We start from the raw sequence: 100,827 nt of genomic DNA on the forward strand, positions 1-100,827 counted from the left end.
CGCGGCGTCCACCGCTCCGTCCAGGCCCTCGAACGCGACATCCGCGCCTGGGTCGCCGACTGGAACACCGACCCCCGGCCCTACGTCTGGACCAAAACCGCTGACCAGATCCTCGAATCCCTCGCTGGATACATCCGACGGATCAAGGACTCAGGACACTAGGGTGGCGCAGCCGATTCACCGACGGACCCGCCGGGTCACGAGGGGTGCGGTTCTCCTCGCGGGGCGGAGCCCGGTACGGCCGGATGGACCGGGTGGACCCGGACGAGGGGGAGCAGTCGCCGGTGGTCCGCCGGGTCGAAGCTGCCGGCGAGCGGGGCCAGCACGGTCGCCGCGGAGAGGGCGACGGCCTCGGCCAGCCGCTCCGGCCACGGGGTTGCGGCGACCAGGCCCGCGGTGAGGGCGGCGACCGCCGAGTCACCGGCGCCGGTCGGGTTGCCGCGCGCGTCCTCGGGCGGGCGGGCGCGCCAGTCGCCCTCCGGTGTGCTGGCGAGCAGCCCGCCGGGGCCGAGGGAGACGACCACGGCACGGGCTCCGGCGGCGCGCAGCAGCCGGGCGCCGGTGAGGGGGTCCACCGGGCCCGCCGTCGCGGCGAGTTCGGCCGCGTTGGGCTTGACCAGGGCGGGGCCGGCGGCCAGTCCGGCGAGCAGGGCGGGCCCCTCGGCGTCGAGGACGGCGGGCACCCGCGCCTCGGCGGCGAGGGCGACCAGCTGTCCGTAGGCGTCCGGTGGCACGCCGCCGGGCAGCGAGCCGGACAGGACGACGGCCCGGGCGGTGCGCAGCAGTCGGCGGTAGCGGACGGTGAAGTCGGACCATTCCTCGGCGGTGACGGTGGGGCCGGGTTCCAGGTAGACGGTCGCGTCTCCGGTGGCGTCCTCGACCACGGCGACGGTGCGCCGGGTGGGGCCCGCGATCGGTTGGAGTGCGTCGCGCAGCCCGGCGGCGGCGAGGTCGGCCCGCAGGGCCTGCCCGGTGGCGCCGCCGACCAGGCCGGTGACCACGGTGTCGTGACCGAGCGCGGCGAGCACCCGGGCGACGTTGACGCCCTTGCCGCCGGCCCGTTCGGTGACGGCCCCGACCCGGTTGCTGCCGTGCCGGGCCACCCGGTCGAGGCGGTAGGTGACGTCCACGGCGGTGTTGAGGGTGACGGTGAGGATCACGGCGTGCCTCCGACGGGCGACGGGGCTTGGACGAACGGGTCCCCGGCCGACGGGCCCCCGGCCACCAGCAAGTCCCGGGCCAGCAGGTCCCGGGCCAGCAGGGCCGCGCCGAGGCAGCCCGCGCTGCGGCCGTGTTCGGCGGCGACCAGCCGGGGCGGGGTGCGGAAGGCCAACCGCTCGGCGAGTGCCGTGGCCAGCGGGGCGAGGAGGTCCGCCCCGGCCCGGGCGAGGCCGCCGCCGATCACGATCCGCTCCGGGTCGAGCAGGGTGACGGTGGCGGCCAGGCCGTCGGCGAGGGCCGCCACCGCCTCGGCCCAGACCTGGGCGGCGACGGGCTCGCCGGCGCTCGCCCGCCGGTGCACGTCCTCGGCGCCGAGGTCCGGGGTGCCGGTGAGCCGGGCGTGCCGGCGGGCGATCGCGGAGGCCGAGGCGACGGTCTCCAGGCAGCCCCGGCCGCCGCAGGCACAGCGCTCGCCGCCGGGCCGTACGACCAGGTGGCCGAGTTCGCCCGCGATCCCGCGCGCGCCGCCCTGGGCGCGGCCGCCGGTCACCACGGCGGCGGCGATGCCCGTGCCGACGGGGACGAAGACGAAGGAGTCGCTGCCGCGCCCGGCGCCGAGGCGGGCCTCGGCGAGGCCGCCGGCCCGGACGTCGTGGCCGAACGCGACCGGGAGGCCGAGGTGTTCGGCCACCCGGTGGCGGAGCGGGATGTCGTGCCAGTCGAGGTTGACCGCCTTGACCACCGTGCCCGCGCTCTCGTCGACCAGGCCGGGCGCGACGACGCCGACGGCCCGGGGCGGGGCTCCGGCCCGCCGGGCGAGTTCCGCGAGTTCGGCGGCGCAGTCGAGCACGGTGTCGATGACCGCGCCACCGCCGCGGGCGGGCCGGGTGGGCCGGCGCTCACTGCGCAGGACCGTGCCGTCCTCCGCCACCACGGCGCCCTTGATCTCGGTGCCGCCGATGTCCAGGGCGATGACGTTCTCGGCGGCGACGTGGGCCATCGATCCCCCTGCTCGAATCTGCAATGAGTTGCTTGAAGCTGAGCAAAAGATAGGGCAGTCGATCAACTTTGAACAAGAGGGCAGCCGCGGCCCGGGGAGCGGGACGGTCAGAACGCGATGCGGTCAGAAGGCGATGCGGACCTTGAGCGCCGTACGGTCGTCCATCGCCCGGTAGCCGTCCGGGACGCCGTCGAGGTCCACGGTGCGGTCGAAGACCGCGCCGGGGTCGATGGCGCCGGAGAGCACGTCCGGGAGCAGTTCGGGGATGTAGGCGCGGGCCGGGGCGACGCCGCCGGCCAGCGAGACGTTCCGGTCGAACATCTGCGAGATGTCCACGCCGGCCGAGCCGCCGTGCGGCACGCCGACGTAGCCGACCGTGCCGCCGTCGCGGGTGATGGAGAGGGCCGTCCGCATCGACTCCTCGGTGCCGACGGCCTCCAGCACGGCGTGCGCGCCGAGTCCGCCGGTCAGCTCCCGGACGGCCTCGACCGCGGCCTCGCCGCGCTCGGCGACGACGTCGGTGGCGCCGAAGTCGCGGGCGATCGCGGTGCGCCGCTCGTGTCGGCCGAGCGCGATGATCCGCCCGGCGCCCAGTCGGTGGGCGGCGAGCACGCCGCACAGGCCGACCGCGCCGTCGCCGACCACGGCGACGGTGGCACCGGGGCGGACCCGGGCGGAGACCGCGGCGTGGTGGCCGGTGCTCATCACGTCGGAGAGGGCGAGCAGGCCGGGCAGCAGCTTCTCCTCACCGGCGGCCTCCTTCGGGAGCTTCACCAGCGTCCCGTCGGCGAACGGCACCCGCACCGCCTCGCCCTGGCCCCCGTCGGAGCCGACCGACCCCCAGAAGCCGCCCTCGGGGCAGGAGGTGTGCAGGCCCTCGCGGCAGAACCCGCAGGTGCCGTCCGACCAGACGAACGGGGCGAGCACGAAGTCGCCCGGCGCGAAGCCGGTCACCTCGGGGCCGACCGCCTCGACGACGCCGAGGAACTCGTGCCCGATCCGCTGCCCGGGGACCCGGGCGGCGACGCCCCGGTACGCCCACAGGTCGCTGCCGCAGATGCAGGCGTTGACCACCCGCACCACCGCGTCGGTGGGCCGCCGGACCACCGGGTCGGGCACCTCCTCGATCCGGATGTCGTTGGGGCCGTGGATCACGGTGGCGCGCACGAAGACACTCCCGTACTGCTCGGGGACTGGGGTCGGGCCGTCAGGTTCGCCGTCCGCACGCCCCCGCGTCCAGCTACATCTCCTACAGCAGGCCCTTAAGCTGGACTGATGCTCGATGTCCGACGGCTCGTCCTCCTGCGCGACCTGGAGGCGCACGGCACGGTGACCGCCGTGGCCGAACTCCACCGCGTCACGCCCTCCGCCGTCTCCCAGCAGCTGCGGCTGCTGGAGGAGGAGGCCGGCACCGCCCTGCTGGAGCGCACCGGACGCTCCGTCCACCTCACCGCGGCCGGGCACCGGCTGGCCGCGGACACCGGGGCGGTGCTCGCGGCGCTCGACGAGGCCGGGGAGCGGCTGCGCACCGGCGCCGGGGAACCGACCGGCCCGGTGCACCTGGCCTGCTTCCCGAGCGCCCTGGTCCCGGTCGCGGCCCCGCTGGGCGAGGCCCTGGAGCGCGCCCACCGCGGCCTGGAGGTGCACATCACCGAGGCCGAACCCGAGGCCGCCGTACGGCTGCTGCTCCAGCGCCGCGCCGACGTCGCGCTCGTCTACCGCTACACCAACCTCGCCGCGCCCCCGTACCCCGGCATCGAGACCCGCACCCTGCGGACCGATCCGCTGGTCGCGGTGGTGCGGGCCGACCACCCGGCCGCCGGCCCGGCGACGACCGCGGGCGGCGCGGGGGCGCCGGTCGACCTGCGGGAGCTCGCGGACACCTCGTGGATCACCGCCCCGCCGCAGACCCCCTGCGGGGACGCCGTCCTCCAGGCCTGCCGCTCGGCCGGCTTCACCCCGCGGGTGCGGCACACCTGCACCGACTTCGCCGCCATGACCGCCCTCGCCGCGAGCGGCGGCCACACCGTGCTGATCCCCCGGATCGCCGCCGACCGCCTCCCGCCGACGCTGACCGTACGACCGGTGTCGGACGCCACGCTCACCCGCACGATCGAGACCGCGGTCCGCCAGGGCACGGCCCACCAGCCGACGATCGCCGCCTGCCTCGAAGCCGCCGACCGGCTGGGCTGACCACCGCGGGGCGCCGGAGAGCCGCCTCGACGGAGTCAGCCCGCGAGCGGCGGATTGAGGCGGGCGAAGGCCTCCTGCCGGCGGTACGGGAAGTACGGGTAGGGCGCGGTACGGGCACTGGCGGCGTCCAACCGGGCGACCTGCTCCGGGGTCAGCGACCAGCCCACGGCGCCGAGGTTCTGCCGCAGCTGCTCCTCGTTGCGGGCGCCGATGATCACGGAGGAGACGGTCGGGCGGCGCAGCAGCCAGTTGATCGCGATCTGGGGGACGCTGCGGCCGGTCTCGGCGGCGACCTCGTCCAGGGCGTCGACCACCCGGAACAGCAGGTCCTCCTCGACCGGCGGGCCGTAGTCGGCGGTGTCGTGCAGCCGGCTGCCGGCCGGGAGCGGCTCGCCGCGGCGGATCCGGCCGGTGAGGCGGCCCCAGCCGAGCGGGCTCCAGACCAGGGCGCCGACGCCCTCCTGCTCGGCGAGCGGCATCAGCTCCCACTCGTAGTCCCGGCCGACCAGGGAGTAGTAGACCTGGTGGGCCGCGTAGCGGGGGCGGCCGTGGCGCTCGGCCAGGTCGAGGGACTTCATCAGCTGCCAGCCGGAGAAGTTGGAGACGCCGGTGTAGCGGATCTTGCCCGCGCGGACCAGGTCCTCCAGGGTGGCCAGCACCTCCTCGATCGGGGTGGCGGCGTCGTAGGCGTGCAGCTGGAAGAGGTCGAGGTGGTCGGTGCGGAGGCGGCGCAGCGCGTCCTCGACGGAGCGCAGAAGCCGGGCCCGGGAGGTGCCGGCGTCCTGGGGGCCGTCGCCGAGCGGCAGGCCCGCCTTGGTGGAGATCAGCACCTGGTCGCGGCGGCCGCGCAGGGCCTGGCCGAGCACCTCCTCGGCGGCGCCGTCGGAGTAGACGTCGGCGGTGTCGAAGAGGGTGACCCCGGCGTCGAGGGCGATGTCGAGCAGGCGGCGGGCCTGCTGGACGTCGGTGCTGCCCCAGGCGCCGAACAGCGGGCCGCGGCCGCCGAAGGTGCCGGTGCCGAGGCTGAGGGCGGGGACCTTGAGGCCGGAGGCGCCGAGGCGGCGGTACTCCATGCCGGTGGGTGCCGTGGTGGTGGTCGTCATGACGGTTCTCCCCTCGGAGCCACTAATGGGACTCCCGTTCCGTTAGGATGTCTCGAAGCTAGCAGACTCCACCCAACTAATGGAACAGGAATCCCGTTAATGGTCGACGAGCCCGACACGCCCTCCACCCCCGGCACCGTCCGCCCCGGCGGCCGCACCGCCCGGGTCCGCGCCGCCGTCCTGCGGGCCGCCGAGGACGCCCTGGTCGAGCACGGCTTCGCCGGCCTCGACCTCGGCGACCTCGCCCAGCGCGCCGAGGTCGGCCGCACCACCGTCTACCGGCGCTGGGGCAGCACCACCGCCCTGGTCGCCGACCTGCTCGCCGACATGGCCGAGCAGTCGCTGCCGCGCACCCGCAGCGGCTCGCTCGCCGAGGACCTGCGGGCCAACGCCCGACTGGTCCGGCGCACCCTGGCCGACCCCCGGCAGGGCGCGCTGTTCCGCGCCGTCCTGGTGGCCGCCAACGGCGACCCGGGCACCGCCGAGGCGCTGCGGCACTTCTACCGGCGCCGAGTCGAGGAGTGGGCGCCGTGCGTGACCGAGGCCGTCGAGCGCGGCGAACTCCCGGCCGACACCGACCCGTTGGAGGTGATCCGGGCCGTCTCGGCGCCGCTCTACTACCGGATGCTCACCACCGCCGAACCGCTCGACGAGGCGGCCGCCGACCGGGCAGCGGCCGCTGCCGAGGCCGCCGCCCGGGCGGGGGCGTACCGACGGGCCGCGAGCTGAGACGGCCGATCGGGAGCAGCTGCGTTCCGTCACCTGGTTGCCGGTCAGCGACTGCGGAACGCAACCATCCTTCGTAGCGTCATGGCCATGACGATCACCGTACGAGCCTCCCTGCTCGCCGTCCTGGCCACCGCAACCCTGGCGGCGGGCGCAAGCCCCGCTTCGGCCGCCCCCGCGTCCGTGTCCGTGCCCTACTACGACCAGCAGCTCAACGACGACTGCGAGGCGGCCGCGCTGCGCATGCTCCTCGCCGCCCGCGGCGTGAGCGCCGACGACCAGCAGATCCTCGACCGGATCGGCGTCGACCGGGAGCACCCCGAGTTCGGCCACTCCGGCCCGCTGTCCGGCGACCCCTACGTAGCCTTCGTCGGCGACCCGGACGGCTCGGAGTCGGCCGGCACCGGCTTCGGCGTCTACTCCCCGCCCGTCGTCGCCGCCGCCCGCTCGTACGGGCTCACCGTGCGCCAGGACGGCTCGGGCGTCTCCGTCCAGCAGCTCAAGGACCAGCTGGCCGCCGGCCACCCGGCGATCGTCTGGGTGGACTACCACTGGCGGCGCCTCCGGAGCACCACCTACACGGCCTACGACGGCCGGAGCGTGCTGTACGCCGGGCCGGCCGAGCACACCGTCGTGGTCACCGGGTTCGGCAACGGCAGGGTGTCGGTCAACGACCCCGCCCGCGGCCGGACGACCGTGTCCGAGGAGTCCTTCGCCGACGGGTACGCCACCTACGGGCAGATGGCGGTGGTCATCGACTGACCGGCGCCCGCGCAGCCTGTGAGCGATGTATGAGTTTTTGGCAAGAACCCGCCCCCGAACCGCCCCCGTGGCGCATTGCCCCAGGTCAACCCCCGATACTGACTCCCATGGCACGGCTATTCCTGTTCGAGGACGACGACTCCGCACCCGCGGCCCCGGCGCGCGGCCCGCGCTGCGGCTGCTTCGGGCCGCGGTGAGCGCCGCCGCCCCGGACCCCGCACCGGCCGCCGCGCCCCGACCGTCCGACGACCCGCCGCCGCGCCCGGGCCCGCACCCGCCGCGGCTGGTCCGGCTGCGCCGCGCCGTCGCCGGGCTGCGGCCACGCCTGCTGGTGGCCTTCGTCGCCGTCGCCGCCCTGAGCGCGCTGGCCACCGCCACCCTCACCTACCGGGCCGCCACCACCTCCACCCTCGACCTGACCAAGGACACCGCCCTGGACGAGCTGCGCCGCCGCGTCGACGTGCTCGCCCCGGCCCTGCCCTTCCCGCCCACCCAGGGCGAACTCGACCGCCTGGCCGCCCAGTTGTCGGGCACCGGCGGCTTCCGCGACTGGCGGGTGCTGGCCTCCTACGGCGCCGAGCACTCGGAGTGGACCCAGCCCGTGGCCGTCCCGTCGGCCCTCCAGCACACCGTCGACACCGGCCACGCCGCGTTCCAGCGCTTCGCCGCCGACGGCCACCCCTGGCTCGCCGTCGGCGTCCCCGTCAGCTACGCGAAGGGCGGCCCCGCCGGGGCGTCCGGGCTCACCGTCTACGCCCTGCTCCCCCTCGACCGCGAGCAGAGCGCCGCCTCCGCCCTGCTCGCCGGCGCCGCCGGGGCCGGGGCCTTCGCCGCCGTGCTGGCCGCCGGACTCGCCCTGCTGGCCGCCCGCCAGGTGCTGCGGCCGGTCCGGGCGCTCGGCGACGCCGCCCGGGCCCTGGCCCAGGGCCGGCTGGACACCCGGCTGACCGTCACCGGGCACGACGAACTCGCCCAGCTCTCCAAGACCTTCAACCACACCGCCCGCACCCTCCAGGGCACCATCGAGGAACTGCGCGCCATCGAGTCCCAGGGCCGGCGCTTCGCCGCCGACGTCTCGCACGAACTGCGCACCCCGCTGGCCGCGATGCTCGCCGTCACCGACATCCTCGACGAGGACGCCGAACAGCTGCCCGCCGACACCGCCACCGCACTGCGCATGATCAGCAACGAGACCGTACGACTGACCAGGCTGGTCAACGACCTGATCGAGATCTCCCGGCTGGACGCCGGGGCCGCCCCGCTGCGCACCGAGACCGTCGACGCCGCCACCGCCGTGCGCGAGACCCTCGACCTGCGCGGCTGGGGCGAGCAGGTCGACCTCGACCTGCCCGCCGCCCTGCCCGTCCGGCTCGACCCGCGCCGCTTCGACGTCGTCGTCGCCAACCTGGTCGGCAACGCCCTGCGCCACGGCCGCCCGCCGGTGCGGCTCGCCCTGCGGGGCAGCGAGGAGGAACTGGTGCTCACCGTCACCGACCACGGTCCGGGCATCCCGCCCACCGAACTCCCGCACCTGTTCGACCGGTTCTACAAGGCCGACAAGTCCCGGGCCCGCTCCGAGGGCAGCGGCCTGGGCCTGGCCATCGCCCAGGAGAACGCCCGGCTGCACGGCGGCCTCATCGAGGCCGCCAACGTGCCGGACGGCGGAGCGGTGTTCACCCTCGTCCTGCCCCGCGGACTGGACGGGGAGGAGGAATGGTGACCCTCCGCCGACTCGTCCCGCTGGCCGCGGTCCTGCTGCTGACCGGCGGCTGCTCCATCTCCACCACCGGCTCGGTCCGCAGCGGCCAGCCGGCCACCGGCGTCCAGCCCGGCACCCGGCTGTACTTCCTCGACCAGCACGGCATCCGGCCCGCCATCCGGCCGAGCGCCGAGCGCGAGGACCTCCAGCAGACCCTGGACACCCTGCTGGCCGGGCCCGACCCGACCGAACGGCGCACCGGGCTGTACAGCGACCTCCCCAAGGACGGCCGGGTCCAGGCCACCGCCACCCCCGGCGTGGTCACCCTGCGGCTCTCCTGGCCCGCCGCCTCGCTGTCCGCCCCCGCCATCCAGCAGCTCGTCTGCACCACCGAGGACGCCCCCACCGCCGGCCCGGTGCCGAGGGTCGCCATCGTCAGCAGCGACGCCCCCTCGGCCATCCAGCAGCAGTGCGACCTGCACCGCACCGGCTGAGCGAGGGGGCGTCGGACCGGGGGCACGAGGGCCGGGACCGGTTCGGAACGGGCTCTGACATACGGTCACGAACTTTTGGAATGGCCCGGTTCGGGCGAGTTTCGGAATCTCCGATATACACTGCACGGGCACCGTGGAAAGAGCGACAGGAACCGTCTTTCCGTCGATCGGACAAAAGGCCGAACCGTTGAATCCAGAGGCGATCCTTTTATCGGTTTTTACCCCGGAGGGCAGGGAGAATCCCTACCCGGCCCTGGCTGGACTTCGAGAGCTGGCGCCGGTTTATTATAGTGCGACGATCGGCTCCCATTTCCTGACCACTTTCGCGGGATGCCAGTCCGTTCTCGCCGGTCCGGATTTCCTGGTGCCTGACCGGGAGTGGTGCGAGCGGGAAATCCCGGATGCCCTCGGCCGCCCTGCCGCCGACTTCTTCTACTCCTCGATGCTGGCCACCAACCACGCCGCCCATGACCGACTCCGTCGACTGGCGGCCCGGGAGCTGAGCGCCCGTCGGGTCGCGGCACTGCGGGCCAGGGTCGAGGAGCTCGGCACCGAACTGCTGGACGCCTTCGCGGAGACCGCCGCCGGTGGCGCGGTCGCCGACTTCCACGAGTTGGTCGCGTCGCCCCTTCCGGTCGCGACGGTCGGCGAGCTGATCGGCGTGCCGCGTGCGGACCAGCAAGACCTGAGCCTGCTCGGTGACGATGCCGCCCGGCTGCTGGAACCCGTCCGCACCCCGGAGGACTGGGCCCGGGCCGACCGGGGGGTGAGCGGGTTGCGGGAGTACTTCGCCGGGCTGCTGCGCGAGCGCCGTTTCCGGCCTGCCGACGACCTCGCCTCGGCCCTGGCCGCGGGCTCCCTGACGGACGGCGCCGGGCTGACGGACGACGAACTCGTCGACGTGCTGGTCCTGGTGTTCGCCGCCGGCTTCGAGACCACCGTCGCGATGCTCGGGATGGCGGTGTACGCCCTGCTCAGCCATCCCGACCAGTGGGCCCTGCTGCGGGCTCGCCCCGACCTGGTGCCGGCGGCGCTGGAGGAGTCGCTGCGCTGGGACGCCCCGGTACCGATGACGGAACGCATCACGGCACGGGCCACGGAGGTCGCCGGGGTCCCCCTGCAGGCCGGAGCGAGCGTCATCACGGTGATGGCGGCCGCACACCGGGACCCCGAGGTGTTCGCGGATCCGGACGCCTTCGCGGTCGGTCGGGCGGACGGCCGGGTGCTGGGTTTCAGCGCCGGCGCGCACTACTGCGTCGGCGCCGCGCTGGCCCGGCTGGAGGGATCCGTCCTGCTGCGCCAACTACTCGACCGCTTTCCGCGGCTGACGCTGTCCGGCCCGCCGACCCGACGCACCTGCGACGGTCTGCGCGGCTTCACCCGCCTCCCGCTGGCCCTGGCCGGCTGACCCGCCCCCACAGTCCCGACCACAGCCCTCGGAGGAACCGGTCCCGTGCGCTTCCTGCATCGCGAACGTGCCGCCCTGGAGACCCACCTGACCGGCTTGGACGCCGCCCTGGCGGCCCAGCCCCTGGAGCGCCTGGAGAGCGCCCCCAGCCCGGCGATCGGCGCGTTCCGTGCCGCCGGCGGCCCCGGCCTGCTGGTACCCCGTGCCCTGGGCGGCAAGGGCGTGAGCGCCCTGGAGGCGGTGCGCGTCCAGCGTGCGGTCGGGGCCCGCTGCCCCTCGCTGGCGGTGGCCACCACGATGCACCACTTCTCGGTGGCCGGACTGGTCCGCGCCGCCACCCCGGGCGCTCCGGAGGAGCGGTTGCTCGCCTCGATCGCCGCCGACGGCCTGCTGCTGGCCTCCGCCTTCGCGGAGGGCCGGGCCGGGCAGAACATCCTCAAACCGCACATCACCGCCCGTCGCCGAGGGGAGCAGGTGGTGCTGAACGGCAGCAAGATGCCGTGCAGCCTTTCCCGTTCGATGGACCTGCTGACGGCCTCGGTGCTGCTCGCGGACCAGGACGGCGTCGAGCGGCTGGCCGTCGCGCTGGTCCCCGCCTCCACCCCGGGCATCGAGGTGCGGCCGTTCTGGCGCAACGCGGTGCTGGCCGGCGCGGAGAGCGAGGAGGTGGTGCTGACCGAGGTCGAGCTGGACCAGGAGATGGTCCTGGTCACCGAGGTCACGGCCGACGCGGTACCGGACGACCTCAACACGGCGGGCTTCCTCTGGTTCGAGTTGCTGCTGACGGCCGGCTACCTGGGCGTGGCCAGCGCACTGGTGGAGCGGGTGCTGACCAAGCCCGGCGGCCCCCCGCAGGACCCGACCGGACCCCTGGTGGAGGTGGAGGCCGCGATGCTCGCGGTGGAGTCGGTGGCCCGCGCGATGGCGGACCCGGACCAGCCCTGGGACGACGGCCTGCTGGCGGCCGCGCTGGCGGCCCGCTACGCGGCGGAGGACGCCATCGCCCGCACCACCCGCGGCTGCCTGGCCGCCCTGGGCGGAATGGCCTTCGTCGGCTCGGCCGAGGGCAGCTACCTGGCCTCGGCGGCGGGGGCGCTCGGCTTCCACCCGCCCGCCCGGGCCCGGATGGCCGGCCCGCTGCGCGAGTACCTCGACGGCCGCCCGCTGCGGATCGGATGACGGGCGTGAGCGCCGCGGCCGGCTACCAGGTCGAGGTGGTGCGCGGCGTCGACGCGCTCCCGGAGGGCCTGTGGGAGCGCCTGGCGCCGCCGGACGACCCGATGTGGTCGCGCGACGTGCTGCGCGCGATGGAGGCGTCCGCGATCGGCCCGGACGGGTACGCCCACCTGGTGCTCCGTCAGGACGCCCCCGCGGAGCCGGAGCCACTCGCGGTGCTGCCGGTCAGCCTGTTCCCGCGGCTGCGGCTGGACGAGGTGCTCGGGGCCGACGGCCGACGACGCCTCGCTCCGCTGCGGCGCCTGCTCCCCGGCCCGCTGACGGTGCCGATGCTGTTCTGCGGCCACCTGCTCGGCCAGGGACACCTGCTGACCGACCGGCGGCTGCCGCCGCCGGCCCTGGACGCGCTGGTCGGCGGGGCGCTCGCGATGGCCCGCCGGGAGGGGCTCGGCACGGTGGTGTTCAAGGACTTCGCGCCGGTCGAACTGGCGGCGCTGCGGCCCGCCCTGGCCGGCGCCGGCTTCTTCTTCCTGCCCGCCCTCCCGGACACCGAACTCCGCCTGGGCCCGGGAGGGTTCGAGGACTACCTGACCCGCCTGCCCGCCAAGGCGCGGCGCAACGCGCGCAGCAAACTGCGCCGGGCGGCGGCCTGGCCCGGGCTGCGGACCGAGGTGCTGGAGGACTTCGCGTACCTGCTGCCGGAGATGCTCGGGCTGTACCGACAGGTGATGGACCGGGCCGACCAACGGCTGGACGTGTTGGACGCCGACTTCCTGGCCGCCGTCCACACCGGGCACTCGGCCGGACGCCGACTGGTGGCCTGCTTCGAGGGCGAGCGGCTGGTGGCCTTCCTCCTCTGCCTGTTCGCCGGGACGGGCGCCACCGGAGCCCGGATCGGCCTGGACTACCGGATCGCCCACGACGCCGGGCTCTACCACGCCGTGCACCACGCGGCGATCCGGCTGGCCATCGACTCGGGATGCACCCACATCCGGTTCGCCCAGACCGCCTACCAGCCGAAGGTCGAGCTCGGCTGCGACCTCGTCGAGCAGTGGTACGCGATGACGCAGCTCCATCCGCTGCGGCGGGCCCTGCTGCGCCGGATGCTGCCCCCGGCCCTGACCGCCGCGAGGGCGAAGGCCCTCGGGCCGCACGCCGAACACGTCCCCCCGTCCCTCCCTGAACCGAAGGGGTTGTCCCGTGCCGCACGTTGAGGTGGACCTGCCGATCGCCGCGCCGCCGGAGCTGGTCTGGGCGGCGGTGGTGGACGTGGAGTCGTACCAGCACTGCATGGAGAGCGTGGACGAGGTGGTGGTGGTCGAGCGGACCGACGAACGCCACCGCACCACCGCCTGGTCGGTGCGGCTGGAGGGATCGGTGCTGCGGTGGACCGAGGCGGAGGTGATCGACCCGGCGGCCCGGCGGTTCGACTTCCGCCAACTCACCGGGGACCTGGGCGAGTTCTCCGGCCACTGGGCGGTCAGGGAGGTGGCCGACGGCGGCAGCCGGGTGGAGCTCTGTGTCGACTTCGACATCGGCATCCCGCTGCTCGCGGAGATGCTCAACCCGATCGCGGCCGACGCCCTGCGGGAGAACGCCGAGCAGATGCTGACCGCACTGCGCGCCCGGCTCGTCCCGGTCGCGGTGGTGGCCCGATGACGCGTGGCCCGATGACGCCGACCGCCGCGACCGAGGTGTTCGACCAAGTGCGCCGGCACCTGTCCGGGAAGCTCGCGCTGACCAGTGGCTTCGCCGGGCGCGGTGCGGTCGAGACGGCCGCCGAAGGCACCAGGGTGACCCTGTCCGACGGGCGCCGGGTGCTGGACTTCGGCTCGTACGCCGTCACCCTGCTCGGCCACCGGCACCCCGAGGTACTCGCCGCCGTCCACCGGCAGCTGGACGCCATGCCCACCGCCACCCGGAGCCTGGCCAACCCCGTGGCCGCCGACGCGGCCGGCCGGTTGGCGGCGCACCTCGGGCACGCCCTGCCGAAGGTCCACTTCGGGCTGAACGGCTCGGACGCGGTGGAGGTCGCCGTCAAGCTGGCCCGACTGGCGACCGGCCGGGAGCGGGTGCTCGCGGTGTGCGGCGGCTTCCACGGGAAGTCGCTCGGCGCCCTGGCCCTGACGCACAGTCCGCTCTACCGGGTCGGCCTGCGCGGCTGCGCCGTGGAGGTGGCGCACCTGGACCCGCAGGACGCGCGGGCCTTCGCCCGGGAGCTGGCGGCGGGACCGGTGGCCGCGCTGGTGTTCGAGCCGGTCCAGGGGGAGAACGGTGCGGTACCGCTCCCGGTGGAGGTGCTGCGCCGGTGGTGCGCGGATGCGGTCGAGCACGGGGCGATGGTGATCGCCGACGAGATCCAGTGCGGCCTGCGCCGCTGCGGTGAGCCCTCGCTCGCGCTGGCCGAGGGCCTGCCGGTGGACGGCGTGCTGCTGGGCAAGCCGCTCGGCGGCGGCGTGGTCCCGCTGTCGGCACTGGTCAGCTCGGAGCGGCTGTACGCGCCGCTGGAAGCCGATCCGTTCCTGCACTCCGCGACCTTCGGCGGACACCCGCTGAGCTGTGCGGCCCTGCCGCCCGCGCTGGCGGCCATGGACCGCCTGGCCGGGCACGGCCGGGTGCTCTCCGCCCTGCTGGACTCCGGCCTGGAGCACCTGCGCGCCCGCCACCCGGAGACGGTGCGCGAGGTGCGGGGGCGGGGTCTGCTGCGCGGCGTCGAGCTGGATACGCCCGCCCACGCGGGCGCGACGGTCCTCGAACTCGCCGCCCGTGGCCTGCTGGTCTCACCCTGTCTGGGCCGCCCGACCACCATCCGGCTGCTGCCGCCGCTGGTGGCCACCGAGGCCGAGCTCGCCGAAGGTCTCGGCCTCCTGGACGAGGCCCTGACCGCCGTGGCCGCCCGATGAACCCCGCACCCTCAGGAAGGAGTGACATGCCCACGCGTGAGGAACTGGCCCTGATGGTCCGGACGACGATCTCGGACGTGCTCGGCACGGAGGTGGAGGAGGTGCACGAGCGCACCAGCCTGTCGGCCGACTACGGCATCGACAGCCTGGAGCTGATGGAGATCGGCTCCCGCCTCGAACGCGCGCTGGCCCTGCGGATCGAGGTCGAGGACCTGACCCGGGCCGAGGACGTCGGCCAGGCGATCGACCTCCTCACGCTCCGGACGGGGGACCGGTGACGGCGAACCGGGGTTCCAGGCGTCCGGACGGCGGCCACCGGGTGGCGGTCACCGGGATCGGGGTCAAGTCTCCGGCGGGCACCGGCGTGCAGGAGGCCTACGAGTCGGTGCTCAAGGCCCGGCCCACCGCCGGGGTGGTCGACCTCCTGGTGCAGCGGGGCGTCTCGGTGACCATCGCCTCGCTGGTGCCTCCGTTCGACGTCGAGGCGTACCTGACCCGCCGTGAGGCCCGGCAGATCGACCGGGCCGCGACCCTGCTGCTCTGCGCGGCCTCCGACGCCGTCGCCGCGGCGGGCCTCACCGACGGCGGTCCGCCGCCGGACCGGGTGGGCGTGCAGATCGGCACCGGCATGGGCGGTCTGGCCAGCATGGAGCAGGTGACCACGGACCACTGGGACAGCCCCGGCGGCCTGCCGGTGCACACCGTGCCGCGCACCATGGCGAACTCCGCGGCCTCCCGCCTGGCCCTGCGCTACGGCCTCCGGGGTGCCTGCACCACGTACTCCTCGGCGTGCGCCAGCGGCACCACCGCGATCGGCGAGGCGGCCCGGCGGATCCGCTACGGCGAACTGGACGCGGCGGTGGCGGGGGGCGTGGACGCGCCGGTGACCACGGTGATCGTCGGCGCGTTCGCGAAGATGCGCGCCATGTCGGCGCGCAACGGCGAACCGGCCCTGGCCAGCCGCCCGTTCGACGCGGACCGGGACGGCTTCGTGATGGCCGAGGGGGCCGCCGTCCTGGTGCTGGAACGCTGGGACGCGGCCCTGGCGCGGGGCGCGGCGATCCTGGGCGAGGTGGCGGGGTACGCGGACAACTGCGACGCCTTCCACATCGTGGCCCCGATCGAGGACGGCGAGGTGGCGGCCCGCTGCATGCGACGCGCGATCGCGGACGCGGGGCTGGCACCGGCGGACATCGGCCACGTCAACGCGCACGGCACCTCGACGGTGCTCAACGACCGGGCGGAGGCCCGGGCGATCGAGCGCTGCTTCGGCGCCGGAGCCCTGCCCGTGACGGCGATGAAGGGCGTGACGGGCCATCTGATCGGCGGCTCCGGAGCGTTGGAGGCAGCGCTCGGCCTGCTCTGCGCGACCCGGGGCGAGGTGCCCCCGATCGCGAACCTCGGCACCAGCCCGGAGGCCGACCTGGTGGACCTGGTCCGCTCCGTGCCGCGCGGCATCGCACCGGCGCCGGTCCTCTCCAACTCCTTCGGCTTCGGCGGCCAGAACGCCTGCCTGGTGCTCGTCCCCGCCTGACCTTCCCCGATTCCCCCCTCGTATCCCCTCCTCGTTCCGGGACGTCCCATGCGAATCCTCCTGACCGGCGCGACCGGTGTGGTCGGCACCGAGGTCACCGGCCTGCTGCGGGCGGCGGGCCACACGCCCGTGCCGGTGGCCCGCCGAGCCACCGTCGACGCCTCGGTCGCCGAGGCCTCGGTCCGCTGGCGGATGGGGGCCGAACCCCCGCCGGCCGAACTGGCCGGCCACTGGGACGTGATCGTCCACGCGGCGGCCACCACCCGCTGGACCCTCACCCGTCCGGAGGCCGTCGCCGCCAACGTGGAGCCGCTGCGGGCAGTGCTCGCCCTGGCCGACCGGGACACCCACCTGGTGCACGTCTCGACCGCCTACGTCGGCGGCACCCGCAACCCCGGCGACCTTCGCAGCGCGCAGTTCGAGGGCTATCGCAACGGCTACGAGTGGTCCAAGGCCCGCTGCGAGGACCTGGCCCGGGCCGAGCACCCCGGACCGCTCACCGTGGTCCGCCCGCCGCTGGTCGTCGGCCGCAGCCGGGACGGGCGGATCGCCCGCTTCTCGGGGCCGTACACGATCCTCCAGGCCCTGGTGTCCGGCCTGGCCGCCGTCGTGGTCGGTGACCCGGACGGCTACGCCGAGATCAGCCCCGTCGACCAGGTCGCCCGGGTGATCGCAGCCGCCGGCCTCGCCGAGCCCCCGCCGACCCCACGCACCGAGGTGATCGCGGCAGGCCCGGCCTGTCTGACGCTCTCCGCCCTGCTCGACGTCATCTGCGACACCCTCAACTCCTGCCGCGCCGCCCACGGGATCGCCCCGGTGGAGCGCCCGCCGCTCGTCCCGACGGAACGCTGGAACCGCTTCTTCCTGCCCCTGGCGGACCGTCACCTCTCGCCGTTCCAGGCCCAGGCCGTCAAGCTGCTCGCGATGTTCCAGAGCTACACCTCGATGACGGAGCCCTTCACCCCCACCCATCCGGTCACCGACCCCGCCACCGTGATGGCCACCGCCGTGCGCCACTGGGCCGACGCCAAACCCCGTCTCGCCCTGGCCCGCCCGCAGCCGTGGACGGCCCTCACCACGGCCTCCTGACCCGACGTCACGGCCGGACCGGGCGGCAGAGCTGCGCTCCGGCCGAGGGTCGACTCGGCTTCAGAGTGGCAGCAGCTGGGTGACGTCGTGGCGGTTGCCGCCGGTCAGGGTGATGGCCGGCGGTGTGCCGTGGCCGTCCGTGATCACGTGGTGCTTCGAGCCCGGTCGGGCACGGTCGACCATGGCCACCTCGCCGTTCTGTCAGCTCCTCTTAGAAGAAGGAGTCGTCGTCCTCGTAGTAGTTGTTGACGACCACCTGCGGCTCGTCGTCGCTCAGCGCCTCGTTCAGCAGCACGCCGCCGACCAGGCCGGCCGCACCCGCGCCGATCATCGCGCCGGTGCCGAAGCGGCGGCCGCCCTGCTCCTGCTGCTGGGCGGGCACCTGCGGCTGCGCCTGCTGCGGGTAGCCCTGCTGGGGGTAACCGGCCTGCGGCGGGGTGTAGAACGGCGGGACGGTGGTCTGCACCCGCTGGGCGCAGGCGGCGCAGGTCTCGACCTGGCGCGGCACGCCCCACTGCGGCTGCCACAGCACCACGGCCGAACCGGCGCCGTGGGTGGGGTCGAAGAAGCACGTCACGGGTGAACTCCCTGTAGCTGGCTGGGTCTTCGGAACGGCGGGGACGACCGGCGGCGCCGCGGGCGCGACCGGTACGGGCGCGGAGACGGAGGCAGGGGCAGGGGCCGGAGCCGCCGGCGCGGGCTGCAGGACGTCGACCCCGAAGTCGGTGGCGATGCCCGCGAGCCCGGAGGCGTAGCCCTGCCCGACCGCGCGGAACTTCCAGTCCGCGCCGTTGCGGTAGAGCTCGCCGAACACCATGGCCGTCTCGCTGCCCGTCTCGGGCGTCACGTCGTAGCGCGCCACCTCGGTGCCGCTGTCCGCGTCGACGACCCGCACGTACGCACGGCGCACCTGGCCGAAGCTCTGCCGCCGCTGCGCCGCGTCGTAGATCGCCACCGCGAAGGCGACCTTCTCCACCTGCGCCGAGACGTCCCCGAGCCGGACCTCGATCCGCTCCGCGTCCTCGCCGCCCCCGCCGGAGCCCAGGTGGCGGACCGCGCCGTCCGGGCTCTGCAGGTTGTTGAAGAAGACGAAGTGCTGGTCCGTGAGGACCTTCCCGGACGGGCCGCACAGCAGCGCGCTGGCGTCCAGGTCGTACCCGGCTCCGGCCGTCCACCCGAGGCACACCCGGACGGACCGCACGCCGGGCGCCTGCCGGGCCAGGGAGACGTTGCCACCCTTCGTCAGGGCCACACTCATGGGGTTTCCTCCACCACCGTCCGAATCACGCTGTTCGACCACGACAACGCTGTAGAGCTCACGCCGGTTCCCGCCCCTGCGACCCGATGCGGACGGGGAGTTCCAGCAGGCCGCGGGCGCGCAGCGCGGGGCGGTGGCGCAGCTCCTCGGCCGGGGCGTCCAGGGCCAGGTCGGGGAAGCGGCGCAGCAGGTGCCGGACGGGCAGCCCGTCCGGGCCGGTGACCCGGTGCACGGGCGCCTCGGCGCGCAGCGCGGCGTAGGCGCCGTAGGGGTCGCTGATCAGGGACTTCACGGTCGGATCGAGGGGTGTCACCCGCTCAGCCTACGGGTACGGCGCAGGCACCCTGGCGGGGTGTCAGCCCGCCGCCTAATGTCAGTGGCCATGACAATGACCCGCCGCGCCGCGAGCTCCGCCACCCGCCGCGCCGCCCTGGCGACCGCACTCGTCGGCACCCTCGCCGCGCTGCTCGCCCCCGCCGCCGGGGCCCAGGCCGCACCGGACGGCTGCCGGACCGTCACCACCGCCCCGCCGGACGCCGAACAGGCCCGGCTGCAGGACGCCCGGACCGCCGTCTTCACCGAGCGCTCCGGCCTCGCCGACCTGCTCCACGGCTTCCCCGCCGCCCTCTGCGCCGCCCGCACCGCCCACCGCGCCCAGCGGGTGGTCGACAGCTGGGGCCGCAAGCTCTGGCAGGCCGGCCTCGACCGCGCCCAGGGGCGCCGGCCCGGCGGCGAACTGCCCGCCCTCGACGACCGCCCGCTGTACTGGGCGCGACTCGCCATGACCGTGCAACTCGCCCAGTGGCAGCCCCGGTTCGACGTCGACCACGCCGGACTGCGGGCCCGCTTCGAGGACGCCTCGCGCGGCCTCGACGACGGCTTCGCCGACGAACCCGAGCCCGGCGTCCGACGGATCTTCGTCAGCGGCTTCGACCCGTACGGCCTGGACACCGAAGCGCGCCGCGCCAACCCCTCCGGCGCGGCCGTGCTGCAACTGCACGGGCAGCGGATCACCCTCGCCGACGGCAGCACCGCCGAGGTGCGGGCCGTCGTCCTGCCGGTGCGCTACCGCGACTTCGACCAGGGCATCGTGGAACGCGCCTTCGGCCCCCACCTGGAGCCCGGCGGCCCGCAGTCCGCCGACCTGATCACCAGCATCAGCCAGGGCTACCCGGGCAAGTTCACCCTGGAGGCCTGGGCCGGCCGCGCCCGCTCCGCCGACCCGTACACCGACAACGCCGCCGCGCTCTCCGGCGGCACCCGGCAGCACCCGGTGGACGCCCCGGGCCTCGCCGACGGCCCGGAGTTCATCCGCACCACCCTGCCCACCGACGCCATGACGGCCGTCCAGCAGCCCCACCCCGTGCTGCTCAACACCCCCGTCACCGAGATCCCCGCGGGCGCCACCGCCCCGGTCGACCGCCCCGACGGCCCGACCCCCGGCTCCCGCGCCGTCGCCGGGGGCGGCGGGGGCTACCTCTCCAACGAGGTCGCCTACCGCTCCAACCGCCTGCGCCTCGACCTCGACCCCGCGCTGCCCGGCGGCCACCTCCACACCCCGGTCCTCACCGGCCTCCCGGACCGGCAGGACCGCGTCACCTCACCGGAGTTCGAGCACAACGAGGCCGCCGTCGCCGCCCAGGTGCGCGCGATCCTGAGCAGCGCGCGGCTCTGAGCCGACGAACCGCTGGGCCCGGGCCCTGCCGTGGGCCCGGGCTCAGCTGGACGGGCTCAGGCCGGGCGGGCGAAGCGGGTGCCCGCCGCCCGGGCGCGCGATTCGGCGATCTCGGCGTAGGCGGCGTCCCGGCCCGCCCAGTGCGAGCCCTCGACCGACGTGCCGCGCTCCAGGTCCTTGTAGACCTGGAAGAAGTGGGTGATCTCCAGCAGGTCGAACTCGCGCAGGTCGCCGATGTCCCGCAGGTCGGCGTAGCGGGGGTCGCGGGCCGGGACGCAGAGGACCTTCTGGTCGGGTCCGCGCTCGTCGCGCATCACCCACATCCCGACCGCCCGGCAGGTGAGCACGCAGCCGGGGACGGCGGGTTCGCCGCCGAGGACGAGCGCGTCCAGCGGCTCCCCGTCGCCGCCGAGGGTGCGTTCGACGTACCCGTAGTCTGCGGGGTAGCGGGTGGCGGTGAAGAGGGTGCGGTCCAGCCTGATCCGGCCCGCGTCGAAGTCCATCACGTACTTGTTGCGCGATCCCTGCGGGATCTCGACCATCACCTCGAACTCCGCCGGCTCCACGGGCTCCACGGGCTCCACTCTCGCCTCCTCCACTGGTCCTGGGGAGATTGTCCGCCGTCAGGGCGCCGTGAGCGGCCACCGAAACGACACCCGTCGTTCGGGCCCGGCCGATAGCATCCGCACCATGGGGAGCTGGCAGGTCACGGTCATGAACCACCGCCGCGAGCCCGGCGGCCGTCCGCAGGGGCGCCCGGCGGGGCCGCTGGCGCGGCGCGAGGGCTGGACGCTGCACGGCGGGGACGGCGAGCTCAGCTGGGTCGACGCCGCCGGCGAGGTCCGCTGGCGCCGCCCCTGCCCGGGCCGGCCGAACGCGGCGCACCTGTCCGCCGACCGGGTGCTGGTCACCACCACCTCCTTCGACTACACCGCCTGGGGCCACCTCGGCCCGGCCCTGCTGCTGGACCTCGCCGACGGCACGCCGGTCGCCGAGCTGCGCGGGGAACGCGGTGCGGCGCTCGGCGACGGGCGCTTCGTCCTGGGGCTGGAGGGCTACGGCCACTTCGACACCAGGGCCCACGACCGGGACGGCGCCGTGGTCGACTCCTGGCGCAGCTTCGGCCACTACGTGGTCGGCACGGCCGGACCGGCCGGCACCGGCGGCCTGCGGGTGGTGGAGACCGACCGCCGCCACCCCACCGGCAGCCGGGTGGTGCGGCTGCTGCCCGGCGGGGTGGTCGAGCCCGGCCCGCTGCTGAGCGACGCCCTGGCCCCCGAGCCGCTGGTGCTGCCCGACGGCACCCTGCTGGTGCTGGACGCGGGAGTGCTGCGTGCCGTCGGGCGGGAGCTGGACGACGCGGTGCTCGCCGAACTGCTCCCGCTCGACCCCGCCGACCGGCACCGCTTCACCGGTTCACTGCAGCGCGGCCCCGAGGGCCTGACCGCGACCCTGGTCGAGCGCCACCCGACCCGGATGGGCAGCTACAGCTCCCACATCTGGACCCTCGGCCTGGCGGGCAGGTAACTACCGCTGCACCAGCGGGAGTTCGAGCACCGAACCGGACTCGCCGCCGTGCCCGCCGTAGCCGATCCGGTACTGCGCGCGGCCGTCGGCCGGGAGCAGCTGGAAGGAGTCGGGGTTGGCGGCGGCCACGGTGAGCCGGATCCGGTCGCCGGCCCGGAAGAGCACCGAGACCGGCTGGAGGTCGATCACCACCCGCTGCGCCCGCCCCTGCGGGAAGGGCGTGGCGTCGGTGGCCGCGTAGCTGCGGGGCGTGCGCAGCCGCCGCCAGTCGGGGTTGTCGTCGGAGTCGGCCACCGCCCGTTCGGCGAGGGCGAGTTGGCCCTCCGTCAGATAGGTGGCCCGGCCGTCCGGGGTGACGTCCTCCAGGTAGACGTGCAGGGCGCCGTTCGCCGAGCCGGCCAGGCCGGTGACGTCGAGGGTGACCCTGCCGTTGCCGGTGACCCGGGCGGGCTCGGTCAGCGGCGCGGTGGTGTAGCTGAGCAGCTTGCCGTCCACGGCCGCCCGGTCGGGGTAACTCACCTTGCTGCCGCTGAGGTTGGTGTTCCAGCGGTCGAGCGGGCCGGTGCCGGCGGTCGGGTCCAGGCTCAGCAGGTCGGAGCCGGCCGGGCCGCTCCCGGTCCGCCCCTCGGTGAGGGTGTTGCCCGCGCCGAGCCGGAAGGGCCGGGTGCGGGTCCCGGGCACCGGCCAGCGGGTGGTGGTGCGCCAGACGTCCTCGTTGAAGGTGTAGTAGTGCACCTGCCGCCTGCCGTCGGGGCGGGCGCCGTCGCGCACGTAGCGGTCGAAGAAGTCGACCACCCGCTGGTCGTTCTGCTCGTGCTCGGCCGGGGTGAGCGGCCGGGCGGGCCGGAACGGGTCGGCGAGCCAGCCGGCGCCGTGGTTCCAGGGGCCGATCCAGTCGTCCTGGGTGTTGGACAGACCGCTGAACTGGGACAGCACGCCGTTGGCCGTCCCCGCGTCCAGCCAGCCGGCCCGGGTCAGCACCGGGACGGCGCCGTCCTCGACGGCGTCGGTCTGCTCGCCGACGCTGCCGACCGTCCAGCTCTGCGGGCCGTTGCGGTAGTCGCGGTGGACGCCCTGCTGCGCCATGTCGACCAGGTTGGCGTTGTTCGCGTGCTCGGCGCGCGCGGCGGCCATCAGGGCGGGTCCGTCCGGGCCGTCGACCGGACGGGGGGTCAGGCCGGTGAGGCCGACCTGGGCGCAGAGCTGCCGGGTCTGCGCACTGGTCTCGCAGGTGGTGCCGCCGGCCTGGTCCAGGATGCGCAGCAGCAGCGCGTACGGGGCGAGCCGGGGCTCGATCAGCAGTCCGCCGGGGCGGACCAGGTCCTCGTAGGGGTCGAAGTCGTAGGAGATCGGTGCGGCGGCGGTGATGTGGTGGTTGCCGAGGGCGGTGGCGAGCATCGCGGTGTCGCCGCCGTAGGAGACGCCGGTGGTGCCGACCCGGCCGTTGGACCAGGGCTGGGCGGCGATCCAGTCGCTGAGCGGGCCGCTGTCGGCGACCAGGTCCGCGCCCAGTTCGGAGGTCAGGGTGCCGAAGGAGGCTCCGGTGCCGCGCAGGTCGGCGACGACGTAGGCGTAGCCCTTGGCGTTCCAGGCCTCGGCCTCGCCGCTGGTGCCGCCCGACTGGCCGGCCAGGACGCGGGCGCGCCAGTAGCGCTGGGTGACCAGGACGGTGGGCAGCTCGGCCCCGGGTTCGGTGCCGTTCGGGAGGTAGACGTCGACGGCGAGGCGGACGCCGTCGGGCATGGCCACGTAGCGTGACTGGAGGTGGGGTGCGGCGGTGCCGGTGTCCGCGACGGCCGGGGCCGCGCCCAGGCCGAACAGGGTGAGCGCGGCGACGGCGGCCGCGGCGGTGCGGCGTAACCGCCGGTGGGCCGTCCTGCCCCGGCTCATCGGACGGTCGCCTTCCAGGGGCCTTCCTCCGGGCGCGCCTCGGAGTCCGTGTCCGGCCAGGGCGGCATGGTGACGGCGGTGATGCGCAGCGGCCCGTCGGCGTCCTGGTCGGCCCGGAACTGGAAGGCGGTGCCCAGCGGGATCGAGACGGCCGCCCCCGGAACGAGCCGGTGGACCTCCTCCCGGCCGTCCTGGCGCCGCCACAGCTCGCCGCGGCCGGCGGTGACCTGCCACAGCTCCTGCACGGTGGCGTGCGACACGGCGCGGGTGACCTGCCCGGGGGCGAGTTCGAAGACCGCGAGGCTGCCGAGCCCGTCCAGGACCAGCAGCGGGCGGACCACGGCGCCGTCGGGCGCGGTCACCACCGGGGCGGTGGCGGGCTCGGCGCTCTCGAAGGGTTGGTGCTCGGGTGAGGAGGAGTGGTGCGGTGCGGGCTGGTGCACTGGCTGATCGTTCATCCGACGACCCGGCCTCTCTCGTACGAAGGAGTTCCTGGGCTCGTCCCCCGTCGCCGATCAGACCATGCCCGCCGGACGGCCCACCATCCGCAGCGGTCCGTATCCGACCCCGAGAGAACCCCGAGGAGCTCGGCTCCGCTACCCCGAGACTCCCCCGAACTCGCGCACCGCGTCGGTGACGATGGCCTCCAGCCGGGCGTGGTGGGCCCCGCGCCAGTAGGCCTGGCCGCAGTCCGCGCACTGGGCGAAGGCGTCGTACGAGCGCTCGGTGCCGTCGTGCAGCTGTTCGCGCACCGTCGTCTTGCTCACCGTACGCAGCGTGCCGTTGCAGGTGGTGCACCGGCTCCAGGGGGCGAGCGGCGGGGCGAAGCGGGAGAGCACGTCGCGCAGCTGCTCGGCGGGGCGGTGGCTGTAGACGTACGCACCGGCCCACAGTTCGCGGCGGCGCAGCAGGCCGCGGTCGCGCGAGAGCATGACGCGCTGTTCGGCGGCGGAGCGGGCGGCCAGCGCGGCGTCGCCGATGTCGGGGTTCTCGTAGGCGGCGTCGATGCCGAGCAGGCGCAGCCGGCGGGTGAGGGTGCCGAGGTGGACGTCCAGCAGGAAGCGCGGCGGGGCGGGCGAGGGCTGCGGCCGGGCGACGGCGGCGACGCTGACCTGCTCGGCGTCGGCCGGGACGTACGAGCCGGGCACCGGGCGGCCGTCCACCAGCAGGGCGCCGACCTCGGTGAGCGGCACGCCCAGCGACTCGACCAGGTGGCCGAGGCTGGAGGTGCCGTCGGTGCGCAGCGCGGTGCGGCCGGCCCGCCGGGGCGCGGAGACGAAGAGGTGCAGCTCAGGGGCGAGGTCGAGCCAGATCTGGGGTCTGTCCACGCGGCCAGCATGCCAGCGGGCGGCGGGCGGGGGCCAGCGGTTTCCGGGGCCCGCTGCGCGGGGCCCGCGCGGGGGGCTGCGCGGCGGGCCCGCGGAGTAGCATCGGCCGTATCCGGAACAGCAGCAGCGGCGGTTGGAGCGTGCGATGACCGGGAACGAGCGGCGGGACGGCCGGCCGGTCCGGTCGGACGGCCTGGTGGAGGAGACGCCGGACGACCTGCTGGAGGACGCGCCGGACGACCTGTTCGCCGACCGCTCCGAGCGGCCGGCCTCCAGGGCCGGGCGCGCGGCGCCGTACGGCGGCGACGACGATCTCTACGGCGCCTCGGCGGCGGTGGCCCCGACGGCCGAGGAGGACGGCGCGGGGGCCGGCGGCAGGTAGTCGCGGTCGCGCGCCGCCCAGCGGGCCACCGGGCCCATCGCGTACCCGGCGGCGAGGAACACCCCGCCCAGTACCAGCCAGCCCGTGAGCCCGCCGTCCAGCAGCAGCGTGGTGAGCAGCAGCGGCCCCAGGGTGCGGGCGACGGCGACGCCGGTGCCGAAGAAGCCCTGGTACTGGCCGATCCGCTCCGGCGGCGCGAGGTCGAAGCCGAGCTGCCAGGAACCGGCCGACTGCCGCATCTCGCCCGCCACCTGCAGCACGGCCGCGACCACCAGCAGGGCGGCGAACCCCCACGCCGGGACGGACAGCACGGACAGTCCGCAGACCGCGCAGGAGGCGAGCAGCAGCACCCCGGACGACCGCACGGCCCGGACGGCCGAGTCCAGTCCGCTGACGTCGCGGGCCGCCCGGACCTGGAAGGCCAGCACGGCCAGGGTGTTGAGCACGAACAGCGCCGAGCCGAGCCAGCCGAGGCCGGGGGCGCGCTGGGCGATCCACAGCGGCAGGATCAGGCTGAGCATCGGCATCCGCAGCAGCAGCACGGTGTTGACCAGGGTGACGGCGGCGTAGCGGCGGTCCCGCAGCACGGCCAGTCGTGGTCCGGCGGCCGGGTCGGCCGGTGCGGGCGGGGCCTCGGGCAGCCGGCGCAGGACCAGCGCACCGGCCAGGAAGCCGAGGGCGGTGACGGTGAAGGCGCCGAAGTAGGCCTCCCGGGTGCCGACGGTGAGCGCGATGCCGCCGATGGCGGCGCCAACGGCCAGTCCTCCGTTGAGGGTTGACTGGAGGTGGGCGAGCAGTCCGGTGCGCTCGGCGGTCGGCACCAGGCCGGCGACCAGGGCCTGCCGGGCCGCGGTGAGGCCGGACTGCGCGGTGGCGTAGAGGCAGACGGCGAGCAGGAACAGCGGGTAGGAGCGGACGACCAGGAGGACGGCGACCACGCCGGCCGTGGCGAGCGCGAGGGCCACGGCGGTGCGGCGCGGGCCGCGACGGTCGGCGAGGGCGCCGAGCGGGACGCCCGCCAGCGAGCCGAGCGCCCAGGCGACGGCGAGTCCGAAGCCGAGGGCGGTCGGCGACATCCCGATGACGCGGGTGAAGTAGAGCGCGGAGCAGGTGTAGTAGGCGCCGTCGCCCACCGCGCTCGCCAACTGGGCTGCGGCGAGCGTGCGTTGGGGGCCGGCGGGGGGCAGCAGGGCGAGCCGGGCGGCGCTCTGGTTCGGCACTTCTCTCCTGTCGGATCCAGGCGGTCGGGCGAGGCCCAGCCTAGGGAAGAAGTGGACCGGCCGACAGGTCCATTGATCTTGAATTTTCCCGGTCCACTTCCGGGGCCCCGCCGCACCGTCGGACGAGCCGTGAACTCCCGTACGACAGCGCCCTGTTGATTGTCCGGCAGCACTCCGCGCGGCCGCTCCGAGGCCCCGCCCGCCCGGGCGAAGCCCCCTCCGTACCCGCTCCGACTCCGCCGGCCGAAGCGGACCGGACACCTCCACCCCCCGGCCGGAGGGCCAAGATTGGCCGTGTTGACCCGTCAGTAACGCCCTCCTATGCTCAACGGCGTCCGCGATCCGGCACCGGGGCCGGGGCCGTCCGTGCCCGCCCGATCCGGCGCCCGCTCCGGCTCGAAGGGCCCCTCCCATCAGCACCTCCACCGCCCGCTCGGGCTTCGCCGGCCGCGAGGGCCCGGACGAGGATCCCGCCGCTCCCACCGGTCCCGCGGACCGCGCCGAGCCCGCCGGCCGCCGCCGCTTCCTCACCTACCTGCTGGCCGCCCCCACCCTCACCGTCGCCGCCCGGCTCGGCCTCGACGCCGCCGCGCCCGCCACCGCCCGGGCCGCCGAACGCGCCGCCGCGGCCACCCGCGACGCCTCCGCGCCCCCGCAACTGCTCGGCCTGCCCGGCATCCCCGACGTCCTCGACCTCGGCGACGCGATGATCCTCGCCGGCCTGCCCACCTCCCACCTGCTGGTGCTCGAAATCACCCCCGCCGGGCGTGCCGCGCTGCACCTGCCCCGACTGGAGGTCGGCCAGGGCCTCACCACCGCGATCGCCATGCTGGTCGCCGAGGAACTCGACGCCGAACTCACCGACGTGGACGTACCGCTCTCCGACGGCCGCCCCGAACTGCTCTTCTACCAGCTCACCGGCGGCTCCAACTCGGTGCGCTCGCTGTACGAGCCGGTGCGCGCCGCGGCCGCCGCCGCCCGCGCCCGGCTGGTCACCGCCGCCGCGAACCGCTGGAAGGTTCCCGCGACCGCCCTGCGCACCGCCGGCTCCGCCGTCCTCGCCCCCGACGGCCGACGCCTGCGCTTCGGGGAACTCGCCGCCGACGCCGCCACCGTGGTCGTCCCCGCCGTCCCCGCCACCCCCAAGCCGGCCGACCAGCGCCGCCTGGTCGGCCGGCCCACCGGCCGCATCGACGCCCGCGACATCGTCACCGGCCGCGTCCAGTACGCCGGGGACCTCCGGATCCCGGGCGCCGCACCCACCGTGGTCGCCCGCCCGACCACCGTCAACGGCACCCTCAAGTCCCTGGACGCCTCGGTCGCCCGCGCCATGCCCGGGGTCCTCGCCGTGGTGCCGATCCCCACCGGCGTCGCCGTCCTCGCCGAGACCTTCGACCAGGCCCTCAAGGCCCGCGACGCACTGCGCACCACCTGGAACCCCGGCCCGGCCGCCGGCCTCTCCACCGAGGACGTCCGGGCCGGACTGCGCGCCGCGCACGCGCCGTTCCTGCTGCCGCCGCTGCTCACCCCGTACCTGGACGGCGAGTTCGACTTCGCCTTCGTCAACCACGCGCCGATGGAGGTACTCACCGCCGTCGCCGACGTCCGGCCCGGCCGCGCCGAACTCTGGTTCGCCGCCCAGAGCCCGATCATCGCCCAGCAGACCATCGCCGCCGAACTCGGCCTGCCGCAGAACGCCGTCACCGTCCACGTCGTCCGCGGCGGCGGCTCCTTCGGACGCCGGCTGTTCTTCGACGCCGCCCTGGAGGCCGCCCAGATCTCCAAGGCCGCCGGCCGACCGGTCAAACTGATGTGGACCCGCAACGACGACATGCGGCACGGCCGGATGCGCCCCGCCAGCCACCACCGCATCCGCGCCACCTACGGCCTCGGCCAGGTGCTCAGCTGGGAGCACCGCGCCGCCACCGTGCGCACCGACCTCTCGCACGGCCTCGGCGAGGCCCTCACCGGCGCCGGGTTCAACCTCTCCGTCGCCGGGATCAGCCTCGCCCAGGCCTTCTTCCTGCTCACCGAGAAGAACCCGTACAACGTCGGCATCCCCACCCAGCTGCTCGCCGAACTCCCGCTCCCGGTGCACACCGGCAGCTGGCGCTCCGTCTACTCCGGCATGGTCCGGGTCGCCGACGAGATCATGATGGACGAACTCGCCCGCCGGATGGGCCAGGACGAGGTCGCCTTCCGCCGCGCCCGGGTGCGCGACGCCGCCGGCCGGGCCCTCCTGGACATCCTCGCCAAGGCCGGCGACTGGGGCCGCCCGATGCCCGAGGGCCAGGCCCAGGGCGTCGGCTACCACGACGAGAACGGCGGCCGGGCCGCCTACCTGGTCGAACTCGACGCCACCGACCGCGCCAACCCCCGGGTCACCAAGGCCGTCATCGCCGCCGACGTCGGCCAGGTCATCAACCCCCGAGGCCTGGAGGCCCAGTTGACCGGCGCACTGATCGACGGCATCTCGGTCGTCCTGCAGGCCGGCAACCACCTCGACAACGGCGCCTTCCGGGAGGGGAGTTACGCCGACTTCCACTACGCCCGGCAGCGCAACACCCCGCCGACCGTCGAGATCCACCTGATGCCGCCCAGCGGATCCCCGGGCGGGGCAGGCGAGTTGGGCGTCCCCGCCGCCTCCGCCGCCGTCGCCAACGCCTACGCCCGCGCCACCGGCACCAGCCCGCGCTCCTTCCCGATCAACTTCTGAGGACGTCGCCCCCCATGCCCACCCACACCTTCGTCCTCAACGGGCAGCCCGTCAGCGTCGACGCCCCGGACGACATGCCGCTGCTCTGGGTCCTGCGCGACAAGCTCGGCGTCACCGGCCCCAAGTACGGCTGCGGCGTGGGCGTCTGCCGCGCCTGCACCAGCCACCTGGACGGCCAGGAGTTCCAGCCCTGCACCCGCCCGGTCAAGGAGTGCGACGGCCGCACCGTCACCACCATCGAGGGCCTCGCCGACGGCGACACCCTCCACCCCGTCCAGGAGGCCTGGATCGACTGCGACGTCGCCCAGTGCGGCTTCTGCCAGCCCGGCCAGATCATGACCGCCGTCGCCCTGCTGCGCCGCACCCCCGACCCGACGGACGCCGACATCGACCAGATCCAGAACATCTGCCGCTGCGGCAGCTACCCCCGCATCCGCGAGGCCATCAAACGCGCCGCGGCCACCGGCCGGGTGCACTGACCCACCGGCCGTCTGCGGATCGCCGCGGTGGGCCCTATGCGCCGGCGCCCGCCGCGGGGTCACGGCCGAAGAAGGCGGCGAGCCGGTCGTACGCCGGGGCGTCCGGCGGGGCGGGGACTTCGGGGGCGAAGGCGTGGTGGTCGGCCTCGTCGCCGCGGTACTCGGGTTTGAGGGCGCCGTGCGCCCAGTCGAGTGCCGCCCGGGCCACCTCGTGGTCCAGGCCCTCGGTGGACTGGCCGGTGGCGTGGGCCAGGTCCCAGGCGTGGACGGCGAATTCGGTGGTCTGCTGATCGACCGGGAAGCGGGCCGGCAGGGTGGCGCCGCCGGGGAGCTCGACCGTGCCGGTGAGGTCCCCGGCGGCGCGCCAGGCCTCGACCAGCCGCTCGGCCCCGGCCTCGAAGGCGTGCAGCCAGTCCTCCTCGACCCGGTCGAAGGGCCGGCTCCAGTCCGGCTGCCCGCCCTCGGCCCGGAGGGTGAACTGCGCCAGGTCGTGCAGGAGATGGCTGATCAGGTCGCCGACGTCCCAGGAGCGGCAGGGGGTCGGGTGGCCGGCCAGTTCGACGCCGGTGCCGTCGATCAGCCCGGCGGTCTGGGCCAGGGCCCGGGCGAGCAGCCCGATCGGGTCCACCGGGTCGGCCGGGTCCACCGGATCGGCCGGATCGTCCGCCGCGGTCATGGCACACCTCTCGGTCGGGGGGGCGCACGGGTCGTGCCGGGCGATCGTAAGCGCGGTCGCCGACGACCGCCCGGCACGACACCGCCGCCCCGCCGAACGGGAGGTCAGGCGGCGAAGCCGCCGTCCACCGACAGTTCCGCACCGGTGACGTAGCGGCCGTCCTCACCCACCAGGTAGGAGACGGCGCCCGCGACCTCGGCCACCGTGCCGTAGCGGCCGAGGGCGACGAAGCCGCGCTGGAAGTCGGCGGAGTCGCCGTCGGCCGGGTTCATGTCGGTGTCGATCGGGCCCGGGTGGACCAGGTTGGCGGTGATCCCGCGCGGGCCGAGCTCCCTGGCCAGCGCCTTGGTCAGGCCGATCAGCGCGGCCTTGCTGGTCGCGTAGAGCGCGGCGCCGGGGAAGACGACGCGCTGGGCGACGCAGCTGCCGATGGCGACGATCCGCCCGCCCTCGGCCAGGTGCTCGACGGCCGCCTGGGCGTACAGGTACGGCGCCCGGACGTTCACCTCCAGCACCCGGTCGAGCTCCTCCAGCCCGACCTCCTCGATCGGCCCGCCGGCGCCCACGCCGGCGTTGTTCACCAGGATGTCCAACCGTCCGAACCGCTCGGCGACCGAGGCCACCGCAGCGCGCACCGCCGCCGGGTCGGCGCTGTCGGCGCGCACGGCCCAGCCGGTCCGCCCCATCGCGGTGATCTTGGCGACCACCTCCTCGGCCCGCTCGGCCGAGCCCTGGTAGGTCAGCGCCACGTGGGCGCCGTCCTCGGCCAGCCGCAGCGCGACCGCGGCCCCGATCCCCCGGCTGCCGCCGGTCACCAGGGCCACCTTGCCGTCGAGCGCCGCAGCACCGTTCATCGTCATGTCTTCGGGTCTCCTCGTGCACCGTGGTCCGATCGCGTCCCGGCCGTCCGCCGGCCGGCGTTCCGCTCTCGGTGTGTGAGTCGATCCTGATCCGGATCCCTTGACGTCTCCGGCGGTATTCGGACGTTGCGTTCAATCTTCAACTACAACTCCACGCGCCCCCGTGGCGCGACCAGCGAGTGGTAGTACGACCCGACCGCCGGCTGCCCGGTCCAGTTCGGCCCGGCCGCCGGGTCGGCGCCCGCGTAACCGAAGGGCAGCGCGACCGGCCGTCCGCCGTCCAGGAGCAGCAGGTGGCGGCGCGCGCGGTACTCGAACCCGGCCGCCCGCAGCGCGGCGAGCACCGCCCGGCCCGCGCCGGAGCCGTCGGGGCGGCGCACCGACTCCGGGTCGAAGTGGGCGGCGAAGCGGCCGTCCGGGGCCAGCCAGGAGGCGGCGCGGGCGATCGCGCCGAGCTGGTCGCCGAGGTAGTGCAAGCCGTGCACACAGGTGATCAGCTGGTACGACCGCTCGGGCACCCAGTCCGCGAGCGCCGCCGTCACCAGGCGCAGCCGTGCCCCGGCCGCCGGGACGGGCGGCGGGACCAGCGGCCCGACCAGGTCCACCCCCGTCAGCTCGGCGCCTGCGGGCAGCACCCGGGCCGCCTCGACCAGTGCCCGTCCCTCCCCGCTGCACAGGTCCAGCCAGCCGGGCGCGGCGCCGCCGTGCTCCCGGAGCCAGGCGGCGGGGTCGAAGCCCAGCTCGCGGGTGTAGCTGTTCACACCACTGAGTCCGCGTTCGCGGTTCATGGTGCTGTTGGCCACCACGGAGGAGGCGCTGAGCTCGCTGTCACTGATCAGTCGGACCATCAGATGACCTTACTGGTGCAGGGCTCCAGCGAACCCGATGCGCCAGGACCCCGAACGCGCCGGGCGGCCACCCCGCGCAGGGGTGGCCGCCGGATCGCGTCGCAGCGTGGTAGGGCGTCAGACGGTCAGCGTCTGCCCGGGGAAGATCAGGTCCGGGTCGGCGCCGATGGTGCGGGCGTTCCTGCCGTACAGGCCGTCGGTGTCGACGCCGAACTTGGCGGCGATGTCGCTCAGCGTGTCACCGCTGCGGACGGTGTACTCGCCACCGGTGGTGTTCTTCGCCGCCGCCGGAGCGGACTGCGCCGGCTTGGCCGACGGGCGGCCCTGCGGGGCCTGCGCGGCGTGCGGCTGCGCCTTCGGGGCGGCCGCCTTCGGAGCCGCCTGCGGGGCGGCCTTGGGGGCCGCCTTCGCGGACCGCTTGGCCGGCTTGGCGGGGGTCGCCCGATCCGCGGCACCCGAGCCCGCCGAGGTGTCGACGGCGGCCGGGGCGCCGCCCTTGCTCAGGCCCGCCTTCTGGGAGCACACGGGCCAGGCCCCCGGCCCCTGCGAGGCGAGCACCTTCTCGGCGACGGCGATCTGCTGCGCCCTGGTCGCCTGGTCGGCCCGGGGGGCGTACGCGGTTCCGCCGTACGCGGCCCAGGTGGAGGGGGTGAACTGCAGTCCGCCGTTGAAGCCGTTGCCGGTGCTGATGCTCCAGTTCCCGCCGCTCTCGCACTGGGCGACGGCGTCCCAGGTGGAGGAGGGTGCGGCGGAGGCCGAGGTGGCCGTGACGAGGCCGGCCACCGGCAGGGCCGCGACGGCGGCGCCCGCGACGACCGCCATCCGCAGGCGGTTGCGCTTGCTGGTGGTGGTCTCGGTGGCAGCGGCGGTCTCGTGACGGGAAGTCATGAATGTCCTCTCGGCAAGCCCCGGGCGGGCAGGCGGAACCAGGCCCGGGACACGGGCCGGTCGGTTGCGCTCACCTCGCTCGTCGGGCGGCCGGCCACGTGTCGGACGTGCCGTGCCGCCCCGGCCACCTCCGCTCGCCGACGGCCCGTTCGGGCCGGTGTCGTCGGCGGGCACCGCCCTCGCGCCGGGGGTCAGTCGGCGGGCCGTGCGTCGGGGTGAACCCGGGTGGCGCTCGTTGCGCCGCCAAGAAAGCTAGGGGCACATCCGGGGCTCAGCAAGCAATTCTTGGTTCTCGCAGGTCAGTTGACTGTTACCGGCGGTATCGATCAAGAAACGGCGCCCGGTTCGACCAGGTTTGACCGCATTTTAAAGATCGAACGATCAATTTCCGTGCCCGCGCTCACATCTGTCCGTTCGTGGACTCCCGCACACCATCGACCGTCCGCAATCGGAAGATGACGGACCGTCACGAGTCCATCCGGAGTTCCCGGTTCGGACCACCGATTGAGTGGCATCCGTCACCGGCGACACCCACCGCGACCGCGCGACCCCGCTCAGCTACGGCCGTCGAGCTCCGCGTCCCGCGCCAGCAGCGCCGCCTGGACCCGGTTCTCACAGCCCAACTTGGCCAGGATCCGGCTGACGTAGGTCTTCACCGTCGCCTCGCTCATGTGGATCCGGGCCCCCGCGTCCGCGTTGGACAGGCCCTCCCCGAGCAGCGCCAGCACCTCCAGCTCGCGCCCGGTGAGCACCTCCAGCCGGCGCCGCGCCTGCGCGCCGCGGGCGGCCGCCGAGCCGCTGCGCCCGGCGGCCAGCGAGTCCACGATGTGCCGGGTGGCGGCCGGGGAGAGGAAGGCGTTCCCGCCGGCCGCGGCCCGGACGGCCTGGATCAGCTCGTTCGGCGCGGTGTCCTTGAGCAGGAACCCGGCGCCGCCCTCGGTCACGGCGCGCAGGACGTTCTCGCGCTCCCCGAAGGTGGTGAGGATGATCGCCCGTGCGCCGGGCGCGACCCTGCCGAGCTCCCCGAGCGCCGTCAGTCCGTCCATCACCGGCATCTGGATGTCCAGCAGGACGACGTCCACCCGGTGCGCCCGGGCCAGCTCCAGCGCCTGCCGGCCGTCGGCGGCCTCCGCGACCACCTCGACGTCCTCGGCCGACCCCAGGATCATCCTGATCCCGGCCCGGATGAGCGGCTCGTCGTCGGCGACGAGGACTCGGATCACGCTGGTCATTCCCCTCGAACGGTGGTGCGGCTGGAACTCCATCCTCACATCCCGGCCGCACCCTCCTCCCGCCCGGGGCCGGGGAGGGCGGGCCGGGGCCGGGCGCCGCGACGACGGACGGCCGACCTCAGCCCTTGGAGGTGTACTCCACCTTCTCCACCAGCGCCCCGCCCTTGAAGCAGAACCGCGCCACGTGGTCGTCCGACCAGGAGTCGCCCTGGCCCTCCTTCGCCAGCGAGTACCAGCGGCAGTGCGAGTCCTCCGGCCGGGGCGGCCCGGCGGACTGGAAGTCGGAGGTGAAGAAGTCGTTGCCGGGCGGGAGCTGTTTCAGCACCTCGCCCCGCGAGTCGCCCACCCGGATCTGGTCGTAGACCGACTGCCGCACCGTCGAGTCGCTGGCGCCCCGGATGAAGGCCACCACACCCCAGGCCACCAGGCCCGCCACGATCAGCGTCACCGCCCCCACCCCGGCCGCGCAGCCCAGCGCCGGGCGGCGCCGGCCGTCCTGCCCGCCGTCCACCGGCGGCAGCCCGCCGGCCGCCCACTCCTCCTCGGCCGTCAGGGCGGCGGCGCCCTCGGCCTCCGCTCCCTCGTAGGGGAGGACGGCGGCCAACCGGAAGCCCTGCTCGGGCGTCGGGCCCGCGTGCACCATGCCGCCGACCAGCCGGGCGCGCTCCCGCAGGCCGGTCAGCCCCTGTCCGCCGCTCACCACCGGCCCCGCGCCGGAGCGCGCGCCCACGAGCTCCGGCGCGCGGGGGTTGGTCACCTCCACCACCAGCGCGTCCGGCTCGTACCGCAGCGCGACCGCGATCGGCGCGCCGGGGGCGTGCTTGTGCGCGTTGGTGAGCGCCTCCTGCACGATCCGGTACGCCGCGTGGTCGACCGCCGCCGCGAGCGGCCGCCGCTCCCCCTCGACCCAGAGCTCCACCACCGTCCCGGGCGCCCGGGAGGACTCCACCAACCCCCCGATCCCGTCGACCCCACCGCGCGACCCCGCCGCGCCCGGGGCGCCGACGACCGCGGGCGGCACCGCCGTCGACTCGTCGTGCAGCACCCCGACCACCTCGCGCAGCTCGCGCATGGCCGCGACCGCCGCCTGCCGCAGCACCCCGACCGCCTCCCGCTGCCGGTCGCTGAGGGTGCGGTCCACCTCCAGCGCGCCGGAGTGCACGGAGATCAGCGCCAGCTGGTGGCCCAGGCTGTCGTGCATGTCCTGGGCGATCCGGTGCCGCTCCCGCAGCCGGGCCTGGTGCACCACCATCGCCCGCTCGCGCACCAGCTGGTCGTTGCGCTCGCGCAGCGCGTCCAGCAGGGCGCGGCGCTGCGCCCGGTAGCGGCTGTAGAGGGCGGGCAGACCCGCGAAGACCAGGAAGATGCCGAGCGACAAGCCGATGATCAGCTTGGGTGAGTACGAGGCGCCGTCCTTGAGCATCCCGAACATGGAGAACATCAGGTAGCTCAGCACGAAGGCGCCGACCAGTCGCCACACCCGGCCGATCCGCGCCCCGGCCACCCAGCCCGCGCACACCAGCAGCGGGAACGGCCCGAGCGACCAGCCCGCCAGGGTCCCGGTCAGCACCAGCACCGTCGCCGGGAAGCCGCGCCGCAGCAGCCACAGCGCGGCGACGGCCAGCCCGAAGGGCACCGCCAGGTCGGTGGCGGCGGCGAGCTCCAGCAGGGCCGCCAGCGCGCCCATCAGCAGGGCCGCCACGGCCTCGCCGACCACTCGCCGGGGGCGCCAGGGCCCCGGGAGCGCCGTCCGTACCGCTGTCGACCAGGCCCGTGCGATTGCTTCCACCCGTCGAGGCTAACCGGGCGGCCGCCCCGGCCGCGGTCACCCTTCGTCGCAGCCCGGGCCGACGAAAGTCGCCGCTCCGGCGCCGGTCGGGCCGACGCCCACCCCGCCGTCCGTCCCGCCGCCCGGGCCGCCCACCCCGCCGTCGGTCCCGAAGGCCGTGAGCAGCAGCGCCACGTCGTCCACCCGCCCGGTCGAGCCGACCTCGCGCAGCAGCCGCTCGGCGAGCTCCTCCAGTGCCTCCCCCGCCCGCCCGTGCGCCAGCGCCGCCCGCAGCCGGTCCACCCCCTGGTCGATCGCCAGCGCCGGGTCCTCCACCAGCCCGTCGGTGTAGAGGGCGAGCAGCGACCCGGGCCGCAGCCGCAGCTCGCTGACCGGGTACGCCGCCCCGTCGTCCACGCCCAGCAGCGGCCCGCCCGGCACGTACAGCGCCTCGGCCCGGCCGTCCGGGTGCCGCAGCACCGGCGGCAGATGGCCGGCCCGGCCGATCCGCACGGTGCCGTCGGCGGGGGTCAGGCGCACCAGGCAGCAGCTGGCGAGCAGCCCCGGGTCGAGGTCCAGCAGCAGCCGGTTGGTGCGGGCCAGCACCTGGCCGGGCGGCTCGCCGCCACTGGCGAACGCCCTGACCGCGCTGCGCAGTTGGCCCATCGCGGCGGCCGCTCCGACGCTGTGGCCCTCGACGTCGCCGATCACCAGGGTGAGGTCGTCGCCGGTGACGATCGCGTCGTACCAGTCGCCGCCGATCTCCATGCCCTGGGTGCCGGGCAAGTAGCGGGCGGCGGTGCGGATGCCGGGCACCTGCGGGAGCCGGTGCGGCAGCAGGGCCTGCTGCAGGCCGCGGGCCAGCGCGAACTCGGCGTCGTACAGCCGGGCCCGCTCCAGGGCCTGGGCGATGAAGCCGCCGAGGCCGGTGAGCAGTCCGCGCTCCTCGACGGTGAAGGGGTGCGCCCGGTCGAAGCCGAGGATGCAGCTGCCGACCGGGCGGCCGGAGGCGATCAGCGGCAGGAAGGCCCAGGCGCCCATCTCGTCCAGAGCCAGGCCCGGGTAGGCGGCGGCGAGCTCGCGCACCGACTCGAAGAAGATCGGGGTGCCGGTGCTGAGCGCCTCCGCGCCGGGGACCCGGGCGTCCAGCGGGGTGCCCTCGAAGCCGTCCAGGAAGCCGTCGGGGTAGCCGCTCTGCGAGACCAGGTGCAGCCGCTGCTCGCGCACCCCGTAGATGGCGAGCTCCTGGCCGCCGAAGGCCGGCAGGATCTCCTCGGCCACCGCCCGGCAGACGTCCCGCACGGTGACGGCCTCGGTGAGCGCGCTGGCCAGCTGGAGCAGGTGGTGGGTGCCGCCGACGCCGCCCGTGCCCGCGCCGGCCGTGGCCGCGGGCGGCGCCAGGGCGGTCGGGGGCTCGGCCGCGCCCGGCGGGGCCTCGGCGGCGACCATCCGGACGGTGACGCCGTGCGGGTCGGGGTAGAGCGAGAAGGCGAGCCAGCCGTCCGGCGGGCGGACGGCCAGGAAGGCGGTGGGCTGCTGGGAGAGCAGGGCGGCGCGGTAGCGGTTCTCGTAGAAGGGGTCGGCGAGCCAGGGCAGCACCTCCCAGGGGTGGTGGCCGACCAGCTCCTCGGCACCGACCCCGAGCAGCGGCTCGGCGGCCCGGTTGACGTAGCTGATCAGGCCGTCCGGGTCGAGCGAGAGCAGCCCCTCGTGCAGCCGCTCGACCGCGGCGGCCGCCGCGGTCAGGGCACGGACGTCCAGGACGGCGCCGACCAGGTGGGTCCCGCCGTCGGAGATCGCCCCGGGCACCCGGGCCCACAGCTCCACCGGGTACGGGCGGCCGGCCGCTCCGAGCACCCGCACCCGGGCCGCCAGCACCTCGCCGTGCTCCAGGGCGGTGCGGGCGGCGGCCCGGAACTCGGGCACGTCACCGGGGGCGATCCGGCCGGTCAGGCAGCGCACCGTGCCGTCGAACTCGCCGGGCGCGAAGCCGAAGATCTCCCGGAACTGCACGTCCGCCGCGAGCGCGCCACTGGCCACGTCCCAGTCGAACAGCCCGACCCGGGTGGTCACCGCCGTCGGCGGCGCCAGCTCCACCACGGCGGCGTCCCCGGCCGGCTCCACCGGCTGCCCGGCCGCCGCCACCCCGGCCAGCCCGGCGCCCAGCCGGGAGGCGACCGCCTCCGGCCGCCCGCCGTCCCCGTCCGGCACGCCGTCGTCCGAGGCGGGCCACAGCACGCTGAGCACCCCGAACCGCTCCCCGCCGTGCCCCACCGGCACGCAGGCGGAGACGAAGTCGTACGGCAGCCCGACGGCCAGCTGCGGGAAGCGCCGCACGATGTCCTCGGAGTCGGACAGCGTGACGGTCCGCCCGGTGCGGAAGCAGACCGCGACCGGCAGCGGCCCGGCCGCCGCGACCCGGCGGAACGGACTCATGATCGACAGCGGCACCCCGGCGAGGGTCCGCAGCACCAGGGACCGCCCGTCCCGCGAGCGCAGGTGCACCATCGCCCCGTACGCCGCGGTCGACGCCAGCACCTCCCGGACGGCCTCCGCCAACAGCTCGTCCCGCGCGTGCGCCGCCTCCGGGCCCGCCGCACGGACCGGCTCGGCGTCCCCGCCGGTCGGCTGCGGATCGCGCATGCTCCCTTGCTACGTCCGGCCCGGAACCGTGTCAAGGCGAGCCCCGCCCGCCCCGGCCGGCCCACCGGCCCCACCCGCCCCGGCACGGACGCCCTCACCCGGCCGAGCGAACCGCTCCGCCGAGCGGGTGACGCGCTACGGCAGATCGGTGAGGTCGACCTCCACCGGGAACGGCACCGCGGCCTTCACCAGTCCGGTGAACACCTCCCCGGCCCGGTACACCCGGCTCGCCTCGTCCAGCGGACAGGTGTGGACGACCGGCACCCGGCCCGCCGCTTGCTCGACCCGCCAGTAGAAGGGAATTCCGGCCTTCGCGTACTGGTCGGGCTTGACCAGCCGGTCGGTGGTCTCCGAGCCCGGTGAGACGACCTCGACCACCAGCAGCACGTGCTCCGGCCTGGCCGGCATCTCCTCGACCGTGTCGGCCCGGTAGACCACCACGTCCGGGCAGCGGTTGTCGAGCGGCACGTCCCGCAGCCGCAGGTCGAAGCCGCAGTCGGCGTTCCAGTCGGCCCCGCCCGCGTCGTCCAGGGCGTTCGCCACCAACCGCGCGATCCGGTTCTGGCGGGCCGAGCGGCTCGGACGGGCGACCACCACCCCGCCGACGATCTCCACGTCGGCGCACTGCTCCTCGGTCCAGCCGTCGTACTGCTCGGCCGTCACGGTGGACATCCTCGGGCCTCCTGGGCGGGCCGGTACTCGTTGTGTCGGGCGCAGCCTAGTGCGGCCGAGGTCGCGGCTTGGGATGGTTCGGGGACCGTTCGATATCCTCCCCGGCAGGTGGTGGCACGGTGGCCGCCGGGGGTGGGAGTGAGGACCGGATGAAGTCGCCCGAGGGGCCGGTGCAGGACGCCGCCTGGCAGTGGGACGGGGAGGCGGACGGTGCGGACGCGGTGCCCGGGGACGTGCTCGGCGGTGGGGGTCCGGACGGTGACGGCCCCCGGCTGAGCCGGCGCGGGCTGCTGATCGGGGCCGGGGTGCTGGCGGCCGGCGGGGCGGCGTGGGCGCTGGGCCGGGTGGAGGGCGACGGGTCGACGCCCTCGCCGTCGCCGAGCCGGCCGCAGCCGACCGCGCTGTCCGGGCCGACGCCGCTGTGGACCTACCGGGGCCCGCAGGTGATGACCCCGGAGCGGCTGCTCGCCGCGCCCCAGGGGCCGGCCTTCCTCTCCAAGGCGGGGTGGCAGGCCCTCGACCCGGGCACCGGTCGTCCCGGACGGCTGCTGGTGTTCGACCCGCCGGCACCCAAGGACTGGCCGAGCGACCTGGAACTGCCCGCCGGAAAGATCGCGGTCTGGCGCGACTACCTGTTCACCGCCACCTCCCGCGGCCACCTGGACGCCCACCACCTCACCGACCCGGCCGCCGACTGGAGCCTGGCGCTGCCCGAGGAGCTGGACGGTGACGTCCAGCTCACCTGCCTGAGCGCGGGCGTCCTCTACGGCTGCCTGTTGAGCTGGCCGCGCTCGGACAGCTCGGCGCCGAGCAGCCGGATCTTCGCCGTACAGCTGGACCGGCGCTCCCTGCTCTGGTCCGTCGCGGTCGACCACCAGGAACGGCCCGCCGCCGCCACCGCCCCCTACAACAAGAACCTGCTGGCCTGCGTCCGGTCGACCGGCGAACGCCTCGAGCTGGTGGTCCGGGACGCCACCACCGGCGAGGAGGTGTCGACCGCCGCCGTCACCCAGGACTTCGGCTGGTGCGTCGCCTCCGGGACGAGCTTCCTCGTGCCGGACAGCAACGGCGGGGTGTACCTGCTGGGCCCCGACGGCAAGCCGGCCTGGAACCACACCGCCGCCCGGGGGGAGTCCTGGCGGGCCCTGCCGCCCGTCCCGGACACCGTCCGGGTCTTCGTGCTGCGCAACGACGGCGTCGTCACCTGCCTCGAAACACGGACCGGCGCGGTTCTCTGGTCCGTCAAGCTGCCGTTCCTGCTGGACAACCGCAGCCGTCCGCTGGTCGTCGGCGGCACGCTGTACGTGCCCGGTCCGGCGGCGGGCGGGGTGGCGGCGATCTACACCGCGACCGGCACGCCGGGGTGGACCTTCCACGACTCCGGCCCGGGCAAGGACGTCTGGAACCTCGCCGCTGACGGCTCCCGCCTCTTCGCCGGGCACGACGACGTCCTGCACGCGCTCCCGCTGACCTGAGAGCGCGGGCCTGAACCGCCGGCCTGAAACCGCTGGGCCGGGAGCGCCCCGGGCGGCAGGATGTGCTGGTGCAGGTACACCCGATCTCCCCCGACAAGCTGGCCGAGCTGCTCGCCGACCGGATCAGCGAGCTGCCCGGCGCCGGCGAGCGGTGGCTGCGGGTCGCCGTGGACGGCGCCGCGGCCGCCCGGCCCGGGCTGCTCGCCGACGCCCTGGTGGAGCCGCTGCGACTGCGCGGCCGCCCGGCGCTGCGGGTGTCGGCGGCGGACTTCCTTCGCCCGGCCTCGATCCGGCTGGAGTACGGCCACCGGGACGCGGACGCCTTCCACGACCTCTGGCTGGACGACGGCGCCCTGCTGCGCGAGGTGCTGGACCCGCTGGAGCCGGGCGGCACCGGCCGGGTGCTGCCCTCGCTGCGCGACCCGGCCACCGACCGCTCGACCCGCGCCCCGTACGTCCAACTCCCGCCCGGCGGCGTGCTGTTGCTGGACGGCGCCCTGCTGCTCGGCCGCTGGCTGCCGCTCGAACTGAGCGTCCACCTGGCGCTCACCCCGGCCGCGCTGGCCCGCCGCACTCCGGCGGACGAGCAGTGGACGCTGCCCGCCTTCGCCCGCTACGAGGCGGAGACCGGGCCGACCGAGGCCGCCGACCTCACCGTACGGGTGGACGACCCGCGGCACCCCGCCCTGGTCGAACGGACCTAGCGGACCTGGCGGACGTGGCGGGCGCGCCGGATGTTGCGGACGTTGCGGCCGGGGCGGCCGGGGCGGCCGGGGCCGGCCCGCGCTGGCAGTACGGGCACCAGAACACCGCCCGGTCCCGCGGGGCCTCGCCCTGGCGTCCGGTCAGCACGGGCGTGACGCAGCGCGGGCAGGGGCGGCCCGCCCGGCCGTAGACCCAGTGCCGGTAGCCGGGCCGGGTGTCGCCGGTGGTGATGTGGCCGGGGCGCAGCTTGTTGGCCTCCAGCATCTGCCGGGCCCGCTCCACCAGCCGGTCGGGGTGCGGCACTTGTCCGACCTCGGTCCACGGGGTGACCCCGGCGACGAAGCACAGTTCGTTGGCGTACACGTTGCCGATCCCGGCCAGGTTGCGCTGGTCGAGCAGGGCTTCGACGAGCGGCCGGGCGGGGCGGGCGAGGATGCGGCGGACGGCCTCGACCGGGTCCCAGTCCGGGCCGAGCAGGTCGGGGCCGAGGTGGCCGACGGCCCGCCGTTCGTCAGTGGTGCGCAGCAGTTCGACGACGGGCAGCCGGTAGCCGACGGCGGTGCCGTGCTCGGTGCCGAGGACGGCGCGGATCTGGAAGGCGGGGCCGCCGGTCCAGCGCTCGCCGGGGCGGTAGACCTCCCAGTGGCCGTCCATCCGCAGGTGGGTGTGCAGGGTGAGCCCGCCTTCGATGCGGGTGAGCAGGTGCTTGCCGCGCGGGCGGACCTCCAGGACCCGGCGCCCGGCGAGCGCGGCGGTGGCGTGCGCGGGCACCCGCAGCTCGGCGCTGGTCAGCTGCTGACCGGCGAGGGCCTCGTGCAGCCGGGCCGCCACGCGGTAGATGGAGTCACCTTCTGGCATGTCTCCATTCTGGTCCGCGCGGCGGCCCGGTGCGGCACCGGCCCCTCGCCGCTACGCGCCTCGACTACGGGGCCTCGACCTGGCCTTCCCGCACCACGACCACGGGGCAGGGCGCGTGCTCGGTGACGTGGCGGCTGACCGAGCCGAGTAGCACGCCGGAGAAGCCGCCGAGTCCGCGGCTGCCGACGACCAGCAGCGCGGCGCCCTTGGCGGCCTGCAGCAGGGCGCCGGCCGCGTTGCCGGGCAGCACGCTCTCGGCGATCGGCACCCCCGGGTCCGTGCCGACGGCCTTGGCGACGCTCTCGGCCAGGGTCTGGCCGGCCAGCTCCTCGGGGTTGAGGGACTCCCCGGTGGGGACGGCCGTCCCGCCCCAGCCGTAGAAGGCGGGGTACTCCCAGGCGGTGACGGCGTCGACCGTCCCGCCGACGGCCTTGGCGTAGTCGACCGCCCAGCGCAGCGCCTGCTCCGAGGCGGGCGAGCCGTCGACGCCGACGACGATCCGGGTGTGGGCACTCATGCGGTTGCTCCTTCGGTCACTCCTGCTCGGCACCAATCATCCGAACATAGATCAAATCGGGCATGCACCCGGTAGTTGCCACGCCGCACCCGGCGTTCCGCATTCAATTCGGGTGCCGCCGACCGGCTCCGCCCGCGAGAATGCCCCCATGCCGAGCAAACCGCGCCGCCGCGCCGGCGGCTTCGCCGAGGTCATCGCCGAGGTCGCCGCCACCCTGCCGCCCGCCGACGGAAGCGCCGGACCGTACCGCCTGACCCCCGTGGCGGCCGGCGGCTTCCAGGACGCCCTGGGCTGCTACTGGCGGCTGGCCCGCGGCCCGCTGGACCGGCGGCTGGCCAAGCGGCTGGCGGCCGGCGCCGACGAGATGACGCTGGGCGGCTGGGACGGCTGGCACGAGGACTTCCCGGAGGCACTGGTCCCGGTGCTGCTGACCCCCGAGGAGCGTCCGGCCGCCTGGCTCGAGGCGCTCGCCGAGGACCACCACGCGTACGAGTTCCGTGCCGCCGACGGCCGGACGCTCCTCTACCTCCACGTCTGCTGCTGACCGGCCTCCTGCTCCGGCCCGCGGCCGACCTCGATCGACCTCGGCCGCTCCACTCCTGTTCAACTGCGGTAGGCAGCCCATGAGTTGGACATCCGCTGGACCTGCCCCGGGGTGAACTGGGTCATGCAGGAGTCGTAGCTGTAGTCCATGAAGTTGTGGATCGGGTCGAGCCCGCCGCCCGGGCAGGTGTGCCGGCCCTCGGGGCAGCCGTAGGCGGCGCTGCGCTCGGGCGGGGTGTCGTCCACGTAGTCGCCCGGGGGCAGGCAGCCGCCCTGGAAGGTGTGGAAGAGGCCGAGCCAGTGGCCGGTCTCGTGGGTGGCGGTGTTGCCCTCGTTGTAGTGGGTGGCGGGGCCGCCGGGCAGCGAGTCGTCCAGGACCACCACGCCGTCGTCGACCGGGTTCGAGCGGTAGACGTCGGGGAAGGTCGACCAGCCGAGCAGGGACTGGCCGAGGTGGGCGGTGTAGAGGTTGAGGGTGCCCGCGCCGCCCTTGCGCAGGGCACTCTTCATCGACCGCTCGGCGGCGGAGCCGGGGGTCATGCCGGAGTACCAGCCGGCGTTGTCGGTGTAGTCGGTGCCGGCCAGGTCGAAGTGGAACTGAGTGGGGGCGTTGCCCTCGCCCTGGCCGCCGTAGGAGGCGTTGAGGTGGTCGATCTGGGCGGCCACCGCACCCTCGCCCAGCCGGCCGGCGTCCCCGGAGTGGATCACGTGGACGTACACCGGAATGGTGGTCGGTTCGGCGGCCAGCGGGACGTGGGCGGGGCCGAGCGCGGCGAGCCGGTGCTCCAGGTCCGCCTGCATCGCCCGGGCCCGGTCGGCGCTCACGGCGTTCGGGTCCCGGCCCGCCTGACTGCCCGCCGGCTTCCGGGCGGCGGGGTCGACACCTGCATCGGCGGCGGTCTCGGCGGCAGTACCGTCGCAGACAGCCGCCACCGTACGGTGCGGGGCCGGGGCGGCGAACTGGCTCAGACCGGCCGCGGCGACCAGCGCGGCGGCGCAGGGGAACAGGCGGGGGGCACGCGAGCGCACCCGGGCAGTACGGCGCATCAGCGCTCCTGACGGGGAGATGACCAGGGAGGGGGCGGGGGGAGATGACGGGGCATCGGCCGCGCCTCGGGCCCGTCCACCGGCGACCGGCGCCCGGCGCGGACCCGCCCGACACTACGACGCCGAGAAGTCGATCTCCCGCAGGGCGCGCGCGGCACCCCGGTCGAGTACCACGGCCGACGCACAGCCGACCGGCGGCCGCCCCACCCCGAGCAGCAGCCCGCGCAACCGGGCGGCCGCGCCCCGGTGCCGGGCGAAGGCGTAGCGCGAGACCCACCGGCCGCGCCGCCGCTGACCCGCCCAGGCCTCCCGCGGGTCCACGTCGAGCAGCAGCAGGTGCACCCGGCGCCCCTGCCGGGCGGCGGCCCGCACCAGCCAGGACCGGACGAAGGGCAGCGTGCCGCAGTCGTGCACGGCCAGCGGCCCGCCCTCCAGCACCGCCCGGCGCAGCCGCCGGTAGTGCGCGAGCCGGGCCAGCGGACGGTACAGCGCGTACGGGAGGCGGCCGGGCAGCCGGGACGCGTACTCCTCGCGGACCAGCTGGGAATCCACCAGCGGGGCGCGGACACTGCGGCGCATCAGGGTGCTCTTCCCACTGCCGGGCAGCCCGGTGACGACCAACAAGTCACCGGCGGGATACCGCAGCACGGCCGGCCCGGAGCCGCGCAGCTCGTGCACACCGGCGCGGACGATCCGATCCGCGCCCGTCCGGCAATCGGCAGCGCGGCCCTCGACACCACGGCCTTCGACACCACGGTCCTTGGCAGCACGGGGCGGCGACACCCGTGGCGCCGCCGCCCGCGGTATTCGTGTCCCCGTCACCGACCCTCCGCCCGCCGCTTCCACTCGCGTTCCCTGCCACGAGCATGGCGTATGACCAAGAACGAGTAAAGACCCGTGGTCAGGGCAGGTGCGAAGGCCTCGGCGGAGGCCCTGCGGCGGCCAGGCCCCGTCCGGCCGATCCTGCCCGACAGGGCCCGGCCAGTGAGCCGGTTCGGATATGCGTGAGCTGTAGCGGCAGATCCGATCGATGATCCGGTCGGCGGTCATGGTCCACTTGAACGGCTCGGCGTTCTCGTTCCAGACCTTGATCCGGCTTTCGAGACTGGCCTGGAGGCCGTCCAGCGAACAGTGCACCCCGCGTTCGAGGCAACGCCGCTGCAGTTCGGCGAACCACCACTCGACCTGGTTGATCCACGACGAGTACGTCGGGGTGGAATGCGGTCGGAAGCGGGGGTGTGCCAGCAGCCGGCGGTGCACCACCGGGGCCTTGTGGGCGGCGAGGTTGTCCCAGATCACGTGGACCGCCAGACCGGGATCGGTCCGGCGGTCGATCTCGTCGAGGAAGTCCCGGACGTCCACGGCCCGGTGCTGGGCGGACACCTTCCCGATCAATTTCCCGGTCGCGATGTCCAGGGCCGCGAGGAGCCGCCCTCGGCCAGCAACCAGAAAGTGCCGCCGCGCACCTGGAGCGGCAGCGTGGCCCCGTTGTCCGGTCCGTGGGCAGGCAGATGCCGGACAGGCCGATGATCGGAGAGCCGGTGGTGTCGCTGGCGGCGGCCGAGTCGGGGTCGGTCGCGGACAACTCGTCGAGGACCTGCATGACCTTGGCGATCAGCGGCTGCCCCCAGTGCTCGCCGGAATCCGGGATGGTGTTGGTGAGGTGGATGACCGGCAGGAAGTCGATCGTCAGGTCGAGGGCCCGGAGGACCTGGCCGTCCGAGCGGACCCAGTAGCGGGCCTTGTGTATCGGCAGGTTGTGGATGTCGTGCTGCGCCTTGAGGTCGTCGAGCAGCCATTCGGCGTCGGTGAGGTAGCAGGTGACGGCGGACGGGCGGCCCGGGGCCCACGGTTAGGTGCGCACGATCGTCCCGGCCACCGGGTCGACCGCGTCCCCGCCGATCAGGACCGGCTCCCCGTCCGATCCGCGACCGGCTCCCGCGCCGGGGACCCGTCCTTCGACCGGCCCGACCCGCTCGCAGCGCCGGGCGGCCCTTGAACGGCTCCCACGCAGCCCTGCTCTTACCGCTGGAACTCGCACCCTGCGGCGAAGGCGGTCTCATCCAGCTCTGCCTGACGCCGCAGCCCCAGCTTGGCCCACTCGGCTGCGCAGAGGGCCTGGGACCGCTCGTAACCTCGACCCTCGATCCGGATCTGTGCGCCCTTCCCGGCGTCGATGGAGCGTTGCTGCTTGGCCTCGAAGTCCGCTGCCCATGACGCGCTCGCGTTCGGATTCGGCCTGCTCTGGGTGTCCCCCGAAGCAGCGATCCCGGCCACCGCGCCAGCAACGGCCACGGCCCCCACGAGCTCCACGGCGATCAGCCGCACCCCCGTCAGCTTCATGGTTCGCCAACATACCATCGGTTTCCCGCAGGTAGCTGGACGGGTTCTTGCAAGATCGGCTGGATTCAATTCCCCACGACGTCCGTTGCGACTGCCCTACCGCCGCATCTGCCTGGGTTCAGCCTCGCTGGCTCAGCCGACCTTCCAGAGGGCCAGGCTGTAGTCGAAGTTTCCGACCAGGAACCTGCTGTCGGGGCTGAAGACGAGGGGCCACGGCATGAAGGGTTTGGGGTCGAGGGCCTTCGCCTGATCGAACCCGCGGACGGGGTTCCAGGTAGCCGTGGACCAGATCCGGATCCCCCCGTCCTGCTCGGCAGCAGCCAGCGAGCCGCCGTCCGGGCTAAACGCCAGGGCGCAGACCGGGTTCGGGGGAAAGGGCAACGTCTCGATCACCTCACGGGTGGCGACGTTCCACACCTTCACCTCGCCCCGGGAGGCCGTGGCGAGGACCTTGCCGTCCGGACTGACCGCGAGACCGATCACACCGTCCCCGGCATTTTCCACCGTTGCGGTGAGCGTGCCGCTGCGGACATCCCAGAATCGCAGCAGATTTTGGAAGGTCGACGCGATGATGGTGCGGCCGTCCTGGGCGAACGCCATGCGCAGCACATCCCCGTCGGCGTTACTCACCATGGGCCGCTTTACCGGGCTGTTGACGAGGGTGGCGGCCAAGGAGCGACTCTGGACGTCCCACAGGGTGATCACGCTGTTGGCGCTGTACGCCAGGATCTTGCCGTCCGGGCTGTACGCGAGATTCGCGTACCCGGCCTTCTTCTGGTTCTTGTCGCCCTGGAGGGTGCCCGCCACCTTCCGGGACGCCATGTCCCATAGCGTGATCGTCGCGAAGTCGTCGACGCCGGCGAGCAGCGAGCCATCCGGACTGAACTTCACGGCGAAGGTGAGGTTGTCGTCGACACCTGGCACGGCGGTGCTGCCAAGGTTGGTCGCGACATCCAGGCCGGGGCTGTTCCACAGCATCACGAAGCTGTCCCTATCGCCTACCGCGAGGAGCTTGTTGTCCGGACTGAAGTCCAGGGCAGTCAGCCTGGTGTGCTGTTTGGAAGAAACGTTGTACGTGGGATCCAACGGGGTGTTGGGCGGCGTCGGGGTTGCCGAGAGAGTGGAGGACGGGCTCGGACTCGCCGGAACCGACGGTGACGTGCTCGGCAAGGTTGTCGGCGGCGGGAGCGTCCCTGAACTGCCCGCGGTCGGGGTGCCCGAGGTCTGGCTCAGTGCGAGCGGCACCGCAGCCGCGGCGACGGCACCTGCGCCGAGTACGCCGAACAGGAGCGTTCGCCGGCTCGGGCGCCGACGCGGCGCCGGCTCGCCTGTTCCCTTATCCGCCGGGGAATCCTCCGCAGCGGGCGGCGGAACGGGGCGTTCCGGCCCCGCCGGCGCAGGGAACGCGGTTATGGTCGACAGCTCCTCGTTCGCCGCACGCCCCGTCAGGACAACAGTCCCACTGTCGGACGCCACCAACCGTACTTCGCCCTCTGGCAGTTCGAGGATGTGTGCAATGGCGTCGTGCTGTCCGTCGATCAGGGCGTGCACGGCGGCGGGCCACGGCCGTACGGACGGAGCCAGTGGTCCAAGGGCACTCGCGATCATTGCGGGTGTGGGCCGCACCGCCTGATTCTTGGACAGGCACAGGGCGACGAGCCCCCGCAGTTCCTTCGGGACTGCGGATAGGTCGGGTACGGCATGGACGACCTTGTAGAGCGTCTGCGGCGCGGATGTACCGGCGAACGGGCTGCGCCCGGTACATGCCTGAACGAGCACCGCGCCGAGCGAGAACACGTCGCTGGACGAGGTGAGTTCACGCCCCTCGGCTTGCTCCGGGGACATGAAAGCGGGGGAACCGACAAGCCAGCCCGTGTGGGTGATCTCGGTGCCGCCCTCGCTGTCCGTGGCCCGGGCGATCCCGAAGTCGATGACTCGGGGCCCGTCGGCGGCGAGCAGAACGTTGGACGGCTTGAGGTCGCGGTGGATGAGCCCAGCCCGATGAATCCCGCCGAGCGCGGCAGCCAGTCCGGCAGCCAGGCGCACGACCGCCTCTGTCGGCAACGGGCCCGTCGTCTCGACGACATCGGCCAGGGACGGGCCGGGGACGAAGACCGACGCCAGCCACGGCAGCGACGCATCTGCATCCGCATCGATCACGGCCGCCGTGTACGCGCCGGACACCCGCCGGGAGGCTTCCACTTCGCGGCGGAAGCGCGTACGGAATCCGTCGTCCTCCACGAACTGTGAGCGGACGACCTTTACCGCGACCAACCGCCCGTCCGGCGCAACACCCAGCAGCACCCGCCCCATGCCGCCTCGCCCCAACTCCGCGACCAGCCGGTACGAACCGATCGTGAGCTGGTCCGCCTCCCCCAACGGCTCCATCGACCTCCTCCGATGCCTAGGCTCCTCGGCCGCAACTCTGGCCATTCGCAATCCTGTTACCCATGTTGGCGCGAGCATCTCACACCCCGGCGAGGCTGCGCAGGCTCGTAACCCGAAGTTCCAGCGCGAGCCTGCACGCCGTGCGGCCCCAGTCGTTGGCGCCCATGTTCGCGCTGCGGCCTTCGAGAACGTACAGGTGGTCGTCGTAGCCGAGCGCGACGCCGACCACGCCGGCGCGTTGGGCAGGAGATCGTCGACGATCCGATCGACCGGGTCAAGCACAAGTGGTCCTCCGTAGGCCGAATCCCCGCGCTCTACGCCGCAACGGCCTGAACGAGCACGCGTGGGGCGGCCGGTCGGCCGCGTTGTCCAGTGCTCTGACGGCATGCGTTCACCGGGCGGGGGCCGAGCCGGGCGGGGGCTACGGGTCGGACCGGTCCTACTGCAGCACGGCCAGAACCGCGCCCCACTGGGCGGTCGTGGCTCCGGAGAGGGAGCAGGGGCCCGGCGTCCGCACGAGCTGGTAACCGGTCGTCAGCCAGTAGGACGACAGCTTCACCGTCGGCAGGTCAGCCCAGCCGGGCTCGAACAGCGGGCCGGTGCCGCTGTTCGAACCCACGGCGCCGACGAGGAGCTGGCCCGCCCGGCAGGTGGGGCCGGTGATGCCGAAACTGGTGCCCCCGGACTCCCCGAGGCCGGTCGCCCGAGCGGCCACGGAGTGGATGTCGCGGTATTCGTCGACGACCACGTGGTACTTACTGGCGGTGACGTAGGTGACCGCCAGGTGGTCGGCGGTCGAGAGGGCGGCCACGTCGAACGCGGCGAGGATGGCCACGCGGTGGTGGCGGGTGTCGAACACGTCCGCGACCAGCTGGTAGCGGCTGCCGCGGCTGTCCGTGACGGTCAGTGGGGCCGGGCAGGTGGACGTCAGCATGAGCGACACGACGAGTGCGTCGCCCGCGGCCACGTTCTGGGTGATCGGGACCGTGGCGCTCGTGCCGGTCAGGATGTGAGCCTCCGCGCCGGGGCGGCCGACCCAGGCCGGTGTGCCCGGTGACTGGCCGGCCGGTGCGGGGTCGGCGGCGTCCAGGGCCCGCTGACCGTGGGCCGCGAGCGGCTGCTGGACGCCGTCGTCACTGATCGCGTCCTGGCACTGCTGCGCTGCGCTCACCTCCCGCTGGGCGGAGGCGGGGCTGCCGACGACGTAGCCGGTGACGGCGCCTATGACGATGCCCGCCAGCAGGGCGGCTCCGTGGGACGCCACCCCACCGCGCCGCCCGAACCACCTCCGTCCCGGCACGGGCGCGGGCCGGGGCGAGCCGGTCGCGCCGAGCGCCTCGGCGGGTCCGGCGGGCTGCTCGACCGGGTGGTCCGCCTCGTGGGCGGCGTCGGACGGGAGGCGGCCGGGCCCTCTCGCCGGGTTCGCCGCTGCGGCCCAGGCCCGGCGCCACTCCGCCTCGTCGCCGCCGCAGGCCTTGACGAACTCGCGCACCACGGGCCAGGTGGGTAACCGCCGGCCGGCTAGCGCTTCGTGCAGGGCGGAGTGCGACACGATTCCCGACGTCCTGGACATCGTCCGGAACGACGGATTGCCGGCGAGGGCCCGCAGTTGTCTCAAGCGGTCGAGGAACTCGGCAACCTCGTCCTCCTGGCCCATCACGCCCTCCCGTCTGCCCCCGGTGACAGGTGGGACGGGCCTTGCCCGTCCACGCCTGTCCAGACATGTCAGGTTGTACCGGAAGAACGTGGTCGCGCGCGTGTGAACGAGCAAACTCGTGATCGCCTCCCCGGCCGGGCCCTCGCCTGCGCCGCCGCGCCGACCGTGGGGAGCCCCCGGGCGTCCGGGTCTGTCGTCCGGTGTCCGCTGTACGGCGCCGGGGCTTTCGGACGGGCCGTCGGTGCGGATGAATGAGCGCCGGCGGGCCGAACCCGGGCGAGCGGGCAAACGCCGACGGGCTCCGTCTCCACCCCCAGCTACCAAGGGAGAGAACCTTGCACGCGAAGAAGATCCTCGTCGCGCTCACCATCGCCGGCGCGACGGTGCTCGGTGCGGCAGGCACCGCGTCCGCGTCCTCCAGCGGCTCGGACAGCGCCAGCAGCAGCCACGGCTCGTGGTACCAGGTCTACGCGAACAACAACGTCGTCGGCTGGCACGTCAACATCGGTGACACCGACGAGGAGTTCTACATCACCGCCCAGGACGTCTGCGGCAACTACTACTCCTTCAACTGGAACGACAAGTACCAGTCCGGGTACAACAACGCGTGGTGGACCTTCCCGTGCACCCTCTCGTGGGCGCACCTGTACCCGACCGACAACGGCAGCCAGGACGGCCGGACGGTCTCCCGGTAGTCCACCGACATCCGCGGGTGACCCACGACTTCGTCCGGATCGGCGACACGGACGAAGTCGTGGCGCTGGACCTGCTCCGACGGCCCGCCGGGGTCTCCGGCGGGCCGTCAGTGAACCGGCGGCAACGTCGCTGCGGCCCAGGACACCGCGCTCACGCCCCGGACCGCGGCCGCTTCCCGGCAGTCGGCACGCACGGCGACCCATGAGGCGCCGAACCGACTCCGAACCGACTCCGAACCGGCTCGCTAGCCGAGCTGCGGGGCCACCTGTGCGGCGACCAGCTCCAGGTGGTCGAGGTCACTCAGGTCGAGCACCTGGAGGTAGGCCCGCTCACTGCCGACCGCCGCGTACCGGCCGAGCTTCTCCACCACCTCGCCCGGGGTGCCGGCCAGGCCGTTCTCCTTGAGCTCGGCCACGTCGCGGCCGATCACGGCGGCCCGACGGGCCACCTCGGCGTCGTCCCGGCCGACGCAGAGCACCAGGGCGTTGGAGTACACCAGGTCGTCGGCCGAGCGTCCGGCCTGCTCGACGGCGGCCCGGACCCGGCCGAACTGGGCGGCGGTGTCGTCCAGCGAGGCGAACGGCAGGTTGAACTCGTCGGCGAAGCGGGCGGCCAGCGCCGGGGTGCGCTTCGGCCCCGAGCCGCCGACCAGCACCGGGATGCGCTCCTGGACGGGCTTGGGCAGCGCGGGCGAGTCGGTGAGGGTGTAGTACTCCCCGGCGAAGTCGAAGGTGTCGCCGAGCTTGGTCCGCCACAGCCCGGTGATGATCTCCAGCTGCTCCTCCAGCCGCCCGAACTTCTCCTTCGGGAACGGGATGCCGTACGCGGCGTGCTCGGCCTCGTACCAGCCGGCGCCGAGGCCGAACTCGACCCGGCCACCGCTCATCGCGTCGACCTGGGCGACCTGGATCGCCGTGACGCCCGGCAGCCGGAAGGTGGCGGCCGTCATCAGGGTGCCGAGGCGGATGGTGCTGGTGTCGCGGGCCAGGCCGGCCAGCGTGATCCAGGCGTCGGTGGGGCCGGGCAGGCCGTCCACGTCGCCCATCTTGAGGTAGTGGTCGGAGCGGAAGAAGGCGCTGAACACACCGAGCTCCTCGGTCGTGCGGGCGACCTTGAGGAGGGTGTCGTAGCTCGCGCCCTGCTGGGGCTCGGTGAAGATGCGGAGGTCCATGCGGGCCATTCTGGTACGGACCACCCGTTCGGGAACACAGGGAACCGGCCATGCCACGGAACGTTCCGAAGGTGGCCAAGGTCTCAGCACGGAACCGTCACAGCCCGGCTCGCCACCACAGCGGTTCGCCTACCGTGGACGGATGTTCGCGACCCCCGACGAGTCCTTCCGGCGCTCCCCCGACGAGCCGGCCGGCTGCCCGCTGCCCGGCATCGTGGCCGCCTTCACGCCCCGGCTGGCCGAGTTCGCCTTCGAGCCCGGTTTCGTCGCGGCCGTCGACCAGCACGCGGCGATGCTGCGCGAGCTGCTGTACGCACAGGGCGCGGAGCTCGCGCCCCAGCCGCTGGACCGTGAGGAACTGTCGGACTACGCGCTCGGCTTCCTGGACGCGCTCACCGAGATCGGCTGGCGAGAGCCGGTCGGCTACGACTACGCCGTGACCAGGCTGACGGCGATCTGCTGGCTGGTGCGTGACCAGGGTCTGCTGGAGGCCTGATCCGAGGAAGCGGGAGGGGTGGACCCGGTCCACCGATCGCGCATCGCGGCATCGCGGCATCGCGGCATCGCGGGAAAACTATGCAGACCGGTCTACTGGTGGCGAAGCTAATAGGTAGACCGGTCTACAGGCTTCTCTGAGCCTGTAGACCGGTCTACCTATCTTGTGTGGAGCCCAATGGATATGTAGACCGGTCTAGAGATCTCCCATCAGGCCAGGTGGACCAGGTAGGCCCGAGACGCCGGGCGTACCAGGCCTACCTGGTGCACCGGTAAACCAGCCAGACCCCGTAGACCGATCTACCGATTCTCGCCCGGGTCGATCCCCGGCACCGGCGGGTTGCCCGGGCCTGTCTGGGTGGTCGGGCGGATCGGCTGGTTGGCCAGCGCGTCCGAGCGGCCGGCCTGGTAGGCGGTGCCGCGCAGTCGGGCGGTCTCCTGCTCCGCGCTGTCCAGCCACCGCTCCCAGCGCTGGCGCATCGGCATGATCAGACCGCCGCCGACGCCGACCACCAGCACCCCGGTGACGGTGGCCAGCGCCGCGATCAGCACCGGCCCGGTGATCGCGGTCGCGATCCCGGCCTGGCCGAGCGCCGCGATCACCCCGAGCGCCACGATGAACGCCCAGGCCACGGTGGAGACGGTGCGCCCGTACGAGGCGCCGGACAGCGCGTTCCCGACGATGTCGCGCACGCCGTTGGCGATGGCCATCGCCACCACCACGATCGCGACCGCGACGATGCCCCTGGGCAGCCAGGCGACGATGCTGTGGATCATCACGCTGATCGGGTTCGGCCCGAAGACGCCGAAGGCCAGCTGGAGCGCCATCAGCAGGACCGCGTAGTAGACGATCTTGCAGATGATGCCGGTCATGTCGTACTTGGAGCCGCTCAGGTACCGGGCCATCCCGGCCCGCTCGGCGACCTTCTCGGAACCGACGCGGCGCAGCACGCGGTCCAGGATCCGGGCGATCGCCTTGGCCACGAACCAGCCGATGGCGAGGATCACCAGGAAGGCGATGAACTGCGGGACGACCTTGGCGATCTTGCCCCAGGCCTGGGTGAAACCCGACCCGAAGTCGACGGAGAGTGCGAGCTGCTGAGCCACGGAGTCCTCCACTCGATGACACGGCGCCACGAGCGGCGCAGGCGACCCCCCACCCTTCGTGGATAGCAGCACCCCACCCCGACCGCGCGCGCCGGATTGTCCGGGATGGTTCCGTCGGGTGAACGGTCCCGCCGTCCGCACGCGTACAGTGGCGGTCCGGGCCGACGGGGGCGGGGGCCACGGACTGCGGATCGACGGTGACAGGGCGGGACGGAGCTGGACTGTGCTGGACGGTGCGAAGGTGAACGGTGGCGGTGCGGGCCCGGGTGCCACCGCGGGCGAAGGTACGGGCGCGGGCACGGGTACGGGCCCGGGTGCCGGTGCGGCCGCGCACCGGGCGCTGCGCTGGCAGGTGCGGCCCCCGGTGGCCCGGGCGGCCGTCCTGGTCCTGCACGGCGGTGAGGAGCACAACCTCGCCCGGCCCCGCCGGTTCAACCTCCCGCTGCTGCGGATGCACGGCTTCCTGCGCGGCCTGGCCCGGGAGACCGCGGGCCAGGACGTCGCCATCGCCACCGTCCGCTACCGCCACCGGGGCTGGAACGGTGCCCGCGCCGACGCCGCCCGGGACGCGTCCGCCGCACTCGACGAACTGACGGCCGCGCTCGGCCCGGTGCCAACCGTCCTGGTCGGCCACTCCATGGGCGGCCGCGCCGCGCTGCGGGCCGGCGGGCACCCGGCCGTCACCGGCCTGGTCGCCCTCGCCCCCTGGTGCCCGGCCGCCGACCCCTGCGAGCAGCTCGCTGACCGCGATGTCCTGCTGCTTCACGGCGACCGCGACACCGTCACCCTGCCCGCCGACACCCACGCCTTCGCCGCCCGCAGCCGCGCCGCCGGCGCCCGCGTCTGCGGCTACACCGTCACCGGCAGCGGCCACGCCATGCTCCAGCGCATCCCCGACTGGCACCGCGCCACCACCCGCCTCACCACCGGCCTCCTCGGCTTCCGCCCCCTCCCCGCCGAGACCGCCTCCGCCCTGGCCCTCCCGCCCGCCTCCCCCGAGGCCCTCACCCTCCCGCTCCCCCGCCAGCCCCGCACCGCCACCCCCTGACCCCGGCGCCCCACGCCTTACCGCCGGGGCCGCCCTCGGCCCAGAGGGTGAGACCGGCCTCGGTAATGGTGAGCTCGCGTATTCAACTCGGGCAGTCTGGTCCCGCATCTCCGGGACGACGGCCTTGATGCCGCGTTTGCACAGGTAGGCGCGCTTGGCACGGTTGGCGCAGGACGAGTAGGCCTCATAGGCGTTGAGGGCCGGGAGTTGGATGAGCTCTGACAGGGGCCGAGCGAGACGCCGTGCTGGTCGCAGCGACCAACGAGTGGCCATGACCAGCAGGGCCTCGACAACCCCTACTGGTTGGCCGGCCGTGGTTCACCGGAGTATCGGTCCAAGCCCGCCTTCGAGCGCCGTTGTTGCTCGAACCAGTGCACGTAGCACGGTGAGGCGTCGCGAAGATCGATGCTGAGTGGGTACGGGTCGAACTCGTCCAGGAACAGCTTGCGGAGGAATTCGACCATGCCGCAGGGGAACAGGGTGAAGTCGTCGCGGGTGTGGCGGCCACAGACCGGGACAGGCCAACGCTCTGGGTCAGGGTCGGCCATAGGCCGCCGCGGCGACGAACTGCGCAACGGCCCCCTGCCGGACGCGTCGATCGACTGGCTCAGGACCGACTTCTTCAGGACCGAGCTCGAACTCGGCCGCTGTCTCAGGCTTCCCGTGGAGGGCCCCTGCGCGTGCGACCTCTACCTGACCTGCGCGACGTTCGCCACCACGCCCGGGTACGCGCCACGACTGCGGGCGCGACGCGAAGTTGAGCAAGCCCTCGCCCGCGACGCCGCCGAGCGCGGCTGGGACCGCGCGGTCGAACGCCACCGCTGCACCGGCGACCGTATCGACAGACTCCTGGTCGACCTCGGACAGCCCAGCAGCACCGAAGCGGAGGCCGGACACCCCGGTGCTCGGTCACACCACCAAGCCGCTACCGGAGTGGTCCCCGCTCGTCGATGAACACGGTGGACTCCGACGAGAAGGCATCGGCGGTCACGGGGCCGTAGGCGACATTGAAGGTATCCAGCCAGTACGACCAGTCCTGCGTCCCCGCCGCACTGCTGAAACGGTAGTTGAGCTGCCAACGGACCCACTGTCCGGGGACAAGACGCACAGCCGGGGGACGCCGCGGCCGAGCCGGTACGGCGAACAGCGGCTGCACTCGGGGAAGGACCCGCAACCGTCCGTCGGCCTCGCGAAGCTGGACGTCGACCTTGCCCAGTTCCTCCTGGCCGCCACTGGGTTCGAAGCCGTCACGCTCATGCATGCGGACCACGTGCGCCAACGAGGACGGCGCGTTCGGGATGGTGAAGCCGACCGGGGCCGCGTTCCTGCGAGCCGCGGCCTCTCCTCCCCGGGACCGCTTCGTCCAGGACGTCCGTATCCACTGGACGGTGATCTCCACGGTCTCCACCCCTGCCACTCCATCGAAGGTCTCACTTTACGTGGGCACCATCCGGCGCGGCCCGGGACGGGCCCGCCCGGTCGGTCGGTCGATCGGTCAGAGGAGGAAGCCGCCGGAGACCTCGATGCGCTGGGCGGTCATCCAGCTCAGGCCCTCCGACGCCAGTGTGGCGATGGCGTCGCCGATCTCCTCGGGTTCGCCGACGCGGCCGAGCGCGGTCTGTCCGGCCAGCCCCTGGCGCATTCCGGCGTCATCCCGCATGGCACCGCCGTTGAAGTCGGTGGCGGTCGGCCCCGGGGCGATGGAGTTGACCCGGATACCTCGGGGGCCGAGCTCTGCGGCCAGGGTGCGGCTCAGCGCTTCGACGGCGGCCTTCGAGGCGGAGTAGACCGAGGTCGCCGGACTGGTCCGGCGGGTCAACGACGACGAGACGTTGATGACCTGGGCGCCCTGCGCCAGCAGCGGCACGAGCGACTGGATGAGGAAGAACGTGCCCCGCACGTTCGTGCCGAACACCGTGTCGAAGTCGTCGGCCGTGACAGCTTCCAGCGGACCGAAAACGCCGACCCCCGCGTTGTTGACCACGATGTCGAGCCGCGAGGCCCCCCAGCGCTCGAGCAGTGCGCTCAGCTCGGAAGTGAGGGCTCCGAAGGAGGAGATGTCGCTGATGTCGAGACGTACGACAGCGGCGGTCCCACCCGCGGCGTGCACGTGCCGCGCGGTCTCCTCGGCCCCGGCCGCATCACCGCGATGAGTGACCGCGACCCGCACCCCGCGCGCCGCCAGCGCGAGGGCCGTACTCCGGCCCAGGCCGCGGTTCGCACCGGTCACCAGAGCGATCCTGTCGGCTGTCATCAGCTGCTCCCTCATCGCACGGCGCCGAAGCGGCGTCGGGCACCGTCATCAGATGCGAGTCGGACGACTCGCCTTTCTGTGGCAGCGTAGGCACGCCGAAAGAGGCGAGTCAAGTGACTCGCCTCGGGTCTGGGGCATACTGCACGCATGGCAGCAGAGCTCTCCGCACACCACCGCCGTCTCGCCCAGCAGAAGCGTGCGGCGATCATCTCCGCAGCCACGGACCTCTTCCTGAGCGGCGGCTACGACGGAACCTCCCTCGCCCGCATCGCCGAAGGGGCGGCCGTCTCGAAGTCCACCCTGTTCAAGCAGTTCCCCACCAAGGCAGCCCTCTTCGAGGCCATCGTCACCGAGTCCTGGCAGCGTGACACCGCGGACACCGTCGCGCGCCCCCAGGCCGGAGACCTGCGCTCCGGCCTGACCTCCATCGGCCACCGCTACGCCGACCTGATCAGCCGGCCCGGCATGACGGCCCTGTTCCGCATCGTCATCGCCGAGCTGCCCCGCTTCCCCGAACTGGGGCAGATGCAGTTCCGGCTCGGCAAGCTGCCCTACTTCACCTCGGTCCAGCGCTACTTGGAGTCGGAGCACGAGGCCGGCAACGCCGACGTCCCGGACGCCGAGAGCGCCGCCAACCAGTTCCTCGGGATGATCGCCAACTACGTCCTGTGGCCCCGCATGCTGCTGACCGACTGGGACCCCTCGGCCTCCGACGTCCGCTACGCCGTCGAGCAGGCGGTGGAGACCACGCTCGCCCGGTACGCCTCCGAGCGGCAGGCCTGATCCACGGGGAACTCGTACGCCGCCGCCCAGCGCCGCAGGGGGTTCACGGAGCCGCGGGCGTGCGGGGCCCCCGTAGCCGTCGTCGAACGATGGCGAGCTCAGGCGAGGGGGGTGAGGTCGCCGTGGGGGGTGGTGAGGTAGGCGGGGAGGTCGGGGTGGCGCTTGAGGAGGGTGGCGAGGTCCTCGGTGCCGGCCATCGGGGGCGGTACGAGGAGGTGGCCGTGCTGCTCGGGTGGGACGAGTCCGCGGACCAGGGACCGCTGGACGGTGCGGTCGTGGCGGGTGGCGCGGCCGGTGCCGCCCTCGGGGTCGCGGGCGAGGGCGCTGACGCCGCCGCGGGCGGAGAGCTGGTCGAGGCCGGGGACGAGGCGCCAGAGCTGCTGGGCCTGGTGGCTCTGGAGGGAGCCGGCCAGGTTGGCCTCCAGGCCGTGGGCGTGGCAGAGGTCGACGAAGTAGCGGACCTCGTCGAGGGTGAGGATGCCGGCCCGGGCGAGGCCGTGGGCGTCGGTGTCGTGGCGGTCGAGGTCGACCAGTTCGGTGCTGCCGGCGGTGGAGACCAGACCGATCCGGGCGACCTTGAGCAGGATGCTGGTGTCGAGCATGATCGCGTCCGCACCGGCCGCGGCGCTCGCCTCGACCATCGCCCGGATCGCCGCGCGGTCGGTGCGGCGGGCCCGGGTCAGGCCGTAACGGTCGTGCGGGAAGGGCTCGGTGACCGCGACGTGGGTGCCGCGGGCGGCGTCCGGGAGGGCACCGGCGGCCTTGAGCGCAGCCTCCTCGGGGAGGCCGGGCAGCCCGAGGGCGTCGGCGTGGTCGGCGAGGTCGAAGGCGCCGGGGGCGTCCGGGGCGCAGGGCTGGTACTCGCGCAGGCCGACCAGGGCGCGGCGGACCTGCGGGAGGGTCTTCCGGGTGTCCCACAGGTCGAGGTCCTGGGCGAACAGCACGGCCATCACCCGGGTCGCCGACAGGCCGTCGGCCCTGCGGACGGTGGCGACGATCTCGCGCAGCACCTCGCCGGCCTGATCCGCCGTCATGCCGTCCAGGCCGACCTTGACGATCCCGCACGGGTGCACCCGGGTGCCCATCGCGAGGGCCACTCCGAGGGCGGCCTGCGCCGCCTTGCCGACCTGCTCGTAGGCCGACTTGGCCAGGGCCAGGCCGTTGTCGGCCCGGCGGAAGAGCAGTTGGTCCTCGCCGATGTTGGTGCTCAGCTGGACGGGCAGTGCCCGGCGGGCGGCGAGCACCGCGTCGGCGATGTCCATGATCCGCCGCGGCTTGATGGTGCCGAGGGCGCTGCGCGGGTCCTCGCTGTCGATGATGCGGGCACCGCCGAGCACCGCCTCGCGTGCCTCCTGCGGTCCGAACACACTGACCAGCAAACGCCGATCCGCTTCCACGGAACCCACCCCTCCGATGGTCTGCCGGGAATCCTCGGGCACGTTAGCGAGGGGTGGGCATGGGGCACCTGTGTCGTTCACTCGTTCGGATGAATCTGTTCCGATCCACCCCGAGCCCGGAGCCCGGAGCCCTCAGCACGCGGGCGGCCGGGGCGGTCACGGCGGTCAGGCCGTCGGCAGGGGCTGGGGAGCCGCGGGGCCGGTGTAGCGGGCGGCCGGGCGGATGATCTTGGGGTCGGCGGCCTGCTCCAGGATGTTGGCACTCCAGCCGATCGCCCGGGCCGCGGCGAACGTGGGGGTGAACATCTCCCTCGGCAGGCCGCAGAGGTGCATCACCACGCCGGCGTAGAACTCGACGTTGGTGTGCAGTTCGCGGCCCGGCTTGAGTTCGGCCAGGATCGCCTCGACCCGGGCCTCCACCTGGACGGCGAGGTCGACGAGTTCACCGCCGAAGGATTCGGCGACGCCGCGCAGCATCCGGGACCGCGGGTCCTCGGTGCGGTAGACGGCGTGGCCGAAGCCCATGATCCGGTCGCCGGCCAGGACGTGCTCGCGGATCCAGCCGTCGATCCGGTCCGGGGTGCCGATGGCGTCCAGGGTGTCCAGGGCCCGGCTGGGCGCGCCGCCGTGCAGGGGCCCGGAGAGCGCGCCGAGCCCGCCGACCAGGCAGGCGACGAGGTCGGCCCCGGTGGAGGCGATCACCCGGGCGGTGAAGGTGGAGGCGTTGAAGCCGTGGTCCACCGTGGAGATCAGGTACTGCTCGATCGCCCGGGCCTCGGCGGGCCCGGGCTCCTCGCCGGTCAGCATGTAGAGGTAGTTGGCGGCGTAGCCGAGGTCGTCGCGCGGTTCCACCGGCTGGCGGCCCTGCTGCAGCCGGTGCAGCGCGGTCAGGACGGTGGGGACCAGTGCGGTGGCGAACAGCGCGTCCTCGATCCGCTGTTCGGGCGCGGTGTCGTAGAGGGGGCGGATGCCGCGGTCGGCGGCGGCGACCGAGAGCGCGGCGCCCAGGGTGGCGAGCGGGCCGCCGTGCGCGGTGCTCGCCGCCAGGGCGGGCAGGAGCGGACGCAGGGCGTCCGGCAGGCGGCGCAGCGGGGTGGTGCGGGCGAGGAAGGCGGCGCGGGCGGGTGCGTCCGGCAGTTCGCCGAGGAGCATCAGGTGCCAGACGTCCTCCAGGGTGCGCTGTTCGGCGAGGTCGATCGCCGAGTACTGGCGGTAGCGGTAGAAGCCCTCCAGGCCGCGGACGTCGCCGAGTTCGGTCTCGGTGACCACGACGCCCTTGAGGCCGCGGGGGACCTCGATCTCGGTGGTGCTCGGCATGGCAGTGGCCCTTCTCGTGGATCTTCCCGGCCGGGTGCTCCGGCGACGTTCTGTACTCTCCGACCATTGATCCATGTTGTCAATGTTGATTGAAATCAATGTGTAATACTGTGGATCATCAAGGCGCGGAGGCGTCACAGGACGACGAGGACGGACCATGGCCGAACGCTTGACCACCCAGCAGGTCGCCGAGCAGCTCGGCGTGAAGGTGGAGACGGTGTACGCCTACGCCAGCCGCGGGCAGCTCAGCAGCGAGCGGGCCCCGGGAGGCAAGGGCAGCACCTTCGACGCCCGCGAGGTCGCCGAGCTGGCCGCCCGCGGCCGTCGCGCGCCGGTGCGACCGGCGGCGGGCGAGCCGTCGGGCGCCGAACCGGGGTGGGGCAGCGAACCGGTCGAGGTCCGGACCGGGCTGACCCTGATCGAGAACGGCCGGCTCCACTACCGCGGCCGCGACGCCGTCGACCTGGCCGCCGGGCACGGCTTCGAGGCCGTGATCGGCTGGTTCTGGGGGCTGGACACCGACGCCCCGGTGGAGCTGCGGGTGCCGCCGGCCACCGCCGAGGCGCTGGCCCGGGCCGCCGCCGCGCTGCCCGACGGGATCCGGCTGCCCGACCGGCTCCGGATCTCGGTCACCGTCGCCGCCGCGCTCGACCCGCTCCGCTTCGACCTGCGCGAGCAGACCGTCCGGGCCGCCGGGGCGGCCCTGATCGCCGGGATGGTGGAGGCCCTGCCGCGCACCGCACCCGACCCCGGGCCCGACGCCCCGCTGGCCGCGCGGCTGTGGAGCCGGCTGGCGCCCGCCGCCCCCGCCCTCGGGGAGCTGGCCTGCCTGGACCGGGCCCTCGTGCTGCTGATCGACCACGAGCTGGCGGTCTCCACCGTGGCGGCGCGGGTGGCCGCCTCGGCGCGGGCGCATCCGTACGCGGTGGTCTCCGCCGGACTCGGTGCCACCGACGGCCCCCTGCACGGCGCCGCCAGCCCGCTGGCGCACCGGATGCTCGCCGAGGTCCTGGCCGACGGCGCGGTCCCCGTGGTCTCCGACTACCTGCGCACCGGCCGGCCGATCCCGGGGCTCGGCCACCGGCTCTACCCGGACGGCGACCCCCGGGCGGTCGCCCTGCTCGACGCGGTCCGCCGACTCGACGGCGGAGCGGAGGTGGTGGCGGCGGTCGCCGCGGTGGAGGCGGCCGCGGGCCCGGCCGGCCGGCCCGCGCAGCGGGCCAACATCGACCTGGCACTGGCCGCCATGGCGCTGACCACCGGACTGCCCGCGGAGGCCGGCGAGGTGATCTTCGCCGTGGCCCGCACCCCTGGCTGGTTGGCCCACGCGGTGGAGGAGTACCGCGAGGAACCCCTGCGGATGCGCGCCCGGGCCACCTACACCGGGCCGCGCCCGCAGGACGACCGGGCGAGCGACAAGGCGGGCACCGCGCTCAGTTGACGAAGTCCTGCGTGAAGTAGAAGTACGTGGCCGGGCTCCCGTCGGGGGCCGTGCCGGGCCCGTAGGAGACGCCCAGGCCGGCCCGGGTGTGGTTGCGGTCGAGCAGGTTGGCCCGGTGCATCGGCTCGCCCATCCACCAGGTGAACGCGTCCTGGGGCGCGGGCAGCGGAGCGCTGCCGGAGGACCAGCCGATGTAGACGTTCTCGCTGCCGGAGATCCCGACGGCGTGCAGGATGCGGTCCGGCGGCGTGCTGCCGTCCGACCCCAGGTGGCCCGGCCATCCGTTCCACGTCCGGTCCTTCAGACCGGGGTGGTCGGCGAGGTCCTGGCTGTGGGCGCGTGTCGTACCGACGAGCCCGGGATCGATCGACACGTCCGGGGCCCCGTTCTGCCGGCGGGCGCTGTTGACGAGGTCGAAGGCCGTGAGCTCCTGCCAGTCCATGAAGTCCTGGGGTTCGTCCGGCCAGTGGTCGATGACGAACACCCAGCCGCTCGCCTGGTGTCCGCCGCCCGCGGGGCACCGCCCCTTCTCCGGGAAACCGTTGAAGAACATGCCGTAGCAGTTGCCGCAGAAGCGCCAGTTCGTCTGCTGGGTCGGCGCGTCCGCCGAGCCGTCGTGCCGGACAGTGCACAGGTAGCCGCTCGCCCGGTGGCCACCACCCGTGGGACAGGTGCCCTTCGTGGGAAAGCCGTCGAAGAACAGTGCGTAGCAGTTTCCGCACTGGCGCCAGTTCGACTGCTGCGTCGGGGTCTCGGTGGCGTCGGAGGGGAAGCTGTACGCGAAGCCGAAGGCCTTGTGGCCCTCCCCGGCAGGGCATGCGCCCTTCTCCGGAAGCATGTCGAAGAAGAGCGTCTGGCACTTGTAGCAGGAGCGCCAGTCGAGCAGATTCGTCATGGGATCCTCCAGGACTCTGCGCACGACCTGTTGGTTCGTGCGGGCCCCTCGCCGCTTAAGCGGGGTGGATGTCAGGCGGCGGCACCCCTCCCCTCCCAGGATGACCCGCGGGAAGCGCTCGTGCACGGCGCCCGACGAGCCGCCGGACGGCCGGTCCGTCCCGTGGCCGGCGCTTGCCACCGGCCACGTTTGCCCAGGTCAGTGGAGGTGCGGGGGCCCGGAAACGGTTCCGGTGGTCTCACGGGTTTCTCATCGCGGCGGGCCAGAATGAGCGGCGCCGGCACGAACGCCGCCAGGACGGACGCCGTCCACCGCCGAGCCGAGGGAGCCGAGGGAGCAGCATGGACGACACCGCCGACCGCCCGGACTGGCGCGTCCTGGTCGTCGACGACGAACCGGACCTGGTCGAGGTGGTCTGCGGCGCCGTCCGCTACGAGGGCTGGCAGGCGCGCGGCGCGACCACCGGCCTGGAGGCCGTCCGGGAGGCCGCGCACTGGCGGCCGCACGCCGTGGTGCTCGACGTCATGCTGCCCGACCTCGACGGCCTGGAGGTGCTGCGCCGGATCCACGCCGAGCAGCCCGAGGTGCGGGTGCTCTTCCTCACCGCCCGGGACGCCGTCGAGGAGCGGATCGCGGGGATCGCGGCCGGCGGTGACGACTACGTCACCAAGCCGTTCAGCCTGGCCGAGGTGGTGGTCCGGCTGCGCGGGCTGCTGCGCCGGGCCGCGCCGACGGACGGGCCGCGCCGACCGCCCGCGCACGCCCTGGTGCTGGGCGACCTCGTCCTGGACGACCGGGCCCGCGAGGTCACCAGGGACGGCGAGACCATCGAGCTCAGCCCGACCGAGTACGCGCTGCTCGCCCACCTGATGCGCCACCCCCGGCAGGTGCTCAGCAAGGCGCAGATCCTGGACGCGGTCTGGTCGTACGACTTCGGCGGGCAGGCGCACATCGTGGAGCTGTACATCAGCTACCTGCGCAAGAAGCTGGACGCGGGCCGCAGCCCGATGATCCACACCGTCCGGGGCGCGGGCTACCTGATCAAGGCCGCGCAATGAGGCGCGCGACGACGCGCGCAGTGGGACGGGCCGCCGCGCGGGTCACCAGGGCGCTGCGGAAGCTGCTGCCCCGCACCCTGCGGGCCCGGCTGATCGCCGGACTGCTGGTGCTGCTGGTGGTCACCTGCGCCGCCGTCGGCTTCGCCACCGCCGCCGCCCTGCGGCACTTCCTGGTCGACCGCCTCGACCAGCAGCTCGCCGAGGCCGGCGGCCGGTACGCCGCCAGCCTGGAGCACACCGGCACCGGCGCCGGCCCGGACACCCGGGCCCAGACCCCCGGCACCCTGGGCGTGCGACTGCTCGGGGGCCGGGTCACCGCCGCCGGGGTGGTCGACGGCGACGCCGACGACGTCGACGACCCGGACAACGCGGACGACCGGGTCGCCTTCACGCCCGACCAGCAGCGCTCGCTGGCCGCCCTGCCGGCCGGCGGCCCGGCCCGCACCCTGGACCTGGGCGGCCCCCTGGGCCACTACCGGGTCCGCGCGGTGGCCGGGCGGGACGGCGACGTCCTGGTCAGCGGGCTGCCGCTGGGCCCGGCCGAGGACACCGTGACGCGGCTGGAGACCCTGGAGCTGACCGTCTTCGCGATCGCCGTCGCCGCGGCCGGCGCCGCCGGGGCGGTCTGGGTCGGCTGGTCGCTGCGCCCGCTGCGCCGGGTGGTCGGCATGGCCGAGCGGGTGAGCGCACTGCCGCTCGCCAGCGGCGAGGTGCTGCTCGCCGAGCGGGTCCCCGACGACGACCCGCGTACCGAGGTCGGCCGGGTCGGCGCCGCCCTCAACCGGATGCTCGGCCACGTCGGCGACGCGCTGGCCCGCCGGCACGCCGTGGAGGAGCGGCTGCGCGGCTTCGCCGCCGACGCCAGCCACGAACTGCGCACCCCGGTGGCCGCCGTCCGCGGCCACGCCGAACTGGCGCTGCGCCACCCGGGCCAGGTGCCCGGCGAGGTGCGGCACTCACTGGAGCGGATCGACGCCGAGGCCCTGCGGATGGGCGCGATCGTCGAGGACCTGCTGCTGCTCGCCCGGCTGGACGCCGGCCGCCCGCTGGCCGGGGACGAGGTGGACCTCACCCGGATCGCGCTGAACGCCGTGGCCGACGCCCGGGCGGCCGGGCCCGGCCACCGCTGGCGCCTGGCACTGCCCGAGGAGCCGGTCCTGGTGCACGGGGACGAGCACCGGCTGAGCCAGGTGGTGGCCAATCTGCTGGCCAACGCCCGCACCCACACCCCGGCCGGCACGGCGGTCGAGCTGCGCCTCGAACCCGGCGCCGAGCACGTCGAGTTGAGCGTCACCGACGAGGGGCCGGGGATCCCGGCGGAGCTGCTGGAACGGGTCTTCGAACGCTTCGTCCGAGGCGACCGGGCCCGCTCCCGGGCCACCGGCTCGACCGGGCTGGGCCTGGCCATCGTCCGGGCCGTGGTCCAGGCGCACGGCGGCACGGTCGAGGCGGCCAGCCGGCCGGGCCGCACGGTGTTCACGGTGCGGCTGTGTCAGCCTGTGGGGCCGTGACGTCCGTCGTACCCGTCCCATCTGCCAGGGCCGTGACGGCCGTGCGGAAGCGCTGGCGGTAGTCGGTCGGCGTGGTGTCCAGTCGGCGGCGGAAGGCCCGTACCAGGGTGTCGGTGGTGCCGAACCCGCAGGCGGTGGCGATGCGTTCGAGGGTGTCGTCGCCCGACTCCAGCCGGTGGCGGGCGAGTTCGACCCGGGCGGACTCGATGTAGGCGCTCGGGGTGGTGCCCAGCTCGGTCTTGAAGATCCGGATCAACTGCCGTTCACTGAGGTGCGCGTGGGCCGCCAGCTCGGGCACGGTGAGCCGGCCGGTCAGGTGGCGCAGGATGTGGTGGCGCAGCTCCTCGATCCGCCGGGTGGTGGAGACCGGCTCCAGCGGGACGCTGAACTGGCTCTGGCCGCTGGGGCGTTTGAGGTACATCACCAGCTGGCGGGCGACCCGCAGGGCGAGTTCCTCGCCGAAGTCCTCGGCGACCAGGGCGAGCGAAAGGTCCAGGCAGGCGCTGATGCCCGCGCCCGTCCAGACCTCGCCCGCGCGGATGAAGATCGGGTCGGCGTCGACCTCGATCTGCGGGTACTCGGCGGCGAGTTGGCCCGCGGTCGACCAGTGGGTGGTGGCCCGCTTGCCGTCCAGCAGCCCGGCGGCGGCCAGCAGGTGCGCTCCGACGCACACCGAGGCGACCCGGCGTGAGCGGGCCGCGAGCCGGCGCACCTGCCCGACCACCTCCGGGTCGGCCACCGCCCGGACCCGACCGGCCGCGTCGACCTCCACCGACCCGGGCACCAGCAGGGTGTCGATGCCGCCCTCGGCGGCGGCCCGGTCGAAGGTCAGGTCGGGCAGGATCCGCACCCCGGCCGCGGTGGTGACCGGCTCGGCGGTGGCGGCGGCCAGCACCACCCGGTAGCCGACCGCGTCCCCGGTCTCCCGCCGGAGCAGCGCGAACACCTCGGGCGGTCCGGTGACGTCCAGCAGGTCGACGCCCTCGAACAGGACGATGACGACCAGCCGCTGCGCGCTCTTCACGGGGCCTCCCTCTCTCACTCCGGTGCCGGTGCCGGTGCCGGTGCCGGTGCCGGTGCCGGTGCCGGTGCCGGTGCCGGTGCCGACGGTCGATGTCGGCGCCGACGGTCGATGCCGACGCCGATGTCGGATTCTGCATGTTAGACGGCATTGCCGCCACACCGGGCCCGCCCGTAGCGTTCCTGGGGCAGGCCGCACCCCGCGTGACCTGCCCCGACACCCCCCCCCAGGCCCGAAGGCGGCACAGCCATGCCCAGCACCACCCTGCGCACCCTCACCGGTCTCGACGACAAGCCCGCCCGGCTCGGCGCGAGCACCCTCGTCCTGGTCGACTACCAGAACACCTACACCCGCGGCGTGATGGAGCTGACCGGCTGGCGCGAGGCCCTGGACGCGGCCGCCGGCCTGCTCGCCCGGGCCAGGGCCGAGGGCGCCACCGTCGTCCACGTCGTCAACGACGGCGGCGCCGGCACCCCGTACGACATCCGCGAGGAGATCGGGCAGATCCACCCGGCGGTGGCCCCGGCCGAAGGCGAGCGGGTGGTGGTCAAGCAGGCCCCGGACGCCTTCGTCGGCACCGAGCTGGGCGAACTGGTCGACGCGGCCGGCCACCAGGAGGTCGTGGTCGCCGGGTTCATGACCCACATGTGCGTCGCCTTCACCACCGCCGGCGCCTTCCTGCGCGGCAACCGCCCCACCGTGGTCGCCGACGCCTGCGCGACCCGCCCGCTGGGCTCCGGCGCCGAGGAGCTCACCGCCGCCCAGGTCCACCGGGGCGCGCTCGCCACCGTCGGGGACCTGTACGGCGTGGTCGTCGAGTCGGCGGCCGAGCTGGGCTGAGCCCGGCCGCGTTCCACCGCCTCCCGCGTCGGCGGGGCGCCCCGGTCCGTCACCCGGGGCACCCCGCCCGGGCGGGGCGACGGGCGCCGCCCCGCCGGCCCTCCGAGCCTGCCGGGCCCCGGGGCCGGAGGGCAATGGATTCGGTCCTCGCCGAACGGTCTTGCGGAGCGGCCGCCCGCGGGGTGACGATCCTGTCCGTGCTGCGAATCATCTTCGGTACGGACGACTTGGACCGCGTCCGGGTGGCGGAGCGTCCGGACATGTCGATGGAGCTGTCCCTCAGCGTCCACGGCCTGGTCAGCGGCCGCTGCGATCCACGCTTCCAGGTGTGGCGCAACCGGCTGCGGGCGTCCTGGAACCCCCGGACCGCGCTGCTCTTCGACCTCTACACCCCCTCGGCCATCCCGGAGTTCCTCGCCGTGCGCCGCGACCCCGGCGCCACCGAGAGCGCCACCGCCGAGGCGCCCGAGGAGCCGCTCCGCGACCACCTGCGATCGGTCGGCGGGACCAGGCAGTTGAGCGCCTTCGCGCGCGGCGTGGCCGCGGGCGACCGGCGGGCCCGGCGACTGCTCGGCAACGTCACCGCCGACTACCAGACCCGCGCGATCGACCCCTACCGGCGGCAGATCGAGACCATCGTCACCACCGACCACGGCCGCCGCCGCCGGCTCGGCGAACCGGACCGGGTCCTCGCCTCGCTGCACCCGTCCGTCTCCTGGCGCCGCCCGGTGCTCAGCTTCCCGCTGGTGGGGGCCTGCCGGCACGACATCCGGCTGGACGGTCGCGGACTCCTGCTCCAGCCCTGCGTGTTCGGCCCCCGCCGCCCCGTCATCGCCCGCTTCGAGGACCCTGGGCAGCAGCCCGTCCTCCTCTACCCGGCGAGGATCAGCGGCCCCTTGCAGCCCGAGCCCGAACCCGCCCCGAGCCGCAACCTCACCGCCCTGCTCGGCCAGACCCGCGCCGCCGCCCTGGAGGCCATCGCCACCCACGGCCCGTGCTCCACCAAGGACCTGGCCGGGCTGCTGGACATCTCCACGGCCTCCGCCAGCGAACACGCCACCGTCCTCGCCGACTCCGGCCTCACCACCAAGGACCGCGACGGCCGCACCGTCACCCACCGCCCCACCCCCCTTGGCCGCGCCCTGCTGTCCGGCCGCCTCCCCGCCCCGACCCCCGCCCCGACCCCCGCCCCGACCCCCGACTCGGTCTGACCGGAAGGACGCTCGTGTCGCTCACCCCGGAGGACCGCTGGGCCGTCGTCGACCTGGTCTCGATGCACGGTCACCTCGTCGACGACGGAGACCTCGACCGGCTGGACGAGGTGTTCACCGTCGACGCGGTCTACGACCTCACCGAGTTCGGCCAGGAGCCGCTGTCCGGAGTGGCGGCCGTCCGCGCGGCGGCACGGGCGCTGGGCGCGGGCAACCCGGTCGCGCACCACGTCACCAATGTCGTCGTCACGGCGGGGGCGGACGGCCGGGTGCGGGTCCGTTCCAAGGGGCTGGGGGTCCGGGCGGACGGCTCCTGCGGCTCCGTCTCCTACGAGGACACCGTGGTGCGCACCGCGGACGGTTGGCGGATCAGTCACCGCCGGGTCTCGCCGCGCCGGGCCCCCTTGGGCGGGGCGACGGCACCGCGCTGACCGCACGCCGCCCCCGGCCAGGGGCGGGGGCGGGGGCGGGGGCAGCGCGCGGGCCGGGTCAGACCAGGGCGGCCTCGATCAGGTCGGCGGCCCTCGACGCGCCGCCGCCCGCGCGGACCTCCCCGCCGATTTCGGCCAGCCGGGCCGCCACCGCCGGGTCGGTGGTGAGCTCCAGTACGGCGGAGCGCAGCGCCTCGGCGGTGGCCTGCTCGGTGTCCAGGCGCCGTGCGACGCCGAGTTCGACCAGCCGGTCCGCGTTCTCGAACTGGTCGGCGGCCTGGGGCACCGCCACCATCGGCAGCCCGCAGTACAGGCCTTCGCTGCACCCGCCCATCCCGGCGTGGGTGATGAACGCGTCGGCCTGGCGCAGCACCGCGAACTGCGGGACCCAGGGGTGCACTTCGACGTTGGCCGGGATCGGCCCCAGCTCCGCCGGGTCGGTCGCCTTGCCGACCTGGAGCACGACGTGCCAGCCGGGAAGGTCCCCGAAGGCCTCCAGGCACGCCCGGTAGAAGGCCGGCTGGTGGGTGAAGGCGGAGCCGAGCGAGACCAGCAGGACCTTCTGCGCGCCCTGCGGCCTGGTCCAACCGCCCTGGTGCTCCCGGTTGTCGAGGCAGGGGCCGGCGAAGGAGAAGACCTCGGGGTCGACCTCGTCGACCGCGCTCTGGAGCGCCCGGGGGATCAGCGCGAGCCCGCGGTCCGGGCGCAGCATGTACGAGAACATGTCGCGGGGCGCCACCCCGTTCTCGGCCAGCCACTTGGCGAAGCGCTCCGGTACGCCCTCCGCCTCCAGGGCCGCCATGACCGTCCGGAACGGCTCCGCCTCGGGGTCGGCCTGGGCGATCCGGGATGGCGAGACCAGCATCGACGGGACGCCCCAGCCGTCGGCCAGGACCCGTCCCGCGTACGCCATGAAGTCGTACAGCACCAGGTCGGGCCGGTCGTCGTGGAAGGCCTCCCGCATCCGGGGCAGCATGGCCTGCGCCTCGCCGAAGACCATGCCGTGCACATTGGTCCCGGGCACGACCGCACGGCCCTTGAGGATCTCCAGGCCGGTCTCGTACGGCACGAGCCGGGCGCCGGTGGTCCCGATCTGCTCGGCGAACGTCGGGTCGTTGACGTAACTGACGCGGTGGCCGCGGGAGACCAGCTCCCGGATCACGTCCAGGCTGGGGTTGACGTGGCCGTGCGCCGGGATGTTCACCATCGCGATGTGTGCTGGGCGGGGCATGTCGGTACCTCTCACGTGGTCGTCAGAATCCTGCGCGTGAGCTTCTGACGTTACGTCATGTACCGGGGTGGGCGGGCGGCGAGGGGGTTCGGCCGTCGGCCGCGGTCGGGAGGTCGCGCAGGGTCAGCGCGGCCGGCGGCGGCAGCGGTCCGCGGGCCCCGTCGGCGCGGAACGACTGGAGCAGGTAGGCCACCAGGCGCCGGGACGCCGCACCGTCGTCGGGCAGGGCGGTGACCAGGGCGCAGTGGGCCAGCAGCACCACGGCGAGGTCGGAGGGGTGGAAGTCGGGCCGCAGCGCGCCCGAGGCCTGCGCCCGGCGCACCAGGGTCGCGACGTCGCGCTCGGCCCGTCGGCGGGCGTGCGCGTGCTGCGACCCGCTGTCCGGGAAGGCGGTGACGAACGCGGCCGGGAACCCGCGTTCCTCCCGTTGCAGCGCGCAGACCGTCTCGATCAACCGCTGGAAGCCCTGCCAGGGGTCGGGGGCGGCCAGGGCCTCGGTGAGCGCCCGCGCGCAGGTCTGCATCTGCTGCGCGAACGCGCCCCGCACCAGGGCGTCCCGGGTCGGGAAGTGCCGGTACAGCGTCGCCACGCCGACCCCGGCCCGACGGGCCACGGCGGCCATCGGGGCGTCGATCCCGTGCTCCGCGAAGACCGCCCGGGCGGCGACGAGGACGCGCTCCCGGTTGCGCCGGGCGTCCGCCCGCACCCCGCCCCGGGCTGTGATCCGAGAGGAATCCACCATCACTGTCTCTCGCTTCCGGTCCAAACGGACGATTGCGTCCGCTTGAGAGCCTACGGTCGCTGCCGGACCCGCAAGTCCCCGGGCCGGAACGGGAGAACGATGAACGACCGGATGATGAAGGCCGTGCTGTACGACCGCTACGGCGGCCCCGAGGTGCTGTACGTGGGCCGCGTGCCGCGCCCCGAGCCGGCCCCCGGCGAGGTGCTGGTGAAGGTGCGCGCGTTCAGCGTCAACGGCGGCGAACTGACCGTCCGTTCGGGCCGTCTGCGGCTCCTGAGCGGCCGGACCTTCCCCCAGCGGGTCGGCCTGGACTTCACCGGCGAGGTCGCCGAACCGGGCGCCGGAGTCACCCGGTTCGCGCCCGGCGACCGGGTGTGGGGAGTCCTGGGCCGCACCTCCGGGTTCGGCAGCGCCGCCGAGTACGTGAGCGTGCCCGCCACCCGGGTCGGGCGGCTCCCCGACGGCATCGACCCGGTGGACGCCGCCGCCCTGCCGGTGGCCACCGCGGCCATCACCGCCCTGCGGGACAAGGCCGGGCTGCGCCCCGGCGAACGGCTCCTCGTCCGGGGTGCGGCGGGCGGTGTCGGCAACGCCGCCGTCCAGCTCGGACGGGCCTACGGCGCCGAGGTCACGGCCCTCGCCCGCGCCACCGGCCTCGACTTCGTCCGCGGGCTCGGCGCGCACCGGGCGATCGACCACCGGACGGTGCGGGCCGCGGACCTGGACCGCTTCGACGTGGTCCTGGACACGGCGGGGACCGACCTGCGGGCCTACCGGCGCCGACTGGCGCCCGGCGGGCGCATGGTCACCCTCGCCTTCGACCCGAAACGGCCCGCCGCGTCCTTCGGCTACCTCGCGGCCAGCACCGTCCACGGACGCGGCCGGGTGCGCTTCTTCAGCGGCAACCCCGGGCAGGCGGACTTCGACGACCTCGCCCGCCACGTGGTCGAGGGCAAGCTGCGCCCCGCGGTGGACACGGTCTTCCCCCTGGAGGAGACGGCGGCGGCCCACCGGGCGCTGGAGGCGGGCGGGGTCCGGGGCAAGTACGTGGTCCGGGTCGGCTAGGACTTCCGGGCTGCCGGGTTGCCGGGCTGCCGGGCTGCCGGGCTTCCGGGCTTCCGGGCTTCCGGGCTTCCGGGCTGCCGGGCTTCCGGGCTGCCGCGATGAGAAAGCCGTGAGATCAGCGGGGGCCGTTCGTGGGCCCCATACGGCCTCTGACCAGGGGAAACGGTGGTTCTGGCGGGCGCCGGCGGCGGGCCCGCTCAGAGGCGACTCAGAGCTTGCGGTGCGATCGTGGACCGCCCGGGCGGGGCCGTGCCGCCCCCGGGAGTCAAGGAGGTTCCCCGATGGCCACTGCCACCGCACCGAAGTCCCGGCAGGCGCCGGCCGGCCCGCGTCACCGGGCGGCCGAGCGCCCGCCGCTCGCGCTGCCGCCGGGCGCCGCGCTCGGCCTGATCGCCGCCGGCGCGCTCGGCGTGCTCGGGCTGTGGTGGGCGGACACCTCCTCGGTGGCCGGCGCGGCCGGCTGGCTGACCGGCGCCGGGCGGATCACCGGACTGCTCGCCGGGTACGCCGCACCGGTGCTGCTCCTGCTGATGGCCCGGCTGCCGGCCGTGGAGCGCGGGGTCGGCGCCGACCGGCTGGCCCGCTGGCACGCATACGGCGGCCGCTGGCTGGTCGGCCTGGTCACCGTGCACCTGCTGACCGTGGTCTGGGGGTACGCGCTCACCGACGGGCGCGGGCCGCTCGACGAGGGCGTGGAGATCGTCTTCCACTACCCCGACATGCTCAAGGCCGCCTTCGGCACCCTGCTGATGCTCGGCACCGGAGCGGTCTCCGCCCGGGCGGCCCGCCGCCGGCTCTCCTACGAGACCTGGTACCACCTGCACCTGGCCACCTACCTCGCGGTGGCGCTGGCCTTCGCCCACCAGCTGACCACCGGCGCCGACCTCGGCGGCGGACCCGGCCGGGCCGCCTGGTACGCGCTCTACTTCGGGACGGCGGCGCTGCTCGGCTGGTTCCGGCTGCTGCGGCCCTGGCTGCTCGACCGGCGGCACGGGCTGCGGGTCGCCGAGATCCGGCCGGAGGGACCGGGCGTGGTGTCGCTGTTCCTGTCCGGTCGGCGGCTCGACGAACTCCGCGCCGAGCCCGGCCAGTTCTTCCGCCTCCAGTTCCAGGCCCCCGGACTGCGCTGGGCCGCCAACCCGTACTCGCTGTCCGCGCCGGCCCGCCCGGACTTCCTCCGGTTCACCGTCAAGGACCTCGGCGGCCACAGCGCCGCCGTCGCCCGGCTGCGCCCGGGCACCCCGGTCCGGGCCGAGGGGCCGTATGGCGCGTTCACCGGGCGCCGGCAGCGCCGGCGCCGGGTACTGCTGCTCGGGGTGGGCGTCGGGATCACCCCGCTGCGGGCCCTGTTCGAGACCCTGCCGGGCGAGGTCATCCTGGTCCAGCGGGCCCGGCGCGCCGAGGACGTGCTGTTCCGGGCGGAGCTGACGGAGATCGCCCGGCGGCGCGGCGCGACGGTGCACGAGCTGCTCGGCCCCCGCGAGCAGGTCTGCGACCTCGGGGCGGCGCTGGCCCGCCTGGTGCCGGGGCTCGCGGAGCACGAGGTGTACCTGTGCGGGCCCGAGGCCGTCACCGCGGAGGCCGTACGGGCGCTGCGGGCCGCCGGGGTGCGGCCGGGGCGGATCCACCACGAGTCCTTCGCCTTCTGAGCCCGACCACACGAGGAGCCGTCCATGCGCCGAGCCGTCGTCACCAGTGCCGCCACCGCCGCCGGGGTGGTGCTGCTGCTCTCCCTCAAACCGCACCAGGCGACCGGGAACGCACCCGTGATCAGCTCGGGGGCGGGTAGCTCGTCCGGGGCCGGGGCCGATTCCGGGTCCGGGTCCGGGTCCGGCTCGTCCTCGGGCAGCGGGACCGGGTCCGCGTCCCCCGCGCCCGCGCCCGCGCCCGCGTCCGCGGCGGGCGGCGCCACCCGGAAGGTCAGCGGCGACACGATCAACACCCGGTACGGCCCGGTCCAGGTGCAGGTCACCCTCGCCGGGAGCCGGATCACCGGCGTCGACGTGGTCAAGTACCCCACCGAGGACCGCCGGGACCGCGAGATCAACGCCGACGCCCTCCCCACCCTCAACCAGGAGGCGATCTCCGCGCAGAACGCCCAGATCGACGCCGTCAGCGGCGCGACCTACACCAGCGACGGCTACATCCGCTCGCTGCAGAGCGCCCTCGACCGGGCGAAGGGCTGACGCCCGGTGCTGCGGCACGCCGAGCCCGTGATGGGCACCGTGTTCTCGATCGCCGTCCGCGACCCCGGCCCCGGCACCCCCGAGGCGCTGGGGCAGGTCGCCGACCGGCTGCACCGGATCGACGCGGTGTTCTCCCCGTACCGGCCGGAGAGCGACATCAGTCGGCTCGACCGGGGCGACCTGGCCCTCGCCGACTGCGATCCCGAGGTCCGCACGGTCCTGGACGCCTGCCGCGAGGTCGCGGCCGAGACCGACGGCTACTTCACCGAGCGCCCCGGCGGCCGGCTCGACCCCAGCGGCTGGGTCAAGGGCTGGGCCGTCGAGGAGGCCGCCCGGCTGCTGCGCGCCGCCGGGGCCCGGCAGTTCTGCGTCAACGGCGGCGGCGACGTGCAGACCTGCGGCGGGCCCTGGCGGATCGGCGTCGCCCACCCCGGGCGGCCGGGCGCACTCGCCGCCGTCCTGGGCGGCGGCGACCTCGCGATCGCCACCTCCGGCACCGCCGAACGCGGCACCCACGTCCTGGACCCGCACACCGGCCGGCCGGCGGAGGGCCTCGCCTCGCTCACCCTGGTGGGCGCCCCCGGCACCGGCATCGCCCGCACCGACGCCTGGGCCACCGCCGCCTTCGCGATGGGCCCGGACCGGGCCCTCGCCTGGGCGGCCCGCCGGCCCGGGGTGGAGGCGCTAGCCGTCCTGCCGGACGGCACCAAGCGCTGGACCCCCGGCCTGCCCGGCCACCTGCCGCCGGCCGGTCCCGCCGACTGGCAGCTCGCCACGGCGCGCTGACGCCCGCGACCGGCGCCGCGCGGCCGGGACCACGCGCGGGCGGGCCTGCGTGCGCGCGAGTACCCCACGCGCGGGCCTGTCCTCACGCGCGGGCGAGTCCTTACGACGCGCGGGCGGCACCGGCAACCTCCGGGCCATTCGGACGATTTCACCCCATCAGGTGAACACGACGATCATGCCCCCGCTCACACCCGCCCGGTCGTCGATAGTGGGGGAACCACCGGGCGCCGAGGCGCCCCGTTCCCCGACGCACCACGTCCCAGGAGCCGTTCATGCTGACCGAGGCCGCCCAGCGGGTCGAACTGGTCTTCACCCTCTTCGACGCCAACCGCAACGGAGTGATCGAGGCCGAGGACTTCGCGCTGATGTCGGCCCGCGTGGTCGAGGCCGCCACCGACTCCGGCGAGCCCGCGAAGCAGGCCATCCGGGCCGCCTTCCGACGCTACTGGGCCACCCTGGAGCGCGAGTTGGACGTCGACGGCGACGGCGTGGTCAGCCGCGACGAGTTCCGCGCCTTCGTCCTGGCGCCCGAGCGCTTCGGCCCGACCGCCGCCGAGTTCGCCCAGGCGCTGTCCGCACTCGGCAACCCGGACGGCGACGGGTACGTCGAGCGGCCGCTGTTCGTCGCGCTGATGACCGCGATCGGCTTCGGACCCGCCAACATCGACGCCCTGTTCGACGCCTTCGGCCCCACCCCCGACGACCGGATCACCGTCGCCACCTGGGCCGACGGGATCCGCGACTTCTACGCCCCGGACAAGGCCGGCATCCCCGGCGACCTGCTGGTCGGCACCCCGATCGCCTGAACCCTCGACCCTGCCCCGAGGAGGCACCTTGGCACCCGTCGTCGCACGCGCCGTCGGCCGGGGAACGGGCGCGGAACTCGCGACCGTCTTCGAGCAGACCCCGCACCGGATCGCCCAACTCCACGACACCGCAGTGGAGATCACCCGCTCCCCCCGGACGTACCACTCCTCCGTCCCGCTGCGCGAGGAGGCCGCGGACACCGAGCGGCACGCCGACGCCTGCCACGTCACCGCCTACGCCACCGCAGACACCGCCGACACCGCCGCCGGCGCCCTGCCCGGGGCGGTCGCGTGAACGCCGCGCCGCCGACCGGCCGTACCGCCCTGGTCGTCGTCGACCTGCAGAACGACTTCTGCGCCGGGCCCGTCGCCGCCGCCCGCTACCCCGGCGACCCGACCCGGCTCGCCACCGTCGCCGCCAACACCGCCCGGGCCGTCGAGGCGGCCCGCGCCCACGGCACCGAGGTGGTCTTCGTCCGCTTCCTCGGCGACCCCGCCCACCAGGGCGCGAGCTGGCGCCACCGGGACGCCGCGCTCGGCAAACGGCCCAAGTGCCTCGACGGCAGCTGGGGCGCCGAGTTCCACGCCGTGACGCCGAGGGCGGACGAGGCCGTGTTCACCAAGCACGCCTGCTTCGACGCCTTCCTCAGCGCGGGCTTCGAACGGCACCTCGTCGACGGCGGCGTCCACCACCTCGCAATGACGGGCGTGTTCGCCGACGTGTGCGTCGACACCACCGCGCGCACCGCCTTCCAGAAGGGCTTCCACATCACCGTCCTCGCCGACTGCACGGCAGCGCTGCACCTGCCCGACGAGGCCGTCCTCGGCTTCATGCAGCGGGTGTACGGCGCCCGCGTCACCACCCGCGACCGGCTCGACGTCTGGACCAACCCTCCCGAGACCCCCGCCCCCCGACCACAGGAGCGCACATGAGTGTCGGCGCGACCGAGACCCTCGACCCGACCGGAACCCCCGGCACCCCCGGCACCGACGGCCACGCCGTCGCCGAAGGCGTGGCCCTCACCGCCGTCCTGGTCGCCGCCGCCCGGGCGATCGAGACCCACCGCCCCGACGCCCTCGCCCGGGACCCGTACGCGGAGCACTTCGTCCGCGCCGTCCCCGCCGCCGCCGACTGGCCGCTCCACCCCCAGGACGTCCCGGCCGGGGAGGCCGACCCGCTGTGGGGCCGGCTCGGCTGCTACTTCGCCCTGCGCACCCGGGCGTTGGACGACCAGCTGCTGCGCGCCGTCCAACTCGGCGCCCGCCAGGTCGTGCTGCTCGGCGCCGGACTGGACGCCCGGGCGTACCGGCTCGACTGGCCGTCCGACTGCGCCCTCTACGAGATCGACCGGCCCGAGGTACTGGCCTTCAAACAGGGCGTCCTGGACGGCATCGAAGCCCGTCCGACCACCCCCCACCGGGTCACCGTCGGCACCGACCTGCGCACCGACTGGGCCCAGGTGCTCACCGACGCCGGCTTCCGCCCCGACCGGCCCACCGCCTGGCTCGCCGAAGGCCTGCTGCTCTACCTGCCCGGCACCGCCGAACGCGAGCTCTTCGCCACCGTCGCCCGGCTCAGCGCCCCCGGCTCCACCCTCGCCTACGAGGCCAAGCTCGGCATCGAGTCCGCGGCCGTCCGCACCAACCCCGTCTACACCGCCACCCGCGACCGGACCGGCATCGACCTGCTCGCCCTCTTCGACGCCGAACCCCGCCCCGACACCCCCGCCGACCTGCGCGCGCACGGCTGGTCCACCACCGACCACACCCCCTTCGAGTTCACCCGCCACTACGGCCGCGGGCCGCTCCCCGAACCGGACGACACCCTCGCCGCCAACCGCTGGGTCTTCGCCGTCCGGCCCTGACACACTCCTGACGCACGCCCGGTACACACGTTCCGTCAACGGTTCAAAATCCCGGCATCTTCTCCGCGTACCGTCGATCCGGGGCCCGATCAAGGGCCCGGGTACGGAGGAGGGACGCATCATGCACACCGTTGCCACGCACACCACCACCCACGTCGCCGCGCAGGCCGCCGTGCGGGCCGCCGCTAGGGCCGCCGACGATCTGCTGCGCGACGGCTACGCCCGGGTCACGCTCGACGACGGCGCGGCGCACCTGCTGCACCGGGTGCTCGGCGAGAGCCGGACGTTCTTCGGCCGGCCGACAGAACGCAAGTTCCGCTACTCGACCGGCGACTTCAACTCCGGCTACCGCCCGCTCGGCCGCGAGTTCTCGGTCCGCTCCGACCGCCCCGACCTCAACGACTGCTTCACCCTCTGGCACGACCGCCTCGACCTGATCCCCCACGCGGCCGAACTCCCCGACCTCACCGACGCCCTGCTCGCCTGGCGCCGCCACCTCGCCGCACTGGTCACCCACACCGTCGGCGAGCTCGCCACCCGACTCGGCGGGCACCGGCCCCCCGCCTTCGAAGCCGCCTCCTACCTCCAGCTCAACCACTACACGGCCACCGGCTCCGACCGCGACCTGCTCCAGGACCGCCACGAGGACGGCCACCTGGTCACCGTCATCCACGCCACCGCCCCCGGCCTCGAACTCTTCCTCAACGGCACCCCCCGCCCGGTGGACACCGCCCCCGACGAGGTCATCCTGATGCCCGGCTCGGTCCTCACCGACCTCACCGCCGGCCGCGTCCCCGCCCTCTACCACCAGGTCCGCAACCTGCGCCTGCCCGAGCGCACCGCACTGATGTACTTCGTCAACCCCGAACTCACCGAGCCCGTGTACGCCTGGACGGCGGAGCCGGGGGCGCAGCGGGGAGCCGAGCGGGTCGACCTGCGGGAGAAGATCCGCACCAACCCCGGCATGTTCGGCCTCCCCGAGGTCCCGGCACTCTGATCCCCCGCCGGCCGTCGTCAGAAGTCCGACGGGACGGACCACCGCCCCGAGCGCGCGAAGCGGCCGCAGCCGTCGTGCTCGAACCGCACCGTCCCGTCGAACTCCGACTCACCGTTCGCGCACGCCCCGTAGTCCAGCCCCAGGGTGCCGGCCAACGGGAACCAGTGACGGCAGAAGCCGCACTGCTGGCGGTACCACTCGTCCGGGTACTCATCGTCGTCCGAAGCTCCACGGTGACGCCGAGTGATCCACCGGCCGTGGACCGCGTCCAGCTCCTCCGGGTTCTCCGCCGCATGCGTCGCCGTGCCCGCCTCCTCGCCACCCCCGGTCATCGCCCGAGGGCGAACGACCCGTGCGCATTCCACAGTTCGCACCGCCGGTCGCTCCCGGCCACTCGCCCGACGTACATCGGGTCGGACACGTCCGCCTCCGCCGCCTCGACCACCTCGGCCACCCGCGCGGACACCTCCCCCGGGTCGCCCGGCCAGATCAACGGCCCGAGCCTTGGATCGCCGAACTCGGACTCCAGGAGGGCCGATCCCTCCACCGGGATCGCCGAGAGGGCGTAGAGGACGTGGTCGAGGTCGTCCGGGTCGAAGCGGGTCGCGAGCGTGCGGAAGTACCACCAGTTCCCGCGTTCGGTCTCCACCCGGGCGACCCCTGCCCGGGGACCGTCGTACCAGTCGAAGATCATGACGGCTCGAAAGAGTGGCATCGCGTCGTCGTCAGTCGTCATCGGTCTCTTCCGTCCGGCACCCAGGTGGCCTGGAACAGTGTTCCGGACGGGCGATCGGACGTCACCAGGATTCCCCGGCCCGGCGGGAGGGGCCGGGGCGTGACGCTGCCGAGCAGGTAGCCCTCCCGGCCGTCACCGGACAGCAGCACGCCCTGCCCCCCGTAGCCGCACACGGCCCCGAGGAACGGGTCGGCGGTGCGGGCCTGGCCGGCGCCCACGGAGTGGTCGGCGACGATCACGCGGAGGCCGAGCTCCCCGGCCCGCGGCAGGAATGCGGCCAGGGAGGGCAACGGGTTGTCCTCGTTCGCGGCGACCACGTCCAGGTCGTCCACGACGAGGACGATGTCCTTGTGCCCCCGTGACCCGGGTGTCCGGCTGGTGACCGCGATGCGCAGGATCCGGGCCAGGGTGGCCAGGCTCGACATGTCCCCCGCGTAGTGGACGAGGTACTCGGGCGGCACCTCGTCCCGCAGCGAGGCCTCGAAGTCCACCACCAGGAAGCCCACTTCGTCCGGGGTGAAGCGCTCGGTGAGCCGCTTGACCAGCAGGCGGAGCAGCGCCGTCTTCCCGGACCCGGTGTCGCCGAAGACGGCGAACAGCGGGCCGGCCTGGAAGTCGACGGACACCGGGGCCTGTCGGACGTCGTCGAGCCCGATCACCACGCCCTGCGAGGTACTGCCGTGGGAGGACCGGTCGGGGGCCGCGATCATGGACGCGTCCACCCAGCCGGGGGCCACGATGACCGCCTCGACCCCACCGGGGCTGCGAAGTTCGGGATCGTCCGTTCGGATCATCTCGTACAGCCGCGTCACCAACGGGCTCGGCTCGACGGCCAACTCCTGTTGCAGCGCGCGCTGGAGCTGCCCGTAGGCGACGAGTGCCACGGTCCGCCGACCGGACCGGTAGTGGGCGAGCATCAGCAGCGCGCACAGGCGCTCGCGGAACGGGTGCTCGCGGACGAGCCGTTCGAGTGCGTTCGCGAGCTCCGAGTGCCGTCCGAGCGCCAGGCCGGTGGCGTACATCTCCTCGGTGGCCGCCATCCGCCGCTCGGTCAGCCGGGTGCGCTCGCCGGAGGCGTACGGCCCGGGGACGCCGTCCAGCGCCGGGCCGTCCCAGAGGTCGAGCGCGGACCGCAGCAGGGTGTACGCCTCGGACACGTCCCCTGTCTCCTGCGAGTGCCGGGCCTCGGCCAGGCGCTGCTCGAACACGGCCAGGTCCACCGATTCCGGCTCGACGTTCAGCCGGTAGCCGTCGGCGACCGTCTGGAGGACCTCGGCCTCGTCGCCGGGGTCGGTACGGTCGCCGAGGACGGATCGCAACCGCCGCACCTGGGCCCGCAGGTCCACGTCCGGTCGGCGCGACGACGGATCGTCCCACACCGCATCGATCAGCGCGGCGGTGGACACCCGCTCCGGAGCGTGCAGCAGGAGCGTGGCCAGGAGTGCCCGGTCCTGCGGGTTGCCGATGGACAGTTGCGCGTCGCCCAACCGGACACGCAACGGGCCGAGCAAGGAGTAGCGCAGGCGAGCGCCAGCGGGTGCGCCCAGTTCCACAGCGCGTCGGTGGAGTTCGTCTAGGCGGGCCCGTTCCTGTTCCGCCGACGGCCCGGGCACGTCGGCCAGGGGAGGGTCCCGCCAGAGGGTGAGCGCCTCCACGGCGTGCTGTCGGGCGGTTGCCGGATCGCGTCCCGCCCAGGCCGCCTCGGCGTGCCGCAGGGATCGTTCGAAGAGCTCGGCGTCGATCTGTTCGGGACGGACGTTCAGCACCCAGGTGTGTCCGTCCGACAACTCCTCCAGCACCCTGCGCCGGGCCGCAGGAGGATTCAGCGCGGCTTGCAACTCCCGCACGTGGAGCCGCATCCGGTCGAGTTCGCGCTCGGACCCCGCCGACCGCTCCCCCACCGCCTCGATCAGCACCTCGGCCCGGACCGGGCGACCGCGGTACTTCAACAGGGCGGCGAGCACTGCCCGCTGAACCGGATGGCCGAGTTCGATCGACTCCCTCCCCCGCCATACCCGGACGGCTCCGAGCAGTGCGAACCTCAGCGGCTGTGCCACCAGACGTTCGGCGGGTCGAAGGGTCCCTGCGGATTCGATCCGCAGGGCGGCTTCGAGGGCGGACGGCTGTCGGCGCGGGTCCGTGTCCAACAGTTCACGTGCGAGCCGCTGCAGGGCTTCGGGGCCTCCGGCCTCCTGGAGCAGGCCGCCGAGGGCCCGGAGGTCGCTGGTCAGGTACGCCGATCCGGTCCCGCTGAAGTCGATCCCGAAGTCACAGAGGGCCGGGCTGCCGTCAGGGCGGACGAGGATGTTGGAGGTGTCGATGTTGCCGTGCCCGATCCCCTTGCCGTGGAGGTAGGCGAGTGCCTCGGCCACACCGTGGACCACCACCGCGATCTCGTCCGTGGACGCCGAGCCCCCGTTGATGACGTGTTCCAGATCCGGGCCGTCGATGAATTCGAGGACCAGGTAGAGGCGTTCACCGTCGACGCCCGCGCGGTGGCAGGCGACGATGCCCGGGTGGTCGAGCTCGGTGAGCTTTCCGGCCTGTCGTAGGAACGAGTCCTCGTCCATGGCGGACGGCAGGCGGCTCCGGTGGAAGATCTTCACCGCGACCGTCGTACCGTTCTGCTCGTCCCGGGCCCGCCAGACCTCGCTCTGCCGTCCTCGGGCGATCCGCTCGGTGAGGCGGTAGCGCTGGGCGAGCAACGGTGCTTCGGCCTCGCGTCGTTGGTCGCCGCGCCAGCGGCCCTCGAACTCCCAGATGTGGATGTGGGTGTCCCGGTCGCCGATCGAGGCGAGCACGCAGCGGGTGTCATCGCCGCTGATCCCGACGATCGTCCGCGCCCGGCCGGGGTCGACCACGGCGGCGGCGAAGAACTCGGCGGTCGACGGGTCCTCGGGCTGCCAGCGGTGGAGGCGTCCGGTGGGGTCGACGCCGATCAGGCACGAGGGCTCGTCCGGTCGGGGCAGGGTGCTCATCGCCCAGGAACGCTGGCCGCCGCGGAGGTCGGGCAGGTCCAGGGCTACGGAGCCGTCACCCGGATCCCACAATGTCATCCGGCCTTGGATGTCCGATGTCCAGAGATACTCGGTCCTATCTGCGTGAATGAAAGATGCCATAGCCGTCGGCGCGACCCTGGCGCTTTCTTGACCCGCCACGAAGGATCCGTCACGGCCATCCCAGTAGCGCAATGCACCAGCAGAGTCCACAGTGCAGAGCACGGAGGGATAGCCGCCCACTTCAGCCATGGCAACAATCTCTACGGCCGAAACCGGAAGGGAATGAGGAGGCCTCGCCTCGAGACCGGTCGTGGGGTCGATGTAGCGGATCAGGCCGTCTACACCGTAGACAGCAACGCAGTTGGGGCCAGCAGAATCTGTGTTTCTCACCGTCGCGATCGCCAGGGCCGGGCTGGGCAGGCGGAAGCTGCGGACGGTGGAGTAGGAGTCCCCCGCCCCCTCCGGCCCGACCAGCACGGCCAGTTTCTCGTCCAGGTGCCAGGTCGCCAGTTCGTCCGGGCGGCGGGGCATCCGGTCGAGGAGGTGCTGGAACTCCTGGGCGTACTCGATCCGCCGGTAGGCGTCGCCGAGGCGGTGGCGGATCTCCTCGCGGAGTTCGTCCTCGGTGAGGAAGGCCAGGACGATGGTCGTCGCGGACTGCAGGAAGGGCTTTCCCTCGCGGGAGTTGGTCGTGACGATCACCCGGCCCCCCTCGGAGTCGAGGAGCCGGGCGAGTTCGCGCGGGTACAGGTCGTCCGACCACAGGTCGTCCACGATGACCAGCCAGTTCGGGTGGGCGTCGAGCCGCTCGTCGAGGCGGTCGGCGCTCTCCGCGCCCAGGGCGGCCCGCAACCGCTCGAAGCCGGTGGCCATCGTGTCGGCGGTCTGCCCGTTGATCCAGTGGATGAAGGGGTACTGCCCGCCGTGCAACCGGACGTACTCCTGGAGGAGGCGGCGCCTCCCCATGCCCTGGGCCGCCTCGATCGCGATCAGCCGGGTCCTCGTGCCCCCTCGTTCGCAGGCCTGGACGAGCCGGTCGAGTTCCTCCTGCCGTCCGATCATCCGCGGCGGGTCCGGCGGGCTGGTGACCGGTGGGGGCGGGGTCAGCAGCTCCCGCCGGAACGTCCGGTCGCCGACGGCGCTGCTCAAGTGCCGGGCGATCGTGACGTGTTGGCCGCCGGCCCCGGCCAGGACCCGTGCCGCGACCTCGGCGAACGGGCGGCTGCGCTCCGGGAGCCGGTGCCGCGAGTCCTTGGTCGCGGCGGCGAGGGCGCGGAAGTCGAGGGTGCCGCCGAAGGTCGCGGCGACCCGGCCGGAGACCTTGGCGAGGACGTGCTCCAGCACCCGGACCGACTCGGTGCGGGTCAGCTCCCCCAGCAGTTCCTCCCGGACGCCGTCGACGAAGTCGTACACCACCTCGTCCGGGTCGGCGGCCTTCTCCCGCACCTCGATCAGCCCGGACAGGAACAGTTCGGCGAGTTCCCGCTGCCCGGACTCCGGCACGGTCGACCGCTGGACCAGCCGCATCACGGGCAGGCTGAGCGGCGCCGCCGCCAGGTGGCAGGCGAGCCGGTGGGCGTTCGGGGAGCTGCCGGCCCGGAAGGCGGCGACCCGGTCGGCGGGCGGGCGCGCGGCCGTGTCCCTGGTGCGCGGGCGCGGCGGGCGCGGGATCCCGCTGAGCGGTGCGGCCAGCATGGGCGTCCAGCCGGTGGTGCGGCCGGCGGTGAGGTCGGCCCAGGGGGCGATCCAGTCGGCGTCGATCTCCAGGACCGGCAGCCAGCCGACCGAGGCGCGGGCCGACGCGCCGGCCCGGCCGCGCGGGATGCCGGGCAGGGTGCTCTCGGTGCGCAGCCGCGGGACGGGCCGGCCGTGGGTGGCGGCGCGGGCCTCGACGGGGGCGGGGCGCAGGGCCGTCCGGTGCCAGAGCCGGCGGGGCAGCACCTGGAGGGCGGCGGCCGGTCCGGCGGCTGCGGCGCGGGCCAGGAAGGGCACCAACTCCCTGCCGTACCAGGCCGGTCCGACGCCGTCGGTGAGGACGAACAGGATCCGGCGCCCGTGCGGGTCGGCGAGCGGGCGGGACCAGTTCGGGTCGGGGGCGGCGGGGGGCGGGGCGGCGGTGCGGCGGCGGCGGAAGGGGGTGAGGTGCGGGGTGCCCCGGTCGGTGTCGAGGGACCAGGTGCGGACCTCCTCGAAGGCGCCGTGGCGTTCGAGCAGGGTGGCGAGTTCACCGGCGAGGTCGTGCCAGACGGCCATGGTGGCGCCGGTGTCGACCAGCAGGTCGACGGAGTAGCGGGGCTCGGTCCGCTGCCAGACCGGCAGCAGCACGCCGGCCTCGGCGGTGGCCTCCGCCGTCGCCTCCTCGTCGAGGTGGGAGGGCCTGCGGCCGCCGGGGCGCTGGGTGAGCGGTCGGCGCAGCGGCCGCAGGGCGCGGGCGATGGCGAGGGCGCCGGGCAGGGCGGGGGGCCGGGTGACCTGGACGACCTCGGCGCCGCGGGCGGGGCCGCCGGGGTGGTCGGGGTCGGCGGGGGCGTGGCGGGGGTGGAGTTCGACCTTGGGGCCGGGCCGCGGGGTGGTGGGGGCGGGCGGTCGGGGCCGGTCGGGGTCGGGGTCGGCGGGGCGGCGGGGGTCCTGGCGGGGGTCGGCGGACGGCTGGTGCGGGTTCGGGTGCGGGGTGGCCGGGGGTGCGGGGTGGCCGCCCGGCGACTCCGGGTCCGCATCGGCATCGGCGTCGGTGGCGGTGGCGGTGAGCGGGCCGAGGCCGGCCAGTTGGGAGATCCACAGCACGTCGGCCAGGTCCTGGGGCTGCGACGCGCCGTCCTCGGGTGCGACGAGGGCGGCCAGCGCCTGCCGCAGCACGGCGTGCACCGCCGGCTCGCCGTCCGCGTCGGACCCGCCGAAACCGTCCGCACCGTGACCGCCCGTACCGAACCCGTCCACCGGCCGCCGCCTCAGCTCTCGTTGAGCGGGCGCAGCAGGACGTCCTGGATGACGTCGCGCCCCGGTCCGCTGCCCCACAGGCCGCGTTCGGCCATCAGCAGGGCGTTGAGCAGCTGGTCGTTGGCCAGGTCGGCGCCGTCCTCGCGCTGGCGGCGCAGGAACTCGGTGATGAGCTCGGCGCGTTGGGTACCGTCCGGGCTGCCGTCCGCGCCGAGGTGGGCGGCGACCATGGCGGCCAGCCGTTCCTCGGTGGGCGGTTGGATCTCCAGCCGGACGCAGCGGCGCAGCAGGGCGGAGGGGAACTCCCGCTCGCCGTTGCTGGTGAGGACGACCAGCGGGAAGTGGGCGCAGCGCACGTGGCCGCCGCGGACGACGGCGCGCCGGCCGGGGTCGGCGACGGCGACCTCCTGCGGGCCCGGGCCGAGGCGCTGGAGTTCGGGGATCTCGAACTCGCCCTCCTCGAAGACGTTGAGGAGGTCGTTGGGCAGGTCGATGTCGCTCTTGTCGATCTCGTCGATGAGGACGACGCGGGGGGTGCGCCAGGGCAGCAGGGCGGTGCCGAGCGGGCCGAGGCGCAGGAACCGGCCGATGGCGGGCGGCCTGCGGTGCGGGCCGTCCTGCGGCGCGTGCAGGCCGGCCTCGTGGAGCCGGCCGATGGCGTCGTAGGTGTAGAGGCCGTCGCGCAGGGTGGAGCGGCTGCTGATCGGCCAGCGCAGCACCGGGCCGAGGCCCAGCTCGTGGGCGACGGCGTAGGCGAGGGTGGACTTGCCGACGCCGGGCTTGCCGGTGATCAGCAGCGGGCGGCGCAGGTGGAGGGCCAGGTTGACGAGGTGGACCTCGCGTTCGTCGGCCTGGTAGGCGGTGGCCTGCTGGACGCGGCCGAGGCGGCGGGCCGTCAGGCCGGCGGCCTCCTGGACGGGGGGCGGCGGGAGTTCCTCGTCGCCGTCGAGCCAGTCGCCGAAGGAGCGCCAGGCCGGGGCGGGCGGGAGCGCGGCGATACCGCCGTGGGGCACGCCGGTGCCCCGGTAGATCCACCAGTTCTCGGGCATCGTTACCGCCTCGTCCTCGTTCTCGTTCTCATCGTTTCCCACTCCTCGGCCCTGTGTGCGGTCGTTTCCCGCGCCGTCGGTTCCCGCTTCACCGCCGGCCATCCGCCTCGCATCGTCCGGCCCACACCCTCCGCCTCACACCCTCCGCCTCACACCATCCCCGGGAACCCGGCGTCCTGGTCCGGGTCCATGCAGTTCGGGTCGTCCCAGAAGAGGGCGACGCCGTCCTGGGCGGGTGCCTCCCGGGTGACCTTGCGGTGCCGGTGGACGGCTTCCGGCAGGTGGGCGAGGGAGCGCGGGCGGTCGCGGAGCAGGGCGTCGACCACCTCGGTCGGGGCGCCGGGGGTGCGGCGCCACAGCATGGCCGGGACGCCGTCGATCTCCACGGCGTCGAGCACGGCCGCGCGCACCCGGGGGTCGAGTTCGTCGTAGGGGGTGTCGAGGGCGAGGCAGGCCACGGTGGGGCGGCCGTCGAGCCAGCCGGGCAGGTCGGCGACCCGTTCGGGGTGCAGGGGCGGCCAGTCGATCCGGTCGGCGGCGTCGCGGTCGAGGGTGTCGGCGAACAGGTGCTCCCACCGGTCGTACCAGGCCTCGGTCTGCAGCCACGGGTTGATGTAGCGGTCCAGGTAGCGGACCACCACCGGGTGCAGCAGTCCGATCCGGCGTCCGTCCAGGGTCGGGGACCACAGTTCGGCGCTGTGGCCGAGCAGTTCCCTGGGCAGCAGGAACTCGATCCGGACGGGGCTGCGCCGGTTCCGGCCGAGTTCGGCGAGCAGGGTCTGCCAGCCGGCCAGTCGGGCGCTGCCCTCGGCGACCAGGTCCTCCAGGGCGAGCGAGTCGGTGGCGACGAGGTCGTGGAGGCGGGCGATCGGGCCGCCGGCCAGCGGTTGCCGGTAGCAGGACGCCCGGAGGTGGTAGCGGCCGGCCTCGATGTGCTCCGGGGTCTCGGGTTCCAGCCGGATCTGCACGATCAGGCGGACGGCCGTCTCCTCCCGGGGCGCGGGGCGGGCGACCGGGAGGCTGCACAGCAGGGCGCCCAGGTCGCCGAGCCGGGGGTGCCGGAGCAGCAGGTCGCGGTCCCGGGCGAGGCCGTCCAGGAAGGCCAGGGCGTAGCCGGCGTCGGGGCCGCCGAAGTGGTCCAGCAGGCGGGTGAGGACCTCGGGCAGGGTGGTCCGCTCGTCGATCCGGTGGCGGCCGGGCGCGTTCGGGGGTACGTGGAGGAGCAGTTGGTGCGGGCCGGGGGCCGGGTCCAGGGTGCGCAGCAGGGTGATGGCGTGGAGCAGGGCGCGGGCGGGGAGGCCGGTCTCGGCGGTCAGCGCGAGCACGGTCACCTCCAGCCAGGGCAGGGCGCCGCCGTACGGGTCGTGGTCCCTGAGCGCCTCGCCGAGCGAGCCGAGGACGGCCCGGGGGTCGCGGGCGCAGCGGATGCTCCGCAGGATCTCCAGGACGTGTTCGCGCGGGGTGTCGGCCTCCTTGACGTCCAGGTGGAAGAGGCGGGACGCCGGGGAGCGGCCCATCGTCTCCAGCACGCCCTGGCGGAAGTCCCGTCGGGAGATGCCCTGGAAGTCGAACAGGATGTCGGCCAGCAGGGCTTCGGCCTCCTCGAACGGGGCGGCGAGGTGGGGGCCCCGCTCGACGGCGGAGTGGGAGCCCCGCTCGACGGCGGCCTGCGGCGGCCTGCCGCCGTTCGCGCCTGGGTGCATCGGCCTACCAGCTCCCCGGACCGTCCGCGGGGCGGTCCCCGGCGGCCCGGCCGAGCACGTCCCGCAGGTGCGGTAACGCGCCGTCGTGGGGGGCGAGTTCCTCCAGTGCCGTGTACAGCGCGCGGAGTGCCGCCGGGGCGTCGCGGTGGTGGCGGCAGCGGCGCACGATGCGGAACAGGTGGTCGCGGCGGTCGGAGCGTTCCTCGACCTCGAAGGAGTTCGGCAGGCCGAGGTGCTCGCCCATCCGCTCCAGCAGGTCGAACCGGCCGTCGGCGCGCGCGGTGTACGGGAGGGCCATCAGCGCCGTCACCAGGTCGGCGTCGGTGGGCGGCGGTGGGGGCGCGGCTGCGTGAACCTCCGGGCCGAGGAAGGCGACCAGGGCGGCCAGCGGCACGTACCAGCCGCCCAGGTCCTGCTTGTGCGAGCGGGTGCTCTTGAGCACGCCGCGCACCAGCCCGTCCGGCCCGGCCAGCATGCTGCCGCTGAGGCCGGGTTGCACGAAGCCGGTGACGGCGGTGAACTCCCCGGACCGGCCGACGACCCGCAGGGCCACCGTGTCCTCGTTGACCCCCGGTGTCGGGGTGGCCGTGGAGTGCCCGAGGGCGGTCAGCCACGTCCCCGGCTCGGCCTCGGCGCCCGCCAGCGGGGCCACCGGGTGGCCGGGGCCGGCCGCCGGGACGGCGAGCAGCGCGAGGTCGGGGAACGCCTCGAAGGGGCCGGCGCCCAGCTCGGCGGGTTCGGCCCGGACGGCGTCGGGCGGCACGGGGTGCGTGCTCGCCCCGTGCCGCACCACCAGGCCCTCGGCCGGGCCGCGCCGGTCCAGCACCACGTGCGCGCAGGTGACCGCCAGGCCCGGGGCGACCAGGAAGCCGCTGCCCAGGAAGGCGCCCGCGGCCTCGATCCGGACGGCGCAGCGGTGCAGCGCCTCGGCCCGGGCGCCGTCGAGGTGCGGGCCGGTCACTCCGCGGCGGCGGGGGTGGCGGCCGGGGCGGCCCCGGCTCCTTCGGCCTCGGCGAAGCCCACCTCGCCGATCACCTCGCCGATCACCTCGGCCCGTACCGTGGTGCCGTCCCCCAGGTCGATCGTCTCCACCGTCACGTCCCCGGCCACGCCGCTCCCCTCCCGAACGTCCGGGCCGTACGCCCGAACCGCCGTGCCTGCCTGCGGCCTCCCCGACCGCGCGCGCCACCCTACCGCGAGCGCGCGGGCCGTTCGGCCGTCTTCCGCCCGTCCGGAGTTCCCCGCTTCCGGTGGGTGACGGTCACTCACGCCTCCTTCCGGCAGGCGGCCTTGTCGAGTGCCGAGGCCCTTCGGAGCGCGAGGATCCGCGTCTCAGTGGACGCGCTCCCCGGGCCGGGGCCGGCCGCCGGTCGTCACCGTCCGGCCTTGCGCGCCGCGGCGCGAATCGCCTCCGCGTACGGGGCGTCGAGGGCCCTGGTCTCCGGGGTGAGGTCCTGGAAGGGGACCAGGGCGCCGTGGTCGGCGTTCGTCGACTGCATCCACGCCGACCAGGCGTCGTGGACGTCCTCGTCCGTGACCTGCGTCCCCTTCGCCCGGAGCAGTACGGCGTAGCTGCGGAAGAGGTCGTCGGAGTCGGCCGGCGGCGCGGCGGCGGCCGGAAGGCACGAGCGGATGAGGTCGGCGAGCTCGTCGAGGTAGGTCATTCGAGCAGCGTTCCCAGGAGGATCACCAGATACACCGCGGCGAACACCCAGGGGACGAGCCGTTCGGAGATGCCGAGTTCCGCGTACCGCTTGCGTCCGGCCTGGCGCGGGGTCTGCTTGAGGTGGTTCCACTCGTCGGTGAAGACCTTGGCCGGCAGGCCGTTCTCCAGCTCGTTGATGACTTTGAACTTCGCGGCGTTGAGGTCCCGGTAGCTGCGCAGTTGGAGCCACCACGCGGCGGACAGGGTCAGGCCCGCCGCGGTGACGGCGACCACCGACCACCACGCGGCCTCCCGCAGTTGGGGAACACCGAAGCCGACGACGGTGACCAGGGCGGTCTGCACGGAGAGGAAGAAGGCGTTGGCCGCGCCCCGGCGGGCTGACACCCGGTCGGCCATCTCCACCGCGAGCTTGTACAACTCCAGCAGTTCCGGCGGCTGGTGGGGATCGGCGGGGCGGGCGGCCACGGGGTTCACCGCTCACCGCCCGCGGCTTCCGCCGCCCGGTTCTGCCAGGTCGTGACCTGCCGGATGAGGAGGATGACCAGCACCCCGGCCACCAGGAACAGTGCCGTCAGCAGCGCGGACGCGTTGGCGTTGGCCAGCACGTCCGACTCGCTCTCCTCGGAGTTGGCCAGACGCCACTGGACCGGTTTGACGACCTCGGCCAGGATGAAGCAGGCCCACCAGGCCTTGACCAGCGTGTCGGGAGCCGGCCGCCGGGGCGCGCTGGCCCGCCAGATGTCCGTGACGACCTGGTAGGGGTACCAGAGGTTGGCCACGGGGACCGTCCAGGCCCCGACCGCCCACATCCGGGAGCGGCGATGGGCCTCGCGACCCCCCAGTGCCTCCGCGTTGATCCGTGCCCGCCACAGCCAGACCAGGAACGCCACCCCGGCCGCGGCCCAGACGACGAAACTCGCCGCCAGCGACGACACCGTCGTGAGGGTGTCCGAATCGGCGGCCGCGAGGTCCGCGTCCGTGGCCGCCCCGTTGAGGTAGTCGTGGATGAGCAGGTAGTCGCGCCAGTTGGCCACCGAGACCAGCACCTCCCGCAGGACCTCCACCGCGATCAGCACCGCCGCGGCGACGCCCCAACCGGTCACCGGCCTGTGCGTCCTCGCCCCGGTGCCGCCCGCGCGACCGGCGCCGTGTTGCTGTGCGTTGCTCATGGGTTCCCTCCGTTGACGTGCTGTCCTCGACGTGTCCTCGACGTTTCTTCGAGGTGTCCTCGATGCGTTCCCGACGCGTCCTCACCGCGTCCTCGACGTCGCGCCGGGCTCCGCCGCCCGGCGCCGGTTGCGGCCGGGCACTCTCAGGGAGCGGCGAGTGCGAGCAGCCGGTAGAGCAGGACCAGGATCGCGAGCGCCACCATGCCCTTGCCCCAGGTGCCGAGCATGTTGATGTCGCTGCGCACCACGACCATCCGGCCGCGGACACCCACCGCCGCCAGTGCGGTCTTCATCGCGCCGACCGTCCGGCGCGCCGGTGAGGGGTCCCAGGTCACCTCCTTGGCCGCCCTGAGGCGACGCATGATCCAGCGCCCGTGGGGCGCCGGGCCGGACGTGGGCTGGACCGCCGTCACCTGCGGTGTCCAGTCGGGTGCGAAGGTGACGGCAGCCGAGATCCAGGAGGTGTCCGCCGCCACCCCCTCCAGCGGAAGGGGCACCGGCAGCCGGCCGTCCAGGCTGTCGATCGCCTCGCTCACCCGGCCCGGTGTCAGCAGGAGGAGCTTGCGGGCGGGCTGGGTGGCGACGACCTGGTCGATCTCCCAGCGCAGCCCCTCGCCGACACCCACCCGCAGCACGATGAGCTGGGAGAGGTCCATCAGCCGCAGGATCGTCGGCTTCCAGTCGTCCAGTGGGAGGTAGAACCGTGCCGCACCGAGCAGCGGCAGCGGCTCACCGGGTCTGCCCACCGCGATCACCGGGCCGAACGCCGCCAGGGCGGAGGCGAGTTGCTCCTCCCGGGAGTGGATGTTGAGCGCCTGCCCGTCGTCGACCTGGGCCGCGGTGCGGTCGTCGGCGAAGCTGCGGAGGTAGAGGACGGGCCGGCGGCCGTCGGCCCGCAGGGCGCGCACCGCACCCCGGGTCGAACGGGGCCGGCTGTAGCGCAGGACCAGGAAGCCCACGCCGACCGCGGCCAACCCCACCGGGAGCAGCAGGACTTGGACGGCCATCGGTCGGCCGTGTTCGGTCGGATTCGTTCGCTGGGCCATGCTCACGAGGGTCATCCCTCCGATGAACAGGGTGTAGCCGAGGCCGGTCGCGGCCAGGAACAGCGGCCGGCGCCAGGGCGGATGCCGCTCGGCGAACCGGCCGACCGTACGGACGGCTTCCGCGGTCGCCGCCCTGCGTCGGCGGCGGAGCCAGAGCGACGGTCCGGCGAAGGCCAGCGCGCCCGCCGTGAGCCACAGCCCCGCCAGGGTCTCGGAGCGGAGGTCCTGGTCGAGGCCCGCCCGATCCCGTTCGACGTCCGCCGCGAGCGCACCGGCCCGCGCCCGGGCGGAGGCGCCCCGGCCCAGGTCCACGAAGCCGGTGACCGCGGCGACCGTGGCCCGGGCCCGGCCGGCGGGCACGTTCTCCTCGAACCACGCCCTCGCCGCGACGAGTTCGGCGCGGGCGGTCGGGTCACCGGCCGCGAAGCGGTCCACCAGGACGGTGAACGCGGCGACGCGGGCCGGGCCGTCCTGGAGGCGGCTCTCGGCCTGTCGGCTCTCGACCACGGTGATCAGCACGTGCAGCGCGGCATAGGCGGCCACCAGCGCGATCGCCGTGATCACCCGGGAAAGCGTCCGCACACCTGATGACATTCGGCCCCCCTGCTCCGAGCACCCACGGGTGCCCGCGCTGCGTCCCGGGCACACCTGGCGTGTCCGGCCGCCGCGGGCACTCCATGATGTGGCCCAACTCACCAAGAGTTGAAGACATTTGAGCGACATATGAGCCGCGGGGGCCACTCGCCCGACCGGCGGGGCCGGGACCGCCCCATGGTTTGAGCGTTTCTGCGCAGAGCGGGGCGCGGTGGGCCGAGAGTCAGGGGTTGTGTTGCTCAAAACTGCAGTCACGATTGACATGAACCGCCCGGAGCAGCAAGCTGCTCTTTCGAAACTGCTCAAAACCAGTGTTCTTCAAGCATCTTGGATCATCCGATCAAGCACGCACGAAGGCGGTATCTGCGGTGGACAAACGTGTGCTGGCCCTCGTCTCGGCGTGTGCCCTGGGGGCGCTCGCCCTCACCTCCTGCGGCAGTGGCGGCGGGAGCGGCAGTGGTGGGGCGGACGCCGACGGGAAGGTGACGCTCAAGCTGGTGGCCGCCGACTACGGCGACAAGGAGTCCAACAGCTCGAAGAACTACTGGAACGGGGTCGCCACCGCGTTCACCGCGGCCAACCCCGGCATCAAGGTGGACGTCCAGGTGGTGAACTGGAACGACATCGACAAGCAGGTCAAGACGATGATCCAGAGCGGCAACGTGCCGGACGTGCTGCAGACCGGCGGGTACGCCGACAAGGTCGCCGACGACCTGCTGTACAAGGCCGAGGACGTGCTGTCGCCCGACACCCGGGGCGACCTGATCGACAGCTTCGCCCGGGCGGGGCAGGTCAAGGGCGTGCAGTACGGCATCCCGTTCGTGTCCTCGGCGCGGGCACTGTTCTACAACAAGGCGCTGTTCCAGCAGGCCGGAATCGGCCAACCGCCCACCAGTTGGGAGGAGTTGCGCAAGGACGCCGAGCTGGTGAAGGCCAAGGTGCCCGGGGTCACGCCGTACGCGCTGCCGCTGGGGCCGGAGGAGGCCCAGGGCGAGAGCATGATCTGGGAGCTGGGCAACGACGGCGGGCCGACCGGGAAGGACGGCACGTACACCCTGAACAGCCAGGCCGACATCGACACCTTCCGCTGGCTCAGGTCCAACCTGGTCGACCCGGGGCTGACCTACGCCAACCCGGCCACCACCGACCGCAAGACCGCGTTCGCGGACTTCGCGGCCGGGAAGGCCGCCATGCTCAACGGGCACCCGTCACTGATCCAGATGGCGCAGGACGGCAAGGTCGACTACGGGGTCGCCCCCATCCCCGGCAAGAACGGCCCGCTGGCCTCCACCCTCGGCGTGGCGGACTGGATGATGGCGTTCAAGAAGAACGGGCACCGCGACCAGATCCGGAAGTTCCTCGACTTCGCGTACACCAAGGCCAACCAGGTCTCCTTCGACGAGACGTACAACCTGATGCCGGTGACCAAGAGCGCGCTGCAGGAGCTGACCACCGGGGGCAAGCACCAGGACCTCGCGCCGTTCTTCGCCCTGCTGCCGAACGCCGTGTTCTACCCGCTCGGCGACACCACCTGGGACGCGGTCTCGGCCGAGATCAAGAAGTCGGTCGGCAGCGCCGTCGCGGGCGACCCGGCCAAGGTGCTCGGCGACCTCCAGAAGAAGGCCCAGGACGCCGTCGCGAACAAGTGACGTCAGGCGCCCGACAGTTGACGGCCCACCCCGAGCGAGTGCCGGCCGACCCCGAACAAGTGACGGCCGGCACCCGGCGACGGCCGTGAAAGGCACCCCCGTGACTCCCAACCCCCCTGTGCGCAGAGGCCGTCGCTTCGGCCCGCTGCCGTGGATCGCCCCGGCCGTGCTGCTGATCCTCGCCGTGGTGCTGTGGCCGGTGTACGAGATGGTCCGCACCTCGTTCCTGCGGGTCAGCACCAGCGGCTTCGTCCGCGGCTCGGCCGGACTGGACAAGTACCGCAAGCTGTTCGACGAGACGGACCTCGGCCACGTCCTGCTGGCCACGGTGGCCTGGACCCTCGCCGTGGTCGGCCTGACCATGCTGCTGTCGCTCGCCCTGGCCCAGCTGTTCGACCAGCGCTTCCCCGGCCGCCGCTACGCCCGCTGGGCGCTGATCGCGCCGTGGGCGGCGTCCGTGCTGATGACCGCGATCGGCTTCCGCTGGATGCTGGACCGGACGGCGGGCGTGCTGAACACCGTCATGACCGACCTCGGGCTGGTCGACGGCCCGCGGGACTGGCTGGGCGACCCCTCGACGGCCTGGCCCTGGATGGTCTTCGTCGCCGTGTTCGTCTCCCTCCCGTTCACCACCTACACCCTGCTGGCCGGTCTGCAGACCGTGCCCGCCGAGGTGTACGAGGCGGCCCGGGTGGACGGCGCCTCGGCCTGGCAGGCGTACCGGCGGATCACCCTGCCGCTGCTGCGCCCGGCGTTCCTGGTCGGCCTGGTGATCAACCTGATCAACGTCTTCAACTCCTTCCCGGTGATCTGGGGCATGACCCAGGGCGGCCCGAGCAGCGACACGGCCACCAGCACGGTGTTCATGTACCAGTTGAAGTCCACCGACATCGGGGAGTCCGCGGCGATGTCGGTGGTCAACTTCGCCCTCGTGGTGCTGATGGTGCTGGCCTTCCTCAAGGTCAGCCGCTGGAACCAGGAGGAGAGCTGATGCCGCGCCAGAAACGTTGGAGGCCGCGCACCCTGGCCCTCGCGGGGGCGGCCTGGCTGCTGGCCGCGGTCTTCCTGTTCCCGTACCTGGAGATGGTCGTCACCGCGCTGCGCCCGGCCGACGAGCTGCGCGACGCGACGTACCTGCCACGGCACTTCGCCTGGTCCAACTTCGTCGGCGTGTGGCAGGAGTCCACGCTCGGCGACAACCTGCGGGTCACCCTGCTGGTGGCCGGCGGCTCCACCCTGCTGGCGCTGCTGGTCGCGCTGCCCGCCGCCTACTACACCGCCCGGGTGCGCTACCGGGGCCGCCGACTGTTCCTGCTGCTGGTGCTGGTGACCCAGATGTTCCAGCCGACCTCCCTGCTGGTGGGCCTCTACCGGGAGTTCTACCAGCTGTCCATGCTCAACTCGGTCTGGACGCTGATCCTCTGCAACGCCGCCTTCAACCTGGCCTTCGCGGTCTGGATCCTCACCGCGTACATCTCCTCGATCCCGGTGGAGCTGGAGGAGGCCGCCCTGCTCGACGGCCTGAGCCGGATCGGGGCGCTGCGCCGGGTGGTGCTGCCGCTGGCCCTGCCGGGCGTGGTCACGGCGGTGATCTTCACCTTCATCTCCGCCTGGAACGAGTTCGTCATGGGCCTGACGCTGTCCACCGATCCGGGCAGCCAGCCGCTGACCGTCGGGATCAACAGCTTCATCGGCAACTACACCGTCCAGTGGAACTACCTGTTCGCCGGCTCGGTCGTCGCGATCGTGCCGGTGGTGGTGCTGTTCGCGCTGATCGAGCGGCACGTGGTCTCCGGCCTGACCGCCGGATCCGTCAAGTAGCGCTTCCCGTCAGCAGATAGACCCTCCCCCGAGCCCCCGAGCCCCCGAGTCGACAGGAGAACCCCCGTGCGCCTGCTCCGACCCCAGCTCCGCCGGGCCGCCCTCGCGGCAGCCCTGACCAGCCTCGCCGCCGTCACCGGCCCCGTCGTGCCGGCCCACGCCGCCGGCCCGCCCGCTGCCGTCCTGGACGGCAGCCACCAGAACGTCACCTGGCAGAGCCCCACCTACGCCAAGGGCACCCTCGGCGGCGCCACCTCCTGCCCCGCCGTCGCCCAGGACCCGGACGGCGCGGTCTGCGCCCGCTTCGACCTGACGGTGAACGTCCCGAACGGCTACTGGGACGACAACCCCGAGGGCGGCGTCCCGATCTCCGTCCAGTGGCAGAACCCCACCGACGACTTCGACCTGTACATCTACGACGCCAACGGCAAGGAGGTCGCCGAGAGCGCGGGCACCGCCGACCCGGAGGCGACGGTGATCCCCAAGGCCTCCGGCACCTACCACGTCCTGGTCGTCCCGTACGACGTGCACGGCGGCTCCTTCACCGGCCGCGCCTACCTGCCGCAGACCGCCGACGCCGGCGACCTCACCTCGTTCAGCGGCGGCAAGGGCAGCTACGACATCGCCGCCGGCACCCTCAAGGCCAAGGTCGACTTCCTCGCCGACGACCAACTGCGGCTGCGCGCCGCGCCGGACGGCACCATCACCGACCCGGCGGGCAGCACCATCATCCGCAAGCAGCCCGAACTCCAGCCCCGCACCTCCTCGTTCGATGCCGGCGACTACTACGGCATCCGCTCCGGCCACGTCGTACTGCGGGTCTACAAGCACCCGCTGCGGTTCGGCCTCTACCAGGCCGACAACCGCACCGCGATCTGGCAGGAGAACGCCCCGATGCGCTGGTCCACCAGCGGCCTGCGGCAGAGCCTGACCCGCGGCACCGACGAGCAGTTCTTCGGCGGCGGCGAGCAGAACGGCAGCTTCTCGCACCGCGACCAGGTGGTCCACGTCGCCAACAGCACCAACTGGAACGAGGGCGGCTACAACAACTCCCAGCCCTTCTACGTCTCCAGCGGCGGCTACGGCGTCTTCCGCAACACCTTCGCCCCCGGAATCTACGACTTCGGCTCGCCGGTGCGCACCGGCCAGCAGGAACGGCGCCTGGACGCCTACTACTTCACCGGGGACGTCAAGTCCGTCATCGGCCAGTACACCTCGCTGGTCGGCAAGCCCTTCATGCCGCCGGTCTACGGCCTGGAACCCGGCGATTCCGACTGCTACCTGCACAACGCCAACCGCGGCGAGCGCCACACCACCGACGCCCTCAAGGTCGCCGACGGCTACGTGCAGAACCAGATGCCGCTCGGCTGGATGCTGGTCAACGACGGCTACGGCTGCGGCTACGAGAACCTCCCGCAGACCGGCGACGGCCTGCGCAAGGACCACGCCCAGCTCGGCCTGTGGACCCAGAACGGCCTGCCCAACCAGGCCGAGGAGGTCAAGGCCGGGGTCCGGGTCCGCAAGCTCGACGTCGCCTGGGTCGGCAACGGCTACGACTTCGCGCTGAACGCCTGCGACCAGGCCAAGGCCGGCATCGAGGACAACAGCGACGCCCGCGGCTTCGTCTGGCTGCCGGTCTCCTGGGCCGGCGCCCAGCGCTGCGGCGTGCTGTGGAGCGGCGACCAGAGCCTGTCCTGGGACTACATCCGCTGGCAGATCCCCACCTACGCGGGCGCCACCATGTCCGGCATCGCCTACGACACCGGGGACGTCGGCTCGATCTTCCGCCGCGACCCCAAGATGTACACCCGCGACCTCCAGTGGAAGGCCTTCCTGCCGACCATCATGACCATGGACGGCTGGGCCAAGGACATGACCGGCAAGGAGCAGCGCGACCAGCAGCCCTGGCTGGACGGCGAGCCCTACACCTCGATCAACCGCAAGTACCTCCAGCTCAAGGAACGCCTGCTGCCGTACATGTACACCCTGTCCGCCGAGGCCACCCGCACCGGCATCGGCGCCGTCCGCCCGCTCGCCCTGGAGTACCCGCACGACAAGGCCGCGCTCGGCCCGAACGCCACGTACGAGTTCCTCGCCGGGCCGGACTTCCTGGTCGCCCCGGTCTACTCCGACACCTCGGTGCGCAACGGCATCTACCTGCCCGAGGGCACCTGGACCGACTACTGGACCGGGCGCACCTACCAGGGCCCCACCACCATCGACGACTACTCCGCCCCGCTGGACACCCTGCCGGTGTTCGTCAAGGGCGGCGCCATCGTCCCGATGTGGCCGCAGGGCACGCTGTCCTGGCAGAACCGCGACAAGGGCGAACTCGACTACGACCTCTACCCGAAGGGCGACTCCTCGTACACCCTGTACGAGGACGACGGCGTCACCCGCCAGTACAACGCCGGCTCCTCCGCGACCCAGCAGGTCGAGGTCCACGCCCACGGGCCCGTCACCACCGTCGAGGTCGGCGCCAGCGAGGGCAGCTACACCGGCAAGCCGGACGCCCGCTCGTACCGCTTCACCGTGCACGGCCAGTCCGCCCCGCGCCTGGTCGTCACCCAGGGCGGCCGGCTCCCCGAACTCCACTCGGCCGCCGCCCTCGACACCGCTGCCTCCGGCTGGTTCTTCGACACGGCGACGGGCGTGACCCACGTCAAGACCCCGTCGGTCCCCACCGACGACGAGTTCTCGCTCCACCTGATCCACTGAACCCTTGACGCTGAGGCCCCCGGGGAACCACCCGGGGGCCTCGGCGTCGGCGGGCCCCGGCCGCTCCGGTGCTCAGGAGGTTCCGGTCGCGGCCCAGAGCCTCCCGAGCGCGGCCATGCGGCGCAGAACGGGGACGGGGATGGCGGGGTTGCGGACGGCGTGCTCGGCGCTGTCGGCTTCGAGCAGCAGCGTCACCAGCAGATCCGGCGGTAGGGCGGGGTTGAGCCGGACCCGCCGGCGCACGCCTCCGTCGGTGTCGGTGACGAGCCGCCGGAGCGATTCCGGCGAGAGGCGCCGGTCCTGGGCGGCAGCCGCGCGGACGAGCGGATCGGGGTCGCGGCCGAGCTGCTCGACGAGGGCGCCGGTCGAGGCCGGGTCGTCGAGGGCGAGGGCCCGCAGGCGCGGGTTCGGGTCCGTCGCGTAGCGCAGCAGGCCCGCGCGGGGGAAGTTGGGGTGGTTGTGCGGTCGGCCGGGGAAGGACAGGCTCCCGTCCCACCAGGCGGCCACGTCCAGCAGCAGCTCCGGTGGAGCGTCGTCGCACGACTCGGCGAGGAAGAGCCGCACGACCCGGTCCCGGTCGCGGGCGAGCCCGGCCACCACGTCCGCGGGCAGGCGCGGCGCCCTGGCGACGCTGCGGCGGATCAGCAGGTTCGGCGAGGCCGCGAGCTGACGCATGGCGTCGGCGTCCCCGTGCAGGGCGCCGATCCACCACAGCGCCGTCGTTTGGCCCTCCGGGTCGATGTCGGGGACGTCGGCGGCCATCGCCGCGATCTCCTCCGGCGTCCCGGGCGGCGTGGCGTCGGGGTGCGGGGCGCGGCCGACGCCGCGGCCACCGCGGGAGAGCCGCCGGGCGGCCAGTTGCTCGCCCGCGAGCTCCTTGAAGAGCCCTCGTAGCCCGGCACCCGGCGTGGCGGCGACGAGCCGGTCCCACTGTGCGGCGGAGAGGCGACCGGATTCCGCGGCGATGACGCGCACGCGCCTGGCCCCGTGGACGACCACGGCGTCCACGACCTCGGGCGGCAGGTCCTCCCGCCAGAGGAAGCCGGCTTCCTCGGCGTCCAGGAGGCTCAGGAGCACGTCGACGGGCGCCGAGCGGTTGAAACCGAGCCCGGAGAGCCAGGAACGGGCCACGTCCCGATCGAGGTCGGTGGCCGCGGTCAACCTGCTCCAGGCCTCGTCGGGCACGTCGGGCACGTCGGCAGCGTGTACATGGGTCGTCCCGGTCATTGGCCAAAGGCTAGAGCACCGGACCGGCCGCCCCGGCCCGAGGGCAGGGGGAGCGCATTCACCGGGGGGACCGCCCGGAACGTCGTAAAGCTGCTCGACAGCCGGATGCCAGCCCGAACAACCCCCGCCGCCTCCCGCCCGTTCGAGCCCATTCCGACCGCGACACGGGTCCGCCGGGGACACCGGCCGGTCGGGTGCGGAAGGGTGAGGCCGCCGCCCGTCCCCGGGGTGCGCGGGGTGGGGGCGCGGCGGGGGTGCGTGGGGGCGCCCCACGGCGGGGGGGGCCCCCTCGCGGGACGTCGGGGGGTACCGTAAG

Annotated in this window: 93 protein-coding genes and 3 pseudogenes; 45 read left to right on the forward strand and 51 right to left on the reverse strand. The window is 74.1% G+C overall.

Annotated features, from left to right (window positions below; all coding sequences use genetic code 11):
* A pseudogene (locus tag ACFXOZ_RS07780) lies at positions 1–162 on the forward strand (IS630 family transposase); the annotation flags it as partial.
* A gap of 35 nt (positions 163–197) precedes the next feature.
* Here ACFXOZ_RS07780 and ACFXOZ_RS07785 read toward each other — a convergent pair.
* The 3 genes from ACFXOZ_RS07785 to ACFXOZ_RS07795 form a co-directional block, all read right to left on the reverse strand.
* Entirely contained in the window at positions 198–1,160 is a 963-nt protein-coding gene (locus ACFXOZ_RS07785) for a 1-phosphofructokinase family hexose kinase (RefSeq protein WP_380588352.1), read from the reverse strand.
* Positions 1,157–2,161: an ROK family protein gene (locus ACFXOZ_RS07790; RefSeq protein WP_380588355.1), complete on the reverse strand. Its 1,005-nt coding sequence runs from the start codon at positions 2,159–2,161 to the stop codon at positions 1,157–1,159. Before ACFXOZ_RS07790 ends, ACFXOZ_RS07785 begins: the two co-directional genes overlap by 4 nt.
* A gap of 123 nt (positions 2,162–2,284) precedes the next feature.
* Complete coding sequence (locus ACFXOZ_RS07795) at positions 2,285–3,328, reverse strand: zinc-dependent alcohol dehydrogenase family protein (protein ID WP_380526750.1); 1,044 nt, start codon at positions 3,326–3,328, stop codon at positions 2,285–2,287.
* A gap of 108 nt (positions 3,329–3,436) precedes the next feature.
* Between ACFXOZ_RS07795 and ACFXOZ_RS07800 the strand changes: the two genes are divergently transcribed.
* Positions 3,437–4,354, forward strand: a complete 918-nt coding sequence (locus ACFXOZ_RS07800; RefSeq protein WP_380526749.1) for a LysR family transcriptional regulator — start codon at positions 3,437–3,439, stop codon at positions 4,352–4,354.
* A gap of 35 nt (positions 4,355–4,389) precedes the next feature.
* On the opposite strand, the gene ACFXOZ_RS07805 is transcribed toward ACFXOZ_RS07800, so the two are convergent.
* Positions 4,390–5,427 carry an aldo/keto reductase gene (locus ACFXOZ_RS07805; RefSeq protein WP_380526761.1) on the reverse strand — a complete coding sequence of 346 codons (1,038 nt, stop codon included), beginning with the start codon at positions 5,425–5,427 and terminating at the stop codon, positions 4,390–4,392.
* Between the two features lie 129 nt (positions 5,428–5,556).
* Here ACFXOZ_RS07805 and ACFXOZ_RS07810 point away from each other — a divergent pair, with 129 nt between their 5' ends.
* The 12 genes from ACFXOZ_RS07810 (at position 5,557) to ACFXOZ_RS07865 (ending at position 17,248) form a co-directional block, all read left to right on the forward strand.
* Complete coding sequence (locus ACFXOZ_RS07810; RefSeq protein WP_380526747.1) at positions 5,557–6,186, forward strand: TetR/AcrR family transcriptional regulator; 630 nt, start codon at positions 5,557–5,559, stop codon at positions 6,184–6,186.
* An 87-nt stretch (positions 6,187–6,273) separates the two neighbouring features.
* Positions 6,274–6,945, forward strand: coding sequence for a C39 family peptidase (locus ACFXOZ_RS07815; protein WP_380526745.1), 672 nt, complete (start codon positions 6,274–6,276; stop codon positions 6,943–6,945).
* A 193-nt stretch (positions 6,946–7,138) separates the two neighbouring features.
* Positions 7,139–8,665, forward strand: coding sequence for an ATP-binding protein (locus tag ACFXOZ_RS07820; RefSeq protein ID WP_380588358.1), 1,527 nt, complete (start codon positions 7,139–7,141; stop codon positions 8,663–8,665).
* Positions 8,659–9,138: a GerMN domain-containing protein gene (locus tag ACFXOZ_RS07825; RefSeq protein ID WP_380526741.1), complete on the forward strand. Its 480-nt coding sequence runs from the start codon at positions 8,659–8,661 to the stop codon at positions 9,136–9,138. Before ACFXOZ_RS07820 ends, ACFXOZ_RS07825 begins: the two co-directional genes overlap by 7 nt.
* Before the next feature lie 364 nt (positions 9,139–9,502).
* On the forward strand, positions 9,503–10,546 hold the full coding sequence (locus ACFXOZ_RS07830; protein ID WP_380526739.1) for a cytochrome P450: 1,044 nt from the start codon (positions 9,503–9,505) through the stop codon (positions 10,544–10,546).
* A gap of 45 nt (positions 10,547–10,591) precedes the next feature.
* The gene (locus ACFXOZ_RS07835) at positions 10,592–11,725 is read left to right on the forward strand and encodes an acyl-CoA dehydrogenase family protein (protein ID WP_380526737.1); all 1,134 of its coding nucleotides are present in this window, start codon (positions 10,592–10,594) and stop codon (positions 11,723–11,725) included.
* Positions 11,722–12,936: a GNAT family N-acetyltransferase gene (locus tag ACFXOZ_RS07840; RefSeq protein WP_380588361.1), complete on the forward strand. Its 1,215-nt coding sequence runs from the start codon at positions 11,722–11,724 to the stop codon at positions 12,934–12,936. Before ACFXOZ_RS07835 ends, ACFXOZ_RS07840 begins: the two co-directional genes overlap by 4 nt.
* Complete coding sequence (locus ACFXOZ_RS07845; RefSeq protein WP_380526733.1) at positions 12,923–13,381, forward strand: type II toxin-antitoxin system RatA family toxin; 459 nt, start codon at positions 12,923–12,925, stop codon at positions 13,379–13,381. The genes ACFXOZ_RS07840 and ACFXOZ_RS07845 overlap by 14 nt, the downstream gene beginning before the upstream one ends.
* The gene (locus ACFXOZ_RS07850) at positions 13,378–14,625 is read left to right on the forward strand and encodes an aspartate aminotransferase family protein (protein WP_380588364.1); all 1,248 of its coding nucleotides are present in this window, start codon (positions 13,378–13,380) and stop codon (positions 14,623–14,625) included. Before ACFXOZ_RS07845 ends, ACFXOZ_RS07850 begins: the two co-directional genes overlap by 4 nt.
* Positions 14,626–14,651: 26 nt before the next feature.
* Entirely contained in the window at positions 14,652–14,903 is a 252-nt protein-coding gene (locus ACFXOZ_RS07855) for an acyl carrier protein (protein WP_380526729.1), read from the forward strand.
* Complete coding sequence (locus ACFXOZ_RS07860; RefSeq protein ID WP_380588367.1) at positions 14,900–16,159, forward strand: beta-ketoacyl-[acyl-carrier-protein] synthase family protein; 1,260 nt, start codon at positions 14,900–14,902, stop codon at positions 16,157–16,159. The genes ACFXOZ_RS07855 and ACFXOZ_RS07860 overlap by 4 nt, the downstream gene beginning before the upstream one ends.
* A 48-nt stretch (positions 16,160–16,207) precedes the next feature.
* Positions 16,208–17,248, forward strand: a complete 1,041-nt coding sequence (locus ACFXOZ_RS07865) for an SDR family oxidoreductase (RefSeq protein WP_380588370.1) — start codon at positions 16,208–16,210, stop codon at positions 17,246–17,248.
* 63 nt (positions 17,249–17,311) lie between these two features.
* On the opposite strand, the pseudogene ACFXOZ_RS07870 reads toward ACFXOZ_RS07865, so the two are convergent.
* From ACFXOZ_RS07870 to ACFXOZ_RS07880, 3 genes and pseudogenes are all read right to left on the reverse strand, one after another.
* Positions 17,312–17,425: pseudogene (locus ACFXOZ_RS07870) on the reverse strand (IS5/IS1182 family transposase); the annotation flags it as partial.
* Between the two features lie 34 nt (positions 17,426–17,459).
* Positions 17,460–18,506 (reverse strand): TerD family protein, encoded by a 1,047-nt coding sequence (locus ACFXOZ_RS07875; protein WP_380588373.1) that lies wholly within the window; start codon positions 18,504–18,506, stop codon positions 17,460–17,462.
* A 58-nt stretch (positions 18,507–18,564) separates the two neighbouring features.
* The gene (locus tag ACFXOZ_RS07880; protein WP_380588376.1) at positions 18,565–18,819 is read right to left on the reverse strand and encodes a hypothetical protein; all 255 of its coding nucleotides are present in this window, start codon (positions 18,817–18,819) and stop codon (positions 18,565–18,567) included.
* A 69-nt stretch (positions 18,820–18,888) separates the two neighbouring features.
* Here ACFXOZ_RS07880 and ACFXOZ_RS07885 point away from each other — a divergent pair, with 69 nt between their 5' ends.
* Entirely contained in the window at positions 18,889–20,181 is a 1,293-nt protein-coding gene (locus tag ACFXOZ_RS07885) for a pyroglutamyl peptidase (RefSeq protein WP_380588379.1), read from the forward strand.
* Between the two features lie 56 nt (positions 20,182–20,237).
* Here the strand turns inward: ACFXOZ_RS07885 and ACFXOZ_RS07890 are convergent, their stop codons facing one another.
* Positions 20,238–20,723 carry an inorganic diphosphatase gene (locus ACFXOZ_RS07890; protein WP_375884480.1) on the reverse strand — a complete coding sequence of 162 codons (486 nt, stop codon included), beginning with the start codon at positions 20,721–20,723 and terminating at the stop codon, positions 20,238–20,240.
* 148 nt (positions 20,724–20,871) lie between these two features.
* Between ACFXOZ_RS07890 and ACFXOZ_RS07895 the strand changes: the two genes are divergently transcribed.
* Entirely contained in the window at positions 20,872–21,708 is an 837-nt protein-coding gene (locus ACFXOZ_RS07895; protein WP_380588382.1) for a hypothetical protein, read from the forward strand.
* Here the strand turns inward: ACFXOZ_RS07895 and ACFXOZ_RS07900 are convergent, their stop codons facing one another.
* The 3 genes from ACFXOZ_RS07900 to ACFXOZ_RS07910 form a co-directional block, all read right to left on the reverse strand.
* Positions 21,709–23,598, reverse strand: coding sequence for a CocE/NonD family hydrolase (locus ACFXOZ_RS07900; RefSeq protein ID WP_380588385.1), 1,890 nt, complete (start codon positions 23,596–23,598; stop codon positions 21,709–21,711).
* Positions 23,595–24,056, reverse strand: coding sequence for a cupin domain-containing protein (locus ACFXOZ_RS07905; RefSeq protein WP_380588387.1), 462 nt, complete (start codon positions 24,054–24,056; stop codon positions 23,595–23,597). The genes ACFXOZ_RS07900 and ACFXOZ_RS07905 overlap by 4 nt, the downstream gene beginning before the upstream one ends.
* 138 nt (positions 24,057–24,194) lie before the next feature.
* Positions 24,195–24,926: a Mut7-C RNAse domain-containing protein gene (locus ACFXOZ_RS07910; protein WP_375884371.1), complete on the reverse strand. Its 732-nt coding sequence runs from the start codon at positions 24,924–24,926 to the stop codon at positions 24,195–24,197.
* 145 nt (positions 24,927–25,071) lie between these two features.
* Between ACFXOZ_RS07910 and ACFXOZ_RS07915 the strand changes: the two genes are divergently transcribed.
* Positions 25,072–25,308 carry a hypothetical protein gene (locus ACFXOZ_RS07915; protein WP_380526713.1) on the forward strand — a complete coding sequence of 79 codons (237 nt, stop codon included), beginning with the start codon at positions 25,072–25,074 and terminating at the stop codon, positions 25,306–25,308.
* Here ACFXOZ_RS07915 and ACFXOZ_RS07920 read toward each other — a convergent pair.
* Positions 25,242–26,528, reverse strand: coding sequence for an MFS transporter (locus tag ACFXOZ_RS07920; RefSeq protein WP_380526711.1), 1,287 nt, complete (start codon positions 26,526–26,528; stop codon positions 25,242–25,244). The genes ACFXOZ_RS07915 and ACFXOZ_RS07920 overlap by 67 nt on opposite strands.
* Positions 26,529–27,234: 706 nt before the next feature.
* On the opposite strand from ACFXOZ_RS07920, the gene ACFXOZ_RS07925 reads away from it, so the two are divergent.
* On the forward strand, positions 27,235–29,244 hold the full coding sequence (locus ACFXOZ_RS07925; protein WP_380588390.1) for a molybdopterin cofactor-binding domain-containing protein: 2,010 nt from the start codon (positions 27,235–27,237) through the stop codon (positions 29,242–29,244).
* Positions 29,245–29,258: 14 nt separating this feature from the next.
* Positions 29,259–29,723, forward strand: coding sequence for a (2Fe-2S)-binding protein (locus ACFXOZ_RS07930; RefSeq protein ID WP_375884363.1), 465 nt, complete (start codon positions 29,259–29,261; stop codon positions 29,721–29,723).
* Between the two features lie 34 nt (positions 29,724–29,757).
* Here the strand turns inward: ACFXOZ_RS07930 and ACFXOZ_RS07935 are convergent, their stop codons facing one another.
* The 8 genes from ACFXOZ_RS07935 to ACFXOZ_RS07970 form a co-directional block, all read right to left on the reverse strand.
* Positions 29,758–30,399 carry a TIGR03086 family metal-binding protein gene (locus ACFXOZ_RS07935; RefSeq protein WP_380588394.1) on the reverse strand — a complete coding sequence of 214 codons (642 nt, stop codon included), beginning with the start codon at positions 30,397–30,399 and terminating at the stop codon, positions 29,758–29,760.
* Positions 30,400–30,503: 104 nt separating this feature from the next.
* Entirely contained in the window at positions 30,504–31,259 is a 756-nt protein-coding gene (locus ACFXOZ_RS07940) for an SDR family oxidoreductase (protein WP_375884357.1), read from the reverse strand.
* A gap of 143 nt (positions 31,260–31,402) precedes the next feature.
* The gene (locus ACFXOZ_RS07945; RefSeq protein WP_380588397.1) at positions 31,403–32,107 is read right to left on the reverse strand and encodes a class I SAM-dependent methyltransferase; all 705 of its coding nucleotides are present in this window, start codon (positions 32,105–32,107) and stop codon (positions 31,403–31,405) included.
* A 117-nt stretch (positions 32,108–32,224) separates the two neighbouring features.
* Entirely contained in the window at positions 32,225–32,995 is a 771-nt protein-coding gene (locus ACFXOZ_RS07950; protein WP_380526703.1) for a transglycosylase family protein, read from the reverse strand.
* A gap of 554 nt (positions 32,996–33,549) precedes the next feature.
* Positions 33,550–34,218, reverse strand: coding sequence for a response regulator (locus ACFXOZ_RS07955; protein WP_380588529.1), 669 nt, complete (start codon positions 34,216–34,218; stop codon positions 33,550–33,552).
* Between the two features lie 127 nt (positions 34,219–34,345).
* Positions 34,346–36,016, reverse strand: coding sequence for a sensor histidine kinase (locus ACFXOZ_RS07960; protein ID WP_380588400.1), 1,671 nt, complete (start codon positions 36,014–36,016; stop codon positions 34,346–34,348).
* Between the two features lie 36 nt (positions 36,017–36,052).
* Positions 36,053–38,638: a SpoIIE family protein phosphatase gene (locus tag ACFXOZ_RS07965; RefSeq protein WP_380588403.1), complete on the reverse strand. Its 2,586-nt coding sequence runs from the start codon at positions 38,636–38,638 to the stop codon at positions 36,053–36,055.
* A gap of 135 nt (positions 38,639–38,773) precedes the next feature.
* Positions 38,774–39,310 carry a Uma2 family endonuclease gene (locus ACFXOZ_RS07970; protein ID WP_380588406.1) on the reverse strand — a complete coding sequence of 179 codons (537 nt, stop codon included), beginning with the start codon at positions 39,308–39,310 and terminating at the stop codon, positions 38,774–38,776.
* 149 nt (positions 39,311–39,459) lie between these two features.
* Here ACFXOZ_RS07970 and ACFXOZ_RS07975 point away from each other — a divergent pair, with 149 nt between their 5' ends.
* Positions 39,460–40,785: a PQQ-binding-like beta-propeller repeat protein gene (locus ACFXOZ_RS07975; RefSeq protein WP_380588409.1), complete on the forward strand. Its 1,326-nt coding sequence runs from the start codon at positions 39,460–39,462 to the stop codon at positions 40,783–40,785.
* A gap of 68 nt (positions 40,786–40,853) precedes the next feature.
* A complete protein-coding gene (locus ACFXOZ_RS07980; RefSeq protein WP_380526694.1) occupies positions 40,854–41,489 on the forward strand; it encodes a uridine kinase in 636 nt (211 codons plus the stop codon).
* On the opposite strand, the gene ACFXOZ_RS07985 is transcribed toward ACFXOZ_RS07980, so the two are convergent.
* A complete protein-coding gene (locus tag ACFXOZ_RS07985; protein ID WP_380588412.1) occupies positions 41,437–42,348 on the reverse strand; it encodes a DNA-formamidopyrimidine glycosylase family protein in 912 nt (303 codons plus the stop codon). The two genes, ACFXOZ_RS07980 and ACFXOZ_RS07985, sit on opposite strands and share 53 nt — an antisense overlap.
* 64 nt (positions 42,349–42,412) lie before the next feature.
* Positions 42,413–42,865 (reverse strand): universal stress protein, encoded by a 453-nt coding sequence (locus tag ACFXOZ_RS07990; protein ID WP_380526690.1) that lies wholly within the window; start codon positions 42,863–42,865, stop codon positions 42,413–42,415.
* Positions 42,866–43,013: 148 nt separating this feature from the next.
* On the opposite strand from ACFXOZ_RS07990, the gene ACFXOZ_RS07995 reads away from it, so the two are divergent.
* The gene (locus tag ACFXOZ_RS07995) at positions 43,014–43,409 is read left to right on the forward strand and encodes a hypothetical protein (RefSeq protein ID WP_375884337.1); all 396 of its coding nucleotides are present in this window, start codon (positions 43,014–43,016) and stop codon (positions 43,407–43,409) included.
* Positions 43,410–43,468: 59 nt separating this feature from the next.
* Here the strand turns inward: ACFXOZ_RS07995 and ACFXOZ_RS08000 are convergent, their stop codons facing one another.
* The 7 genes and pseudogenes from ACFXOZ_RS08000 to ACFXOZ_RS08030 form a co-directional block, all read right to left on the reverse strand.
* Positions 43,469–44,455, reverse strand: a complete 987-nt coding sequence (locus ACFXOZ_RS08000) for a zinc metalloprotease (RefSeq protein WP_380588415.1) — start codon at positions 44,453–44,455, stop codon at positions 43,469–43,471.
* Between the two features lie 114 nt (positions 44,456–44,569).
* On the reverse strand, positions 44,570–45,133 hold the full coding sequence (locus tag ACFXOZ_RS08005) for an AAA family ATPase (RefSeq protein WP_380588417.1): 564 nt from the start codon (positions 45,131–45,133) through the stop codon (positions 44,570–44,572).
* Between the two features lie 474 nt (positions 45,134–45,607).
* A pseudogene (locus ACFXOZ_RS08010) lies at positions 45,608–45,904 on the reverse strand (transposase); the annotation flags it as partial.
* Between the two features lie 573 nt (positions 45,905–46,477).
* On the reverse strand, positions 46,478–46,798 hold the full coding sequence (locus tag ACFXOZ_RS08015) for a hypothetical protein (protein WP_380588420.1): 321 nt from the start codon (positions 46,796–46,798) through the stop codon (positions 46,478–46,480).
* 132 nt (positions 46,799–46,930) lie between these two features.
* The gene (locus ACFXOZ_RS08020; RefSeq protein ID WP_380588422.1) at positions 46,931–49,186 is read right to left on the reverse strand and encodes a WD40 repeat domain-containing serine/threonine protein kinase; all 2,256 of its coding nucleotides are present in this window, start codon (positions 49,184–49,186) and stop codon (positions 46,931–46,933) included.
* Positions 49,187–49,265: 79 nt separating this feature from the next.
* Entirely contained in the window at positions 49,266–49,415 is a 150-nt protein-coding gene (locus ACFXOZ_RS08025; RefSeq protein ID WP_380588425.1) for a hypothetical protein, read from the reverse strand.
* A 210-nt stretch (positions 49,416–49,625) separates the two neighbouring features.
* The gene (locus tag ACFXOZ_RS08030) at positions 49,626–50,843 is read right to left on the reverse strand and encodes a helix-turn-helix domain-containing protein (protein WP_380588428.1); all 1,218 of its coding nucleotides are present in this window, start codon (positions 50,841–50,843) and stop codon (positions 49,626–49,628) included.
* Between the two features lie 335 nt (positions 50,844–51,178).
* Between ACFXOZ_RS08030 and ACFXOZ_RS08035 the strand changes: the two genes are divergently transcribed.
* Complete coding sequence (locus ACFXOZ_RS08035; protein WP_380526682.1) at positions 51,179–51,538, forward strand: hypothetical protein; 360 nt, start codon at positions 51,179–51,181, stop codon at positions 51,536–51,538.
* Between the two features lie 245 nt (positions 51,539–51,783).
* Here ACFXOZ_RS08035 and ACFXOZ_RS08040 read toward each other — a convergent pair whose 3' ends face one another.
* Complete coding sequence (locus ACFXOZ_RS08040) at positions 51,784–52,710, reverse strand: LLM class F420-dependent oxidoreductase (RefSeq protein WP_375884322.1); 927 nt, start codon at positions 52,708–52,710, stop codon at positions 51,784–51,786.
* 142 nt (positions 52,711–52,852) lie between these two features.
* Here ACFXOZ_RS08040 and ACFXOZ_RS08045 point away from each other — a divergent pair, with 142 nt between their 5' ends.
* Positions 52,853–53,206, forward strand: coding sequence for a DUF6401 family natural product biosynthesis protein (locus ACFXOZ_RS08045; protein WP_375884320.1), 354 nt, complete (start codon positions 52,853–52,855; stop codon positions 53,204–53,206).
* A 299-nt stretch (positions 53,207–53,505) separates the two neighbouring features.
* Here the strand turns inward: ACFXOZ_RS08045 and ACFXOZ_RS08050 are convergent, their stop codons facing one another.
* A complete protein-coding gene (locus tag ACFXOZ_RS08050) occupies positions 53,506–54,312 on the reverse strand; it encodes a hypothetical protein (RefSeq protein WP_380588430.1) in 807 nt (268 codons plus the stop codon).
* A gap of 223 nt (positions 54,313–54,535) precedes the next feature.
* On the opposite strand from ACFXOZ_RS08050, the gene ACFXOZ_RS08055 reads away from it, so the two are divergent.
* The gene (locus ACFXOZ_RS08055) at positions 54,536–55,360 is read left to right on the forward strand and encodes an alpha/beta hydrolase (RefSeq protein WP_380588433.1); all 825 of its coding nucleotides are present in this window, start codon (positions 54,536–54,538) and stop codon (positions 55,358–55,360) included.
* Between the two features lie 925 nt (positions 55,361–56,285).
* Here the strand turns inward: ACFXOZ_RS08055 and ACFXOZ_RS08060 are convergent.
* Both ACFXOZ_RS08060 and ACFXOZ_RS08065 read right to left on the reverse strand, forming a co-directional pair.
* The gene (locus tag ACFXOZ_RS08060; RefSeq protein WP_380588436.1) at positions 56,286–56,759 is read right to left on the reverse strand and encodes a hypothetical protein; all 474 of its coding nucleotides are present in this window, start codon (positions 56,757–56,759) and stop codon (positions 56,286–56,288) included.
* A 96-nt stretch (positions 56,760–56,855) separates the two neighbouring features.
* Positions 56,856–57,614: an SDR family NAD(P)-dependent oxidoreductase gene (locus ACFXOZ_RS08065; protein WP_380588439.1), complete on the reverse strand. Its 759-nt coding sequence runs from the start codon at positions 57,612–57,614 to the stop codon at positions 56,856–56,858.
* A gap of 147 nt (positions 57,615–57,761) precedes the next feature.
* Between ACFXOZ_RS08065 and ACFXOZ_RS08070 the strand changes: the two genes are divergently transcribed.
* Positions 57,762–58,397: a TetR/AcrR family transcriptional regulator gene (locus tag ACFXOZ_RS08070; protein ID WP_380588442.1), complete on the forward strand. Its 636-nt coding sequence runs from the start codon at positions 57,762–57,764 to the stop codon at positions 58,395–58,397.
* A gap of 98 nt (positions 58,398–58,495) precedes the next feature.
* Here the strand turns inward: ACFXOZ_RS08070 and ACFXOZ_RS08075 are convergent, their stop codons facing one another.
* Positions 58,496–59,764 (reverse strand): (5-formylfuran-3-yl)methyl phosphate synthase, encoded by a 1,269-nt coding sequence (locus ACFXOZ_RS08075; protein WP_380588445.1) that lies wholly within the window; start codon positions 59,762–59,764, stop codon positions 58,496–58,498.
* Between the two features lie 195 nt (positions 59,765–59,959).
* Positions 59,960–61,111 (reverse strand): citrate/2-methylcitrate synthase, encoded by a 1,152-nt coding sequence (locus tag ACFXOZ_RS08080; protein ID WP_380588448.1) that lies wholly within the window; start codon positions 61,109–61,111, stop codon positions 59,960–59,962.
* A gap of 157 nt (positions 61,112–61,268) precedes the next feature.
* Between ACFXOZ_RS08080 and ACFXOZ_RS08085 the strand changes: the two genes are divergently transcribed.
* A complete protein-coding gene (locus ACFXOZ_RS08085; RefSeq protein ID WP_380588451.1) occupies positions 61,269–62,552 on the forward strand; it encodes a citrate synthase in 1,284 nt (427 codons plus the stop codon).
* Here ACFXOZ_RS08085 and ACFXOZ_RS08090 read toward each other — a convergent pair.
* Entirely contained in the window at positions 62,545–63,447 is a 903-nt protein-coding gene (locus ACFXOZ_RS08090) for a CAP domain-containing protein (protein ID WP_380588454.1), read from the reverse strand. The two genes, ACFXOZ_RS08085 and ACFXOZ_RS08090, sit on opposite strands and share 8 nt — an antisense overlap.
* A gap of 341 nt (positions 63,448–63,788) precedes the next feature.
* On the opposite strand from ACFXOZ_RS08090, the gene ACFXOZ_RS08095 reads away from it, so the two are divergent.
* Complete coding sequence (locus tag ACFXOZ_RS08095; RefSeq protein WP_380397058.1) at positions 63,789–64,505, forward strand: response regulator transcription factor; 717 nt, start codon at positions 63,789–63,791, stop codon at positions 64,503–64,505.
* The gene (locus tag ACFXOZ_RS08100; protein ID WP_380588456.1) at positions 64,502–66,016 is read left to right on the forward strand and encodes a sensor histidine kinase; all 1,515 of its coding nucleotides are present in this window, start codon (positions 64,502–64,504) and stop codon (positions 66,014–66,016) included. Before ACFXOZ_RS08095 ends, ACFXOZ_RS08100 begins: the two co-directional genes overlap by 4 nt.
* Here the strand turns inward: ACFXOZ_RS08100 and ACFXOZ_RS08105 are convergent.
* On the reverse strand, positions 65,982–67,040 hold the full coding sequence (locus tag ACFXOZ_RS08105; RefSeq protein WP_380588459.1) for a GlxA family transcriptional regulator: 1,059 nt from the start codon (positions 67,038–67,040) through the stop codon (positions 65,982–65,984). The genes ACFXOZ_RS08100 and ACFXOZ_RS08105 overlap by 35 nt on opposite strands.
* Before the next feature lie 246 nt (positions 67,041–67,286).
* Between ACFXOZ_RS08105 and ACFXOZ_RS08110 the strand changes: the two genes are divergently transcribed.
* From ACFXOZ_RS08110 to ACFXOZ_RS08120, 3 genes are all read left to right on the forward strand, one after another.
* The gene (locus ACFXOZ_RS08110; RefSeq protein WP_375884294.1) at positions 67,287–67,877 is read left to right on the forward strand and encodes an isochorismatase family protein; all 591 of its coding nucleotides are present in this window, start codon (positions 67,287–67,289) and stop codon (positions 67,875–67,877) included.
* Between the two features lie 197 nt (positions 67,878–68,074).
* Positions 68,075–69,088 carry an ArsR/SmtB family transcription factor gene (locus ACFXOZ_RS08115; RefSeq protein WP_380588462.1) on the forward strand — a complete coding sequence of 338 codons (1,014 nt, stop codon included), beginning with the start codon at positions 68,075–68,077 and terminating at the stop codon, positions 69,086–69,088.
* A gap of 14 nt (positions 69,089–69,102) precedes the next feature.
* Complete coding sequence (locus ACFXOZ_RS08120) at positions 69,103–69,519, forward strand: nuclear transport factor 2 family protein (protein WP_375884291.1); 417 nt, start codon at positions 69,103–69,105, stop codon at positions 69,517–69,519.
* A 58-nt stretch (positions 69,520–69,577) separates the two neighbouring features.
* Here ACFXOZ_RS08120 and ACFXOZ_RS08125 read toward each other — a convergent pair whose 3' ends face one another.
* Entirely contained in the window at positions 69,578–70,750 is a 1,173-nt protein-coding gene (locus ACFXOZ_RS08125; RefSeq protein WP_380526568.1) for a macrolide family glycosyltransferase, read from the reverse strand.
* Between the two features lie 55 nt (positions 70,751–70,805).
* On the reverse strand, positions 70,806–71,492 hold the full coding sequence (locus ACFXOZ_RS08130; protein WP_375884286.1) for a TetR/AcrR family transcriptional regulator: 687 nt from the start codon (positions 71,490–71,492) through the stop codon (positions 70,806–70,808).
* Positions 71,493–71,591: 99 nt separating this feature from the next.
* Between ACFXOZ_RS08130 and ACFXOZ_RS08135 the strand changes: the two genes are divergently transcribed.
* The 9 genes from ACFXOZ_RS08135 (at position 71,592) to ACFXOZ_RS08175 (ending at position 79,197) form a co-directional block, all read left to right on the forward strand.
* Entirely contained in the window at positions 71,592–72,557 is a 966-nt protein-coding gene (locus ACFXOZ_RS08135) for an NAD(P)-dependent alcohol dehydrogenase (protein WP_380588466.1), read from the forward strand.
* Positions 72,558–72,838: 281 nt separating this feature from the next.
* Positions 72,839–74,206, forward strand: coding sequence for a ferric reductase-like transmembrane domain-containing protein (locus ACFXOZ_RS08140; protein WP_380588469.1), 1,368 nt, complete (start codon positions 72,839–72,841; stop codon positions 74,204–74,206).
* A gap of 24 nt (positions 74,207–74,230) precedes the next feature.
* The gene (locus tag ACFXOZ_RS08145) at positions 74,231–74,743 is read left to right on the forward strand and encodes an FMN-binding protein (RefSeq protein ID WP_380588472.1); all 513 of its coding nucleotides are present in this window, start codon (positions 74,231–74,233) and stop codon (positions 74,741–74,743) included.
* A gap of 30 nt (positions 74,744–74,773) precedes the next feature.
* Entirely contained in the window at positions 74,774–75,529 is a 756-nt protein-coding gene (locus ACFXOZ_RS08150; protein ID WP_380588532.1) for an FAD:protein FMN transferase, read from the forward strand.
* Between the two features lie 272 nt (positions 75,530–75,801).
* Positions 75,802–76,335: an EF-hand domain-containing protein gene (locus tag ACFXOZ_RS08155; RefSeq protein ID WP_380588475.1), complete on the forward strand. Its 534-nt coding sequence runs from the start codon at positions 75,802–75,804 to the stop codon at positions 76,333–76,335.
* Between the two features lie 28 nt (positions 76,336–76,363).
* Positions 76,364–76,630, forward strand: a complete 267-nt coding sequence (locus ACFXOZ_RS08160; RefSeq protein ID WP_380588478.1) for a hypothetical protein — start codon at positions 76,364–76,366, stop codon at positions 76,628–76,630.
* Positions 76,627–77,268, forward strand: a complete 642-nt coding sequence (locus ACFXOZ_RS08165; protein WP_380588482.1) for a cysteine hydrolase family protein — start codon at positions 76,627–76,629, stop codon at positions 77,266–77,268. The genes ACFXOZ_RS08160 and ACFXOZ_RS08165 overlap by 4 nt, the downstream gene beginning before the upstream one ends.
* Positions 77,265–78,200, forward strand: coding sequence for an SAM-dependent methyltransferase (locus tag ACFXOZ_RS08170; protein WP_380588484.1), 936 nt, complete (start codon positions 77,265–77,267; stop codon positions 78,198–78,200). The genes ACFXOZ_RS08165 and ACFXOZ_RS08170 overlap by 4 nt, the downstream gene beginning before the upstream one ends.
* A 121-nt stretch (positions 78,201–78,321) precedes the next feature.
* Positions 78,322–79,197 carry a 2OG-Fe(II) oxygenase family protein gene (locus ACFXOZ_RS08175; RefSeq protein WP_380588487.1) on the forward strand — a complete coding sequence of 292 codons (876 nt, stop codon included), beginning with the start codon at positions 78,322–78,324 and terminating at the stop codon, positions 79,195–79,197.
* 17 nt (positions 79,198–79,214) lie between these two features.
* Here ACFXOZ_RS08175 and ACFXOZ_RS08180 read toward each other — a convergent pair whose 3' ends face one another.
* The 11 genes from ACFXOZ_RS08180 to ACFXOZ_RS08230 form a co-directional block, all read right to left on the reverse strand.
* Entirely contained in the window at positions 79,215–79,529 is a 315-nt protein-coding gene (locus ACFXOZ_RS08180) for a DUF3027 domain-containing protein (protein WP_380588490.1), read from the reverse strand.
* Complete coding sequence (locus ACFXOZ_RS08185) at positions 79,526–79,933, reverse strand: hypothetical protein (RefSeq protein ID WP_380588493.1); 408 nt, start codon at positions 79,931–79,933, stop codon at positions 79,526–79,528. The genes ACFXOZ_RS08180 and ACFXOZ_RS08185 overlap by 4 nt, the downstream gene beginning before the upstream one ends.
* A complete protein-coding gene (locus tag ACFXOZ_RS08190) occupies positions 79,930–85,869 on the reverse strand; it encodes an SAV_2336 N-terminal domain-related protein (RefSeq protein ID WP_380588496.1) in 5,940 nt (1,979 codons plus the stop codon). The genes ACFXOZ_RS08185 and ACFXOZ_RS08190 overlap by 4 nt, the downstream gene beginning before the upstream one ends.
* 11 nt (positions 85,870–85,880) lie before the next feature.
* On the reverse strand, positions 85,881–86,960 hold the full coding sequence (locus tag ACFXOZ_RS08195) for an AAA family ATPase (RefSeq protein WP_380588499.1): 1,080 nt from the start codon (positions 86,958–86,960) through the stop codon (positions 85,881–85,883).
* A 107-nt stretch (positions 86,961–87,067) separates the two neighbouring features.
* On the reverse strand, positions 87,068–88,621 hold the full coding sequence (locus tag ACFXOZ_RS08200) for a hypothetical protein (protein WP_380526544.1): 1,554 nt from the start codon (positions 88,619–88,621) through the stop codon (positions 87,068–87,070).
* 4 nt (positions 88,622–88,625) lie between these two features.
* Complete coding sequence (locus ACFXOZ_RS08205; protein WP_380588501.1) at positions 88,626–89,582, reverse strand: trypsin-like peptidase domain-containing protein; 957 nt, start codon at positions 89,580–89,582, stop codon at positions 88,626–88,628.
* The gene (locus tag ACFXOZ_RS08210; protein WP_380526540.1) at positions 89,579–89,731 is read right to left on the reverse strand and encodes a hypothetical protein; all 153 of its coding nucleotides are present in this window, start codon (positions 89,729–89,731) and stop codon (positions 89,579–89,581) included. Before ACFXOZ_RS08210 ends, ACFXOZ_RS08205 begins: the two co-directional genes overlap by 4 nt.
* 263 nt (positions 89,732–89,994) lie before the next feature.
* The gene (locus ACFXOZ_RS08215) at positions 89,995–90,285 is read right to left on the reverse strand and encodes a hypothetical protein (RefSeq protein WP_375884252.1); all 291 of its coding nucleotides are present in this window, start codon (positions 90,283–90,285) and stop codon (positions 89,995–89,997) included.
* A complete protein-coding gene (locus ACFXOZ_RS08220; RefSeq protein WP_375884250.1) occupies positions 90,282–90,752 on the reverse strand; it encodes a hypothetical protein in 471 nt (156 codons plus the stop codon). The genes ACFXOZ_RS08215 and ACFXOZ_RS08220 overlap by 4 nt, the downstream gene beginning before the upstream one ends.
* Positions 90,753–90,757: 5 nt before the next feature.
* A complete protein-coding gene (locus ACFXOZ_RS08225) occupies positions 90,758–91,456 on the reverse strand; it encodes a DUF4328 domain-containing protein (protein WP_380526538.1) in 699 nt (232 codons plus the stop codon).
* A gap of 143 nt (positions 91,457–91,599) precedes the next feature.
* Positions 91,600–93,066, reverse strand: a complete 1,467-nt coding sequence (locus tag ACFXOZ_RS08230; protein ID WP_380588503.1) for a transferase — start codon at positions 93,064–93,066, stop codon at positions 91,600–91,602.
* A 398-nt stretch (positions 93,067–93,464) separates the two neighbouring features.
* Here ACFXOZ_RS08230 and ACFXOZ_RS08235 point away from each other — a divergent pair, with 398 nt between their 5' ends.
* The 4 genes from ACFXOZ_RS08235 (at position 93,465) to ACFXOZ_RS08250 (ending at position 99,284) form a co-directional block, all read left to right on the forward strand.
* Complete coding sequence (locus tag ACFXOZ_RS08235) at positions 93,465–94,745, forward strand: extracellular solute-binding protein (protein ID WP_380588505.1); 1,281 nt, start codon at positions 93,465–93,467, stop codon at positions 94,743–94,745.
* Positions 94,746–94,863: 118 nt separating this feature from the next.
* Entirely contained in the window at positions 94,864–95,736 is an 873-nt protein-coding gene (locus ACFXOZ_RS08240) for a carbohydrate ABC transporter permease (protein ID WP_380588507.1), read from the forward strand.
* Positions 95,736–96,566, forward strand: coding sequence for a carbohydrate ABC transporter permease (locus ACFXOZ_RS08245; RefSeq protein WP_380588510.1), 831 nt, complete (start codon positions 95,736–95,738; stop codon positions 96,564–96,566). The genes ACFXOZ_RS08240 and ACFXOZ_RS08245 overlap by 1 nt, the downstream gene beginning before the upstream one ends.
* Positions 96,567–96,632: 66 nt before the next feature.
* Positions 96,633–99,284, forward strand: coding sequence for a TIM-barrel domain-containing protein (locus tag ACFXOZ_RS08250; protein WP_380526529.1), 2,652 nt, complete (start codon positions 96,633–96,635; stop codon positions 99,282–99,284).
* Positions 99,285–99,356: 72 nt separating this feature from the next.
* On the opposite strand, the gene ACFXOZ_RS08255 is transcribed toward ACFXOZ_RS08250, so the two are convergent.
* Positions 99,357–100,478, reverse strand: coding sequence for a hypothetical protein (locus ACFXOZ_RS08255; protein ID WP_380588512.1), 1,122 nt, complete (start codon positions 100,476–100,478; stop codon positions 99,357–99,359).
* Positions 100,479–100,827: the final 349 nt, after the last annotated feature.

The sequence above is a fragment of the Kitasatospora sp. NPDC059160 genome, from assembly GCF_042755465.1.
Lineage (GTDB): Bacteria > Actinomycetota > Actinomycetes > Streptomycetales > Streptomycetaceae > Kitasatospora.

Bases quoted from the DNA above. Each gene is read 5' to 3' on its own strand.
- ACFXOZ_RS07850 (WP_380588364.1), top strand. From the start codon at position 13,378: ATGACGCGTGGCCCGATGACGCCGACCGCCGCGACCGAGGTGTTCGAC.
- ACFXOZ_RS07935 (WP_380588394.1), bottom strand. From the start codon at position 30,399: ATGACCGCGGCGGACGATCCGGCCGATCCGGTGGACCCGGCCGACCCG.
- ACFXOZ_RS08175 (WP_380588487.1), top strand. From the start codon at position 78,322: ATGCACACCGTTGCCACGCACACCACCACCCACGTCGCCGCGCAGGCC.
- ACFXOZ_RS08000 (WP_380588415.1), bottom strand. From the start codon at position 44,455: ATGCGCCGTACTGCCCGGGTGCGCTCGCGTGCCCCCCGCCTGTTCCCC.
- ACFXOZ_RS08185 (WP_380588493.1), bottom strand. From the start codon at position 79,933: ATGACGACTGACGACGACGCGATGCCACTCTTTCGAGCCGTCATGATC.
- ACFXOZ_RS08150 (WP_380588532.1), top strand. From the start codon at position 74,774: ATGGGCACCGTGTTCTCGATCGCCGTCCGCGACCCCGGCCCCGGCACC.
- ACFXOZ_RS07975 (WP_380588409.1), top strand. From the start codon at position 39,460: ATGAAGTCGCCCGAGGGGCCGGTGCAGGACGCCGCCTGGCAGTGGGAC.
- ACFXOZ_RS08065 (WP_380588439.1), bottom strand. From the start codon at position 57,614: ATGACAGCCGACAGGATCGCTCTGGTGACCGGTGCGAACCGCGGCCTG.
- ACFXOZ_RS07855 (WP_380526729.1), top strand. From the start codon at position 14,652: ATGCCCACGCGTGAGGAACTGGCCCTGATGGTCCGGACGACGATCTCG.
- ACFXOZ_RS08020 (WP_380588422.1), bottom strand. From the start codon at position 49,186: ATGGAGCCGTTGGGGGAGGCGGACCAGCTCACGATCGGTTCGTACCGG.
- ACFXOZ_RS08045 (WP_375884320.1), top strand. From the start codon at position 52,853: ATGTTCGCGACCCCCGACGAGTCCTTCCGGCGCTCCCCCGACGAGCCG.
- ACFXOZ_RS08110 (WP_375884294.1), top strand. From the start codon at position 67,287: ATGCCCAGCACCACCCTGCGCACCCTCACCGGTCTCGACGACAAGCCC.
- ACFXOZ_RS08100 (WP_380588456.1), top strand. From the start codon at position 64,502: ATGAGGCGCGCGACGACGCGCGCAGTGGGACGGGCCGCCGCGCGGGTC.
- ACFXOZ_RS08090 (WP_380588454.1), bottom strand. From the start codon at position 63,447: ATGACGAATCTGCTCGACTGGCGCTCCTGCTACAAGTGCCAGACGCTC.
- ACFXOZ_RS08170 (WP_380588484.1), top strand. From the start codon at position 77,265: ATGAGTGTCGGCGCGACCGAGACCCTCGACCCGACCGGAACCCCCGGC.
- ACFXOZ_RS08145 (WP_380588472.1), top strand. From the start codon at position 74,231: ATGCGCCGAGCCGTCGTCACCAGTGCCGCCACCGCCGCCGGGGTGGTG.
- ACFXOZ_RS07965 (WP_380588403.1), bottom strand. From the start codon at position 38,638: ATGCGCGATCCGCAGCCGACCGGCGGGGACGCCGAGCCGGTCCGTGCG.
- ACFXOZ_RS08200 (WP_380526544.1), bottom strand. From the start codon at position 88,621: ATGCACCCAGGCGCGAACGGCGGCAGGCCGCCGCAGGCCGCCGTCGAG.
- ACFXOZ_RS07945 (WP_380588397.1), bottom strand. From the start codon at position 32,107: ATGGTCCGACTGATCAGTGACAGCGAGCTCAGCGCCTCCTCCGTGGTG.
- ACFXOZ_RS08155 (WP_380588475.1), top strand. From the start codon at position 75,802: ATGCTGACCGAGGCCGCCCAGCGGGTCGAACTGGTCTTCACCCTCTTC.
- ACFXOZ_RS08135 (WP_380588466.1), top strand. From the start codon at position 71,592: ATGAACGACCGGATGATGAAGGCCGTGCTGTACGACCGCTACGGCGGC.
- ACFXOZ_RS08125 (WP_380526568.1), bottom strand. From the start codon at position 70,750: ATGCCCCGCCCAGCACACATCGCGATGGTGAACATCCCGGCGCACGGC.
- ACFXOZ_RS07970 (WP_380588406.1), bottom strand. From the start codon at position 39,310: ATGTCCACCGTGACGGCCGAGCAGTACGACGGCTGGACCGAGGAGCAG.
- ACFXOZ_RS07885 (WP_380588379.1), top strand. From the start codon at position 18,889: ATGACAATGACCCGCCGCGCCGCGAGCTCCGCCACCCGCCGCGCCGCC.
- ACFXOZ_RS08215 (WP_375884252.1), bottom strand. From the start codon at position 90,285: ATGACCTACCTCGACGAGCTCGCCGACCTCATCCGCTCGTGCCTTCCG.
- ACFXOZ_RS07900 (WP_380588385.1), bottom strand. From the start codon at position 23,598: ATGAGCCGGGGCAGGACGGCCCACCGGCGGTTACGCCGCACCGCCGCG.
- ACFXOZ_RS07985 (WP_380588412.1), bottom strand. From the start codon at position 42,348: ATGCCAGAAGGTGACTCCATCTACCGCGTGGCGGCCCGGCTGCACGAG.
- ACFXOZ_RS07930 (WP_375884363.1), top strand. From the start codon at position 29,259: ATGCCCACCCACACCTTCGTCCTCAACGGGCAGCCCGTCAGCGTCGAC.
- ACFXOZ_RS07810 (WP_380526747.1), top strand. From the start codon at position 5,557: ATGGTCGACGAGCCCGACACGCCCTCCACCCCCGGCACCGTCCGCCCC.
- ACFXOZ_RS07925 (WP_380588390.1), top strand. From the start codon at position 27,235: ATGATCCTCGCCGGCCTGCCCACCTCCCACCTGCTGGTGCTCGAAATC.
- ACFXOZ_RS07815 (WP_380526745.1), top strand. From the start codon at position 6,274: ATGACGATCACCGTACGAGCCTCCCTGCTCGCCGTCCTGGCCACCGCA.
- ACFXOZ_RS07950 (WP_380526703.1), bottom strand. From the start codon at position 32,995: ATGACTTCCCGTCACGAGACCGCCGCTGCCACCGAGACCACCACCAGC.
- ACFXOZ_RS08225 (WP_380526538.1), bottom strand. From the start codon at position 91,456: ATGAGCAACGCACAGCAACACGGCGCCGGTCGCGCGGGCGGCACCGGG.
- ACFXOZ_RS08080 (WP_380588448.1), bottom strand. From the start codon at position 61,111: ATGCCGAGCACCACCGAGATCGAGGTCCCCCGCGGCCTCAAGGGCGTC.
- ACFXOZ_RS07905 (WP_380588387.1), bottom strand. From the start codon at position 24,056: ATGAACGATCAGCCAGTGCACCAGCCCGCACCGCACCACTCCTCCTCA.
- ACFXOZ_RS08085 (WP_380588451.1), top strand. From the start codon at position 61,269: ATGGCCGAACGCTTGACCACCCAGCAGGTCGCCGAGCAGCTCGGCGTG.
- ACFXOZ_RS07805 (WP_380526761.1), bottom strand. From the start codon at position 5,427: ATGGAGTACCGCCGCCTCGGCGCCTCCGGCCTCAAGGTCCCCGCCCTC.
- ACFXOZ_RS07995 (WP_375884337.1), top strand. From the start codon at position 43,014: ATGCCGAGCAAACCGCGCCGCCGCGCCGGCGGCTTCGCCGAGGTCATC.
- ACFXOZ_RS08015 (WP_380588420.1), bottom strand. From the start codon at position 46,798: ATGAAGCTGACGGGGGTGCGGCTGATCGCCGTGGAGCTCGTGGGGGCC.
- ACFXOZ_RS08180 (WP_380588490.1), bottom strand. From the start codon at position 79,529: ATGACCGGGGGTGGCGAGGAGGCGGGCACGGCGACGCATGCGGCGGAG.
- ACFXOZ_RS07825 (WP_380526741.1), top strand. From the start codon at position 8,659: ATGGTGACCCTCCGCCGACTCGTCCCGCTGGCCGCGGTCCTGCTGCTG.
- ACFXOZ_RS07890 (WP_375884480.1), bottom strand. From the start codon at position 20,723: ATGGTCGAGATCCCGCAGGGATCGCGCAACAAGTACGTGATGGACTTC.
- ACFXOZ_RS07990 (WP_380526690.1), bottom strand. From the start codon at position 42,865: ATGAGTGCCCACACCCGGATCGTCGTCGGCGTCGACGGCTCGCCCGCC.
- ACFXOZ_RS07865 (WP_380588370.1), top strand. From the start codon at position 16,208: ATGCGAATCCTCCTGACCGGCGCGACCGGTGTGGTCGGCACCGAGGTC.
- ACFXOZ_RS08245 (WP_380588510.1), top strand. From the start codon at position 95,736: ATGCCGCGCCAGAAACGTTGGAGGCCGCGCACCCTGGCCCTCGCGGGG.
- ACFXOZ_RS08040 (WP_375884322.1), bottom strand. From the start codon at position 52,710: ATGGACCTCCGCATCTTCACCGAGCCCCAGCAGGGCGCGAGCTACGAC.
- ACFXOZ_RS08095 (WP_380397058.1), top strand. From the start codon at position 63,789: ATGGACGACACCGCCGACCGCCCGGACTGGCGCGTCCTGGTCGTCGAC.
- ACFXOZ_RS08070 (WP_380588442.1), top strand. From the start codon at position 57,762: ATGGCAGCAGAGCTCTCCGCACACCACCGCCGTCTCGCCCAGCAGAAG.
- ACFXOZ_RS07800 (WP_380526749.1), top strand. From the start codon at position 3,437: ATGCTCGATGTCCGACGGCTCGTCCTCCTGCGCGACCTGGAGGCGCAC.
- ACFXOZ_RS07915 (WP_380526713.1), top strand. From the start codon at position 25,072: ATGACCGGGAACGAGCGGCGGGACGGCCGGCCGGTCCGGTCGGACGGC.
- ACFXOZ_RS07840 (WP_380588361.1), top strand. From the start codon at position 11,722: ATGACGGGCGTGAGCGCCGCGGCCGGCTACCAGGTCGAGGTGGTGCGC.
- ACFXOZ_RS07875 (WP_380588373.1), bottom strand. From the start codon at position 18,506: ATGAGTGTGGCCCTGACGAAGGGTGGCAACGTCTCCCTGGCCCGGCAG.
- ACFXOZ_RS07790 (WP_380588355.1), bottom strand. From the start codon at position 2,161: ATGGCCCACGTCGCCGCCGAGAACGTCATCGCCCTGGACATCGGCGGC.
- ACFXOZ_RS08030 (WP_380588428.1), bottom strand. From the start codon at position 50,843: ATGGGCCAGGAGGACGAGGTTGCCGAGTTCCTCGACCGCTTGAGACAA.
- ACFXOZ_RS07940 (WP_375884357.1), bottom strand. From the start codon at position 31,259: ATGACGATGAACGGTGCTGCGGCGCTCGACGGCAAGGTGGCCCTGGTG.
- ACFXOZ_RS08140 (WP_380588469.1), top strand. From the start codon at position 72,839: ATGGCCACTGCCACCGCACCGAAGTCCCGGCAGGCGCCGGCCGGCCCG.
- ACFXOZ_RS08130 (WP_375884286.1), bottom strand. From the start codon at position 71,492: ATGGTGGATTCCTCTCGGATCACAGCCCGGGGCGGGGTGCGGGCGGAC.
- ACFXOZ_RS07895 (WP_380588382.1), top strand. From the start codon at position 20,872: ATGGGGAGCTGGCAGGTCACGGTCATGAACCACCGCCGCGAGCCCGGC.